At 42.5% G+C, this 115,343-nt stretch carries 115 protein-coding genes, 6 tRNA genes, 3 rRNA genes and 2 pseudogenes (2 of these 126 running past the window's edge); 36 read left to right on the top strand and 90 right to left on the bottom strand.

What is annotated here, in order from left to right:
- From AC0J5Y_RS03070 to AC0J5Y_RS03060, 3 genes are all read left to right on the top strand, one after another.
- Positions 1 to 1,534 carry the 3' portion of a MacB family efflux pump subunit gene (locus tag AC0J5Y_RS03070; protein ID WP_475131460.1) on the top strand. It extends 464 nt beyond the left edge of the window, so 1,534 of the gene's 1,998 nt are visible here — the last part of the coding sequence; the start codon falls outside the window, past its left edge; it ends in the stop codon at positions 1,532 to 1,534.
- A 336-nt stretch (positions 1,535 to 1,870) separates the two neighbouring features.
- Positions 1,871 to 1,946, top strand: a tRNA-Lys gene (locus AC0J5Y_RS03065).
- 156 nt (positions 1,947 to 2,102) lie between these two features.
- Positions 2,103 to 2,178 (top strand) — tRNA-Lys (locus AC0J5Y_RS03060).
- A 56-nt stretch (positions 2,179 to 2,234) separates the two neighbouring features.
- Here AC0J5Y_RS03060 and AC0J5Y_RS03055 read toward each other — a convergent pair.
- Together AC0J5Y_RS03055 and AC0J5Y_RS03050 are read right to left on the bottom strand one after the other, a co-directional pair.
- Positions 2,235 to 3,017: an MBL fold metallo-hydrolase gene (locus AC0J5Y_RS03055; protein WP_475131459.1), complete on the bottom strand. Its 783-nt coding sequence runs from the start codon at positions 3,015 to 3,017 to the stop codon at positions 2,235 to 2,237.
- Between the two features lie 404 nt (positions 3,018 to 3,421).
- Entirely contained in the window at positions 3,422 to 5,509 is a 2,088-nt protein-coding gene (locus AC0J5Y_RS03050) for a catalase (RefSeq protein WP_475131458.1), read from the bottom strand.
- Positions 5,510 to 5,954: 445 nt separating this feature from the next.
- On the opposite strand from AC0J5Y_RS03050, the gene AC0J5Y_RS03045 reads away from it, so the two are divergent.
- Positions 5,955 to 6,752 (top strand): dienelactone hydrolase family protein, encoded by a 798-nt coding sequence (locus tag AC0J5Y_RS03045; protein WP_475131457.1) that lies wholly within the window; start codon positions 5,955 to 5,957, stop codon positions 6,750 to 6,752.
- A 102-nt stretch (positions 6,753 to 6,854) separates the two neighbouring features.
- Here AC0J5Y_RS03045 and AC0J5Y_RS03040 read toward each other — a convergent pair whose 3' ends face one another.
- From AC0J5Y_RS03040 to AC0J5Y_RS03005, 8 genes and pseudogenes are all read right to left on the bottom strand, one after another.
- A complete protein-coding gene (locus tag AC0J5Y_RS03040; RefSeq protein WP_475131456.1) occupies positions 6,855 to 7,508 on the bottom strand; it encodes a DUF938 domain-containing protein in 654 nt (217 codons plus the stop codon).
- A gap of 71 nt (positions 7,509 to 7,579) precedes the next feature.
- Positions 7,580 to 8,044, bottom strand: coding sequence for a flavodoxin family protein (locus AC0J5Y_RS03035; protein ID WP_475131455.1), 465 nt, complete (start codon positions 8,042 to 8,044; stop codon positions 7,580 to 7,582).
- 142 nt (positions 8,045 to 8,186) lie between these two features.
- Positions 8,187 to 9,070, bottom strand: a pseudogene (locus AC0J5Y_RS03030) (IS3 family transposase).
- Positions 9,071 to 9,270: 200 nt separating this feature from the next.
- Positions 9,271 to 9,519, bottom strand: coding sequence for a hypothetical protein (locus tag AC0J5Y_RS03025; protein WP_475131454.1), 249 nt, complete (start codon positions 9,517 to 9,519; stop codon positions 9,271 to 9,273).
- Between the two features lie 398 nt (positions 9,520 to 9,917).
- Positions 9,918 to 10,952: a fimbrial protein gene (locus AC0J5Y_RS03020; RefSeq protein WP_475132064.1), complete on the bottom strand. Its 1,035-nt coding sequence runs from the start codon at positions 10,950 to 10,952 to the stop codon at positions 9,918 to 9,920.
- Complete coding sequence (locus AC0J5Y_RS03015) at positions 10,949 to 13,504, bottom strand: fimbria/pilus outer membrane usher protein (protein ID WP_475131453.1); 2,556 nt, start codon at positions 13,502 to 13,504, stop codon at positions 10,949 to 10,951. Before AC0J5Y_RS03015 ends, AC0J5Y_RS03020 begins: the two co-directional genes overlap by 4 nt.
- A gap of 69 nt (positions 13,505 to 13,573) precedes the next feature.
- Positions 13,574 to 14,299 (bottom strand): fimbrial biogenesis chaperone, encoded by a 726-nt coding sequence (locus AC0J5Y_RS03010; protein ID WP_475131452.1) that lies wholly within the window; start codon positions 14,297 to 14,299, stop codon positions 13,574 to 13,576.
- Positions 14,300 to 14,376: 77 nt separating this feature from the next.
- Positions 14,377 to 14,910, bottom strand: coding sequence for a fimbrial protein (locus tag AC0J5Y_RS03005; RefSeq protein WP_475131451.1), 534 nt, complete (start codon positions 14,908 to 14,910; stop codon positions 14,377 to 14,379).
- 557 nt (positions 14,911 to 15,467) lie between these two features.
- On the opposite strand from AC0J5Y_RS03005, the gene AC0J5Y_RS03000 reads away from it, so the two are divergent.
- From AC0J5Y_RS03000 to AC0J5Y_RS02990, 3 genes are all read left to right on the top strand, one after another.
- Positions 15,468 to 15,743: a transposase gene (locus tag AC0J5Y_RS03000; protein WP_475131450.1), complete on the top strand. Its 276-nt coding sequence runs from the start codon at positions 15,468 to 15,470 to the stop codon at positions 15,741 to 15,743.
- Between the two features lie 161 nt (positions 15,744 to 15,904).
- Positions 15,905 to 16,261 (top strand): IS3 family transposase, encoded by a 357-nt coding sequence (locus AC0J5Y_RS02995; protein WP_475131449.1) that lies wholly within the window; start codon positions 15,905 to 15,907, stop codon positions 16,259 to 16,261.
- On the top strand, positions 16,255 to 16,701 hold the full coding sequence (locus tag AC0J5Y_RS02990) for a DDE-type integrase/transposase/recombinase (RefSeq protein ID WP_475131448.1): 447 nt from the start codon (positions 16,255 to 16,257) through the stop codon (positions 16,699 to 16,701). The genes AC0J5Y_RS02995 and AC0J5Y_RS02990 overlap by 7 nt, the downstream gene beginning before the upstream one ends.
- Positions 16,702 to 16,779: 78 nt before the next feature.
- Here AC0J5Y_RS02990 and rrf read toward each other — a convergent pair.
- The 7 genes from rrf to AC0J5Y_RS02955 form a co-directional block, all read right to left on the bottom strand.
- A 5S ribosomal RNA gene (gene rrf, locus AC0J5Y_RS02985) occupies positions 16,780 to 16,893 on the bottom strand.
- Between the two features lie 180 nt (positions 16,894 to 17,073).
- Positions 17,074 to 19,935, bottom strand: a 23S ribosomal RNA gene (locus tag AC0J5Y_RS02980).
- A gap of 356 nt (positions 19,936 to 20,291) precedes the next feature.
- Positions 20,292 to 20,367: transfer RNA gene (locus AC0J5Y_RS02975), tRNA-Ala, on the bottom strand.
- Between the two features lie 6 nt (positions 20,368 to 20,373).
- Positions 20,374 to 20,450 (bottom strand) — tRNA-Ile (locus AC0J5Y_RS02970).
- 85 nt (positions 20,451 to 20,535) lie between these two features.
- Positions 20,536 to 22,074, bottom strand: a 16S ribosomal RNA gene (locus AC0J5Y_RS02965).
- Together the 16S, 23S and 5S rRNA genes with 2 tRNA genes alongside form the textbook arrangement of a ribosomal RNA operon.
- Before the next feature lie 1,050 nt (positions 22,075 to 23,124).
- The gene (pssA, locus tag AC0J5Y_RS02960; RefSeq protein ID WP_475131447.1) at positions 23,125 to 24,072 is read right to left on the bottom strand and encodes a CDP-diacylglycerol--serine O-phosphatidyltransferase; all 948 of its coding nucleotides are present in this window, start codon (positions 24,070 to 24,072) and stop codon (positions 23,125 to 23,127) included.
- A gap of 10 nt (positions 24,073 to 24,082) precedes the next feature.
- Positions 24,083 to 24,958, bottom strand: a complete 876-nt coding sequence (locus AC0J5Y_RS02955) for a 23S rRNA (adenine(2030)-N(6))-methyltransferase RlmJ (RefSeq protein ID WP_475131446.1) — start codon at positions 24,956 to 24,958, stop codon at positions 24,083 to 24,085.
- Positions 24,959 to 25,108: 150 nt separating this feature from the next.
- Here AC0J5Y_RS02955 and AC0J5Y_RS02950 point away from each other — a divergent pair, with 150 nt between their 5' ends.
- Positions 25,109 to 25,867 (top strand): 2OG-Fe(II) oxygenase, encoded by a 759-nt coding sequence (locus AC0J5Y_RS02950; RefSeq protein WP_475131445.1) that lies wholly within the window; start codon positions 25,109 to 25,111, stop codon positions 25,865 to 25,867.
- A 102-nt stretch (positions 25,868 to 25,969) separates the two neighbouring features.
- On the top strand, positions 25,970 to 27,193 hold the full coding sequence (dapE, locus tag AC0J5Y_RS02945) for a succinyl-diaminopimelate desuccinylase (RefSeq protein ID WP_475131444.1): 1,224 nt from the start codon (positions 25,970 to 25,972) through the stop codon (positions 27,191 to 27,193).
- Between the two features lie 66 nt (positions 27,194 to 27,259).
- Here the strand turns inward: dapE and AC0J5Y_RS02940 are convergent, their stop codons facing one another.
- The 6 genes from AC0J5Y_RS02940 to AC0J5Y_RS02915 all read right to left on the bottom strand — a co-directional run bounded on the left by AC0J5Y_RS02940 (position 27,260) and on the right by AC0J5Y_RS02915 (position 32,130).
- Entirely contained in the window at positions 27,260 to 27,793 is a 534-nt protein-coding gene (locus AC0J5Y_RS02940) for a GyrI-like domain-containing protein (protein WP_475131443.1), read from the bottom strand.
- Positions 27,794 to 27,891: 98 nt separating this feature from the next.
- Positions 27,892 to 28,101 carry a Fe-S cluster assembly protein IscX gene (iscX, locus tag AC0J5Y_RS02935; protein WP_011279849.1) on the bottom strand — a complete coding sequence of 70 codons (210 nt, stop codon included), beginning with the start codon at positions 28,099 to 28,101 and terminating at the stop codon, positions 27,892 to 27,894.
- A 98-nt stretch (positions 28,102 to 28,199) separates the two neighbouring features.
- Positions 28,200 to 28,754, bottom strand: a complete 555-nt coding sequence (locus tag AC0J5Y_RS02930) for an acyl-CoA thioesterase (RefSeq protein WP_475131442.1) — start codon at positions 28,752 to 28,754, stop codon at positions 28,200 to 28,202.
- Positions 28,755 to 29,127: 373 nt separating this feature from the next.
- Positions 29,128 to 30,528 (bottom strand): NAD(P)(+) transhydrogenase (Re/Si-specific) subunit beta, encoded by a 1,401-nt coding sequence (locus AC0J5Y_RS02925; RefSeq protein ID WP_475131441.1) that lies wholly within the window; start codon positions 30,526 to 30,528, stop codon positions 29,128 to 29,130.
- Positions 30,525 to 30,857, bottom strand: a complete 333-nt coding sequence (locus AC0J5Y_RS02920; RefSeq protein ID WP_325245621.1) for a proton-translocating transhydrogenase family protein — start codon at positions 30,855 to 30,857, stop codon at positions 30,525 to 30,527. Before AC0J5Y_RS02920 ends, AC0J5Y_RS02925 begins: the two co-directional genes overlap by 4 nt.
- 115 nt (positions 30,858 to 30,972) lie before the next feature.
- A complete protein-coding gene (locus AC0J5Y_RS02915) occupies positions 30,973 to 32,130 on the bottom strand; it encodes an NAD(P) transhydrogenase subunit alpha (protein WP_475131440.1) in 1,158 nt (385 codons plus the stop codon).
- Positions 32,131 to 32,602: 472 nt separating this feature from the next.
- Between AC0J5Y_RS02915 and yaaA the strand changes: the two genes are divergently transcribed.
- Complete coding sequence (gene yaaA, locus AC0J5Y_RS02910) at positions 32,603 to 33,403, top strand: peroxide stress protein YaaA (RefSeq protein ID WP_475131439.1); 801 nt, start codon at positions 32,603 to 32,605, stop codon at positions 33,401 to 33,403.
- A 203-nt stretch (positions 33,404 to 33,606) separates the two neighbouring features.
- Here yaaA and groL read toward each other — a convergent pair whose 3' ends face one another.
- Together groL and AC0J5Y_RS02900 are read right to left on the bottom strand one after the other, a co-directional pair.
- The gene (gene groL / locus AC0J5Y_RS02905; RefSeq protein WP_475131438.1) at positions 33,607 to 35,253 is read right to left on the bottom strand and encodes a chaperonin GroEL; all 1,647 of its coding nucleotides are present in this window, start codon (positions 35,251 to 35,253) and stop codon (positions 33,607 to 33,609) included.
- A gap of 110 nt (positions 35,254 to 35,363) precedes the next feature.
- Positions 35,364 to 35,657 (bottom strand): co-chaperone GroES, encoded by a 294-nt coding sequence (locus AC0J5Y_RS02900; RefSeq protein WP_025652227.1) that lies wholly within the window; start codon positions 35,655 to 35,657, stop codon positions 35,364 to 35,366.
- A gap of 486 nt (positions 35,658 to 36,143) precedes the next feature.
- Here AC0J5Y_RS02900 and AC0J5Y_RS02895 point away from each other — a divergent pair, with 486 nt between their 5' ends.
- On the top strand, positions 36,144 to 36,884 hold the full coding sequence (locus tag AC0J5Y_RS02895) for a DUF3108 domain-containing protein (RefSeq protein WP_475131436.1): 741 nt from the start codon (positions 36,144 to 36,146) through the stop codon (positions 36,882 to 36,884).
- A 67-nt stretch (positions 36,885 to 36,951) separates the two neighbouring features.
- On the opposite strand, the gene AC0J5Y_RS02890 is transcribed toward AC0J5Y_RS02895, so the two are convergent.
- Both AC0J5Y_RS02890 and wrbA read right to left on the bottom strand, forming a co-directional pair.
- Positions 36,952 to 37,434, bottom strand: a complete 483-nt coding sequence (locus tag AC0J5Y_RS02890; RefSeq protein WP_475131435.1) for a hypothetical protein — start codon at positions 37,432 to 37,434, stop codon at positions 36,952 to 36,954.
- 52 nt (positions 37,435 to 37,486) lie between these two features.
- The gene (gene wrbA, locus AC0J5Y_RS02885) at positions 37,487 to 38,104 is read right to left on the bottom strand and encodes an NAD(P)H:quinone oxidoreductase (RefSeq protein WP_475131434.1); all 618 of its coding nucleotides are present in this window, start codon (positions 38,102 to 38,104) and stop codon (positions 37,487 to 37,489) included.
- 252 nt (positions 38,105 to 38,356) lie between these two features.
- On the opposite strand from wrbA, the gene AC0J5Y_RS02880 reads away from it, so the two are divergent.
- The 4 genes from AC0J5Y_RS02880 to AC0J5Y_RS02865 all read left to right on the top strand — a co-directional run bounded on the left by AC0J5Y_RS02880 (position 38,357) and on the right by AC0J5Y_RS02865 (position 42,880).
- Complete coding sequence (locus AC0J5Y_RS02880) at positions 38,357 to 39,925, top strand: YihY family inner membrane protein (protein WP_475131433.1); 1,569 nt, start codon at positions 38,357 to 38,359, stop codon at positions 39,923 to 39,925.
- A 189-nt stretch (positions 39,926 to 40,114) separates the two neighbouring features.
- Positions 40,115 to 41,761 (top strand): DUF2254 domain-containing protein, encoded by a 1,647-nt coding sequence (locus AC0J5Y_RS02875; protein WP_475131432.1) that lies wholly within the window; start codon positions 40,115 to 40,117, stop codon positions 41,759 to 41,761.
- Between the two features lie 46 nt (positions 41,762 to 41,807).
- Positions 41,808 to 41,963, top strand: coding sequence for a hypothetical protein (locus tag AC0J5Y_RS02870; protein ID WP_475131431.1), 156 nt, complete (start codon positions 41,808 to 41,810; stop codon positions 41,961 to 41,963).
- A 131-nt stretch (positions 41,964 to 42,094) separates the two neighbouring features.
- Positions 42,095 to 42,880, top strand: coding sequence for a hypothetical protein (locus AC0J5Y_RS02865; RefSeq protein WP_475131430.1), 786 nt, complete (start codon positions 42,095 to 42,097; stop codon positions 42,878 to 42,880).
- An 80-nt stretch (positions 42,881 to 42,960) separates the two neighbouring features.
- Here the strand turns inward: AC0J5Y_RS02865 and AC0J5Y_RS02860 are convergent.
- From AC0J5Y_RS02860 to AC0J5Y_RS02850, 3 genes and pseudogenes are all read right to left on the bottom strand, one after another.
- Positions 42,961 to 43,515, bottom strand: a pseudogene (locus AC0J5Y_RS02860) (DUF2127 domain-containing protein).
- A gap of 1 nt (position 43,516) precedes the next feature.
- Entirely contained in the window at positions 43,517 to 44,698 is a 1,182-nt protein-coding gene (locus tag AC0J5Y_RS02855; RefSeq protein WP_475131429.1) for a dihydroorotase, read from the bottom strand.
- 102 nt (positions 44,699 to 44,800) lie between these two features.
- On the bottom strand, positions 44,801 to 45,874 hold the full coding sequence (locus AC0J5Y_RS02850; protein ID WP_475131428.1) for an aspartate carbamoyltransferase catalytic subunit: 1,074 nt from the start codon (positions 45,872 to 45,874) through the stop codon (positions 44,801 to 44,803).
- 404 nt (positions 45,875 to 46,278) lie between these two features.
- Here AC0J5Y_RS02850 and AC0J5Y_RS02845 point away from each other — a divergent pair, with 404 nt between their 5' ends.
- Together AC0J5Y_RS02845 and AC0J5Y_RS02840 are read left to right on the top strand one after the other, a co-directional pair.
- On the top strand, positions 46,279 to 47,262 hold the full coding sequence (locus AC0J5Y_RS02845) for a class 1 fructose-bisphosphatase (protein WP_475131427.1): 984 nt from the start codon (positions 46,279 to 46,281) through the stop codon (positions 47,260 to 47,262).
- 89 nt (positions 47,263 to 47,351) lie between these two features.
- Positions 47,352 to 48,146: a TrmH family RNA methyltransferase gene (locus AC0J5Y_RS02840; RefSeq protein ID WP_475131426.1), complete on the top strand. Its 795-nt coding sequence runs from the start codon at positions 47,352 to 47,354 to the stop codon at positions 48,144 to 48,146.
- A gap of 101 nt (positions 48,147 to 48,247) precedes the next feature.
- Here AC0J5Y_RS02840 and AC0J5Y_RS02835 read toward each other — a convergent pair whose 3' ends face one another.
- The 7 genes from AC0J5Y_RS02835 to AC0J5Y_RS02805 all read right to left on the bottom strand — a co-directional run bounded on the left by AC0J5Y_RS02835 (position 48,248) and on the right by AC0J5Y_RS02805 (position 55,327).
- Entirely contained in the window at positions 48,248 to 49,180 is a 933-nt protein-coding gene (locus tag AC0J5Y_RS02835) for an electron transfer flavoprotein subunit alpha/FixB family protein (protein ID WP_475131425.1), read from the bottom strand.
- A 131-nt stretch (positions 49,181 to 49,311) separates the two neighbouring features.
- Positions 49,312 to 50,061 (bottom strand): electron transfer flavoprotein subunit beta/FixA family protein, encoded by a 750-nt coding sequence (locus tag AC0J5Y_RS02830; RefSeq protein ID WP_011512880.1) that lies wholly within the window; start codon positions 50,059 to 50,061, stop codon positions 49,312 to 49,314.
- Positions 50,062 to 50,649: 588 nt separating this feature from the next.
- A complete protein-coding gene (locus tag AC0J5Y_RS02825) occupies positions 50,650 to 50,862 on the bottom strand; it encodes a cold-shock protein (protein ID WP_010196799.1) in 213 nt (70 codons plus the stop codon).
- Between the two features lie 378 nt (positions 50,863 to 51,240).
- Positions 51,241 to 51,666, bottom strand: coding sequence for a hypothetical protein (locus AC0J5Y_RS02820; RefSeq protein ID WP_475131424.1), 426 nt, complete (start codon positions 51,664 to 51,666; stop codon positions 51,241 to 51,243).
- 282 nt (positions 51,667 to 51,948) lie between these two features.
- Positions 51,949 to 52,965, bottom strand: coding sequence for a ketol-acid reductoisomerase (ilvC, locus tag AC0J5Y_RS02815; protein WP_475131423.1), 1,017 nt, complete (start codon positions 52,963 to 52,965; stop codon positions 51,949 to 51,951).
- 152 nt (positions 52,966 to 53,117) lie between these two features.
- On the bottom strand, positions 53,118 to 53,615 hold the full coding sequence (ilvN, locus tag AC0J5Y_RS02810) for an acetolactate synthase small subunit (RefSeq protein WP_475131422.1): 498 nt from the start codon (positions 53,613 to 53,615) through the stop codon (positions 53,118 to 53,120).
- Entirely contained in the window at positions 53,615 to 55,327 is a 1,713-nt protein-coding gene (locus AC0J5Y_RS02805; RefSeq protein ID WP_475132062.1) for an acetolactate synthase 3 large subunit, read from the bottom strand. The genes ilvN and AC0J5Y_RS02805 overlap by 1 nt, the downstream gene beginning before the upstream one ends.
- 887 nt (positions 55,328 to 56,214) lie before the next feature.
- On the opposite strand from AC0J5Y_RS02805, the gene AC0J5Y_RS02800 reads away from it, so the two are divergent.
- On the top strand, positions 56,215 to 56,703 hold the full coding sequence (locus AC0J5Y_RS02800) for a DUF4124 domain-containing protein (RefSeq protein ID WP_475131421.1): 489 nt from the start codon (positions 56,215 to 56,217) through the stop codon (positions 56,701 to 56,703).
- Between the two features lie 48 nt (positions 56,704 to 56,751).
- Here the strand turns inward: AC0J5Y_RS02800 and AC0J5Y_RS02795 are convergent, their stop codons facing one another.
- Entirely contained in the window at positions 56,752 to 58,524 is a 1,773-nt protein-coding gene (locus tag AC0J5Y_RS02795) for an NAD(P)H-hydrate dehydratase (protein WP_475131420.1), read from the bottom strand.
- Positions 58,525 to 58,691: 167 nt separating this feature from the next.
- Between AC0J5Y_RS02795 and queG the strand changes: the two genes are divergently transcribed.
- Positions 58,692 to 59,909: a tRNA epoxyqueuosine(34) reductase QueG gene (queG, locus tag AC0J5Y_RS02790; protein WP_475131419.1), complete on the top strand. Its 1,218-nt coding sequence runs from the start codon at positions 58,692 to 58,694 to the stop codon at positions 59,907 to 59,909.
- A 104-nt stretch (positions 59,910 to 60,013) separates the two neighbouring features.
- Here the strand turns inward: queG and lysM are convergent, their stop codons facing one another.
- From lysM to AC0J5Y_RS02760, 6 genes are all read right to left on the bottom strand, one after another.
- Positions 60,014 to 60,520 (bottom strand): peptidoglycan-binding protein LysM, encoded by a 507-nt coding sequence (lysM, locus tag AC0J5Y_RS02785; RefSeq protein ID WP_475131418.1) that lies wholly within the window; start codon positions 60,518 to 60,520, stop codon positions 60,014 to 60,016.
- Between the two features lie 282 nt (positions 60,521 to 60,802).
- Positions 60,803 to 61,039: an acyl carrier protein gene (acpP, locus tag AC0J5Y_RS02780; protein ID WP_062533650.1), complete on the bottom strand. Its 237-nt coding sequence runs from the start codon at positions 61,037 to 61,039 to the stop codon at positions 60,803 to 60,805.
- 313 nt (positions 61,040 to 61,352) lie between these two features.
- The gene (gene fabG, locus AC0J5Y_RS02775; RefSeq protein ID WP_226939375.1) at positions 61,353 to 62,087 is read right to left on the bottom strand and encodes a 3-oxoacyl-ACP reductase FabG; all 735 of its coding nucleotides are present in this window, start codon (positions 62,085 to 62,087) and stop codon (positions 61,353 to 61,355) included.
- A complete protein-coding gene (gene fabD / locus AC0J5Y_RS02770) occupies positions 62,078 to 63,046 on the bottom strand; it encodes an ACP S-malonyltransferase (protein WP_475131417.1) in 969 nt (322 codons plus the stop codon). Before fabD ends, fabG begins: the two co-directional genes overlap by 10 nt.
- A 480-nt stretch (positions 63,047 to 63,526) precedes the next feature.
- The gene (rpmF, locus tag AC0J5Y_RS02765) at positions 63,527 to 63,709 is read right to left on the bottom strand and encodes a 50S ribosomal protein L32 (RefSeq protein ID WP_011512869.1); all 183 of its coding nucleotides are present in this window, start codon (positions 63,707 to 63,709) and stop codon (positions 63,527 to 63,529) included.
- A gap of 336 nt (positions 63,710 to 64,045) precedes the next feature.
- Complete coding sequence (locus AC0J5Y_RS02760) at positions 64,046 to 64,639, bottom strand: YceD family protein (RefSeq protein ID WP_475131416.1); 594 nt, start codon at positions 64,637 to 64,639, stop codon at positions 64,046 to 64,048.
- Between the two features lie 174 nt (positions 64,640 to 64,813).
- Here AC0J5Y_RS02760 and AC0J5Y_RS02755 point away from each other — a divergent pair, with 174 nt between their 5' ends.
- Positions 64,814 to 65,584 (top strand): elongation factor P hydroxylase, encoded by a 771-nt coding sequence (locus tag AC0J5Y_RS02755; RefSeq protein ID WP_475131415.1) that lies wholly within the window; start codon positions 64,814 to 64,816, stop codon positions 65,582 to 65,584.
- A gap of 234 nt (positions 65,585 to 65,818) precedes the next feature.
- A complete protein-coding gene (locus tag AC0J5Y_RS02750; RefSeq protein WP_475131414.1) occupies positions 65,819 to 66,436 on the top strand; it encodes an L-threonylcarbamoyladenylate synthase in 618 nt (205 codons plus the stop codon).
- 121 nt (positions 66,437 to 66,557) lie between these two features.
- Here AC0J5Y_RS02750 and rplQ read toward each other — a convergent pair whose 3' ends face one another.
- The 33 genes from rplQ to AC0J5Y_RS02585 form a co-directional block, all read right to left on the bottom strand.
- Entirely contained in the window at positions 66,558 to 66,917 is a 360-nt protein-coding gene (gene rplQ, locus AC0J5Y_RS02745; protein ID WP_011279809.1) for a 50S ribosomal protein L17, read from the bottom strand.
- A gap of 19 nt (positions 66,918 to 66,936) precedes the next feature.
- Complete coding sequence (locus tag AC0J5Y_RS02740; RefSeq protein WP_011279808.1) at positions 66,937 to 67,944, bottom strand: DNA-directed RNA polymerase subunit alpha; 1,008 nt, start codon at positions 67,942 to 67,944, stop codon at positions 66,937 to 66,939.
- 81 nt (positions 67,945 to 68,025) lie between these two features.
- Positions 68,026 to 68,667 (bottom strand): 30S ribosomal protein S4, encoded by a 642-nt coding sequence (gene rpsD, locus AC0J5Y_RS02735; protein ID WP_011512865.1) that lies wholly within the window; start codon positions 68,665 to 68,667, stop codon positions 68,026 to 68,028.
- Positions 68,668 to 68,715: 48 nt separating this feature from the next.
- Complete coding sequence (gene rpsK / locus AC0J5Y_RS02730; protein ID WP_010196728.1) at positions 68,716 to 69,105, bottom strand: 30S ribosomal protein S11; 390 nt, start codon at positions 69,103 to 69,105, stop codon at positions 68,716 to 68,718.
- Between the two features lie 20 nt (positions 69,106 to 69,125).
- Positions 69,126 to 69,482, bottom strand: a complete 357-nt coding sequence (rpsM, locus tag AC0J5Y_RS02725) for a 30S ribosomal protein S13 (protein WP_011512864.1) — start codon at positions 69,480 to 69,482, stop codon at positions 69,126 to 69,128.
- Positions 69,483 to 69,739: 257 nt separating this feature from the next.
- Positions 69,740 to 69,856: a 50S ribosomal protein L36 gene (gene rpmJ / locus AC0J5Y_RS02720; protein WP_011279805.1), complete on the bottom strand. Its 117-nt coding sequence runs from the start codon at positions 69,854 to 69,856 to the stop codon at positions 69,740 to 69,742.
- 32 nt (positions 69,857 to 69,888) lie between these two features.
- Positions 69,889 to 71,220 (bottom strand): preprotein translocase subunit SecY, encoded by a 1,332-nt coding sequence (gene secY, locus AC0J5Y_RS02715; RefSeq protein ID WP_475132061.1) that lies wholly within the window; start codon positions 71,218 to 71,220, stop codon positions 69,889 to 69,891.
- Positions 71,221 to 71,239: 19 nt separating this feature from the next.
- Entirely contained in the window at positions 71,240 to 71,680 is a 441-nt protein-coding gene (gene rplO, locus AC0J5Y_RS02710; RefSeq protein ID WP_475131413.1) for a 50S ribosomal protein L15, read from the bottom strand.
- A complete protein-coding gene (rpmD, locus tag AC0J5Y_RS02705) occupies positions 71,680 to 71,859 on the bottom strand; it encodes a 50S ribosomal protein L30 (RefSeq protein ID WP_011512861.1) in 180 nt (59 codons plus the stop codon). Before rpmD ends, rplO begins: the two co-directional genes overlap by 1 nt.
- 20 nt (positions 71,860 to 71,879) lie before the next feature.
- Positions 71,880 to 72,404: a 30S ribosomal protein S5 gene (rpsE, locus tag AC0J5Y_RS02700; protein ID WP_238049160.1), complete on the bottom strand. Its 525-nt coding sequence runs from the start codon at positions 72,402 to 72,404 to the stop codon at positions 71,880 to 71,882.
- A gap of 2 nt (positions 72,405 to 72,406) precedes the next feature.
- Positions 72,407 to 72,757, bottom strand: coding sequence for a 50S ribosomal protein L18 (rplR, locus tag AC0J5Y_RS02695; protein WP_011279801.1), 351 nt, complete (start codon positions 72,755 to 72,757; stop codon positions 72,407 to 72,409).
- Between the two features lie 11 nt (positions 72,758 to 72,768).
- Positions 72,769 to 73,302 carry a 50S ribosomal protein L6 gene (gene rplF / locus AC0J5Y_RS02690; protein ID WP_011512860.1) on the bottom strand — a complete coding sequence of 178 codons (534 nt, stop codon included), beginning with the start codon at positions 73,300 to 73,302 and terminating at the stop codon, positions 72,769 to 72,771.
- A gap of 174 nt (positions 73,303 to 73,476) precedes the next feature.
- Positions 73,477 to 73,875 carry a 30S ribosomal protein S8 gene (rpsH, locus tag AC0J5Y_RS02685; protein WP_475131412.1) on the bottom strand — a complete coding sequence of 133 codons (399 nt, stop codon included), beginning with the start codon at positions 73,873 to 73,875 and terminating at the stop codon, positions 73,477 to 73,479.
- 11 nt (positions 73,876 to 73,886) lie between these two features.
- On the bottom strand, positions 73,887 to 74,192 hold the full coding sequence (gene rpsN / locus AC0J5Y_RS02680; protein ID WP_011279798.1) for a 30S ribosomal protein S14: 306 nt from the start codon (positions 74,190 to 74,192) through the stop codon (positions 73,887 to 73,889).
- 12 nt (positions 74,193 to 74,204) lie between these two features.
- Positions 74,205 to 74,741 (bottom strand): 50S ribosomal protein L5, encoded by a 537-nt coding sequence (gene rplE / locus AC0J5Y_RS02675; protein WP_011512858.1) that lies wholly within the window; start codon positions 74,739 to 74,741, stop codon positions 74,205 to 74,207.
- A 21-nt stretch (positions 74,742 to 74,762) separates the two neighbouring features.
- The gene (rplX, locus tag AC0J5Y_RS02670) at positions 74,763 to 75,080 is read right to left on the bottom strand and encodes a 50S ribosomal protein L24 (protein WP_011512857.1); all 318 of its coding nucleotides are present in this window, start codon (positions 75,078 to 75,080) and stop codon (positions 74,763 to 74,765) included.
- An 8-nt stretch (positions 75,081 to 75,088) separates the two neighbouring features.
- A complete protein-coding gene (rplN, locus tag AC0J5Y_RS02665) occupies positions 75,089 to 75,457 on the bottom strand; it encodes a 50S ribosomal protein L14 (protein WP_010196702.1) in 369 nt (122 codons plus the stop codon).
- A gap of 181 nt (positions 75,458 to 75,638) precedes the next feature.
- On the bottom strand, positions 75,639 to 75,914 hold the full coding sequence (gene rpsQ, locus AC0J5Y_RS02660) for a 30S ribosomal protein S17 (RefSeq protein ID WP_011512856.1): 276 nt from the start codon (positions 75,912 to 75,914) through the stop codon (positions 75,639 to 75,641).
- Positions 75,911 to 76,108, bottom strand: coding sequence for a 50S ribosomal protein L29 (gene rpmC / locus AC0J5Y_RS02655; RefSeq protein WP_011279794.1), 198 nt, complete (start codon positions 76,106 to 76,108; stop codon positions 75,911 to 75,913). Before rpmC ends, rpsQ begins: the two co-directional genes overlap by 4 nt.
- Positions 76,108 to 76,521, bottom strand: coding sequence for a 50S ribosomal protein L16 (gene rplP / locus AC0J5Y_RS02650; RefSeq protein ID WP_011512855.1), 414 nt, complete (start codon positions 76,519 to 76,521; stop codon positions 76,108 to 76,110). Before rplP ends, rpmC begins: the two co-directional genes overlap by 1 nt.
- A gap of 3 nt (positions 76,522 to 76,524) precedes the next feature.
- Positions 76,525 to 77,253, bottom strand: coding sequence for a 30S ribosomal protein S3 (gene rpsC / locus AC0J5Y_RS02645; protein WP_475131411.1), 729 nt, complete (start codon positions 77,251 to 77,253; stop codon positions 76,525 to 76,527).
- 3 nt (positions 77,254 to 77,256) lie between these two features.
- Complete coding sequence (gene rplV / locus AC0J5Y_RS02640; RefSeq protein WP_010196689.1) at positions 77,257 to 77,586, bottom strand: 50S ribosomal protein L22; 330 nt, start codon at positions 77,584 to 77,586, stop codon at positions 77,257 to 77,259.
- A 10-nt stretch (positions 77,587 to 77,596) separates the two neighbouring features.
- The gene (rpsS, locus tag AC0J5Y_RS02635) at positions 77,597 to 77,872 is read right to left on the bottom strand and encodes a 30S ribosomal protein S19 (RefSeq protein ID WP_011279791.1); all 276 of its coding nucleotides are present in this window, start codon (positions 77,870 to 77,872) and stop codon (positions 77,597 to 77,599) included.
- Between the two features lie 12 nt (positions 77,873 to 77,884).
- Positions 77,885 to 78,712, bottom strand: coding sequence for a 50S ribosomal protein L2 (gene rplB / locus AC0J5Y_RS02630; protein ID WP_011512853.1), 828 nt, complete (start codon positions 78,710 to 78,712; stop codon positions 77,885 to 77,887).
- 11 nt (positions 78,713 to 78,723) lie between these two features.
- Positions 78,724 to 79,074 carry a 50S ribosomal protein L23 gene (gene rplW / locus AC0J5Y_RS02625; protein WP_475131410.1) on the bottom strand — a complete coding sequence of 117 codons (351 nt, stop codon included), beginning with the start codon at positions 79,072 to 79,074 and terminating at the stop codon, positions 78,724 to 78,726.
- Entirely contained in the window at positions 79,071 to 79,673 is a 603-nt protein-coding gene (rplD, locus tag AC0J5Y_RS02620) for a 50S ribosomal protein L4 (RefSeq protein ID WP_011512852.1), read from the bottom strand. The genes rplW and rplD overlap by 4 nt, the downstream gene beginning before the upstream one ends.
- A 14-nt stretch (positions 79,674 to 79,687) precedes the next feature.
- Positions 79,688 to 80,326, bottom strand: a complete 639-nt coding sequence (rplC, locus tag AC0J5Y_RS02615) for a 50S ribosomal protein L3 (RefSeq protein WP_011512851.1) — start codon at positions 80,324 to 80,326, stop codon at positions 79,688 to 79,690.
- A 48-nt stretch (positions 80,327 to 80,374) separates the two neighbouring features.
- Complete coding sequence (gene rpsJ, locus AC0J5Y_RS02610; protein ID WP_010196670.1) at positions 80,375 to 80,686, bottom strand: 30S ribosomal protein S10; 312 nt, start codon at positions 80,684 to 80,686, stop codon at positions 80,375 to 80,377.
- A gap of 487 nt (positions 80,687 to 81,173) precedes the next feature.
- On the bottom strand, positions 81,174 to 82,760 hold the full coding sequence (locus AC0J5Y_RS02605; protein WP_475131409.1) for an Rne/Rng family ribonuclease: 1,587 nt from the start codon (positions 82,758 to 82,760) through the stop codon (positions 81,174 to 81,176).
- A 227-nt stretch (positions 82,761 to 82,987) separates the two neighbouring features.
- Positions 82,988 to 83,668, bottom strand: a complete 681-nt coding sequence (locus AC0J5Y_RS02600; protein WP_475131408.1) for a Maf family protein — start codon at positions 83,666 to 83,668, stop codon at positions 82,988 to 82,990.
- Between the two features lie 140 nt (positions 83,669 to 83,808).
- Positions 83,809 to 84,294, bottom strand: coding sequence for a rod shape-determining protein MreD (mreD, locus tag AC0J5Y_RS02595; protein ID WP_475131407.1), 486 nt, complete (start codon positions 84,292 to 84,294; stop codon positions 83,809 to 83,811).
- A gap of 142 nt (positions 84,295 to 84,436) precedes the next feature.
- On the bottom strand, positions 84,437 to 85,297 hold the full coding sequence (mreC, locus tag AC0J5Y_RS02590; protein WP_475131406.1) for a rod shape-determining protein MreC: 861 nt from the start codon (positions 85,295 to 85,297) through the stop codon (positions 84,437 to 84,439).
- Between the two features lie 245 nt (positions 85,298 to 85,542).
- Entirely contained in the window at positions 85,543 to 86,580 is a 1,038-nt protein-coding gene (locus AC0J5Y_RS02585) for a rod shape-determining protein (protein ID WP_041752960.1), read from the bottom strand.
- Between the two features lie 674 nt (positions 86,581 to 87,254).
- On the opposite strand from AC0J5Y_RS02585, the gene gatC reads away from it, so the two are divergent.
- The 5 genes from gatC to AC0J5Y_RS02560 all read left to right on the top strand — a co-directional run bounded on the left by gatC (position 87,255) and on the right by AC0J5Y_RS02560 (position 91,962).
- On the top strand, positions 87,255 to 87,569 hold the full coding sequence (gene gatC, locus AC0J5Y_RS02580; RefSeq protein WP_475131405.1) for an Asp-tRNA(Asn)/Glu-tRNA(Gln) amidotransferase subunit GatC: 315 nt from the start codon (positions 87,255 to 87,257) through the stop codon (positions 87,567 to 87,569).
- A 65-nt stretch (positions 87,570 to 87,634) separates the two neighbouring features.
- Entirely contained in the window at positions 87,635 to 89,131 is a 1,497-nt protein-coding gene (gene gatA / locus AC0J5Y_RS02575) for an Asp-tRNA(Asn)/Glu-tRNA(Gln) amidotransferase subunit GatA (RefSeq protein ID WP_475131404.1), read from the top strand.
- A complete protein-coding gene (gatB, locus tag AC0J5Y_RS02570; RefSeq protein WP_475131403.1) occupies positions 89,131 to 90,660 on the top strand; it encodes an Asp-tRNA(Asn)/Glu-tRNA(Gln) amidotransferase subunit GatB in 1,530 nt (509 codons plus the stop codon). The genes gatA and gatB overlap by 1 nt, the downstream gene beginning before the upstream one ends.
- Positions 90,661 to 90,774: 114 nt before the next feature.
- Positions 90,775 to 90,851: transfer RNA gene (locus tag AC0J5Y_RS02565), tRNA-Pro, on the top strand.
- Between the two features lie 154 nt (positions 90,852 to 91,005).
- Positions 91,006 to 91,962: a DUF1853 family protein gene (locus tag AC0J5Y_RS02560; RefSeq protein WP_475131402.1), complete on the top strand. Its 957-nt coding sequence runs from the start codon at positions 91,006 to 91,008 to the stop codon at positions 91,960 to 91,962.
- 25 nt (positions 91,963 to 91,987) lie between these two features.
- Here AC0J5Y_RS02560 and AC0J5Y_RS02555 read toward each other — a convergent pair whose 3' ends face one another.
- The 7 genes from AC0J5Y_RS02555 to AC0J5Y_RS02525 form a co-directional block, all read right to left on the bottom strand.
- On the bottom strand, positions 91,988 to 92,518 hold the full coding sequence (locus AC0J5Y_RS02555; protein ID WP_475131401.1) for a DUF2726 domain-containing protein: 531 nt from the start codon (positions 92,516 to 92,518) through the stop codon (positions 91,988 to 91,990).
- A 301-nt stretch (positions 92,519 to 92,819) separates the two neighbouring features.
- Positions 92,820 to 93,998, bottom strand: a complete 1,179-nt coding sequence (locus AC0J5Y_RS02550) for an SPOR domain-containing protein (protein ID WP_475131400.1) — start codon at positions 93,996 to 93,998, stop codon at positions 92,820 to 92,822.
- Positions 93,999 to 94,227: 229 nt separating this feature from the next.
- Entirely contained in the window at positions 94,228 to 95,595 is a 1,368-nt protein-coding gene (locus AC0J5Y_RS02545; protein WP_475131399.1) for a bifunctional folylpolyglutamate synthase/dihydrofolate synthase, read from the bottom strand.
- 320 nt (positions 95,596 to 95,915) lie between these two features.
- On the bottom strand, positions 95,916 to 96,878 hold the full coding sequence (gene accD, locus AC0J5Y_RS02540) for an acetyl-CoA carboxylase, carboxyltransferase subunit beta (protein ID WP_475131398.1): 963 nt from the start codon (positions 96,876 to 96,878) through the stop codon (positions 95,916 to 95,918).
- A 262-nt stretch (positions 96,879 to 97,140) separates the two neighbouring features.
- Positions 97,141 to 97,959, bottom strand: a complete 819-nt coding sequence (gene trpA, locus AC0J5Y_RS02535; RefSeq protein WP_475131397.1) for a tryptophan synthase subunit alpha — start codon at positions 97,957 to 97,959, stop codon at positions 97,141 to 97,143.
- 114 nt (positions 97,960 to 98,073) lie between these two features.
- Positions 98,074 to 99,276, bottom strand: coding sequence for a tryptophan synthase subunit beta (gene trpB / locus AC0J5Y_RS02530; protein ID WP_475132060.1), 1,203 nt, complete (start codon positions 99,274 to 99,276; stop codon positions 98,074 to 98,076).
- Positions 99,277 to 99,456: 180 nt separating this feature from the next.
- On the bottom strand, positions 99,457 to 100,140 hold the full coding sequence (locus AC0J5Y_RS02525; protein ID WP_475131396.1) for a phosphoribosylanthranilate isomerase: 684 nt from the start codon (positions 100,138 to 100,140) through the stop codon (positions 99,457 to 99,459).
- Between the two features lie 137 nt (positions 100,141 to 100,277).
- On the opposite strand from AC0J5Y_RS02525, the gene AC0J5Y_RS02520 reads away from it, so the two are divergent.
- Positions 100,278 to 101,903, top strand: coding sequence for a cryptochrome/photolyase family protein (locus AC0J5Y_RS02520; RefSeq protein WP_475131395.1), 1,626 nt, complete (start codon positions 100,278 to 100,280; stop codon positions 101,901 to 101,903).
- 171 nt (positions 101,904 to 102,074) lie between these two features.
- On the opposite strand, the gene AC0J5Y_RS02515 is transcribed toward AC0J5Y_RS02520, so the two are convergent.
- On the bottom strand, positions 102,075 to 102,848 hold the full coding sequence (locus AC0J5Y_RS02515; protein WP_475131394.1) for a DUF4230 domain-containing protein: 774 nt from the start codon (positions 102,846 to 102,848) through the stop codon (positions 102,075 to 102,077).
- Between the two features lie 577 nt (positions 102,849 to 103,425).
- Here AC0J5Y_RS02515 and AC0J5Y_RS02510 point away from each other — a divergent pair.
- On the top strand, positions 103,426 to 105,144 hold the full coding sequence (locus AC0J5Y_RS02510) for a proline--tRNA ligase (protein WP_475131393.1): 1,719 nt from the start codon (positions 103,426 to 103,428) through the stop codon (positions 105,142 to 105,144).
- Between the two features lie 113 nt (positions 105,145 to 105,257).
- Here the strand turns inward: AC0J5Y_RS02510 and queF are convergent, their stop codons facing one another.
- The 4 genes from queF to AC0J5Y_RS02490 all read right to left on the bottom strand — a co-directional run bounded on the left by queF (position 105,258) and on the right by AC0J5Y_RS02490 (position 109,053).
- The gene (gene queF / locus AC0J5Y_RS02505) at positions 105,258 to 106,115 is read right to left on the bottom strand and encodes an NADPH-dependent 7-cyano-7-deazaguanine reductase QueF (RefSeq protein ID WP_475131392.1); all 858 of its coding nucleotides are present in this window, start codon (positions 106,113 to 106,115) and stop codon (positions 105,258 to 105,260) included.
- A gap of 115 nt (positions 106,116 to 106,230) precedes the next feature.
- Positions 106,231 to 107,004 (bottom strand): ABC transporter permease, encoded by a 774-nt coding sequence (locus AC0J5Y_RS02500; protein ID WP_475131391.1) that lies wholly within the window; start codon positions 107,002 to 107,004, stop codon positions 106,231 to 106,233.
- 179 nt (positions 107,005 to 107,183) lie between these two features.
- On the bottom strand, positions 107,184 to 108,131 hold the full coding sequence (locus tag AC0J5Y_RS02495; protein ID WP_475131390.1) for an ABC transporter ATP-binding protein: 948 nt from the start codon (positions 108,129 to 108,131) through the stop codon (positions 107,184 to 107,186).
- A gap of 244 nt (positions 108,132 to 108,375) precedes the next feature.
- A complete protein-coding gene (locus tag AC0J5Y_RS02490) occupies positions 108,376 to 109,053 on the bottom strand; it encodes a c-type cytochrome (protein WP_475131389.1) in 678 nt (225 codons plus the stop codon).
- 298 nt (positions 109,054 to 109,351) lie between these two features.
- Between AC0J5Y_RS02490 and AC0J5Y_RS02485 the strand changes: the two genes are divergently transcribed.
- The 3 genes from AC0J5Y_RS02485 (at position 109,352) to AC0J5Y_RS02475 (ending at position 111,641) form a co-directional block, all read left to right on the top strand.
- A tRNA-Arg gene (locus tag AC0J5Y_RS02485) sits at positions 109,352 to 109,428 on the top strand.
- Positions 109,429 to 109,599: 171 nt separating this feature from the next.
- Positions 109,600 to 111,063 (top strand): tyrosine-type recombinase/integrase, encoded by a 1,464-nt coding sequence (locus AC0J5Y_RS02480; RefSeq protein ID WP_475131388.1) that lies wholly within the window; start codon positions 109,600 to 109,602, stop codon positions 111,061 to 111,063.
- A gap of 188 nt (positions 111,064 to 111,251) precedes the next feature.
- Positions 111,252 to 111,641: a hypothetical protein gene (locus tag AC0J5Y_RS02475; protein WP_475131387.1), complete on the top strand. Its 390-nt coding sequence runs from the start codon at positions 111,252 to 111,254 to the stop codon at positions 111,639 to 111,641.
- A gap of 43 nt (positions 111,642 to 111,684) precedes the next feature.
- Here AC0J5Y_RS02475 and AC0J5Y_RS02470 read toward each other — a convergent pair.
- Positions 111,685 to 112,850 (bottom strand): IS3 family transposase gene (locus AC0J5Y_RS02470; RefSeq protein WP_475130053.1). Its coding sequence is split into 2 segments (ribosomal slippage): positions 111,685 to 112,595 and positions 112,595 to 112,850, totalling 1,167 coding nucleotides; the frame shifts between segments, so codons are not numbered across the junction.
- A gap of 39 nt (positions 112,851 to 112,889) precedes the next feature.
- Here AC0J5Y_RS02470 and AC0J5Y_RS02465 point away from each other — a divergent pair.
- The 5 genes from AC0J5Y_RS02465 to AC0J5Y_RS02445 all read left to right on the top strand — a co-directional run.
- The gene (locus AC0J5Y_RS02465) at positions 112,890 to 113,474 is read left to right on the top strand and encodes a hypothetical protein (protein WP_475131386.1); all 585 of its coding nucleotides are present in this window, start codon (positions 112,890 to 112,892) and stop codon (positions 113,472 to 113,474) included.
- A gap of 134 nt (positions 113,475 to 113,608) precedes the next feature.
- Positions 113,609 to 113,905: a helix-turn-helix transcriptional regulator gene (locus AC0J5Y_RS02460; RefSeq protein ID WP_475131385.1), complete on the top strand. Its 297-nt coding sequence runs from the start codon at positions 113,609 to 113,611 to the stop codon at positions 113,903 to 113,905.
- 1 nt (position 113,906) lies between these two features.
- Positions 113,907 to 114,197, top strand: coding sequence for a helix-turn-helix domain-containing protein (locus AC0J5Y_RS02455; protein ID WP_475131384.1), 291 nt, complete (start codon positions 113,907 to 113,909; stop codon positions 114,195 to 114,197).
- The gene (locus AC0J5Y_RS02450; protein WP_475131383.1) at positions 114,194 to 114,469 is read left to right on the top strand and encodes a hypothetical protein; all 276 of its coding nucleotides are present in this window, start codon (positions 114,194 to 114,196) and stop codon (positions 114,467 to 114,469) included. The genes AC0J5Y_RS02455 and AC0J5Y_RS02450 overlap by 4 nt, the downstream gene beginning before the upstream one ends.
- Positions 114,470 to 114,754: 285 nt before the next feature.
- Positions 114,755 to 115,343, top strand: partial view of a DUF3987 domain-containing protein gene (locus tag AC0J5Y_RS02445; protein ID WP_475131382.1) — the start only. It continues 1,526 nt past the right edge of the window; the window shows 589 of its 2,115 coding nt (coding positions 1–589); it begins with the start codon at positions 114,755 to 114,757; its stop codon lies beyond the right edge, outside the window.

Genomic DNA, 115,343 nt, shown 5'->3' with positions numbered 1-115,343 from the left:
CCAGTTATCGGGTGGTCAGCAGCAGCGTGTGTCCATCGCAAGGGCATTGATGAACGGCGGCGATATTATCTTAGCGGATGAGCCGACAGGTGCGCTAGATAGCAAGTCAGGCAAAGATGTCGTACAAATTTTAAAAGACTTAAATGCGCAAGGTCATACGATTATTATGGTAACGCATGACCCCAGTCTTGCTGCTCAAGCTGAACGCGTGATTGAAATCAAAGACGGTTATATCATTGCTGATTATAAGAATGAAGACTATCAGCGCCCAGCAGCACAATCTGCGTCGCTGATAGATAAGCATCGTAAAAGCGCGTTTGGCAGCTTTATCGACCGCTTACTTGAATCGTTTAAAATGTCTTTACTTGCCATGCGTGCGCACAAAATGCGTACTCTACTGACAATGCTAGGTATCATCATTGGTATTGCCTCTGTGGTATCGGTCGTTGGACTCGGTAAAGGCTCACAAGAGCAGATTTTGTCCAATATTAGCTCACTAGGTACCAATACCATTACCGTCACTGACGGCTACCCTTACGGCGATCCTAGACGTCAGTATAATGATGACAATTTGACCCCACAGGATGCCCAAGCGGTTGCGGATCAGCCTTATGTGCTCAGTGTCAGTCCACAGCTGAATAGCAATATGAGTGTCCGCTATCGTAATGTCCAAGAAGCTGCCAGTATCAGCGGGATTGGTAAAGATTATCTCGATGTCAGTGGTGAAACACTGGCAATGGGTCAGGGCTTTAATGAACAAAGCATCTTACGCCGCACCCAAGATATCATTATCGACAGCAATGCACATAAAACCTTCTTTCCTACTACAGCAAACCCTATCGGCGAGGTACTGTTGATAGGTAGTGTTCCTGGACGCGTGATTGGGGTACTGGAGCCAAATGAAGGCGGCTTTAGTCGAGGTGTCGACTCCCCGACTCTATATATGCCCTATACCACCATGATGTCACGGCTCATAGGTAGTGCCTATATCGAGAGTTTTATTGCGCTGATTGATAATAACATTTCCTCTTCTGCCGCTGAGTCTGCCATCTCAGATCTCATGAAAAGTCGCCACGGTACTGATGATTTTCGCATACGTAACTCCGACTCTATCCGTCAAACCATTGAATCTACTACAGCTGCCATGACCTTGCTGATATCCTCTATCGCCATTATCTCGCTGATTGTCGGCGGTATTGGCGTCATGAATATCATGTTGGTATCTGTGACCGAGCGTACCAATGAGATTGGCGTACGTATGGCTGTCGGTGCTCGTCAGAGCGATATCATGCAGCAGTTTTTGATTGAGGCCATTTTGGTCTGTATATTAGGTGGTTTATTAGGTATTGGACTGGCATTTGCTATTGGTGAGCTGATTAACCGTATTGGTGGTGATAGTTTTAAAGTCATTTACTCTTCGACGTCCATTATTGCCGCCTTTGTATGCTCAACGCTTATCGGCGTGGTTTTTGGCTTTTTACCAGCACGCAATGCTGCTAAGTTGGATCCAGTAGAAGCACTCTCTAGGGATTAGTAGGATTTTAAGCAAAAATTTTTAAAAATCATTTTTAAAATAACAAACTATCCGCGATAATAAGTGATTCGATAGCCAAATAAGGGTCAAAGTTAAAAATTATTCATTATTATCTAAGATTTTTAACTTTTTTGCTGATTCGGGGTTGTATTTGTCTTAATTATATATATAATGTGCTCTCACGTTTAGAGATACAAATTATCTAAATATGAAACAAGTTTGATGCCTCTTTTGATATTGAGCAGTCGATAAATAAAGACGTTAAACTTACCGAAAATTCCATTAAAAGAATTTTCTCTTGTAGAGTTAAAAAGCAGTGCTTTTTTATACTCTTCAGGGCCGATAGCTCAGTTGGTAGAGCAGTTGACTTTTAATCAATTGGTCCCGCGTTCGAGTCGCGGTCGGCCCACCATATTTAGTATTATGCTTATTGTGTATGCTACCCTATCCGGTAGTAGTGTAATAAGTTTAAAGACATCCTTTTTGATGTCTAGTTTTAATAAATTTTCTTTTAAGGAAATTTATCTTGCGAAGCTAAAATTGTCATGCAATTTTTTAACGCTTCTCAGGGCCGATAGCTCAGTTGGTAGAGCAGTTGACTTTTAATCAATTGGTCCCGCGTTCGAGTCGCGGTCGGCCCACCATATTCGAAAAGCCCAATCATTTAATGATTGGGCTTTTTTTTGCTTGTATTATTACATTAAGGAGTATCGACTCTTTTACGAGCAAATTTAACTTGTGCAAACATGAGCTTAAAACCATTTTGTAGGGTTGTTTTGCGTGGTTCATTCGGTGCCTGTTCTATCAATTTTTCAAAGTCTTTATCGCTAAGCTTCACTCTTTTATCATGTGCCAGTAATAAAGTGTCTGGTTGCAGTGCTTTTACCTTGTTCAATGACGCGCGATAAGCGTCAGGTAAGGTAATTAAATAAGGTGAGACAAATCTATTTTTGATGATTAATATGAGATCGGCGGTATACGCCTGCTTGCTTTTCGGATGCCATAAAGACAAGTCTCGATCGGTATGCCCTGGCGTCCCTAAGACGATCCAATCGTCAAAATTTGGCACACGGTCGCCATCTTGAACAGTGACATCCGCTTTTAAAATGGGGTGGTACCAGACGTTGGTGATAGACTTACCTTGACGACTGGCGACATAATAAGTCAATCCCAAATCATTCAGATGGGCAATTCTACCCAAAACACCATGATACCAAGGTTTTTCGGACATTGCGGTAACTATCTGACAGCCGGTTTTTTGCTGCAACAGCTTAGCGCCGCCCGCATGATCGGGATGCATATGCGTGACCATGACGGTCTTAAGTTGCTTAACTGGACGTTTTAAAGTGTCGGTAATATACGCTAAAATCTTATCGACATCACATCGACATCCTGAATCTAACAATAATAATTTGTCAGGATAAATCGCCATATACGTTGTCTGAATATATCCCTCTATCGCAACGATATCTACTAAACTCATAATATCCCTTTATCTAATATAACGTTTATATTAGCCATTTAAATGTCCATATATGAAAGCAAAGGCTATATTTAGCCAACGTATTCTTGATGTTATTAAATAATCTGATTGATGATTATAACGTTCAATAAAGATTTAGAAGTGATATTCAGTGAACGCTTGTGACTAAATATAGTTAAAATATTTCAAAAACGCTACAGTACTGCTGGTATAAATTTTTTGCAGCCTCTGTCTGCGTAGGCACAGCAAGCAAGAAAAATTAATATCAGCAGTACTTGATGTATCGATATTACTTTTCCCTGACTATATTATTTAGGTTAAAGAATAAAAAATTCTCATAAAAAAACTCAGCACAGTGGCTGAGTTCTTTATTGGAGATTTAAATACGAATATATTAAGCCAAATTAAGCTAAGTCACGAACCTTTGGCTCACGTTCCCATAAGCGCGATTTGGCATTTTCAATAAAGACGTCCATATCAGATAGTGGTGTGATAAAGGCATCTTTTTCAATCGGTAGTTTACTTAAGATAAACTCATCTGTCGCCCCGCAATAAGAAATCGCTTTACAGTGCACATAAGCGTCGGTGAACCAATCTAACGTGGCACTGTCTTTAGCCAGTGTCTTAGCTTGATCAGGCATGATGATACTAACCACGGCATCAAACATCACGGATGGACCCCCTGCTACGCGCTCATCAGCTTGTATGATGGTATCATCGTCCAATTTGACTTCTTTATTCGGTGCAATAATTTTGACACTGGCACCTTGCGCTTGCGCTGCCTTCTCGTACTTCTCTATTTCACTATGTTTTGAGCCTTCCGCTACCAAAATACCAATCATGCGACCCTCTAAACTCTTAGGTGACAGACCAATGGTTCTTACGGCAGGAGAGACTTCCATATCTTGAATAGGTGCGGCAGATTCAGCAGCTTCCGGCAGCTCCATACCCAACGCTTTTGCGACGCGACTTGCCAAATCTTCATCGATATTACGTAGATGACTAAGCGTACGACTACGGACATGCGCTGTATCTACTTTACCTAGCTCAAAAGCATAAGCTGATGCAATATGCGCTTGTTCAATTGTTGTTTGGCTACGATAGAACATGCGTGGCTGACTATAATGATCCGCGAAGCTCTCAGCGCGCACGCGACCTTTAACACCATCATCTAGCGTCTCAGCAAAAGACGCAAAGCCTTTTTTCACACTCTCACGTGGTCTGGTAGGATCAAGACTTTGTGGCTCATAAAGCACGCGCGTTTTTGGCACTTGCATCTGCATATGACCATCTTGCTGATTATTAGCAAACGGACATTTAGGTGCATTGATTGGAATTTGTGCAAAATTCGGTGAGCCTAAGCGTGACAACTGAGTGTCTAAATAACTGAAAAGACGACCTTGCAGTAGAGGATCATTACTAAAGTCGATACCAGGTGGTAGATGCGATGGACAGAAAGCCACTTGTTCTGTTTCGGCAAAGAAATTGTCTGGATAACGATTGAGCACCATTTTACCTACTACTTTGACTGGTACCAGCTCCTCTGGAATCAGCTTGGTCGCATCTAAATGATCGAATGGGAATTCATTGGCTTCATCTTCGGTGAATAACTGCACACCAAATTCCCATTCAGGGAAATCCCCGTTATTAATCGATTCAAACAAATCACGGCGATGATAGTCAGGATCCGCGCCTGAGATTTTCACTGCTTCATCCCATGTGGTGGATTGTACGCCCAATACTGGCTTCCAGTGGAAGCGTACAAAAGTACTTTTACCTTCCTTATTAATTAGGCGATAACTATGAATACCAAAGCCTTCAATCATCCGTAGGCTACGTGGGAGCGCGCGATCACTCATTAGCCAAATTAAGTTATGCATGGTCTCAGGACTTAGCGACACAAAATCCCAAAAGGTATCATGAGCAGAGGCCGCCTGTGGAAAGCCGCGATCAGGTTCGGGTTTTACCGCATGGATAAGATCAGGGAATTTTATGGCATCTTGGATAAAGAAAATCGGCATATTATTACCGACGATATCCCAGTTACCTTCTTCGGTATAAATCTTTACGGCAAACCCGCGTACATCACGAGGCGTATCCTTTGACCCTTTATTACCAGCTACGGTCGAAAAACGGGTAAATAGTGGGGTTTGTTTGCCAGTCTCAGTCAAGATCTTTGCCGTGGTATATTGTTCTAATGATTCGGTTAGCTCAAAATAACCGTGTGCGGCACTACCACGCGCATGGACGATACGCTCAGGGATACGCTCATGGTCAAAGTGATGAATCTTTTCACGTAATACAAAATCCTCTAATAGCGTTGGACCACGCGGTCCTGCTTTGAGTGAATTTTGATTGTCCGAAATTGGCACACCCTGTTGGGTAGTCAGTACTTTGGTGTCATCACCTGCACGTTGATGGGTTTCACCACCATTGCCACGTTCCATATTCATGTCTTTAGCGGGGTCGGTATGATCAATATTCTTATTCATAAAATATCCTAGCTAGCTGATGAGTAAAAATGGGCTACCAATAGACCATTTAATAAGTGCTAACACAGTTTTTATATCCGTAGCGATAGTGGCGACTTCAAATGTCCGTTTAGTTTCTGTGTTGTAGCACGGTTAAGGATAAAAACTGATTCAAGCACTCTTGAGATAGCAATGCTGAGCTCAACAATTATCTTACTCAAAAATTTTGCCCAGGTATGTCAATTATATGGTTAAGCGTGTTGATATTTGGTTAAGAAAAACAGGCATTAGTTAAACTTATAAACGATAGAAACATTCATTATTTTTAACAATATAGCGTTGTTATGTTGTTATTCTTTACTCTATTCTGTAATAGGTGTCTGCTCATTAGGGTTAAAAGGGCAGATAGATTTTGAAATACGCTATTTTTCACTGAGATTTTTTAACTAACACAATGAGGCTACCTATGACATTCACATCCATTTCTACCAAACCATCTAAGCGCCATGGTGAAAATTTACTATACGGCGCCTCTGTAGGATTAACAGCACTACTACTTAGCCAAACGGCGGCAGCGATTACCACTAAAAACATCACTTATACGGTAGATAATCAACCCTATGAGGGCTATTACGCCAAAGCAGATAAACCCAATGCGCCATTTATCTTACTGATTCATGATTGGGATGGGCTCACCGATTATGAGCGTAAGCGCGCTGATATGTTGGCACATGAGGGCTATAACGTACTGGCTGCTGATATGTTTGGGAAAGGTATCCGCCCGACAACTATTGAAGACAATAAACGCTTAACCGGTGCACTATATGACGATCGCAGCAAAATGCGCCGCTTACTTCAAGGCGCATTGAACGCCGGACAAGCGCAAGGCAATAATGCACGCACAGGCGTGACGATGGGCTATTGTTTTGGCGGTACGGTTGCTTTAGAGCTCGCTCGCTCAGGCTTCCCGCAAAAAGCCTTTGTGCCTTTCCATGGTGCCTTTGATACGCCCATAGGTCAAAGTTATGATAAAACCAATGGCGAGATATTGGTATTTCATGGCTCTGCAGATGAGTCCGTCTCCTTAGAGAGCTTTGCGACTTTGGGTAAGACGTTAGAAACGGCAAAAGTGCCCCATGAAATGATTACATATAGCGGTGCGCCCCATGCCTTTAGCGTGTTTGGCAGCGATAGATACGATGCGCGCGCTGATGAGCGTTCTTGGCAGCGTTATTTAGATTTTTTAGCAGAAGCCTATAAATAGTTTTATTGTATGCAACCAACATAAACAGCTGTAAATAAAAAAGACCTCTCAATCAAGATCTTATAACGATCGATTAAGAGGTCTTTTTATGCCAAAGATTCGTTATCTAATTTTTTGAAATACCAATAGCTGGTTATTAGCAGGCATCGCATATTTATCAGATAGTTTTAGATGATGTGTTTTTGCCAAAGCTATTATGTTTTCTAAATGACGAATACCGCTCTTTGCGTCGCGTTGTCGTAGACTGATATCAAATTGCTGATTACCGGTACTGGTGTAATACCCGTTTTCATTAAAAGGTCCATAAACGATTAATTTTCCATTGATAGGTAAAGCATTACCTACTAACTCAAACAATTTTTCCACCAAAGACCATGAGATAATATGCAGGATGTTGGCGGTAAATACCGCATCATAGGGCTGATTGCTAGCAAGACTAATCGGTAATGGATCGACTGACAAATCAAAAGATAGTGGCGCATATAGATTTGGCGCAGGATGAGCAGCATGCCAAGCATTGATAGTGGCATGATGCGCTAATATATCACTGGTCTGCCATATTAAATGAGCTAATCTCGGTGCAAAATATACGCTATGCTGACCCGTCCCTGAACCCACTTCCAATACATAGGTAGAATTTTTCAACTCTTGCTGTAAAATATGCAAAATTGGCTGCTTATTATTTTCACAGGCTTGAGAAAACGGCATACCAACGGGAGCGATAGACTGAGTATTATTTGAATCATTATTAAACACGGCTCATATCCTTATAGGTCTACACTGTCACAGCTATGATAGGAATAATGACTACAAAAAAGCATTAAAGACTAATAAATACCCGCTTCTACCCCAGCTGCTAGTGTCATAGCAAGCTCTTCGACTTGCTTAGTGAATTCCTCTTGCCAATCGCCTTGCAATATCAGCGCTTCTTGAGTCCACTCCCAACGCAGTCCGGTGGTAATCGTCTTCAGCGCAAGCTTGGTGCCCGTACCATCATGACCTGCACGAATATATAAGGCAAATGGCATACCTTGTTTCTTCTCTAACACCGGATAATAACAGCGATCAAAGAAGTCTTTGGTCAGACCTGCCATATAAGCCAAGTTCTCAGTCGTCCCTAGTAATAGCGCATCGGCTGCCAGCACATCCTCAGGCTGGGTATCTTGGGGAGATTTGAATATGACATCGATGTCTATATCAGGATGATTGGCACCGTCATAAGCCGCTTGTGCCAATTTTTTGGTATTAGGCGATGGCGCATGCGCAACGATCAGTAAAGTTTTGTTAGCCATATCAATCATCCTTATAGAGGTTACTGGTTTTTGAATAATGTGGCAATCCCCCAATAAATAAGAAGAGTCATAAATAGAGATTAGCTGCTAAAATATACCAGCAGTGTAACCCTCCCAAACTTAAGACACCTAATAAATAGAATTAAGCTGCCTGATTGAGTTTTTGTATTGGCGTAAAACCGCCATTGCCCATGTTCGGACGTTCATGGTTGTAATGATATAACCAGTTTTCTGCTTGCTGTCTGACTTGCTCTAGATTATCAAACAGCTCTTGGTTTAACCAATCATATCTCATCGTTCTGTTGTAGCGCTCAACATAAGCATTTTGCTGTGGATTGCCAGGCTCAATATAGCTCAAGAGAATGTTTTGTTCTAGTGCCCAGTCTTTGAGCGCATTACTGATGTATTCAGGGCCGTTATCACACCTTATTTGCATAGGCTTGCCTCGATACTCAATGAGCTGCTTCAGACTACGTATGACTCTTTGCGCCGGTAGTGAGAAGTCAATCTCAACGGTTAGGGCCTCACGGTTGTAATCATCAATGACGTTAAACAGTCTAAAGGCACGGCCATCGGTCAAAGCATCATGCATGAAATCCATACTCCAGCTTTGATTGATGCTATCAGGTACAGCTAAGGGTTGTGGTTTAGCACACTTTATACGGCGACGAGGTTTGATTCTCAGATTCAACTCAAGCTTACAGTAAATGCAACGCGCTTCAATATAGTGACAAGCCAGTACTTTGCGCCCTGATGGCGCTACCACTTTTTTGACATGGCATCCTGTAGGATGTCGGATTTAAGACATTCATCAGCGTACATCTTCTTTAAGCGGGCATTTTCAACTTCAAGCTCTTTAAGACGGCTGATAAGTGTGGCGTCCATACCACCATATTTAGATCGCCAGTTGTAAAAGGTGCTTTGACTAATATTATGCTCACGGCAAAGCTCGGTGATAGGGACGCCTTGCTCGGCTTGTTTCAAGATGTTGACGATTTGGTTGTCGCTAAAGCGGGTCTTTTTCATGGGATTCTCCTGCTGATGTATTTTAGCAGTTAATCTCTATTTGTAAGTGTTCTTATTTATTAGGGGGGGGATTACCATGCGAACGGCGCGTTCTTTAATTTCGGGTGTATAGTTTCGTCTTTTCATTGTCGTATTCTCTCAGAAAGTTGAGTCTCCGACAATCCCGGGGCGGTTCATAGAGTTCGGGAAAGGCTCGCTGCCTACTGACTATCTTGTAGGCTTACATTATTTATTTGCGCCTCCGATATTCTATCTATTTTATCTTTCAACTCATTTAGTTCTAGTTTGAAAGAATCTATATTAATACTCATCTCGGCTTTCTCATTGACATCATCTTTATCTTTATCCAGGTACACTGCTCTGTAGTCCTCTAATGTGACTACACGTTCCCGCAAAGAATTTCTTATTAAACCTAGCTCATAAACTGTTAGTTGCATATCCTCTTTCATTGTCTTATTAGCTCCTCTAATAGAATCTGGTATTATACCAAAATAAAGTCTGGTTTATACGTAGTTCTTATAAACTTTTTTGGAAATAACAGCGCACTTTGGTATATTTTGGTGTAGTGGACAAAATTCATCCTGGCGTAGGGTCTAACGCTAGATACTTTTCTTTATTACAATCCAAAATCTTCTGAATATACATATAGCGGATATTAAGTCAAAGAGAAGCTGCAATCGATGTAGGGTATCACAACAGATATTTTCAAATCGATAGTTGGTGCTGAGCGAGAACTAAATAGAGAAACGCTTTAAGAAATGGGTGAACAGATGGCAGTTTATTTGTCATAACGCCCGTTATGGGCCTAGCCATCATTCACTAAAAATATGAGCTTTGATGATGTAAATTAATCATATTGAATAGTTACCGTCGCCACCGAGCTAACTTTTCCTGGGGTAATAATGGAATCCGTTTGATAATAACTTGCATTTAAAGGAACATTGTATTGAATGTTTTGATTCGATTTAACGGTTCCTAATTCAAGCTTTTCATTTTTTAAAATTACTTTACTTACATTGTTATAATTCGTTTTCAGCTGAATGCCAACTCCGCCTGCTCGTGTTGATACAGGTGCGTTATTTGCCAGAGTATTAGTCGTATTAGCCGCTACTGTATAATCAAAATTCAAACTGATTTTATTGCTTTCTTCATAGGCTGTTTGGTTTTCGCCACCATTACACAAGAAATTTAGGTCGAAAGCCTGAGTACCTTGCGTAGAGCCTACCCCTTTAAATCCAGATTTATTGACAGTAGGTAATTGCACAGTTTTATTAACCTCTCCTAAAAGCTCACATGAGGATGAAGCGATCGTAATGGCATTAGCATATACTGTACTGGTCAAAAAAGGCTTGCTTACATCGTCACGCGAGTGATAACTACTGTACCTACCTGCAGTCAGAGCACCCGATCCTGTCGAGGCTGCTGTTTTAACGATCTCAACAACGAAAAAACCTTCTCCTAGTGTGTAGGTCTTATCTCCTAGCAACGTACCGCCTTCCAAAGGTCTGCTATAGGGATAATAGCCGGAAAAGTCTGAGCCATTTCCAGCGTCTCTATATAAACGAATTCCTATACCGTTAATATTGGTGTTATATACAGAATCACCGCCTGCAGAGCTTAGCGAAGGGTTTTGCGAAAGAACAGCTTGTATTGTCCCTCCAAAAATATTGCAACTAATCTTGGAACCATTAGGCATAATGGGAAACGAGGCACGTTGCAATACCTTCCCAACGGGATCGCTCGGTCTAACAACCACTCTGCCTACATTCATACTGATATCAACAGTTACAAAACCCCAGTCGGCTGTACACCTTGCATATCCCTCTGAGCTTAAAATGCAGCCTGTTAGCAGGAAAAAACTATTTAATACTCTGGAACTCATTGGCATAAACCTTCTAACATCAGTATATTTTTCTCACTCTGTGATGACTGAGCGGTGACATCATATTGTACCTTGCATTGCGCATCTTGTGCCTCTCCCCACTTTACCGTCACTGTATCAGCCAAAGTATTTGTGCGTAGATAGACTAAGCTGCCTTGAGCAACCATGCCTACATACTCTCCGTTTGAATCAAATACTTCAGACGCAAAAGGCAATGTCTCACCTTTGGTATTTAAACTTCGAATATATAACGCTTTGCCTGATTTGGTAGTAAAATTAACCTTAGAGATTGATCCAGCATAGGGCGCAATGCGCTGACTGTTACCTTCTAACTCTACATCTAAAGACATGCCTTCAGGATTCAAAACAATTTCATTTAAACGATAAGGCGTCACGTAGGGAATTACAGCATAACCTGCCTTATTAATGGTCAAACCATTGGTATGGCTTACTTTCGCGCCTGTAGCATCAGGTGCATAGACTAAGACCATCGTTTGACCTTGTTCAGGGCCAAAAAGCACACCGTCAGAGTGAGCAACAATATTGCCCCTCGCTGTTAATGACACTTGCTTGTAATGATCTGAGGTGCTGTATGAGCCGCCTAGCGTAGTAAAGTTGGTACGGTATTGTGCATTGGTATTTAAACTTGAGCTGTCTTTATAGTCTGTTGATACAGAAGCGCCATAGTTCAAACGATCACCAACCACGCCACTTATACCAACGGTAGTATTATCCTGAGTATGAGCTGAATTTATGTTGATAGCATTGCGTTTGAATGAAAGGGGTAGCGATAGCGTTAGCATATACTCAGTGTCATTCTCACTTTGACTTGTCGCATTATTTTCTACCACTCTTCTAATGGCTGAAACGCCATAGTTTAGATTACGGTAATTATTACTATAACCGACCTGATATTGCTTGGAAACCTCTTGACGATCCCAGTAATCTATCCAAGAACCAGTTGCATAGAGATTCCCCCAATCGTTAGGTAGTCCTTGATTTAAAGTTACTTGGAACTCGCTGCGTTGTTTACCAAAAAAACTAGAGCCCACCCCATTTTTTTCTAGTTCTTGAGCCAGTAAGGCATCACGCAAATTATAATAATTTTCGGTTGAATAACGATACGCAGCCAAGGTTAAATTGGTGTCTGTTGGTGTAATGAGCTTGCTATAACTGAGGCGATAACTTTGACCTTTTTCTTTCTCACGACGATCAAAACTCGCTTCAGAGTGCGTCATATCTAAAGCCACTGCACCTATTGGTGTGGCAAATGCACTACCTAACGTCAACGCTGTATAATCTTCTGATCCTTGGAAGCCACCATAAGCTGTTATACGGTTATTAACGCCACGTTGATATTGTGCCTGTACAATAAACGGATCCATATCACTATCAGCGTCACGAAATTGCCCCGTCATGACTGAATAACGACTCATACCTGGACGTAACATTTGTGCTACTGACGCATAAGGGATTGAGTATTTCTGAATATCACCATTGGCTTCTAAAATAGAGACTTCTAGCTCTCCACCATAACCGGTAGGGTATAAGTCATTCATCTCAAAGCTTCCAGCAGCGACCGTAGTTTGATAAATTAGTTGACCCTGCTGACGAATTTCAACTTTAGCATTGGTTTTAGCATTACCACGGATTCTTGGTGCATAGCCGAGCATACTATTAGGAAGCATGCGGTCATCACTGGAAAATTCTGCGCCGCGATAACCAAAGGAGTTGAATATCTCGCCATTGGTAAAGCTATCACCAAGCGTCAATACGCCTCTATACTGAGGAAAAGCTCGCTGAGCATAAGTACTAATAGCGTCATAAGTTGATTGAGTGTCTTTGCTCTTTGTCTTATCTTCCCACTTCCACTGACCATTGTGACGAAATTGCCAATCTGCAAAATTTGCACCTGTATTTAATGATACAAACGCATTGGTATTGTCTTCACTATTTTCCGTTTTACTATAAGTTTTATAGGTGCTCGCATTGTAAGAGACAAATGTAGCATCAATACCACGATCCCAAACACTAGGATCAACATACCCTTGCGCATTTCTTTCCATAGCAATTTGTGGAATCGAGATATCAAATCTTAACTTTGAGGCGTCAAACTCATAAAAAGAATCCTGAACCCATTCGCCCAACTGCTGACAATTTTTACTATTTATTGCCAGTCTTTCTTTAATGATTTTTGCTTTTATACCGTATTCAAGTAGTTGTTTTGAAGAAAAGCAGGTATATGCACTTTTGTTATCTTCCGTACTCTTAAACGTTATTTGATGCTTACCGAACCAGTTACCATTGATATAGACATCTACATTGTAATATCCTGGTAAGATCGCATTACCATACGTGAAGCGCTTAATATCAATATTTTTGGCATCGCCGATTAGGAAATCTGAGTTAAATTCAGCTGTTTTTCCAGTAGGTTCTTTCTCAATATCATCAGCTGACGCCAATGTTGATATACTAAAAAAAATGACCCCATAAACCAAGCAACATCTAAGATATCGTTTAACATTCTTGTAATTATGTAAGGTATTTTTCATAGCATGGCCATTCTATTGAAAATCTAATCGGTTTGTGGGTTACGTAACCTTATATATCAAGAACAAGACTTACTTAACCTTATGATTCACTCTTCCGCCATAATCATTAATAGTGGTAAACGTCATATTCTGCGTATTAGGACTTTTTAATAAAACACTCTGTTCAGAAAAAGGCTTTAGCATCAATCCTTCTGACAAAATATCAATGGTTTTACCTGCGTTATCTTGGGTAATAGAGGTGATTGTTATATAAAAAGGGGTTGGATTTTTGGCTAGTAGATTAGAGCCTGTACTGCTCCACTGAATTTTTTCAGGAGCTAGAACAACATCTTGTTTTATACCACTAGGACGATAAAACAACTTGATACGTGAGCGAACAGCCAATTGTAAGAAATTATCAGGAGCTGCTGTTTTGTCTTGTGCTGAAGGTTTTGGGGGTATGTCTAACACGTTTAACCAAAACAAGCTTTCTTCTGTTTTACTTAGGGTATTCACGGTTGGCAAACTGGTAATACGTATAAATTGACTTTTTTGCCCCTCCACACGTGAAATAGGAGGAGTGAGAATAAAAGGCGCTTTTGATTGATCGGGGGTTGAACTTGGGTCACCTTCATCAATCCATGCTTGAACCAAAGATGGGCTTTTTCCATCATTACTTAATTGCAGCGTAACCTCACGTGCATCAGAAGGATAAACCGCACGTGTACCATGAATAATAATTTCTGCATGAACTAAACTGATAGGTGTTAGAAGTGTGATTAAACAGATTTTATAAAATAGCTGTTTTACAGACATAGATTTCTCTCTACCTAAAATTAAAAAAAAGAGCTAGGCCTGATACTTCTCCTAGCTCTTATCAATCTAGTAAAAGATTACTGATAAATAATTGTATATTTCACAGTGGTTGCAACGCTACCAGGAGTTGAAGCACCAGTAGCATAGTATTGCGCATAGTAATTAAGATCTGCTGAACCAGCACCACTTACATCTACTAACTGTGAGTTAGTCTGAACGCCACCAGCGCCTGCAGCTAATACTGGAATAACCGTATTGTTTGAACCGAGCAATTGGACTTGAACGTTAGTAGCGGTTCCAGTCGCATTATTTAAACGACCAGTATTGAAATCAACAGTTGCACCTGGCTCAAAATAAGTCGCAACTTTACTACCAGCTGTACAATCAGTCAGGTTGATAGTGAATGGCGTGCGCCCTGCAACATCACCAGCATTTTTTAATACTTGCTGAGAAACCGTAGGAAGTGTGACTGTAAAATCTTTGCCTTGTACACTATTAACCGTACAAGTTTTATCTGTCACTTGACCATTAATGGTAATAGTACCGTCAGCTGCAAACGTAGTAGAAGTTGCTAATACGAATAATGGAATTGCTAATAAAGCTTTTTTCATAATTATTACCCTAGGAAATATATTTGTAATTCTAAATCGCAGTATTTTACATAATAAAATAAAATAAGTAAACATTAGTATTTTCTGTAACATCCTATAAATTTTTAAGTATTTGATAATAAAGGTAAAATTTTATTATTCTATTAGAAATAAATATTTTTTCTAGATTTTAATAAACAAAAGTAAAACAAAAGAGTTTAAAAAAAACCGTTTAAACCTTCAAATATACCGTTCATCCTATATTTTATTGACGAGATAAGAATAATGTGTACAAAATAAATTCTCTTCGAACTACTCATGGATATAACCTAGAGGAACCATCAAAACAAGTCTTTTAATAATCCCAATTCGGGATAACCCACATCGTAAGTTATTGATAAAACTTATGATGTATCTACTTAATCCTACAAAGTCATATTTTTAATAGTGGGTTTATAGGGAAACCAACAATAAGCAATCAAACCTGACAGCAAGTTTGTGATAAATCCCGTCTGTAGTGGAACGATAAAACTGGACAGCGCATAAGAGGCTATACTAACCCAAAGAAGGAAACTAGTATGACCAACAAACGCAATCAATATACCCGAGAATTCAAATTAGAAGCCATCAGCTTAGTCACTGATCACAAACGTAAAATACCAGATGTGGCAAACTCACTGGGTATTGGCAAATCTACCCTGCAGAAATGGCTGAGTCAGTACCGTCAAGAAATAAAGGGTCAAGCACCTAAAGTCGGCAACGCTTTAACGGATGAACAGCGCGAGCTACAAGAATTGCGCAAACAAGTTAAGCGACTCACTATGGAGCGCGACATCTTAAATGAGGAGGGATAAAACGAAGCACTGCTTCGTCCCGACGCAAGACGAGAGCTATGCTCAAGTGAGGCTTCTGCTCTGCTGGCCTTGGACAGCCTGAACGGCTATCGCTGATAAGCAGGCTTGCAGAGCAGGACAAACAGGCCAGTAAAAGCCTTTTATGCAAGCTGTTTGGGGTGATGAAAAGCAGTTACTACTACGGAGTAAAGCCCAAGTTAATTAGCCTTGACACTATCAAAACCAAAGCCTTAATACGCCAAATACTTAACGACTCAAAGCGATCAGCAGGCGCTCGCAGCATTGCTGCCATACTCATGAATGAGCATAACATCAAGCTGACCCGTTATATGGCAGCTAAGATTATGGCGCAGATGGGGCTTAAAAGCTGTCAATTGAAAACGCACAAATATAAGCACTGTGATGAGGCGCATACAACCCATGAAAACCTATTGAACCGTAACTTTAGCCCCACAGCGCCCAATCAAGTCTGGACAGGTGATGTCACTTATATTCGCATTAAAGGCAGCTGGTGTTAGATTTGTATGCTCGGCGTGTGGTGGGCTTTGCCGTGTCAGATTCGCCTGACAGTATGCTGACAACCAAAGCGCTGCAGATGGCATATCAGACGCGCTTACAGCCAATTGGAGTGCTGTTTCATTCTGATCAAGGTACCCATTACACCAGTAAGAAATTCGCTGAGTCCGTTGCTAGTTGTGACGGCATGAAGCAGAGCATGAGCCGAAAAGGTAACTGTTGGGACAACGCGCCAACTGAAAGGTTCTTCAGAAGCTTTAAAACAGAGTGGATGCCAAAAGGCGGTTATGAGGATATTGCTGAAGCTCGGACTGCCATTATTGATTATATTTGGGGCTATTATCAGTCAGTGAGACCACACCGGTTTAATGAATATTTAACACCGCTAGAAAAAGAGAAACTCTACTTTAACAAAAACCTCTTATCAGCTGTCCTAAATTAGTTGACCACTACAACCCCAACCATCAGGCAAAGAAAACCCCCCATCGCTTTCGCGAAGGGGGGTTGTCTAGGAATAGAGAGCTGACGATGACCTACTCTCACATGGGCGAACCACACTACCATTGGCGCAAAGACGTTTCACTTCTGAGTTCGGGAAGGGATCAGGTGGTTCCGTCTTGCTATTGTCGTCAGCAAAGGGGGTTAGATATGAGTCTGTAGTTGTTATTATGACGTCAAGTTTTAGCTTGTCATCGACCAACTTGTAACCTCACTGAATCAAGGTTAAAGGTGATATCGAAATATATATATTCTAAAGCTTTCGCTTTACAAGATAGATTAATTAGAGCTTTGATACAAACCACTTGGGTGTTGTATGGTCAAGCCAAACGAGCAATTAGTACAGGTTAGCTACATGCATCGCTGCACTTCCACACCCTGCCTATCAACGTCGTAGTCTTCAACGGCTCTTTAGGGAAATCTAATCTTGAGGTGGGCTTCTCGCTTAGATGCTTTCAGCGATTATCCCATCCGAACGTAGCTACCGGGCAATGCCACTGGCGTGACAACCCGAACACCAGAGGTTCGTCCACTCTGGTCCTCTCGTACTAGGAGCAGATCCTCTCAAATTTCCAACGCCCACGGTAGATAGGGACCGAACTGTCTCACGACGTTCTAAACCCAGCTCGCGTACCTCTTTAAATGGCGAACAGCCATACCCTTAGGACCTGCTTCAGCCCTAGGATGAGATGAGCCGACATCGAGGTGCCAAACACCGCCGTCGATATGAACTCTTGGGCGGTATCAGCCTGTTATCCCCAGAGTACCTTTTATCCGTTGAGCGATGGCCCTTCCATACAGAACCACCGGATCACTAAGACCTACTTTCGTACCTGCTCGACTTGTGGGTCTCGCAGTTAAGCGCGCTTTTGCCTTTATACTCTACGACCGATTTCCGACCGGTCTGAGCGCACCTTCGTACTCCTCCGTTACTCTTTAGGAGGAGACCGCCCCAGTCAAACTACCCACCATACATTGTCCTCGGTATTGTTATACCTGAGTTAGAACCCCAACATGACCAGGGTGGTATTTCAAGATTGGCTCCACCGAGACTAGCGTCTCGGCTTCAAAGCCTCCCACCTATCCTGCACAAGTCAGGTCAAAGTTCAATGTAAAGCTGTAGTAAAGGTTCACGGGGTCTTTCCGTCTAGCCGCGGGTACACAGCATCTTCACTGCGATTTCGATTTCACTGAGTCTCTGCTGGAGACAGCGCTGCCATCATTATGTCATTCGTGCAGGTCGGAACTTACCCGACAAGGAATTTCGCTACCTTAGGACCGTTATAGTTACGGCCGCCGTTTACTGGGGCTTCGATCAAGAGCTTCGCTTACGCTAACCCCATCAATTAACCTTCCAGCACCGGGCAGACATCACACCCTATACGTCCACTTTCGTGTTTGCAGAGTGCTGTGTTTTTAATAAACAGTTGCAGCAGCCTGGTATCTGCGACTGCCAACAGCTCAAGGAGCAAGTCCTATCACCATCGGCAGCGTACCTTCTCCCGAAGTTACGGTACCATTTTGCCTAGTTCCTTCAGCAGAGTTCTCTCAAGCGCCTTGGTATTCTCTACCTGATCACCTGTGTCGGTTTAGGGTACGATTCGTTTATAACTATAGCTTAGAAGCTTTTCCTGGAAGCATGGTATTTGCCACTTCGCTGTACAAGTACAGCTTGCTATCAGATCTCAGCATAATGACAGTCCGGATTTGCCTAAACTGTCTGCCTACATCCTTTCACCTGGACAACCAACGCCAGGCTGACATAACCTACTCCGTCCCTCCATCGCATTATAAACAAGTATCGGAATATTAACCGATTTCCCATCGACTACGCCTTTCGGCCTCGCCTTAGGGGTCGACTCACCCAGCCCCGATTAACGTTGGACTGGAACCCTTGATCTTCCGGCGTGCGAGCTTTTCACTCGCATTATCGTTACTCACGTCAGCATTCGCTCTTGTGATACCTCCAGCATGCCTTACGACACACCTTCACAGGCTTACACAACGCTCCCCTACCACTTGAAAACAAATTCAAATCCGCAGCTTCGGCTCCTAGTTTGAGCCCCGTTACATCTTCCGCGCGGGCCGACTCGACTAGTGAGCTATTACGCTTTCTTTAAAGGATGGCTGCTTCTAAGCCAACCTCCTAGCTGTCTATGCCTTCCCACCTCGTTTCCCACTTAACTAGGAATTTGGGGCCTTAGCTGGCGGTCTGGGTTGTTTCCCTCTCCACAATGGACGTTAGCACCCACTGTGTGTCTCCCGGATATCACTCATCGGTATTCGGAGTTTGCATCGGTTTGGTAAGTCGGTATGACCCCCTAGCCGAAACAGTGCTCTACCCCCAATGGTGTTCGTCCGAGGCGCTACCTAAATAGCTTTCGGGGAGAACCAGCTATCACCGAGTTTGATTAGCCTTTCACCCCTATCCACAAGTCATCCCCTAGCTTTTCAACGATAGTGGGTTCGGTCCTCCGGTGTCTGTTACGACACTTTCAACCTGCTCATGGATAGATCACTCGGTTTCGGGTCTATGCCCTGCAACTAAACGCCCTATTAAGACTCGGTTTCCCTACGGCTCCCCTAAACGGTTAACCTTGCTACAGAACATAAGTCGCTGACCCATTATACAAAAGGTACGCAGTCACCCCAATAAATTGAGGCTCCTACTGCTTGTACGCACACGGTTTCAGGTTCTATTTCACTCCCCTCACAGGGGTTCTTTTCGCCTTTCCCTCACGGTACTGGTTCACTATCGGTCAGTCAGGAGTATTTAGCCTTGGAGGATGGTCCCCCCATCTTCAAACAGGATTTCTCGTGTCCCGCCCTACTTAATATGTTAACGCTAATGTTTCGAATACAGGACTATCACCTACTACGGTCAGCTTTCCCACGCTGTTCTTCTACATTAGCATTAATCGGCTTCTCCCCGTTCGCTCGCCGCTACTTGGGGAATCTCATTTGATGTCTTTTCCTAAGGGTACTGAGATGTTTCACTTCCCCTCGTTTGCCTCTTGTACAAGTACAAGATACCTAGCTTATGCTAGGTGGGTTTCCCCATTCAGAAATCTCCGGATCACAGGATATTGCCGCCTCCCCGAAGCTTATCGCAGGCTGTCACGTCTTTCATCGCCTCTGACTGCCAAGGCATCCACCATGTGCGCTTCATTACTTGACCATACAACCCCAAGTAGTCTTTCGACTTCAAAGTGTTATATAAGTCTAATTATGATAACGATATCACCTAATTTTATACGCTTGATTCAGTTCTCTTTACTTTTTTAGCAATCAACCCCTGGGATAACAACTGATGTCGTTAAGGAGCTGATTACTAAGGTTAGAAACAACGCGTGAACACGTGTTCCTAACCCAGACTCATATCTATGTTTTTAAATAGTCTCTATGCTCTCGTCGAGTCACAGATTCTGTATAAAACAGAAAGAAGTAATCATGTTGATATATTGCTATATCAGAATCACTTGTTTCTATTTGATACCTATTTACTTATTAGCATCTAAAGATTCGTTTATTATGTGGTGGAGCCAAACGGAGTCGAACCGTTGACCTCCTGCGTGCAAGGCAGGCGCTCTACCAACTGAGCTATGGCCCCTAATAATGGTAGGCCTGGGCAGACTTGAACTGCCGACCCCCGCGTTATCAACACGGTGCTCTAACCAGCTGAGCTACAGGCCTGTACGAGGCATATACCTCTAGCTAATAAACTAGCTTAAACTAAAGAACAACTTGTTGTGAATTCTTGCTGACCGAATGTCATCTATAAGGAGGTGATCCAGCCGCAGGTTCCCCTACGGCTACCTTGTTACGACTTCACCCCAGTCATCAACCACACCGTGGTGAACGCCTTCCCGAAGGTTAAGCTATCCACTTCTGGTGCAATCAACTCCCATGGTGTGACGGGCGGTGTGTACAAGGCCCGGGAACGTATTCACCGCGGCATTCTGATCCGCGATTACTAGCGATTCCTACTTCATGGAGTCGAGTTGCAGACTCCAATCTGGACTACGATAGGCTTTTTGAGATTCGCATCACATCGCTGTGTAGCTGCCCTCTGTACCTACCATTGTAGCACGTGTGTAGCCCTGGTCGTAAGGGCCATGATGACTTGACGTCGTCCCCGCCTTCCTCCAGTTTGTCACTGGCAGTATCCTTAGAGTTCCCGGCTTAACCCGCTGGTAACTAAGGACAAGGGTTGCGCTCGTTGCGGGACTTAACCCAACATCTCACGACACGAGCTGACGACAGCCATGCAGCACCTGTATTCTAATTCCCGAAGGCACTCCCGCATCTCTGCAGGATTCTAGATATGTCAAGACCAGGTAAGGTTCTTCGCGTTGCATCGAATTAAACCACATGCTCCACCGCTTGTGCGGGCCCCCGTCAATTCATTTGAGTTTTAACCTTGCGGCCGTACTCCCCAGGCGGTCTACTTATTGCGTTAGCTGCGTCACTAAGTCCTCAAGGGACCCAACGACTAGTAGACATCGTTTACGGCGTGGACTACCAGGGTATCTAATCCTGTTTGCTACCCACGCTTTCGAGCCTCAGTGTCAGTATTATGCCAGAAGGCTGCCTTCGCCATCGGTATTCCTCCAGATCTCTACGCATTTCACCGCTACACCTGGAATTCTACCTTCCTCTCACATACTCTAGCTCAACAGTATCAGATGCAGTTCCCAGGTTGAGCCCGGGGATTTCACATCTGACTTATCGAGCCACCTACGCTCCCTTTACGCCCAGTAATTCCGATTAACGCTTGCACCCTCTGTATTACCGCGGCTGCTGGCACAGAGTTAGCCGGTGCTTATTCTGCAGCTAATGTCATCGTCTCCGGGTATTAACCGAAGAGTCTTCTTCACTGCTTAAAGTGCTTTACAACCAAAAGGCCTTCTTCACACACGCGGCATGGCTGGATCAGGGTTTCCCCCATTGTCCAATATTCCCCACTGCTGCCTCCCGTAGGAGTCCGGGCCGTGTCTCAGTCCCGGTGTGGCTGATCATCCTCTCAGACCAGCTACAGATCGTCGCCATGGTAGGCCTTTACCCCACCATCTAGCTAATCCGACTTAGGCTCATCTAATAGCGAGAGCAGTAAACTGCCCCCTTTCTCCCGTAGGTCGTATGCGGTATTAATACGAGTTTCCCCGTGCTATCCCCCACTACTAGGTAGATTCCTAAGTATTACTCACCCGTCCGCCGCTCGACGCCTGATAGCAAGCTATCATCGTTTCCGCTCGACTTGCATGTGTTAAGCCTGCCGCCAGCGTTCAATCTGAGCCATGATCAAACTCTTCAGTTTAATCTTGCTATGAAGCTCTTTAAAGAAGCTTCTAAACTTGGCTCATTTAATCTGGCAAATCGCTAAAAATTATGTTCGTAATGAATTAACTTTGAGTTTTTCTGCTGTCTTAAATGATAATTTTTATAGTTAGAATGACTCCCGAAAAGAGAGTAAAACCAACTTTATTTTTTAACATTCTGAATCAGCAAAAATCCACACAAGTTGTTCTTTAGTTATGCTTTTAAATAATGTCTCTACTGTCGTCCAGTAAGAGTGTTCTTTCTAAATAATTAAACCAATCTGGTTTATCCTATTTAGCAAGCTGACCATCATATCATGTTTTAATAGTCTGTCAACTTCTTTTCTTGATTTGTTTCTTTAAGTTAACTGGTTAGTTATTGTGTAATCACACAGTAGCTGATTCCGGTTCGTCTTAATGAGGTGCGTATTATAGACGCTTTAATTAGTAAGTCAAGAGGTAAATTATTTTAATTTCAATGAATCTGAAATTAAATATTTTGGCTGCTTAATAGCTTCGCTATTAAACGTCGGTGGTAAACCACTTCCCAAGCCGCCTGCCCTTTCAACTGATGCGCAGTATACGCTGTTTAAGGAGACGGTCAAGGGGAAACTCATCAATGATGTTGGTCATTATGTCGCTAAGTTAACTTACCCCGCTAACCGACTGTTACTACTGGCAATTTATATTGAGAGGAATTTAAATAATTATCTTTTATCCTAACTGATTTTCCTAAGATTTATGTTTTTTTTAAAAGTAGGAATCATAGAAGCTTTAAAAATCTATTAAAAGCAAATACCAATACAGCCAACTCTAGATAAAACAGAAACGTTATGACGTTATGTTGCAACGCGGGATTGGAATGAATTTTACTGGCTTGCTGTGCCTATGCCTATATCTACAGAGGCTGCGTAAAAATCATCCCAATTCAGCTGTATCGCTTGAATATTGAATTCGCTATATTTATATATATTAAGAGCATATAAAAAAGGAACGTACCTATTGGTAAATTCCTTAATATGATGGTGATCGCAAGTTTTACATAATGTTTACATAGTTGCTTTAGCCTGTAAAGTGCTAACAATACCTGACAAAGCATAAATAATACCGATCGCTAAAATACCAACAGGGATGTCATAAAGCACAATACTCATGACCAGCACACCAATGATAAGCACCACGAAAGGGACTTTCTTCTTATCAAACTCTTTAAAACTATAGTATTTTACGTTGCTAACCATCAGCAAACCGCAAATAACGACCCAAGCAGCAAATAAAAACATCACAAGCGTATCGTATTGTCCGATCCATTGATTGTGATCAACGGCAACCATAACAGCTGCTGTCACCAAAATAGCGGCAAGCGGACTGGCCAAACCAACAAAGTATTTTTTATCGACCTCACCAATCTGAACGTTAAAACGCGCTAGACGGAAGGCGGCACAGGCAGTAAAGACAAACGCACAGCCAAGCCCAATACGACCTAATGGCTGCAAAGCAAAGCTATAAATTAAGATTGCCGGTGCAACACCGAAGGCTAACATATCGGCAAGCGAATCATACTGTTCACCAAAGGGGCTTTGCGCATTGAGCATACGCGCTACCCTGCCATCTGCACCATCCAAAATAGCCGATAAGAAAATCGCTAAAGAAGCTTTATAAAACTCGCCCTGTGTGCTCGCTAATATCGAATAAAAGCCTGACAGCAGCGATAAAGTCGTAATCAAGTTGGGCGCTAGATATACGCCACGACTGACTACTCGCTTACCTTCAGCGACTTCTGCTTCAATCACCTCAAACGTCAACCCATCATAGTTCTCATTATCCGCCAAGCGAATATCGAAATCATGCTCATCCACAAAAGGCGGTTGAGTGGCAGCGCTATCTTGTAATAAGGGTTCTTTGACCAAACCGTCATTCATCACTTTATCAGTGACCAGACTGCCCTTTGCAAGATCGTTTTTTTCAAGGCTAGGTGATGATTGATCAGTCGTCATAACAATATCCTTATTCGCCAACCAACCAGCGGACGGTGGTTGCACTATCAGGTGTTAAATCTGGTGCATCAGCCACTTTTAATACAGGCTGTAAGAAACGTAATATCTCACGCGCTTGGTTATCGAACTGCCATGGCGGATTAATCACGAGTAACCCTGTACCGTTCAGACCGACAGCGATATCTTTAGGATAGATATTTAGCTCACAGACCAGCTGACGTCTCATCTCAGTACGCTTGAGTTTTTTATAGAACAGCTCAACCGCATCGATGTTCTTGATTGGGAACCATAACGCATAAGTGCCTTGTGGCCACTTGTTATAAGAATGTACCAACAAATCGATTAGACGTGTAAAATCTTTGTGCTCCTGCTCGTAAGGAGGATCTAAAAATATCAAGCCACGCTTTTCTTTTGGCGGAATCACAGCACCAATACCTTCAAAAGCATTGCGATGATGAATGCCAATGGGCAATTTATGCAGCTGATAATTCAGTGCATCATATTCACTGGCTTTGGCTTCAAACGCTTCACCGCGCACGCCAGCATCTGGATTTTTTTCAACATGATGAGCAATCCACCACGGCGAACCCGGATAGACTTTTTTGTCATAGGTAAAACGGGCTTGCTTAATGCCTTCCATGTAATCTTTGATGGCAGCTGGTGCTTTTTCAACATCGGCTTTTACTAAGGCTTGGATGCCACCTTTGGCTTCACCCGTCTTGCGAGCCTCTTCACTGCCGAGCGAATACAGTCCACGACCGCCATAAGCATCAAGCACATAAAAGGGTTTATTTTTTTGCCCCATTTGGTTCAGTAGTTGTACCAATAAAATGTGTTTAACAACATCGGCAAAGTTACCAGCGTGATAGGCGTGTTTATAATTCATAAGTTCAAAAGTTTAAATAAGAAAAATTGCATCTATGGTAGCATAGGATGGCTAAAAGATAACGATGGTTTTGGTAAAAAGGCATAGATTGGCCGGGTAAAGATATAGATTGACGGTGTAACGACAGATAATGGACGATAGCGAGAAAAAATGACGAAGATTATTAGCAATCTTGATGTGACGACGTTGGTGGTTGATAATCCAATAGGTAAGGAGAGTCTGCCACTGTTATCTTTACATTCTACTAACTATAAGAATCAGGCGCTGCCGATCCAACATTTATTACAATCCTCTGATTTTGTGGTTAATTGGGAACATAAGCTGATAGATAAGGAATTGGATACGTTTGTTGATGATGGTTGGCTCATTATTGACGATGTCTTTGAACGAAAAGCCTTATTAGCACTGCAAGCAGAAAGTGGCTTTATCAACTATCGTGATGCTCAGCTGACAGCGGGTATTCGTATCAGTGATATTCGCGGCGATAAGATACGTTGGATTACCAGAGAATTTTTTGCAGGATATTATTATCTGCATAGTATCAATGCGCTTGCTACTCTATTCAATCAAAGCTTGTTCGCTGGTATTCGCCACAGTGAAGCGCATTATGCTTGTTATCCAGTAGGTTTTGGCTATCAATGGCATAGTGACAATCCATCTGGGCGTGATGAACGTGTTATCTCTGCGGTGTTTTATCTTAACGATGACTGGACAGCGCATGACGGCGGCGCACTAGAAGTCGTTGACAAACATGGTATCCATCACAATGTGATGCCTGTTGCCAATCGTTTGGTGATATTCGATAGTGACCTACAACATCAGGTGCAAATCGCTCATCGTCAGCGTTACTCTATCGCAACTTGGATGCGCCGTGATGGCTTAGTACCATTTGTAGAAGACAATATTTAAGTAGTTCTGTCATATTTATAAGAAATCTCTCACGAGCGACACCTCATTAACGATTCCATCTATACTCACTCTATCTATAAATTCGTAATAAAAAGGCTTCTCATGTCAGACATTGATAAAAACCGAAATACTCAGTCTCATACGCAAACAACTCATCAACAAGCAACATTGGATTTAAGTATCGCCTTACTTAAACGTCCTTCAGTGACGCCAGATGATGATGGCTGCCAAGACATATTATCTGAGCGGCTGATGCAAGCAGGCTTTGACTGTGAATTTATGTATTACGGTGATAGACAAGCAAAAGGCGAACACGCTGAAGTTAAAAACTTATGGGCGCGGCGTGGTACTACCAATCCGGTCATTTGCTTTGCTGGTCATACGGACGTTGTCCCGACAGGTGATGAAAATAATTGGACCTATCCGCCATTCACGCCAACCATTGCAGATGGCTATTTATGGGCACGCGGTGCTGCGGATATGAAAACTGGCATTGCCGCTTTTACCATCGCCGCTGAGCGTTTTGTTGCCAATCACCCTAACCATAATGGCTCTATTGCTTTTCTGATCACCTCAGATGAAGAAGGTCCATCTATTAACGGCACAGTCAAGGTAGTAGAAACGCTAGAAGCGCGCAATGAGAAAATTACTTATTGCTTGGTTGGTGAACCATCAAGCACGGATACACTTGGTGATATCATCAAGAATGGTCGTCGTGGCTCGCTCGGCGCAGTGCTCACTGTCACTGGTAAACAAGGTCACGTTGCCTACCCGCACCTTGCCTCAAATCCCATTCATGCGGCTATGTCGGCACTCGCAGAACTGACCAATGCTACTTGGGATAATGGCAATGATTACTTCCCTGCGACTTCCCTGCAAATATCTAATATCAATAGTGGAACGGGCGCAACCAACGTCATTCCTGAAACCTTAGAGGCTGTATTTAACTTTCGTTTTTCAACAGAAACGACTGAAGATGAACTAAAAGCGAAAACACATGCTATCTTTGATAAATATTTCGCTGATAGCAAAGCAGCTTATGATATTCATTGGAAATTATCTGGGCAGCCGTTTTTGACGCCTGAAGGTAAATTAGTCTCGGCATGCCAGCAAGCGATTAAATCTGTGACCGGAACCGATACGATATTATCAACTTCTGGCGGCACATCAGATGGACGCTTTATTGCACCAACCGGTGCGCAAGTGGTTGAGCTTGGTGTGCGTAATGCAACGATTCATCAGGTTGATGAAAAAGTTGAGGTAGACGACTTAGGGAAATTGGCGCAGATTTATGAAGGGATTTTAGAGAATTTACTATTAGATTAATAAGCATTGGTAAAAAAAGCGCCATCTCATACAGATGGCGCTTTTTTATTATAGATATTAATTACTTTACTCAATACCAATATACAGCTCGACTTGACCATATTCTAACTTACCCTCAACGTAACGCTCAAAGTCGACGTTATAAGTTCGCGTATGCTCACAGCTTGGATCATTGAAATACGTCCACGCTTTTTCCCATGCATTCATCACGGTATTAGGCATGTTACCGTATTCAGAAAACACCATGTATTTTCCTGCCGGAATAGTGACCGTTGTTAGGTTGCTTGCATTTTTATTCTTAGTAGCTTTAACAGTATTAGCCGTGTCGTCATTGTCTGAATTTTCTTGCCCATCTTGCTGACTGCTCACTTTCCAACTCGCAACCACATCAAAAGCGCCTACATCATCACTCTCATAGTTATGATAAATACCATAGATATCCTGATCCTTTTCAAGTTGGCTCACGTGATTTTTGTAAAAACTTTGCCATAGCTTGCCTAACTTTGCCGTTTCATGGCTGATTTCATCGGTGTTGGTGGTGCGTACGCTGATGCCTGTGCAAGTTTGTACGTCGATTAGTTCTTGGATTGGTGCAGTCATGAGACAATATGTCCTGTTTTCATTTGAGATTATGTTTATTAAAACTATGTTTGTTATTAAGGCTATGCTAATTATCAAAAAATAGTCAAAAGGTCAATCTAGTCGGCTTCGTCGATCCAATTCATCTGAATCGCTTCTAAGATACCTTCATTGGAGCGTTGCGGATCATCATCAAAGCCTTCAAGTTCAGTCACCCAGCGATGCAAATCCGTAAAGCGAATATACTGCGGATCGGTCTCTGGAAATTTTTCATAAAGCTCAATGGCGATATCTAAGCTGTCTGTCCATTTTAACTTCTGCGGGGTCATAGTAGCTCCTCATTTTTCAATTATTTTTATAAAATAGCATTATAAAATATATATGCGCTATCCTACCAAAATTCATCATAGGATTATAGGCAAGTTGGTTACGCAGCCTTTGTTGATTCAGTAGATTTGGCAGCTTTGATGGCTATTTGGTGGGCATTCCATGACTTAATAACTTCTGTCAGCTGCTCACCCGTCATATCTAGCACCTCAGTTGCGCACTTGCCTTGTTTATTGGTTAAGACAAACTTGGTCATACCCACTGCCATCAGCTGGTTCTTAACAAAAAAGCGATGCTCAAAATAGACATATTTTTTATCCCAACCGACAACTTTACTATTCACTATCATTTTATCTAAAAACTTAACTTGTTTAAGATAAACCATCTCCTGCATAGCAATAATCCAGCCGAGATTTTTAATGCCTTTGTGATGACAGCAGCTTATCAGCCATTTGGTGATATTTAGCTCAATAAAAGATAAATAGCGATAATTTGGCAGGTGATCGCGAAAACCCATGTCATGTGGTAATACCCGATACTGACGCGCAGTTGGTGCTGTCAATGTCTCAATACTCAGGTGATTGCTTATCGATTGCTGCTTAAGTTGTTGTTTGAGTAGGCTTACCATAATAAAGAAACGCAACAGCATATTCATAAGAAACCTTCTTATTTTATGATATTGATAATGAGAAAATATAGTCAGGGAAAAGCAATATCGATACATAACGTACTGCTGATATTAATTTTTCTTGCTTGCTGTGCCTACGCAGACAGAGGCTGCAAAAAATTTATACCAGCAGTACCGTAGCGTTTTTAAGGTATTTTAACTATACATTGTAGATAGCTTTAGATGGGCAATACTCTAACGCAAAAAAAGCCACCTCAGTGACTTTTTTATGTGAAAGCTTCTGTTTAAAAAATGATGTGTAAAACCTATTTTAAAGATTAGACCTCTTGCAAAAGTACCGTTTTATTGACCTCCGCTAACAGAGTATCAAGGGCTAGCAATGACTTATGCAAGAGATCTATTAATGACCAGCACCGTTGATACTGCGAACCATCTCTTCGACCATCTTCTTGGCATCACCAAAGATCATCATGGTTTTGTCCATATAGAATAAGCTGTTATCTAGACCGGCATAACCCGTACTCATTGAACGCTTGATAACCATAATCGTTTGGGCTTTAGTAACCTCTAGAATCGGCATACCAAAGATTGGTGACGTTGGATCGTCTTTCGCAGATGGGTTTACAACATCATTAGCACCAATAACTAATACCACATCGGTACTGGCAAAGTCTGAGTTAATCTCATCCATCTCTAAAATATCATCATAAGGCACATCTGCTTCCGCCAATAGCACGTTCATATGTCCTGGCATACGACCAGCAACCGGATGAATGGCAAAACGAACATTGACACCTTCTTCTTTTAATAGCTCATACAATTCTTTAACCGCATTTTGTGCACGACCTTGCGCCATCCCATAACCTGGGACAATCACCACACTACTAGCATTTGCCATAAGGAAGCCTGCATCTTCTGCTGAGCCTGCTTTGTAATTTTTCGGCGCGCCATCATCGCCGCCAGCTGCGACCGCTGATGTACCCATACCACCAAATAATACATTGAGTAATGAGCGGTTCATGGCTTTACACATGATATAAGATAGAATCGCACCTGACGAACCGACTAGCGAACCTGCAATAATCAACATCGAGTTGCCAAGGGTAAAACCAATACCCGCTGCTGCCCACCCTGAAAATGAGTTCAATAGCGACACGACCACTGGCATATCGCCACCACCAATTGGCGCAATCCACATCCAACCAAAAATCACTGCAATCACTGCCATCGCATAGAAAGCAGGTAATGAATCAGTGACAAAGTACACACCACCGAACGCAATCATCGCAATGAAAAGTGCCGCTTGGACAGGTTTTACCCAACTACCAATTAAGGTCTTAGCCCAGCTCTTCGCTGCCAATTTACCAAAGGCAAAGACAGATGCTGAGAAAGTAATCGCACCGATGAAACAACCGATAAACAATTCAACACGAGCAACCGCGCCATGCTGTTGTTCAGTATGCAGTACCGTTGCTAATGCAATCGCCACCGCTGCCAAACCGACAAACGAGTGCATCAAGGCAACCGTTTCTGGCATTTGGGTCATGGCGACGGTTTTTGCTTTCCACATACCGACGATAGCACCCAATACCATCGCACCGATGATTAACCAAAGCACGGGACCTTCCGCTAGGAAGAAAGTTGTTACAACGGCAATCGCCATAGCAACCATACCCAAGCGATTACCACGAATCGCCGTTTTTGGGCTAGATAAACCACGTAACGTCAAAACAAAAAGAATGGCACCGACGAGATAAAACCAGTCCGCATTTGCCGCAATCATATTTGATAAGTCACTCATGCGTCACCTCCAGTATCTGTTACTACTGCTTTTTTTACTTTTGGCTTAAACATCGACAGCATACGCTCAGTCACGGCAAAACCACCAAAAATATTGATACTGGCTAAAAATACCGCAAAAGCCCCAAGCAAACTGGTCGGTGTGAATATCGAACCATCAATGGTGACGGTTTGTAGCATTGCACCGACAATCACAATACTTGATAAAGCGTTGGTTACTGCCATCAATGGCGTATGCAAGGCGGGCGTAACACCCCAAACAACGTAATATCCAACAAAAATAGCAAGCACAAATACGGTAAAAATCGCTACGAATGGCGTGCTACTCATGGCCGCACCGGCTGGCGCTGCCGCTAAAATAGTGGCAATCATCTTATCCTCCTAAAATTGGTTCGTGTCTGGCAAATTTACGATAATGAAAGTATCGAGACCTGAAATTTAGCATTTAGCGTTTAGCAAGACGTACTTGATTGTCATGCGTTACCGCTAATGCGCCTTGAATCTCATCTTCCATGTCTAAGTTGAGTGCCATTGTGTTTGCTGTAGCGTCATCTATAGCGGTAGGCGCAATTAAAGTGGTGATAAAATTAACGAGGTTATTGGCATACAAGTCTGAAGATTGCGCCGCCAACTGTGAGGGAATATTAGCTGCACCGACAATACGCACGCCATTTGACGTCGTAATCGTTTCATCAGCGACACTGCCTTCAACGTTTCCGCCAGTGCCAGCAGCCATATCGATCAGCACCGAACCAGCTTTCATCTTAGCAATGGTTGATTGGTGTACCAAAAGCGGCGCTTGACGACCCGGAATCTGTGCAGTCGTAATGACGATGTCAGCATTGCTCAAGGCTTTATCAACAATAGCAGCTTGGTCTTTGATATATTGCTCAGACGGCGTCCACGCATAGCCGCCTGTAGATTTAGCTGTCTCAGCCTCCTCCGCACTCATTGGGACATCAAGCCATTTACCACCTAATGACTCCACTTGCTCGCGAGCGGTCGGACGTAAATCACTGGCTTCAACGACGGCGCCTAAACGCTTCGCTGTCGCAATCGCTTGCAAACCTGCAACTCCAACACCTAGAATAACGACTTTGGCAGGCTTAACCGTACCAGCTGAGGTCATAAACATCGGGAAAGGACGTGAGTATTCATTGGCAGCGAGCAACACCGCTTTGTAACCGGCAAGGTTGGCTTGTGAAGACAAGACGTCCATATTCTGTGCGCGTGATAAGGTGCGTGGCAATAGCTCCATGGCAAAAGCGGTAGCCCCTTTGGCAGCATAAGTATCCAGTTGGGTATTGCGATAGGGATCAAGCATACCGATGACGATTTGACCAGACGTTAAATGCTCAGTTACTGCCGTTGGTAAATCATTAACAGTAGTGATAATCTGAGACTGTGCGACGATATCAATGCTACTATTGGCAATATCAGCACCCGCAGCCTGATATAATTCATCCGCATAATAAGAGGCTTGACCCGCACCTGACTGGATGACAACCTCAAACCCAAGTTTGCGTAGCTTTTTTACCGCGTCTGGGGTTAATGCTACCCGACTCTCGCTTGCGCTCTCTGCACTAATAACACCGATCTTCATACCGTCTCCTTACGTCTAGTGATTACTTTTGATACCCTCAACGCACATTTAAAAAGCACAGGGGACAAAAAATCTTTGGTCAGGTTGGTTTAACACTTAAGACCAAAGAATATCAATTTAATAAATGATGGCGCTTTTACCATCATGTCGTTTTATTATAGAGATATCGTCTGCTAACTTTCATGGTCTAATGATGACCCACAAGTAAAATAAAAAGTTTGGTATTAAAACCATAATCCTAACTTTTATTGTTATATTAAAAAATTTTACTTTCTATATTTCGCTTACAACCTATAAGGTATTGGAATATAAAGGCATACATATTAGTTACAATCATGAAATATTTTTATGATTGTAATCAAAAATACAAAACGATTGTCATTAAGTCAAGTTAAACTTATGGATGACATATAATAAATAAACTGTGCATCATACAGCTATAGCCATTGATTCATAACAAGAAGGAATAATCATGTATTTTTTGCTTTCTCCTGCCAAATCTCTTAATGAGAAAGATGCTATACCAGTTAACTTGGGTAACAACTATAGTCAGCCTGAGCTTATCAAACACTCGCAAGCATTAATGAAAATATTAAAGTCAAAAGAGCCGATTGATTTGCAAGAGCTTATGGGTATCTCTGATGATTTATCGCAGCTCAATGCCAAACGCAATCAAGACTGGGCTTGGAGTGATAATGAACTCTTTACGGATGATAATGCCAAACCAGCTGGTTATTTGTTCGATGGCGATGTTTATACGGGTCTTGATATGTATAGCATGGATAAAGATACTGCTATTTATGTTAATGAACATTTGGGTATCTTGTCCGGGCTTTATGGCGTACTAAAGCCACTGGATTTTATTCAGCCGTATCGACTTGAGATGGGTACCAAGCTTAAAAATGAGCATGGCGATAATTTATATGAGTTTTGGGGCGAAGAAATCACTAAGATTATTAATAAGCGCATGGCTGATAGCGATGACAAAGTATTGATCAACTTAGCTTCTAATGAATACTTTAAAGCGGTAAAGAAAAAAGCTTTAAATGCGGAGATTATCACGCCAAGATTTGAAGATGAAAAGAATGGTCAATATAAAGTGATTAGCTTTTATGCTAAAAAAGCGCGTGGACTGATGGTGAAATATGCTGCGGATAATAAACTGACCAATGCTGAGCAGCTTAAGCAATTTGATTTGGCGGGCTATTACTATGTCGATAAGCTGTCTGATGATAAGACGTGGGTGTTTAGACGGGATGCAGTGGATCAGTAATATTTAATACTTTTATGATACGCATAAAAAACCCCGATAAGCTCAGCCTATCGGGGTTTTATTTGCACTGGGTTTAACAAATACGTTATGACAAAATCATACTTCTAGCGAAAGGCGATTTGTCGAGCAAGACGCGCGAAAATAGTACCTATTGTACATTGAGCGCGTCTGACAAAGAGAAATCGCTTTGTAGCAGAAGCTGATTACATCATGCCGCCCATTCCACCCATACCGCCCATTCCAGCACCGCCCATACCAGCCATACCATCATCACCTTGTGGTAAATCAGTAATCATGACTTCAGTGGTTAGCATAAGACCAGCAACAGAAGCAGCGTTCTCTAGCGCTGAACGTGCTACTTTAGCTGGATCAAGAATACCCATCTCTAGCATATCGCCATATTCGCCAGAAGCTGCGTTGTAGCCGTAGTTACCACTACCGCTCTTCACTTCGTTCACTACCACTGATGCTTCTTCGCCTGAGTTGGTCACGATTTGACGTAATGGTGCTTCCATCGCGCGACGTAAGATATTGATACCAGCGTTTTGGTCGTCATTATCGCCACGTAGCTCAGACAATGCATTCATCGCACGAACTAGAGCAACACCGCCACCAGGGACAACGCCTTCTTCAACCGCAGCACGAGTCGCATGTAGCGCATCGTCAACACGGTCTTTCTTTTCTTTCATTTCAGTTTCAGTCGCAGCGCCCACTTTGATAACGGCAACGCCGCCAGCCAGTTTTGCCATACGCTCTTGAAGCTTTTCTTTATCGTAGTCAGACGTTGATTCTTCTACTTGACGTTTGATAGATTCAACGCGGTTTTCGATGTCAGCAGAGTTGCCAGCGCCATCAACGATAACGGTGTTTTCTTTACCGACAGTGACTTTCTTAGCGGTACCCAATTGCTCAAGGGTCGCAGTCTCAAGGCTCAGACCAATCTCTTCAGAGATAACGGTACCGCCAGTTAGCGTTGCGATATCTTCAAGCATTGCTTTACGACGATCGCCAAAACCTGGTGCTTTTACGGCACAAGTTTTTAAGCCGCCACGCATGTTGTTTACAACTAGTGTTGCCAATGCTTCGTTTTCTACGTCTTCAGCGATGATAAGCAATGGTTTGCTCTGCTGCATGACTTGCTCAAGTAGTGGCACGATCTCACGGATGTTGCTGATTTTCTTGTCAACCAACAAGATATATGGGTTTTCAAACTCAGCGGTTAAGCTGTCTTGCTTATTAGCAAAGTACGGGCTGATATAACCACGGTCAAACTGCATACCTTCGACTACTTCTAAGGTATCTTCAAAGCTTGAACCTTCTTCAACGGTGATAACGCCTTGCTTGCCGACTTTTTCCATCGCTTGCGCAATCAATTCACCGATTTTGGTGTCTGAGTTGGCAGAGATAGAACCAACTTGGGCAATCGCTTTTGAATCATCAGCTGGCGTAGATAGCAAATGAATTTGCTCAACAGCTGCACGTACCGCTTTATCGATACCGCGTTTTAGATCCATTGGGTTCATGCCAGCGGCAACTGATTTCATGCCTTCTTGCAAGATTGACTGAGCCAATACCGTCGCAGTCGTCGTACCATCACCAGCAACATCGTTGGTGCGGCTAGCGACTTCACGAACCAATTGAGCGCCCATGTTTTCAAATTTGTTTTCAAGCTCGATTTCTTTGGCAACCGATACACCATCTTTAGTGATGGTAGGCGCGCCAAATGATTTGTCGATAACCACATTACGACCTTTAGGGCCTAAAGTGACTCGCACTGCGTTTGCTAGAACGTTTACGCCGTCCATCATTTGTTTACGGGCATCAATACCGAATTTTACGTCTTTTGCCATGTTAAATTACTCCATTATTATAAGTATGAGAATACAATTGAATGATTCTTTAGTATGATTATCAATGCTGTCAGCTAAAAAACAATGAGCCGAAATTGCCTTTTAAGCAATTAGCCTTCTAGTACACCCAATACATCAGATTCTTTCATAATAAGTAGTTCTTCGCCGTCAACTTTTACCGTTTGACCAGCATATTGACCGAACAAGACTTTATCGCCAGCTTTTACATCTAACGCGCGAGTTTCACCGTTGTCACGAATCTGACCGTTACCGGTTGCGAGCACTTCACCTTGTGAAGGCTTTTCTTGCGCTGAACCAGGAAGCAAGATACCACCAGCCGTTTTTGTTTCTTCTTCTATGCGGCGGACAACAATACGATCATGTAAAGGACGAATATTCATCAATATGTCTCCAGTAATTGGTTATTTGAGTTAAAGATTTATTTGGTCTGTTAGTCTCAACATCCTATCTTCAAAAGCCATTTTATAAAAAATGCTTTTACTAAGATAAGCCTTGAGCTTGTATCAAAAAGTGGGGGCGCAGTGAGTAGCCTTCAAGTGTAAAGCTCAAAAATTTACAAGAATTTTTATTTGCAGATAACACCTATGAGAAAACCAGAACAAACAATAGACAACCTTCAAATAATAGGCATTGTCTTGCCAGAATTACAGTAAGTTACGTAGATTGATGATACAAGTCATTAGCGTAATATCGGCTACAAGAGGCAAACGTTCGCGACATGCTTGCCCCTTGAAAGTGTAACAAAGTATGACCATTATAGTCTTTGTAAACATAACCCGATCTGTACTACAAAACTATTAATACATCATAGTTTTGTAATACAGCATTGCTGCAGTTACTATATGATACGAATTAATTAAGGAATATCAATGACCCTCTATAATGATAAAAAACATCGTAATTCTACATTTTTAACGATTTTAACCAGCAGTGCTAGCATTGCCGCTATCGGAGCGTTAAGCATGACCGCATCAACGATTGCAAGCGCAAAAGATATTCAGCCGTCGAGCGCCAGTTATACGTTTACGGTTGAGGATAAATATAAAGGCACAGCCACTCGTAGTTTGGTTAAATCAGGCAACGCGTGGAAATATGATGTCAATGCGCGAGTCGCTGGTGTCGCAAGCGCCAATCAGCGCAGCACCTTTCTTATCAAAGCCAACAATGTCAGTCCGACACAAGCCAGCACGACCTATAAGTTATTGGGTGTTGGCCGTACGCATAAGCTAGACTTTAATCCGAGCAGTAAAAAGGTAGTGAGCAACTATAGGGGCAAATCGACGACCATGAATATGTCTCAGCAAGCTTTTGATGACTTAAGCCTTGAGGTGCAAATTCGCCAAGATTTATTAAACGGTAAATTCTCTGGCAATTACTATATGGCAAAACACGATAAAATCGAGAAAACGCCGTTTAAAAAATCTGGTAATACCAAGATAACGGTTCCTGCTGGTACCTTTGATACCGTGCGTGTCGACCGTATCCATGAAGACAACAGCCGATCGACCAGTTTTTGGCTAGCACCAAGCTTAGATTATCTGCCAGTGAAAGTCAGTCAGATTAATGATGGTAAGAAGATGGATTTAGAATTGTCTAAAGTGAACCAATAGTATTTATACTCAAGCTTAATACATTAAAAACTTTAAGGACCTATTGCGCAATTTGCGATGCAATAACCTATGAGCGCGGCTGTTTTACCACATTATTCATCGAAGGTAGGCGCTTTAATAAGATAAACAGCCAGATATTAATCGCAAATAGCAAAACGAAATCAATGAAATAAACAGCGATTTCTGCCCAACTACTGCCATAAGCACGTGTGAATAATACGACCCCACTTGCCCCTAAGTACACCAAAGTAAACATACTGTCTATTAATAGCGCATAAGGCGAGCGCCCGCGTAGTATCGATGGCGTTAAGACAAACCCTGGTATCAGCCATAGTGCTTGCCATGCGATACCACCGATGATATCAGGACGACTAGGATTCAAAACACTGATTAAAATCGGCAGCGCCAGTAATCTAAACGCCAGCCATACTAGCCACGTTACTATTAAACGCTGACGGATAGGATTAACAGGCTTTAGCAGCTGGGTTGTTTGATTAACGGCTGCGACTGTTTGCGGTTGACCGTCGTCATGAGAGAGGTTAGTAGCCATTAGAGGTATATATTTCCTAATTGTTCATGCCAAACAGTAATAGATGAGCGCATTAGCGACCCCAGTTAGCTTGCGATAATGCAGCTGCCGTAATCGCCAAGCGACGCCCTTGAGCGATCCCAAGCTCGCGCTCATCAGCAGATACAGGCTGATCATGGGATGCGCCACTCACATGACTGGCACCATAGGGTGAACCGCCACGCGTGGTACGGTTTAAAGCAGGTTCAGCATAAGGTACGCCCACAATCATCATGCCATGATGCAACAGTGGTAACATCATCGTAAGCAAGGTCGTCTCTTGACCACCATGCATAGAGCCTGTTGCCGTAAATACTGACGCTGGCTTGTTCTGTAAATTGCCTGCCAGCCAAATGGTGACGGTATTGTCCCAAAAATACTTCATGGGTGCGGCCATATTACCAAAATGGGTTGGGCTACCAAGTGCCAGCCCGCTGCAATTTTTTAGATCTTCCATCGTGCAATATAAATCACCTTCATCAGGAATCGCAGGTTTGTTTGCCGTGGTTTCGGGCGCAACGGTCGGCACCGTACGGATACGCACGGTCATGCCTGCCTCCTCGATACCCTGAGCGATAGCATAGGCTAATGTCTTAGTCGTACCATAATTTGAATAATAGAGCACCAAAACATAAGGGGCGGTCTGACTCATTAGCAAAACTTCCTTATAAAATCGTTAACAGTAATATAGCTACTGCCCATTATGCCCGAGTCATTCACCGACATGCAAACAAACCCTGCTACTTGGCAGCATACTTAACCTAGCACCCAAGCAAATCATCTGCAGTACTTTATTTAACTACTCAATACAATCTAATGCATATTGACACAATTAAGGCGCAGATTCAGACAGACCATGTTTGCTACACTATCCGCACCCTATTATCCCTGCTAGATGGTCGTTATGGAAAATCTATTAAAAAAAATACCTTTTTTACACCAACGTTGGTTTCAGTTCTTACGTTTTTTGACGCGGCACTTTTTTGAAGATAATTGTCAGCAAAAAGCGGCATCATTAACCTATACGACTTTGTTGTCGATTGTGCCTATATTAACCGTACTGTTGATGATTTTGTCTTCAGTGCCAGCACTTGCTTCGGTTAGGGCGCAGATTTATGAAGTCATTTATAGCAACTTGCTGCCACAATCGAGCTTGCAAGTCAGTAAATATATCAATACCTTCGCTGAAAAATCATCAAATCTCACCATCATTGGGGCGATGTTCTTACTTTTTACTACCATCATGACTTTGACCACTATTGAGCGCGCTTTCAACCAGATATGGCGCGTGGAAGATCGTTCTGGCGGCATGAGAAGTATGCTGCGCTATTGGACCATCGTCACATTGGGTCCCTTAGTATTAGGTACGGCATTCATCGCCTCAAGTGCTGTACAAAGCCTGAGTTTGTTAAATAGACAAATTGGCGGCTATGGTATTGATTGGTCGTTTTGGGTACAGATAGTATCGATTGCAGTTACGATCGCTGGTTTTATCAGTATGTATTGGTTTATTCCAAAAGCGCGAGTCCCAGCAAAAAATGCTGCGATTGCAGGTGTCTTTGTAGCGATTGTTTTTGAGCTGATGAAACATCTATTTGGTACAGTGATGGCGAACTTTACCAGCTATGAAGCGATCTATGGGGCATTTGCTGCGCTGCCGATTTTCTTATTATGGATATATCTGTCATGGAACCTAATTTTATTAGGGGTTGAGATCAGCTATACCCTAACGATATTTGAGACAAAAGAGGTTTATCCGCGACATCCATTTTTAAGCTTGCTTGATATGTTAAATCTCGTTTATACCCATCACTTAAAAGGCGAAGCGGTGAGCGAACAAGCGCTACGCAATGTCCTCGGACGCAAAGAGCTGCCAAAATGGTATACCTATATCAATTATCTGCAAGACAGCAACTTGATTACCATGACAGAAGATGAGCACTATGTACTCAAAAGAGATTTGAGCAAAATGACCTTGTGGGATTTTTATCGTACTCTGCCTTATCCATTGCCTATCAAAGATGAGCTGGATGAAATGAGCTTAGAAGATCAAAAACCTTGGCTTAGCCTATTGGTTAATCGCTTCGAAAATACCGAAGCCTATGCCAAAGCACAACTGAATGTACCGCTCGGTGCTATTTTTGCCCATAGTGAACCACGTAAGAAAACCTCTGATAACAAATCCACTAACCATAAAAACGCAAAGCTCCAAAAAGAGAAAAATGAGTTTTTTAGGAAATCTAGCGCGGCGACCTCCAGTCATTTATTACAAGAGCCTCTAGATAATAAAGATGACATACCGAAATTTGAACCAGCCGCTTATGATAAGGATAGCGACATAGAGCGTGACGAGCACAATCGTGAAACCCTTATTCCACAAGACAGCATTAACGATAAAAATCGAATAAACGCTAATTTCTCTAATGTTAAACGCGATATTATTACAGAAGCCGATAACCCAAGATCGATTTGAGTGTCTAAATAACAAGACCTCTCTATAACAAACAAGCTCCAAATAGGGCTTGTTTTTTTATCCTGTTTTTAATGGATTATTTGCAGTGAATCAGGTAATTTGTTTTTAAGAGCTTTAGTTGTCAGCAGTCTGACTCTAGAACTGCTGGCAACTAAAGAAATACTACGATCATTTTTGGAGCTGCTCACGTTGACTAAACATGCTGAAGACAATTTATTGAACCGTCTATCAACGTCAAGCCTCAAAAAACTGCGGCAGTTTTTTCAGTTATGGTCGCTAAAAACGCTTACCAATTTACCCGATCGCCTAACGAATTTGTGGCAACAGCTGATTGGTTCCTACTGGTTTATACCGACTGCCTGTGTGCTGGTAGGGATCTTGCTCGCTCCTATCCTTGTAACGATCGATGAGTATTTTGATCGCGACATGGTCAGAGAGATTACCTTTGCCTTTACGGGCGATGATGACGCTGCGCGCGCTATTATGACCACTATTGCTGGTGCAGTACTTGGCGTGGCAGGCACGACTTTCTCGATTACCATTGCGGTATTATCGATGGCATCTTCACAATTTGGTCCTAGATTACTGCGCAACTTTTTGACCGATACACCCAATCAATTTGTCTTGGGCGCGTTTATCGGTACGTTTAGCTATAGTCTGCTGGTGTTAAAAGCCATTCATAAATACGATGTTGGTTTTGGTGTGCCGCAATTATCGGTGACCTTTGCCATTATTATGGCGATTATTTGTGCCCTTCTGCTGGTCTATTTCGTACAGCATATGGTACATGCCATTCAGGCATCGCATGTGATTGAAGGTGCCAGCAATGAGGCGATTAAAAACATTTATTATTGGTACAGCGACCGCTGCGATATCGAGCACCAACGTAATATCGAGCATCATGATATTGAACAATTTCATCACTGGTCTGCGACGCCCATTTATTCACCGTACTCGGGCTATTTGCAGCAGATTTATTTTGAATCGCTCATTACTCTATCGCAAGATTATGGCGGTGTGGTAGAAATAAATAGCAGTCTCGGTCACTTTGTCACCGACAAAAATGTGATTGGCTATTTTTATCAGCGTCCGGCAGACCATCCAACTAACCTACAGAAAACAAAAACACCGCATTTGGCGCTTGTGCCACGTTCGCCTGATGGGCTGTTTTGGCAACGTTTTGCTGGTTGTATACGTCTTGAACAGCGCTTGACGCAATCTAATGATATTGCCTATAGCTTAGGGCAAATGACTGAAATTGCCGTACGTGCATTGTCACCAGGTATCAATGACCCAAAAACAGCGGTTAACTGTGTTCAATCGCTGACCAGCTGTTTGAGCATTATGATGCGCTGTCAGCCGCCGACGCCATATCATTTTTATAAACCATCAGATAAGACAGATACATCAGATAAGACAGATACATCAGATAAGACAGATACATCAGATACTATCAGTTATCAGCCGTCAGCCGTCCTTGCCGTCGTTACCCGTATCCCTAAGATATCAGATTTTATTGATAGCTCACTTGGTGAGATACGGCGTTATGCGGCAGCAGATTTGATGGTATTAAAAGCATTATGTCAGGCAATGACGGATTTAAGCTTTTCCTGTGTGAATAATGCTCAATACCAAACTTTACTTCATGAGCTTATTTTGATTGAGCGGGCTGGCATTGAAAATCTAAGCTACGCTGAATTAGTGAATGATTTACAAGCCATGTGCAAGCAAGCAAGGCACTTTATCCAAAATAATAAAGATTACCATCAACATTTTGAATATGTGAGTGAGTTTTCTGCCTCTGTTCATCACACTCTGCAATCGCAATCGAGTTGAGATAATTTTAGCCAAAGGGTTTTTTAACGAAATTTGGGGCTTGATTATGGCATCTACAATGGCTGGATTGACTGTTTTTATCATTAGCGTTATCTTTTTATCTGTTACTGCGCTACTCACTTATGTCAATCATCGCTTCATTGATTTACCGACCACGATTGGGGTGATGTTCTCTATTTTAGTGCAAGGTTTGTATTGGTAAGGTGGCAAAGACACTTTGCCCAACTGGAAAAATTTGAATCATTATTTGATAAACTAACTACTTTTTTAATCAGCTACACAGCTTAAAGTAAGTAGTAATACAAAATAAATAAAAACAAGGTTAAAAGTCTTATGTATCAAAAGAAAGTTATAGCGTTTATCGATATTCTTGGCTTTGGTGCTTTAGTAGAGAAAAGTGGAGAAACACCGGAACTTGCTGAAAGCATTTTACACACCCTACTTTCTATGAGCCCTGATAGACTTCAGAAAAAAATGTACGCATCACTTAATAATGAAAAAATACCTGAAGAAGCACTTGCTGGAGTAACAGCTGCTGTGGCAATGATGAATGAGTATATGAGTAACCATCATCCTGTAACTATTTCATACTTTTCAGACAGCTTAGTACTATCAGCAGATGCTGAAGATATAATCGCCTCACAGTCTATACTTGAGCTGTTAGCTAAACTAAGTATTGAACTATGGGATAATTACTCACTGTTAATTCGGGGAGGGATAACGGTAGGAAAATTAGTTCATAAGGACAATGGACCACTTTTTGGACCCGCTATGAATAAAGCGTATTATTTAGAGTCAAAAGAGGCTCACACACCGAGAATAATTCTTGATAAGGATTGCATAGACAACTTTAGCAAAGCACGGACTTTCAGCATTTTTGAAAACTTAATGGAAAAAGATGATAAATATAGTTATTTTTCTCTCCCTACCTGTTTTCGGTATATGACAACTTCAAGTTCATTAGTATTATATGAGAATAAACAGCTTGAAGTTATTGAACATGCCCAGACTCAGATTTTACCAAAAATAAAAGATATTATGCTATCTTCTCTATCTCAAGATATAAAAGACAAATACATATGGCTTGAAGCCGAAACTCGTAAAGTACTACATAGCTAATATCTAATACTCACAAACATTTTGAAGAGACAATAAGCATTTAGTCTTATCACCTTATTCTTCAAGTAAATATTAAAGATTCATATCAACCCTTTACGTCTCATATTTCGATAAACTACGATGACGATAATAATATTGAGCAATAATATGCCCCATTTAAACCAGTCAAACGGACTAACCACCAGATAATACAGCTCAACAGGAATAAAGATGCCGTAACCGATAACGCCAAACCAATACGCCCACGTTTTATCATGTCATAAGCCATATGCCTCGACAAAACGCAAACTGGCATAAGCAAAAATCAATAATAAGAATACCGACCAGTTTTTGCTTGCCATCTGTGCAATACGTACCGCACCGTCAACTTGCGGCGCTAATAACTGACCAAATGCTTGTTGCCAAGAAGCCGTTGCCGTAATGAGCCAATGCTCAAGGTCGGTATGCCACGACCATAAAGCCAATGCACCTAGTAGTGCGCCAATACCCTTTACGACTTCATAGATTGCTACTGCTTTGATAGATTCGCTTGACGTCGTGCGAGGCTCATTATGTCGTGGGTCTGAAGACGGATGGTTATCTTTTGATGACTTGCCTTTTGACGAAGACTTTAGACTATCATCCTGCCTAGGCAAATTAGCCAAAGAAAGTCTCCACAACGCACCCTTGCAGTGTTTGGTTAAAGAATGGCGTATTTTTGCCATTTGATAACATGGATTCGCTAGTCACCTGCCACTCAAGATTGGGATCAACCAGTACTGCGCCACCGATAGTCTCATATTGCTCGCTGATACCCGCAATTTTTGCAGGATTTAAGCAGATTTTGTCGACCAGCTGCTCAAGTGTTAACACCTCATCTTTTACCAGCTGGCACGCCAGCGCCATAAAGGTATCAAAATTTGAGATACCGGGCGTACTTTCAGCAAATGGGGCTTTCTTCGCGGTACTGTTTAATGGCTCATGATGACTACAAATTGCATCAATTGTGCCATCTTTTAGACCACGACGAATCGCTTGCTGATCGGTATTACTACGCAAAGGGGGTAATACATATGCTTGAGCATTAAAGCCTTCCAGATTGTCATCGGTTAAATACAACTGATGCATTGCCACATCACAAGTAACTGGTAAACCTTTATCTTTCGCCCAGCGCATCAGCTCAATTGACGACTTACAAGATAATTGGCTAAAGTGAGCCGCTATACCCGTTTCTTCTACCATAAGCAACTGCGTTGATAAAGCGACGGTTTCTGCAATCCAAGGAATACCCTGTAGACCATGATAAGAAGCGATATAGCCTTCATGTGCAACGCCATCACCAGATAGACTAGGCTCATCAGGATAAAAAAATACTTTCATGCCAAACGTCGCCGCATACTCCAAGGTACGCAAAAGCACTAAGTCATTTTGAAAGGGTCTGCGAGCATTGGAGACAGCAATACAGCCGCCTTTTTTAAGTCCTGCAATATTAGACGGACGTTCGCCCTCTAAGCCAGCAGTCAACGCACCCAAAATATGTAAATAAATCCCACCATCTTCAAGCGCACGCTCACGTAAGCCTTTTAATAATGAACCGTTCTCTAAAATAGGATTGGTATCAGGGGGAATCACCACATGCAAAAAACCATTGGCACGAGCTGCACGTCCTTCTGACTCTAATGTACCATGCTGTTGTTGCCCTGGCTCACGTAAGCGGGCGCACAAATCCACCAGCGGTGGTAATATCCATGTCTCGCGCTCGCTTGTCAGCTGTGCTAACTGAGCAGTGGCGATTTGTGACAGTGATTCTTTAAATACTTTTGGAAGTAAGTCGTGCATATGAACATCTGAATTCGTAATGTGAACCATGAGCGTTATTACCGTATCAATAAAATGGGATAAATAAGAATAAAACAGGCAAGACAAATATTATGCTAAATATTAATGACCAGCCGCTTGATGCGCGCGCTGACCTTGCATCGCCAGTGACAGTACCGCCATACGAATAGCAATGCCGTTATTAACCTGTTTTAAAATTACAGATTGCGCACCATCGGCAACGCTTGAGGCAATCTCAACACCGCGGTTCATCGGTCCTGGGTGCATAACTAGAGCATCAGGCTTAGCCAGTGCCACGCGCTCAGGAGTAATGCCATAGTGCTTATAGTATTCACTCGATGATGCCAATAGTGGAGAGCCAATACGCTCATTTTGAATTCTCAAGCCCATAATGACATCACAGTTCGTCACGCATTCATTCATATTCTCATATACCTGCACACCAAAACGCTCAATCCCTTTTGGTAATAACGTACGAGGTGCGCAGACACGGATGTCTTTTACGCCCAATGTTTGTAGCGCACTGATGTCAGAGCGTGCTACTCGAGAGTGTTTGATATCGCCAACGATTGCAACCGACAGCTCTTCAAAAGGACGCGGCGCCTCACGGTGAATGGTCAGCATATCAAGCATGCCTTGGGTTGGATGAGCATGCCAGCCATCACCACCATTGATAATGGCAATATCTGGTGTCACTTCAGTCGCCATAAAATGTGCTGCACCTGATGCTGAATGACGTACCACAAAGATATCTGCCGTCATCGCTTGCAGATTCCATAGCGTATCGCGTAAGCTCTCTCCCTTCTTGGTACTAGAGCGTTCGATATCGATATTTAATACATTAGCACCTAAACGTTTTTCTGCTACCTCAAACGTGGTACGCGTGCGCGTCGATGGCTCAAAAAACAGATTCATCACCGTATAACCTTCAAGCTCAGGACGATTAATCAGCTGTCCCTTATCATCAAAAAATGATTCAGCTTTAGCGATAATCGCCTGCAGCTGGGCTTTATTAAGACCTTCGATACCTAAAAAATGACGAATACTACCATCAGTATTGAGCTGCGGACGACTCAATGACGCATCAAGTTTTTCATGAATCGTATCAGGATCAAATCTTGCGTAGTCTGTCGGCGAGACGGTAGGTATTGATTGGCTAACGAGAGAATTTGACATAAGGACACGTCTTCATTAAGGGTTTGTATGATTTTATAAGAAGTTATCATTCATTTTTTTAACGGTTTTGGCTCGATAATACGGCAGACATGCATACAGACAAGGACATTTTGCTGCTTATTTGCTACAATTTACCGCAGTGATATAAGCAATACTAAAATAGATGCTGCTCTCATCTTAGAGAATAGCAGCACATCATTTGGCAACTGTATCAAAAGACGACCTCTTAAACCATAATTGAATAATAATAGTGTTAGTGTAGCTGATTTTCAGGTCAGGACAAAGACGCCTTAGTCAGTATTTAACAATATCTCTCATGTCAATATAACGTAATCAATTCTTAAACACGCATTCCATACTTAGCTTGTACTACTCTTTATCAGAATTATTCATTAGGAGACACTATGACAACCTTAACACAGTATTTGAACACTAACGCCACCACTCTTGCCCTCAATGATGTTATCACTACCGTCACTGACGTTGGCAAGACCATCTCAAAGCTCTTAAGAAAAGGCGCTTTGGCAGACATCCTTGGTGAAGCGGGTAATCAAAACGTGCAAGGTGAAGACCAAAAAAAGTTAGATGTATTGGCCAACGATTTATTGTTAGATGCCTTAGCACAAAACAGCCATTGTGCTGGTGTTGCTTCAGAAGAGCTTGACGATGCCACTCCTGCCAATGTTGATGGCAGTTTATTGGTATTGTTTGATCCACTCGATGGCTCGTCTAATATCGACATCAATATGGCTGTCGGCACCATATTCTCGATTTTACCGTACCAGCGTCAAGGTCAAGTTAGTAAAAATAGCGACTTTTTACAAGCGGGTAATCAGCAGCTAGCAGCCGGTTACTTACTCTATGGCACCTCTACCGTTCTCGCGCTGACCATCACAGATACTGTAGTCATGTTTAGCCTAGATCCAGATACCAATGACTACGTATTAATAGAAGAAAACGTCACAATCGATGGCGATACTAGTGAATATGCTATCAATGCCTCAAACTACCGTTACTGGCGCGCGCCAATGCAGCAATACATCGATGAGCTTATCGCTGGCGAGACAGGCGTACGTGGTCGCGATTTTAATATGCGCTGGGTTGCCGCCATGGTTGGTGATGTTCATCGCATTCTATGCCGCGGTGGTTTATTCACATATCCATTTGATACCAAATACGCCAATAAAGCAGGCAAATTACGTCTCATGTATGAAGCCAATCCCATGAGTTTATTAATTGAACGTGCTAGTGGCGGGGCAACGGATGCAGTCAATCGCATTTTAGATATAGAGCCGATTGACATTCATCAACGTGTGCCTGTAGTACTTGGCAGTAAAAATGAAGTCGACTATATTAAAGAGTTGCACTTAAACTACAGTGATAATTAAGCACATTTTGACAGCACCTATAAAGCCATATTTATAATCATTTTATGGGTGCTGTCTATATTTTATACTTTTTCTCTAAGCGATCTATTATGGTAGCAAATCCCACCGAGCTTATTACCTCAGATAAGAATACCATGGTCAAGCTAGTAAAGGCGTTATTGACGCAAGCTCGCCAACGTAACAAACATGGACAAACTGTCATTGAAGGTATTCATCTTATTGATGCCACCCTTCGTAGTGATTATCCATTTGTGCAAATATTGCTAGCAGAGTCCGCACACTATCATCCAGAGGTGCAGCAAGTTCTCACTCGCTTGCCCACTTATACGCCTATCTTAACCTTGTCGGATGCGCTTTATGAAAGTATTCGTAACTTAGGTACTGGGATTGATATTATGGCAGTGATTAAGATGCCAACCCCTAGCCTATCTATGATTTATGATGACTGCTTGATTCTCAATGATGTTCAAGACAGTGGTAATGTCGGCACATTACTGCGTACAGCAGCAGCTGTTGGAATCAAAAACATACTTTGCACCAGCGCTACTGCGCAAGCGTGGTCACCAAAAACATTGCGAGCAGGAATGGGTGCCCAGTTTGCCCTAAATATATATGAGGGATTAAGTGTACAAGAGGTTTTAGACCATGTGCAAACCCCTTTATTTGCCACCAGCTCGCATACTGACACCGTCATCTATCAGCATGATTTAAAAAAATCAATCGCTTGGATTATGGGGCATGAAGGTCAAGGGGTTTGTAACGAGCTGATGCAGTGCGCAACCCCTATCGCTTTACCACAGCCCAATGGGCAAGAAAGCCTCAATGTTGCGATTGCAGGCTCACTATGTTTGTATGAGACATTACGCCAAAGAAGTTATAGCTAATATCATTTAACTGAAACAACAAGACGATTTTTAAGTTGAATGTAAAAAAACCCGCAATCAATGATAGCGGGTTTTTTTATTTCACTTTCACTAACAAGTACTTAGATTTTACTGGTCAATTCAGGTAAGGCTGCAAATAAATCAGCTTCTAAGAAGTAATCGGCAACGCTAGCGATAGGCGATTCTGGGTCATTGTTGATAGCAACGATAACTTTAGAATCTTTCATACCAGCTAAATGCTGAATAGCGCCTGAAATACCAGCTGCGATATATAAGTCTGGTGCAACGATTTTACCCGTTTGACCAACCTGCATGTCGTTTGGTACATAGCCTGCGTCAACTGCGGCACGTGATGCACCAACAGCAGCGCCAAGCTTATCAGCCAATGGCTCGATATATTTAGTGAAATTTTCACCATTTGCTAGGGCGCGACCGCCAGAAACCACGATGCTGGCTGATGTCAATTCTGGACGGTCAGACTTAGCCATCTCTTCATTAACAAAGCTTGATTTGCCAAGCTCTTGCAAATTGTCAAGAGTTTCAACAGCGGCTGAACCACCTTCACTCGCCACTGGATCAAAAGCAGTAGTACGTACGGTTAATACCACTTTATCTTCTGCCGTTTTAACCGTTGCTGTCGCATTACCAGCATAGATAGGACGCTCAAACGTTTGCGCATCTACCACAGCAGAGATTTCTGATAACATGCTCACATCAAGTAATGCGGCAACGCGTGGTAAGAAATTTTTACCAGTTGTTGTAGCAGGTGCAAGAATATGACTGTACTCACCAGCAATATCAGCGACCAATAGCGCTAAGTTACCCGCCAGTTGATGCTCATAAGCTGCGTTGTCTGCTAGCAATACTTTACTGACGCCTGCTGCTTTTGCCGCTTCATCAGCTGCTGCTTGCGCACCACTACCAGCGATCAATACATGAATATCACCGCCAATTTGCTGAGCGGCGGCGATCGTATTCAAAGTTGCCTTTTTTAGACTGGCATTGTCGTGTTCTGCATATACCAAAATTGCCATTGTTTTTGTCCTTTATTTATTCGTATCATCTATTCATGCGGTTGTTGGTATACAAAGCCCTCTTATATCCAAATTTAATAAAACTTATTTAGGACTCTATGGCTTTGTAGTAGATAGGCATTAGCAAAGTATTAAATGACTTTTGCTTCGTTTCTTAGCTTATCGACCAACTCATCAACTGAACCCACTTTGATACCAGCTTTACGCTCAGCAGGTGGTACAACTTTAATGATTTCTTGCTTAGATGCCATATCAACACCAAAATCAGCAGGTGTTTTTTCATCAAGCTGCTTTTTCTTCGCTTTCATGATGTTAGGCAATTTTGCATAACGTGGCTCATTCAAACGTAAATCAGTCGTAATAACTGCTGGTAAATCAAGCGCAACCGTTTGCAAACCACCATCGATTTCACGCGTTACATTAACTTTATCGCCTTCAACCTTTACTTCTGATGCAAATGTACCCTGACCAATACCCATCAACGCCGCTAGCATTTGACCCGTTTGGTTATTATCATCATCAATCGCTTGCTTACCTAGCAGAATAATATCGGTAGCTTCAGATTCAGCGATATTTTTCAGGATTTTAGCGATTTGTAGAGGATAAGGTTTTGCATCAGTTACGACCAAAATGCCACGATCAGCACCCAGTGCTAAAGCGGCACGAATCTGTTCTTGCGACTCTTTTGGACCAATTGAGGCAACGATGATTTCATCAATCACACCCGCTTCTTTAAGACGAACCGCTTCTTCTACTGCAATTTCATCAAAAGGGTTGATTGACATTTTAGTGTTAGATAAATCTACGCCAGAATTATCAGCTTTTACACGAACTTTTACGTTGTAATCAATGACACGCTTGACCGCTACTAATGCTTTCATACGTTCCTCGTTTATTAAGGTTATGAATTAAAATTGCCAGTTTAGAACCAAAGGTTCATTTCTTTAAAATCGTCGTTCGAAATAGTACTCAAGGTTGATTGCTGCGTCAGCATCTATAATGTAATAAAAAATATCAGACCATGACAATATACTGGTATCACACTCTCTATCTAAAAAATCTGCCAAAGCTAAGCCAACCGTTATTATCAGACCTATGTATCTTGCGTGAGCTCAGCCCTAAGGTCAAGACAACGCCGTGAATAATGCGTCATAAATTTGTCACCATTTTAAGATAAATAGTTTATAAGCGCCTAATCACGCCATTTTCTAATCATTATTCTTATTGTTTTCTGGCTTTTACAAGCTATCTAAGTCATTTATAACTATTCATACAAACCAATATCATCTCGTTATCATAAGAATTGAATCAAAAAAAGATCATAAAAAAAGCAACCTGATCAGAGGTTGCTCTTTTTTAAAGTCTAAACAGTATTTTTATTGTTTTAACAAACAAAGGCATCAATGCATATTGATAATCTTATTGTCATTAAGCGCACTGAAAAACAGCTTACTCAATGTAAAATGAGATTAGATAGCTTCGATTTGCTCAGCTTGTGGGCCTTTCTTGCCATCACCTAAGATGAAAGACACTTTTTGGCCTTCGGCTAGAGTTTTGAAACCACCGCCTTGGATAGCGCTGTAGTGAGCGAATACGTCTTGTCCGCCGTTGTCTTGCGCGATAAAACCAAAACCTTTAGCTTCATTAAACCACTTTACAGTGCCTTCAACTTTATCTGACATAAATTTTCCTAACTCTTTAACTGTTGGCGAGACGTATGTCATCACCGATTAATTGATATATACCTAAGGTTTTCTTGCAGAATGCGTGGGTAAAATCATTGAAGCCTCTGTTAGAGATCTTAATATTTTTACCCGAAATCCTTTGAGTACAAGCTGATTATAACAGCTTTTTTTAAGCGCAACAGCTTAAATTGATGATTTTTGTAATCTATTTAAGGCAATTTTGAATAATTATTACTGACCAATTACTTGAGACTTAATATGTTGATATAGAATGCTTTTTTACCATTTACCTTTGGAGATTTACAATAACGTTAGATATCGCTTTTGACAACTCACAGTGATAAGAATTATATTTGCTACTGTATTAAAAGCAAACTATAGAAAAATTGGTAGCCACGGTGAGCTCAATACCAGTAAACATAGCGCAAAAAATATCAGTGAAAATGACTGACTATAAGCGATATATTTAGCAGGTATGACCAAGTCTTTCGGAGAGTCAGGAATGCCTTTACGCTTCAATAAACGTGCGCCATAGATCCAGCCAAAGGTCGTATAGAGACCATAAGCCACTGGGACAGCAACGGCTAATGGTGTCAAATCAATCGTATATAGCATCACAACTGAGATAAAAAACCATGAAGTATCTACAATTGAGCTGATTTGAAAGAACTTAGAGTTAGGTAGTTTGCCACGGTTTTTTTTGAGCATCTCCCCTTCAATCCAAATCAAAACGGCAATGACAGCGCTCAGAGTAAGGTATATGAATTGAGGTGTTAGCCAATCAGGATAAGATATTTGCACAACAGACAACCTGTAATCTATAGAATAAAAGAATCCTTGACATTGATATCGCAAGAATAAAAATAACAAGGATAAAAATAGCGATACCTATTTAACCGATAAGCCGTTAATAGATATGATGCTTGCCTATATTAGGCAGCTACAAGAGATTTTCAACCAGCACAGACTGGCGATGATAAAAATACGTTATAAAACAGCGCCTACTAAAAATAAAAATCCCATGCTATCACTGATAACATGGGATTTTTTAGACTAAATTTTTACTAATTACTCAATAGCAAATTAGTTTTTGTCTTTATCGATGATTTTGTTGCCACCGATCCAAGGCATCATACCACGTAGCTTAGCGCCCGTGATTTCGATTTGATGCTCTGCATTGTTACGACGACGAGCCGTCATTGATGGGTAGTTGGTTGCGCCTTCACTGATGAACATTTTTGCATATTCGCCAGATTGAATGCGTTTTAGCGCATTACGCATGGCTTCACGTGATTGCTCATTGATCACTTCAGGACCAGTCACATATTCGCCATATTCAGCGTTGTTACTGATTGAGTAGTTCATGTCAGCGATACCGCCTTCATACATCAAGTCGACAATAAGCTTGAGCTCATGTAAGCACTCAAAATAAGCCATTTCTGGTGCATAGCCAGCTTCAGTTAAGGTCTCAAAGCCCATTTTTACTAGCTCTACTGCGCCACCACAAAGAACCGCTTGCTCACCAAATAGGTCCGTTTCAGTTTCATCTTTAAAGGTCGTTTCAATAATACCTGAACGTCCACCACCAACACCAGCAGCATAAGATAGTGCTAATTGCTTGGCTTGACCTGACGCATCTTGATAGATAGCGATAAGATCTGGGATACCACCGCCTTTGGCGAATTCTGAACGTACTGTATGACCAGGTGCTTTTGGTGCAACCATAATCACATCAAGATCGCCACGTGGCTCTACTTGATTATAATGAATGGCAAAACCATGGGCAAAGGCAAGAGTAGCGCCTTCTTTGATGTTAGGTTCAATCTCGTTTTGATAGAGCGCTTTTTGGAACTCATCAGGCGTCAAAATCATAACAACGTCAGCAGCTTTTACCGCATCGGCAACTTCAGCAACTTTCAAGCCAGCGTTTTCCGCTTTTTTCCATGAGCCAGAGTTGGCACGTAAACCAACGGTCACATCGACGTTTGAATCTTGTAGGTTCAGCGCGTGCGCATGACCTTGTGAGCCATAACCAATGATGGCAACTTTTTTACCTTGGATGATTGATAAATCACAATCTTTATCATAATAAACGTTCATATACAGAGTCCTTTTCCTAAATCATGGCGTACCATGGATAAATAAACACTTAAATTATAGTCACCTTATCGACGTGATTGGTGAGATAAGCGCTATGTTGATGTTGAATAAATAAGTTTAAAATACTACCTTTTAATAATCATAAACGCTGATTATAGACTTAACGTTTTGTCACCACGAGCAATACCAATGACGCCAGAACGTACAACTTCCATGATACGTTCTCGACCAATGACATCAATAAAACCATCAAGCTTAGCTTTATCACCGACGATCTGAATCGTATATAAATTGGCATTGACGTCAACGATTTGAGCACGAAAGATATCTGCACTGCGTTTGATTTCTTCACGTACACCGCCCGTCGCACGTACTTTGATTAGCATCAATTCGCGTTCGACGTGTACGGTATCTGAGAGATTAAGCACTTTAACCACTTCAATCAATTTATGCAATTGTTTGGTGATTTGTTCTATTTTTTCAGGTGACGTAAAGGTAGTGACCGTCAAACGTGAAATACTTGGGTCATCAGTTGGCGCAACGTTTAGGGTTTCGATGTTGTAGCCACGTTGAGAGAATAAACCAACCACTCGCGACAACGAACCCGCTTCGTTTTCCATCAATACCGAAATCAGATGTTGTTGTTGCATTAGGTACGCTCCCCTTTTGTTAACCACATATCACGCATCGTCTGCCCAGCGATCTGCATCGGATACACATGCTCATTACGATCGACACAAACGTCAATAAATACCAACCTGTCTTTTATTGCCATGGCTTCAGCCAATTGTGCTTCCATAGTCGCAGGATCGGTAATCTTGATACCGACGTGACCATAGCTTTCCGCCAGTTTTACAAAGTCTGGTAAAGAATTCATGTAAGAGTGTGCATGACGACCTTCATACAGCATATCTTGCCACTGTTTCACCATACCCAACTGTGCATTATTTAAGTTTAGGATTTTAACTGGCAAATTATACTGCAAGCAGGTTGATAGCTCTTGGATATTCATCTGAATAGAGCCTTCACCGGTAATACAGACCACATCACGATCAGGATTAGCAAGTTTCGCCGCCATTGCATACGGCAAGCCAACGCCCATAGTACCAAGCCCACCTGAGTTCAGCCATTGACGCGGCTCATTATAAGTATAATAAAGCGCCGCAAACATCTGATGTTGACCCACGTCACTCGTGATAATCGCGTTACTATTAGTCACTTTATCTAAGGCTTGAACGACTGCTTGTGGCTTAATCCCATGCTCAGTGCTGGTGTCATAGCGCAGACCATGACGCTTACGCCACTCATTAATCTGTGACCACCAATCCAATAGCGCCTGTTGATCTAGCTTTTTATCTTCACCAATAATATCTATTATATCAGTAAGCACTGACTTGACATCACCAACGATAGGAATATGAGCAAAGATCGTTTTTGAAATAGACGTCGGGTCGATATCAATATGAATAATCGTCGCATTTGGACAGAATTTTTTGACATTATTGGTCACACGGTCATCAAAACGTGCACCAACTGCCAATATAACGTCAGAATGGTGCATGGTCATATTGGCTTCATAAGTGCCATGCATACCAAGCATACCCAAGAACTGCTCATCCGAGCCAGGAAAGGCACCCAAGCCCATTAAAGTATTAGTGACGGGTAGGTTTAAACGATGGGCAAGCGCCGTTAACTCTTTATAGGCATTACCCAAAACCACACCACCACCGGAGTAAACAATCGGGCGTTTGGCAGCAAGTAGGGTTTCAACCGCCTTTTTGATTTGACCACTATGGCCTTTTAATGATGGCTGATATGAGCGAATAAATACCTCTTTTGGATATTCATAAGCAAATTTTTCGCTAGGCGCAGTCATGTCTTTTGGCACATCGATGACAACAGGACCCGGACGTCCAGACTGTGCGATATAAAAGGCTTTTTTGACAATCATTGGAATTTCGCTGGCATGGCGAACTTGAAAACTGTGCTTCACGATAGGGCGCGATACGCCAATCATATCAGTTTCTTGGAACGCATCTTCACCAATCAGACTACTAGGTACCTGACCTGCGATGATCACCATCGGTACAGAGTCCATAAAGGCGGTTGCGATAGCCGTCACGGTATTGGTTGCCCCAGGACCTGAAGTTGCTAGCACCACACCCGTATTGCCAGTTACTCGTGAATAAGCATCTGCCATGTGACCTGCAGCTTGTTCATGACGTACCAGAATATGCTCAACATTGTCTTGTTGAAATAAGGCGTCATAGATATGAAGGACCGCACCGCCTGGATAACCAAAAATGTATTTGACGCCCTCATCCGTTAGTGCTTGCACCAACATCTCAGCACCAGATAGCATTACAGGCTCATTGCTTCCTTCGGCGAGGCGTTGCTGCTTTTCAGGGAAATTCTTGGCAGCATGACCCGTTTGGGTATGTCCAGTCATATTCGGACTTTGCGTGGTTTGCGTCACTGTCGTCACCTTTTTTTGTGGCAAGAATATGTGCCAGCTACGTCTAAGTTACACTGTGTTATAGAACAGCATATTACTCAAAAATAGCAATATATTTAAGGTCAGCTTTGCGACAGGATTTTATCGATATACAGGGACGAGATGCGAGTGCATCTATAAAAGAAGCTTATTATTTGTAGTGCATACAAGGTTGCGCTAATGACAAATAGACAGATACAGAATGATAGAACAAATCTCAAGGCTTATATTTTATCGCTTATATCATGCTATATGAGTACGAAATCTTATAACCTGTTTGATGAGGAGATGTTAAAACACACATGACACTCTATTTTTACAACAGCAAAATCTTACGAGACACAGTAATAATAAGTTTATCTTAGTCATTGTAGACAGATAAGTCCGGAGACAATAATATAGATTTGAATAGCATTGTTACAAGCGCTATTTATTTTATATCATTGTCACAAAGATAATAAGGCTAAGCAAGCTACCGATAAGCAACCCGTAGTCCTTATTTTCAAGTGCCACGGCAATATCATAAAAGCCGCTCACTGACCAATCAACTGCTATTATATTCGATGGTTTGTGAGCTATTGTCAAGAAAAACTTCTAAACCCTATCCCCAACTATTGGTTATTAAACAATGTACATTCATAAGTATTATTTGCTAGAATCAAGCCATTATGTATTTATATTGTTATCGATCCTATTAACCTTTATGCTTAACTGAACGATAGCTGTATTTTTTACCCATTAAGAGGGCTGTTACTATGGCACAAGCGTCTACGATAAGCACTGCTGCCAAACTACTTATCAGTGTCAGCACTGCGTGTATGTTCATGCTACCAATGAGCGCCACTCATGCCATTCAGGTATACAAATCTATTGGCGCACATGGTGAAGTCAAGTACAGCCAATATGCGCCGCAAAATGGTAGGAATATCAAAGTTATCGAGTTTCGTAGTGATGGTAGACAGAGCAATGCTGGACAGCTGGCAGGTAAAACCCAAGCCGATCAAAGTGCGCCGCAAAGCGCAGAAGAACAGCGCGTTGCCCAATTAGAAGCACGCATCAAAGAGCAAGAAGCCCAAGCGAATGCCCAGCGTTGTCAATCATTACGCAATAATTTAACCAATCTAAATGTGGGCGGACGTATTTATGAGATGGATGCCAATGGCAAACGTCAATATCTAGATGGTCGTGAGATTGAGCTTAAGCGTGAACGGGTTCAACAAGCCATTACCCAGTATTGTAGCTAATCTTCAATTTGATGTTTAAACACGTTTAGCTAAGGTAAAATTAAATCGTTAAAGACTGTCTGTTATGAGATGCATCACATGACAGATAGCTGCTGACATATCTTGAGCTTGTAGACCTCGCTGCCCCACTAATAATAAATTATCATTGTTACTATCCGTCCGGTTGACCAAAACATCGCCTGCTAATCCATGAATAATGACTGCTTGGTGCAGGGTGCGTAGTTCATGTTTTAAATCTTCCTGTGCCAATAGTCCAGCAATTACGCCTGCAAGTACATCACCCATACCAGCGGTCGCCATGCCAGCATTGCCCACACCGCACACATAAACATGCGCTTGCGCTGATTGCTGCTCCAGAATTAACGACCCTGCCCCTTTTAGCACCCAGTCACCGCCATAAATTGCTGCACATTCTGTTATTGCAGCCAATCTATCATTTTCTATCTCAGCTACTGTTTTATTTAATAACCTAGCAGCTTCCCCACTATGCGGCGTCAAACACACCTGATAAGTCTTGCTATGTGTCTTCAGCTCGGCTATCAGCATATGGTTTTCCCGATGCAATGAAGCCAAATGATAAAGACCATCGGCATCAATAATTATGGGCTTACCTGCTGCTATCGCAGCCTGCAGATATTCAATGAATAGCAATTTTGCTTTATTGTCACGACCTAGCCCCATGCCAATAGCAATCACACTGGCTTCTTTAATCAGGCACTTGACTCCTTTGCTATCATGCAAATCCATGCTCATTGCATCTGGGAGTGAGGTTAATAATGCTCCATGGAATGCCTTGTGACAGGCAACTGTGATTTTACCAGTGCCTGCTGCCATCGCGCTCGATGCCGATAATATGGCAGCGCCGCCCATGCCTTGTGAGCCATCGATACGGTTACCACCGATGATTAATACATGCCCATAGCTGCCTTTATAACTGTTTTGACAACGAGGCTTTAATCGATAAGGCGAATTAATAAAGGTAGCGATAGGAATAAGTGCGTTATCATTTGCTAGATGAGGTATCAGCGGTATATCAATCACGGCGCCGCTATAATCAAGCCCGTCTTTGGTATGTAGACCAAATTTACGTGCGATCAGACATAAGGTCACATCTGCAGCTATCGCAACACGCTCAAATACCTGACCAGTAGAGGCAACCAAGCCACTTGGGACATCAACCGCGATGACCAATGCTTTAGTATGCTTTGCTGCTTCGTTGAAAGTACAAATTGCTTGCTGATACAGATTACTTGGTGCACGATTGAATCCGATACCAAATATCGCATCGATATAAACATCTGCCAGCAGCGCTGTGCTGCGTGTATCACAAACATTATCATCGCTGGTTTTAAAAGGTAGATATTTACAACCAGCAGATAGTGCCAGCTGTAACGCCTTTGCTGCGTCAGTAATTGGATTTCTATTATCTTTATCAGAACTTTCTATATTATCTCTTATAACAAAATCTTGTTTCTCAAATCCCACTGCTATGACTTGTACTTGCCAGCCCCTTTGCTGTAAATAATAGGCGATAAGCCAGCCATCACCGCCATTATTACCTTTTCCGACCCAAATACTGGCACGGCGCAGACTAGTATTAGAACGAGATACTATCCCCTGCTCGGATACCTGCTTACTTAGACATTTTTTTTCATAAAGTATCTCAATATGCTGTGCCATTTGCCAAGCCGCTTGTTGCATTAGAGCAAAGCTACTATTGCCTTGTGCAAACCATGCTTGTTCTATCGCATAAAGCTGCTCACTACTGTATAGCGCAACAGACATGGTAGATTTTCTTGAAAATTCATTTGACGTTGGCATGGCTGACCCTCGGTTCTTCTTATAAGGTTTGGGTGACTTTTTAAATAACTCGACTATATATCAAAGTGAATATACTTATCTAAACATGGTTTTATTCACATTGATACTTGCGCTCTTCGCTCACTGGCTTATCATATCCCCATTCACATTATCATTGATCGTCAGATATGAGCAATAAATCTCAAACAAACTCTCAAGCACAGCCGCCATCACCCCCTACTAGCATCTCTGCTAAGAAGATTGCTGTCAAGCAGTCGCCCATATTTGTTACCACCGCGGAGGTTAAGCAATGGATTAAAGAGACAGCCCAATCTTTAGGGTTTGCAGATTGTGGCTTTTTATCGGTACATCACCCTTTGTTTGTTAAGCAGACTGAACAGTTAAAGCTGTGGTTAGCAAAAGGCTATGAAGCACAATTACAGTTTATGCACAGCAATCATCATCTTCGTGCGCACCCTGAGCAACTGGTAGAAGGCGCAAAAACCATTATCAGTGTACGTATGGACTATCTGACTCAAACCCCAACACCACGTACTGTGACTGACAATGATTATCCTAATCAAGGTATCATTGCGCGTTATGCTCGAGGGCGCGACTATCATAAAATCATGCGTAGTCGCCTAAAGCAGCTGGCATTAAAGATTGAGACGATGCTTCCTGAGTGGCGCCATCTAGATATTGGCGCTGACACAGATTTTATTTTTAGACCTTTTAGCGACTCAGCTCCTATCTTTGAGCGACCGATTGCTGATGCTGCGGGTCTTGGCTGGACTGGCAAGCATACATTACTGATAAACAAACAAGCTGGCTCGTTCTTTGTACTCGGAGAGCTTTTTATGAGCCTTGAACTACCTGACGATGAGCCAATTAAAGAGCATTGTGGTAGTTGCAGTGCCTGTATTGATATTTGCCCCACTCAAGCCATTGTCGCCCCTTATGAGCTGAATGCCTCAGCCTGCATCTCTTACCTTACGATTGAACATGACGGTGTTATTGATAAAAAATACCGCCGCGCTATTGGCAATCGTATCTTTGGTTGTGATGATTGTCAGCTGATTTGCCCATGGAACCGTTACGCCAATCTGACGCCTGTAGAGGATTTTGCACCAAGGCATCGCCTTGATAGCAGCAGTCTGCTGGAGTTGTGGCAATGGCAAGAAGCAGAGTTTATGAAAAAGACCGAAGGTAGCCCGCTTAGACGCACGGGTTATGTAAATTTTTTACGTAATATCGCCATTGGTCTTGGCAATGCCACTGCTAGTCAAGAAATCATTGAAGCATTACATGCACAACTGGAACGTCATAATGACATGCTTGATGAGCATATAAATTGGGCAATCGCCGAACAGCATGATAAATTGGATATTGTATCTATTAACCAATAGCGGTCTGATTTGATATTTCTAAATAAAAAAAACACCCCTTAAAAGAGGTGTTTTTCGTAAGTCATATCTTAATTACATAGTATGTTAATACTTGAACGATATGGCTACTTGGGAATACGCAATACTTGACCCGGATAAATCTTGTCTGGATCAGATAACATCGGCTTATTGGCCTCAAATATCTTCATATAATCGCCAGTTGAACCATAAGCATCTTTTGCAATTTTAGATAAGCTATCACCAGATTTTACAGTGTACATCGTTGACTCAGGTGATTGCTCTTCAATATCGATATTATCAATGACTTTGGCCACGTTTTGTACATTACCGATTGCAATAATGGCTTTTTCGCGATCAGCTTGAGTCTTAGCTTTACCGCTAATCTCTGCAGTATCAGTTGACCCATTATATTTAACTTTCAAATCGCTGATAGTTAGATTTTGCTGCTGAATACGACGAAGTAAAATATTGGCTACTGATTGCGCTGAAGGCTCAGTACTCTGTACTGGTGTCTTGGCATCTGCTTTGGTTTCTACTTTAGCATCATGCTTGGCGTCATCACGATTAAAAATCTTATCACCAATGTCCTTTGCAAAACTGAACATACCCATGTAACTGCTCCTTAAAATATTATTAGTTATTATTGTTCGGATAGTAACTTATATCGGTTACCACCTTTTTTTGCTTACCATGATGAGTATAAGCAAAGGTATGAACGATGAATAGTAAGAGTATGTTGAGTAATGTTGATTTGGCGTAGCCAATGTTAACGTAATTGTTAATAAAGAAGAGATTTATGCTCGAAATAAATATAAAGAGAAATAATAAACATAAAAAAACCACTTATCAATTAAGATAAGCGGTCATATCGAACCTGTTGAGCAAGTCGCTAATTATAGCTGTGCTTGTACGTAATCGATTGCTTTTTGAACAGTCGTTAATTCCGCTGAATCTTCATCAGGAATCGTGATGCCAAAATCGCTTTCAAATGACATAACCAACTCAACTAAATCCAGTGAATCAGCGCCTAAGTCTTCCATAAATGAAGCTTCGTTGTTGATGTCTTCAATATTCATACCTAGTTGCTCAGCTACGGCAGCTTTAACTCTTTGCTCGGTATCATTACTCATGTAGTTTTCTCCTTTTTGATCTATTATTTTGACAAACTACCATAGTTGCGTTTTTAGCTACTACAGCATTGTATATAAATGGGATTTTCAGATCCATATGGCCATCTGAGTGTACTATAACAAGTTATACATTCTGTACTAATATCTAGTAAAGCCTTGCTATCATACAGGGCTTTGACTTAAAAGTATTCGACATTATAGCACCCTTTATTATAGTTTACACTCGTTCACACAGTTTTTTATTATAAGTATGTAACGCTTGGTATTCGGCACTAAGTGATATCACACCTAGGTACAATCCGACAGCAAACTGCTACATATACATGCCGCCATTGACTGGCAGAACGGCACCTGTGATATAACTGGCTTCGTCACTGGCTAAAAACAGTACAGCAGCAGCGATATCTTCTGGCTGACCAAGACGGCTGATAGGTACAGCATCTAACATCGAGTTCAATAAACGCTCATCAAGCTCATCAGTCATGTCTGTTTCAATCAAACCTGGCGCAACACAGTTAATGGTTACTTGACGTGAGCCAATTTCGCGCGCGAGCGTACGGCTAAAACCCTCTACGCCAGCTTTAGTCGCCGCATAGTTAGATTGACCGGCATTGCCCATTTGAGCAACCACAGAGGTAATATTGATAATACGACCACGGCGGGCTTTCATCATACCGCGGATAGCACGTTTGCTCATACGATACACAGAAGTTAGATTGGTATCTATCACATTGTCCCAATCCTCATCTTTCATACGCATTAATAAGCCATCTTGAGTAATACCAGCATTGTTTACCAATACTTGAACAGCACCATAAACGCTTTCTATCTCTTCAAAAAGCTTGTCAATCTGTGCAGTATCGCGTACATCTAAAACACGACCAATACCGCCACTATCATTTAGATAGTCATCAATCTGTGCAGCACCTTTTTCGGTGGTCGCTGTTCCAATGACGAAATGTCCTTCTTTAGCAAAGCGTTTGGCCACAGCTTTGCCAATACCGCGGCTTGCGCCTGTGACTAATGTGATCGTACGGCTCATGATAATACCTCCAGCAATTTATCTAGACGAGCGGGCTTGTCAGTCGGATAGCTTATAATGGGATGCGCTTGACGCTTCGCCAAATTACTCAAGACGTTACCACTACCACACTCAATTAAAATATTAATTTGTTTATCTGCCAGCTCTTGCATGGTTTTTGACCATAGTACTGGCTGACTTAATTGTTCGGTTAATGCCTCTTTGATACCTGCCGCACTGGTTTCAACACGTGCATGACGGTTTTGAATCACAGGAATCGTTGCTTGATCAAACTTAATGGCGGCAAGCTCTGCTGCCAATGCGATACTAGCCGGCTCCATCAAAGCGCAATGTGACGGCACACTTACCTTTAATGGAATGGCTCTTTTGCCAGTATTTTGTACTTTATCAATGACTGCATTAACGCCTGCAGCATTACCAGAAACCACCACTTGCCCTGGGCTATTAAAGTTTGCAGCGCCAACAATCGCATCATCTACATGCTCGGTTGCTTGCTCACACAAATTTTCGACTCGGTGATCCTCCAAACCCAGTACTGCTGCCATCGCCGTATCAATACCTACTACAGCGTCTTGCATCAATTGACCACGCTTATGTACCAGTTTCACGGCATCAGCAAGTGACAGCACGTTAGCTGCGCAAAGGGCGCTATATTCGCCAAGAGAATGACCAGCTAGATAACAAGGCTTATCTTTTATTTTTTGTTGTAAAATGCGCCAAATAGCGATACTAGCGGTCAATAACGCAGGCTGTGTATATTGCGTTTGATTAAGTTTTTCTTCATCTTGAGAGATTGCCCACAAATCTTCGCCTAGTGCCGCACTTGCTTCAGTAAAGGTTTCAAGAATTTCAGGATAGGCATCAGCAAGCTCGCTTGTCATACCGACTATTTGTGAACCTTGCCCAGGAAACAGTATTGCAATACGCGTTGGTTGTTTTTTTATCATATCGGGTACAGAGCCCATAACCAATATTCCTTATTTGATTGGAAACACCCCTAGCGTGAATGGGGCTAATCGTAGAGTTAAAGACTATAATAGGATATTAATTTTATAGAGCAATTACTATCACTAGTCCTTTAAGACAGCATACTCTTATGAAACTATACACTGACATCGGTAATTAACAAAGCTGCTAAAAAGTTAATTATTTGTCTCGCTTCGATAAATCCTTTGATGTGACTTATACTAGATCGCTAAAATAGCTAATTCTTCATAACCGATGTGTTAAAACGGCCGTCAACAGCTAATAGTCAATAAACAGTACTAAAAACTATTACTGAAAAACTCATAGCAAAAAGCCAAGTTATCTAGCCACATAATATATGATAGCGAAATAACTTGGCTTTCATTAGCTCAAACCAATTGCTGAATAATAGCGTGATAAAGAATATCGACAGTCATAAAAACCACCATCATCTTTAACAGTCATTAAATAACAATAAATTAAGCGTCTTGACTTACTTTAAACAACTGACGACCACGATAAAAACCATCTTTGGTCATATGATGACGACGATGTTTTTCACCAGTAGTAGCATCAACGCTTATTTCAGCGATTTCCATACGATGATGTGAACGGCGCATGTCACGACGTGAACGACTTTTACGACTTTTTTGAACGGCCATGATATAGCTCCTATACTTAAAAGGGATAAGCTTGAAATTCAGCTTTAATCGACACTGACAGAGGCTATATAATCACAACAACCTAAGTCTTACGCATCATTAGTTAAATAGATTGCCACGTATTAAAGTGTTGATTACGTCTAAAATCTATAGTTAGTCTGCAAGGTTAGCGTCTCTCTGCCAGTAGCAGATTGCTAGAATGCAATAAACGGGACATTATACGCATGTTTAAAGGATTAATAAAGCCCTGCTTTTCACTCTTCTGCACAAAGCTGGCAAAAATATCATAGAACATAGTTTCTATAAACATACTTTCTATAAATGCCGTCTATAGTATTATAAACTACCTTTCAAAGAGGCTAAAGCAGCAAAAGGATTTTCTGTTTCCTCTTCTTCAGGTATTTCACCGAACTGGTCAACGCTCATCTCACAATCGTCATGCTTTGGCGCCATTGGCGTTTTGAGTAAAATCTCATCTTCTACTAATTTTTTAAAGGGCAATAATCGTTCTGGCGATTGCTCAATGACAATTTCGTCTAGCAATAAATAATCTTGCTCTTCATTAACTAGGCGTATTTGGCTTTCATTATCAAGAAGCGCAATATCATACTCATCACCCAAATCAATAGCAATCGGTTGCAGACAGCGCTGGCAAGTTAGCCAAACTTCACCAGTCAATGTGAAAGCCAAATGCAGTACATTGTTACGACGATACAGAGTGGTATTTAGCACAATATTTGATTGTTCATGCTCACTAGCTAAAAGAGTCGCAAGACGCTCAAAAGAGCTGGGAGCTTCTTCACCTGCCCATTCAAAGCCAGTGTCTTCCCACTTATTTAAAGAGATGTTATCAGGCATGCTGATGGGCTTAGGCACTTGTACTTTACTAGTATGAAGGGCTGACGGCTTTTTATCTTGGGTGCTTGACATACGCGGCCTCATTGATCAAAAACGGTGTATAATATTGCCTGCCATACTAACGGAAAGCGTCCTGTTGCGCTAGCGCTAGTATGTTAATATTTTTTGGCAGTTTCCTTATCATTGTTTACCTAGAGAGATAGGACATCCTGCTCTATCATCCTTTACTTGATTAAAGTTTTATTTATGATATCGCCTACCGTTTCTCCTGATTTTTCCAATTTATTATCTACTATTGATGCCAAAAATTTATTACACCGTTTGAATGAATTACAAAGTCAGAAAACAAATCCTACTGAACACAGTATCGATCCTGAGGCAGATGCCTCATTGAAAAAACTGTCATTACAATGGCAATATTTGGCTAACCGACAATCTACTCAAATCTCTAAAGAATTTACTCAATATGATTTAACTGAGCTTATTTTCCCTGCTAAACCTTTAGCTGAAGATAGTGAACAAGCAATAACGGACTGGTTAATATCATTATTTGATTATTTATTTAGCAGCAAAAACGTTGTATTGGTACGCGGTATGGGCGAACCAGAATACTTCCCAGCAGAAGACAATCGACCTGCAAGAATTGAGTTTGCTCATGGGTTTTTTGCCAGTGCATTGCACGAGTGCAGCCATTTTTGTATGGCAGGTCCGCAACGTAGACGACTCCCTGACTTTGGCTATTGGTATGCAGCCGACGGGCGTACGGCGGCTCAGCAGCAGGCATTTGAACGTGTTGAGGTTAAGCCACAAGCTATAGAATGTTTGTTTACGTTAGCTTGTGGACGACCTTTTCAAGTATCACAAGACAATCTATTTGCAGATTTTGATACCAGTGGCAGTACATTTGCTAAAGATGTTTATCAACAAGTTCAAACATATATTACTAAACCAGATACCCTACCCTCTGATGCTAAAACCTTGCTACAAGCTTTACTCACTATCTGCGCCTTATCTTAACTAAAGCCTACAATATAAGATTTTTATTATTGTCATTAAAAATCATTATACGATTGGCTATTATTAACGATTTTATACTCACGTTAACGCCTTGCCCATAAACTTATATTTATTTTACGCTATACTGCTAGATAACGTCGTACTTTAAGCGCTAGCAAAGCAATCTTACACAAATTTTATCATCACCATCTGCTCAATAACCAAACTCTAATAATTATAAAAGAAGGAATTATTATGCAAGTATTTTATATTCATCCAGAAAATCCACAGCCACGGCTGATTGATCAAGTAGCGGATTTACTACGTAAAGATCAATTGATTATTTATCCGACTGATACCAGTTACGCTTTCGGCTGTCGCTTGGGCGCAAAAGATGCCTTGGAAAAACTAAAACAAATACGCGCACTTGATGATAAACATCAATTTACCCTACTTTGCCGTGATCTAAGTGAGATTGCGAATTATGCTGCAGTAGACAATGTCCAATTTAAACAGCTCAAAGCGCATACACCAGCACCAATTACCTTTATTTTAAACGCGACTAAAGATGTCCCTAAGAAGCTGGCACATGCGAAGAAAAAAACCATTGGTATTCGTGTTCCAAGTAATGCTATCGCTCAAGCTTTATTAGAAGCGATGGATGAGCCTATTTTAACCAGCTCGTTGATACTGCCAAATCGTGATGATATATTAGACGACCCTTTCGAGATCGAAGAATTATTAGGCAATCAGATAGATGGGCTGATTAATGCTGGCATTAAAACCACCAAACTTACGACCATCGTCGATATGACTAGTAGCCAGCCAGAAATCATTCGGCAAGGTGCTGCTGATGTAAGCTCATTGCTATAGATATTGACATACCGTAAGTGTTTAAATAGGCACTCCCCTAACACTCATATAAAAATCTAAACGAAAAAAAGCTCCAATTGAATTGGAGCTTTTTTATGTACATATTTTGGTTATAATAAAATTAGTCGCGATCAACCAATTCTACATAAGCCATAGGCGCATTGTCACCATCACGGTAACCACATTTTACGATACGTAAATAACCACCTGGACGAGCTTGGTAACGAGGACCAAGAGTACCAAATAATTTGCCTACCATAGCTTTGCTACGCATACGGCTAAATGCCAAGCGACGGTTAGCTACGCTGTCTTCTTTAGCCATAGTGATCAATGGCTCAGCAACGCGACGTAACTCTTTTGCTTTTGGTAAAGTTGTTTTGATCAGTTCATGCTCAAATAATGAGTTGGTCATGTTCTGAAACATTGCCTTACGATGACTGCCGGTACGACCCAGCTTGACTCCACTCTTACGATGGCGCATAGTCAAAAATCCTTAAAGTTTAACGGCTACGATAAGAAAAGCGATCATCAACACGTAAATCAGCTGGTGGCCAGTTATCTAGGCGCATACCAAGCTCCAAATCTTTAGACGCTAGTACGTCTTTGATTTCTGTCAATGATTTCTTACCAAGATTTGGGGTTTTTAGAAGTTCAGTCTCTGAACGCTGTACCAAATCACCGATATAGTAAATGTTTTCAGCTTTTAAGCAGTTGGCTGAGCGAACCGTTAGTTCAAGATCGTCCACAGGGCGTAATAGCACCGGATCAACCTCTTCTTTTTCTTTCACAGGCTCAGGCGCTTCTTCAGCTTCTAGGTCAACAAAGATAGAAATCTGTTGTTGTAATATAGTGGCTGCTTTACGAATTGCTTCTTCTGGATCTATAGTGCCATTTGTTTCAAGCTCAATGATAAGACGATCAAGATCGGTACGTTGTTCTACACGTGCGTTCTCAACCTGATAAGCAACACGAAGCACAGGACTAAAACTTGCATCAAGCTTCAAGCGTCCAATCGCTTTAGTATCACCATCTTCACGGCGCTGGTTTGCTGGCTCATATCCACGACCCATTACTACGCGCAAACGCATCTTTAGATGACCACGGTCACTCAATGTACCCAATACCAATTCTGGATTGATGATGTCTACATTGTGCGGTAACGTGATGTCTGCAGCAGTAATAGTGCCTGGACCTTGTTTATCCAAGGTCAAAAATACTTCATTTTGGTCATGAAGGGTGATTGCTAAGCCTTTTAAGTTCAAAAGCAAATCAAGCACGTCTTCTTGTAGTCCTTCAAGCGTTGAGTATTCATGGTCAACACCATCAATCTCAGCTTCAATGACTGCAGCACCAGGTAATGAAGATAACAAGATGCGACGTAAGGCATTACCCAAGGTATGCCCAAAGCCGCGTTCTAACGGTTCGAGCGTGACTTTCGCAATCGTTTCATTAACCGTATCCACGTTGATGGCGTTCGGCGTTAGAAACTCAGTTGCATTTAGCATCATGATGTCACCTCGATTTATTAAACTGGTTTAATTAACGTTAATTGCTCAATGCCGTGTGAACAGCATCGAGCAGTACGTTACTTACTTAGAGTATAGCTCAACGATTAAGCTTTCGTTGATTTCAGCAGGTAGATCAATACGATCAGGCGCTTTTTTGAACGTGCCCTGTAGCTTACTGTGATCAACATCTAGCCATTCTGGGATACCACGTTGGGTAGCCAGCTCAATTGCGTTTTTAATACGTAATTGCTCGCGAGACTTCTCTTGGATAGCGATGACATCACCATCTTGCAACTGAATTGATGGAATATTCACACGAATAAACTCATCACGGCCAGCTTTTTTCACCATAACAGTACGATGGCTAACTAACTGACGTGCTTCAGCGCGCGTAGAGCCAAAGCCCATACGATATACTACGTTATCAAGACGGCTCTCAAGCATTGCTAACAAGTTTTCACCTGTAGCACCACGTTTACGAGCAGCTTCTTTGTAGTAATTTGCAAACTGACGCTCTAATACACCGTAGATACGCTTAACTTTTTGTTTTTCACGTAACTGTAGAGAGTATTCTGAGCTTTTGTTACGGCTAACACCATGTTGACCTGGTGGACGAGCCGATTTTTTCGTTTTTACGTCGTATGGTTTAACACCAGACTTAAGACCTAAGTCAGTGCCTTCACGACGTGATAATTTGAGTTTTGGTCCAATATAACGGGCCATTGTTATGTCTCCTATAAGCTTCTATTATAAAAAGCTTCGTCTTTAATATTAGACGCGGCGCTTTTTCGGCGCACGGCAACCATTGTGTGGGATTGGGGTTACATCAGAGATGCTGTTGACTTTATAACCCAATGCACCTAGTGCTCTTACCGCAGACTCACGACCCGGTCCTGGTCCTTTGACCAAAACATCGATGTTCTTAACACCATATTCTTGAGCCGCTTTACCAGCGACTTCAGCTGCAACCTGAGCTGCAAATGGTGTAGATTTACGTGAACCACGGAAGCCTTGTCCACCTGAAGTGGCCCAAGCCAATGCATTACCTTGACGATCGGTAATCGTAACAATGGTGTTATTAAAAGACGCATGGATATGGGCAATGCCCTCCGATACTGAACGACGAGCCACCTTTTTGCGACTGCGAGTGTCTTTTGCCATCTTTTAGCTTCCTAAGTTAATTATCTTTTGAGAGGGCGTGTCGGACCCTTACGAGTACGAGCGTTGTTCTTGGTGTTTTGACCTCTAACTGGCAAGTTACGACGATGGCGGATGCCACGGTAACAACCAAGATCAACCAAGCGCTTGATATTCATTGACACTTCACGACGAAGATCACCTTCAGTCATGTATTCTGCAACTTGTGCACGGATAGCATCTAACTGTGTATCATCTAACTGACTGACTTTAGTACTAGGGGCAATGCCAACTGCTTCTAAGATTTTCTGAGCAGTGGTACGACCTACACCAAAGATGTAAGTTAGTGAAATAACAGCATGCTTATTATCCGGAATGTTTACGCCGGCAATACGAGCCATTGATTTCTCTCCATTAAAGAAAAATACCCTTATTCATTAAAATAAGGTGTTATTTTTCAGATTTGTTGCTGTCAATACTAAAGCTTTTATAATTATTATCGCTGCTTCGAGTTGGTAAACCAATCTATTCATTGATCGTTTCATAAAAGATTTTGCATAAACTACGGCAAGTGGCGGATGATATCGCATCCGCCGTCATTTTTCAAGTATTAATTTAATAAGCAAGCCAATCACTTAAGACTGACTTGCTTAAACTATTAACCTTGGCGTTGCTTGTGGCGAGGTTCTGCGGTACAAATTACATGTACACGGCCTTTACGGCGCACAACTTTACAGCTACCACAAATCTTTTTAACTGATGCTTGAACTTTCATAGCATACTCCTTTGAGATATCGTACCGCTCATTTAAGGTTGAGTGGGCGATTGAATTAACGTCTGATCATGATATTGATGGGTCATCAAATGCGCTTGGATTTGCGAGATGAAGTCCATCACCACAACCACCATAATCAGTAACGACGTACCACCAAGTTGAAACGGCACACCAAATGATGACTGAACGACCATTGGCATTAAACAAATAACCGTCATATACATCGCGCCAATAAAGGTCAATCGGTTTAATACATGATCAAGGTAACGCTGAGTTTGTTGTCCTGGGCGAATACCTGGGATATACGCACCACTACGTTTAAGGTTTTCAGCAACTTCGCGCGGACTAAAGACCAATGCCGTGTAGAAGTAACAGAAAAAGATAATCATTGCGCCAAATAGAACGAGATACAGCGGCTGTCCTGGGGACAACACCAATGCCATATTTTGCAATATCTTTTGCGTAAAAGTCGGATCAGGCGATTGACCAACCCACTGCCCCAAACTTGCAGGAAACAATAATAAAGAACTGGCAAAAATAGCAGGAATAACCCCTGCCATATTTAGCTTAAGCGGCAAATGTGACTGCTGCTGAGCGTAAATTTTGCGACCTTGCTGTTGTTTCTGTGCATAATTGACAGGCACACGGCGCTGAGCACGTTCAATATAAACGATACCCGCAGTAACCGCGATACCTAACAGTGCAAAGATAAAGAGGACGATCAAGTTCATCTGACCTTGGTTGACCTGTTCAATAGACTGCGAAATCATACCTGGCGTACCAGCCACAATACTCGCAAAAATGAGCATTGAGATACCATTACCTACGCCGCGCTCTGTAATCTGCTCACCAAGCCACATTAAGAACATAGCACCAGCTACCAATGAAGTAACCGCTGGAATATAAAAAGTCAGACCAGAAGATAAAGTAAGATTTTGGCTGATTAAGCCAGCACACATTCCTAATGACTGTACTAAAGCTAATGCAAGTGTCCCTTGACGGGTATACTTGTTTAGCTTACGTCGTCCCGCTTCACCCTCTTTCTTGAGGGCTTCTAGCGATGGCACTACCGCAGACATCATCTGTACAATAATCGATGCTGAGATATATGGCATAATACCAAGTGCCATAATGGACATACGCTCTAGTGCACCACCTGAGAACATATTAAACATGCTCAGGATGGTATTTTCGTTGCGCGAAAACAGATCAGCCAAATTAACCGGATTGATACCCGGTACCGGAATATGCGACCCAAAACGATAAACAATCAATGCGCCGATTAAGAATAACAAACGCGTCCATAGCTCATCATACTTACGTATAAAGGCAAAAGGATTCAGCGGTATACCAGTCGATGACATTGATTGCTTTGACACGTTACTACTCCTCGATGCTACCACCAGCAGCTTCGATTGCTAGCTTAGCGCCTTTAGTCACTTTGATACCTTTAAAAGTATAAGCTTTAGTGACTTCACCCGACAACATAACGCGCGCACGCTTCATGTCACGACGGATAAGGTTAGCAGCTTTCAAAGTTTCAATACTAACGACATCGCCTTCAATTTGGCTCAGTTCAGACAGACGAACTTCAGCAGTCGTCATAGCCATTTTACTGGTAAAACCAAATTTTGGTAGACGACGATATAAAGGCATTTGACCACCTTCAAATCCTGAGCGTATGCTAGAACCTGAACGAGATTTCTGACCTTTTACACCACGACCACCAGTTTTACCAAGGCCTGAACCGATACCACGACCACGACGTTGGGCAGTTTTCTTTGCGCCAACACCTGGTGATAATTCATTTAATCTAAGACCCATTACGCTTCCTCCACTTTTACCAAGTAGTTAACGCGATTGACCATACCACGAGTTGAAGGAGTGTCTTCTACTACAACAGAATGATTAATACGGCGTAAACCCAATCCTTTCAAGCATGCTTTGTGGCTCTTGAGGCGATGGGCACCCGATTTGAATTGAGTGACTTTCATTTTTTTCATCGTAACTCACCTAGTCTAAGTTAACCCAAGATTTCGTCTACAGATTTACCACGTTTTGCTGCCATCTTTTCTGGAGTTGACATATCACGTAAACCGTTAAACGTTGCACGAACAACGTTAGCAGTGTTGGTAGAACCATAACATTTAGTCAAAACATCTTTGACACCAGCAACTTCTAATACAGCACGCATTGCGCCACCAGCGATTACGCCAGTACCTTCAGATGCAGGTTGCATATAGACTTTACTAGCACCATGACGTGCTTTGATCGGATGATACAAAGTTGCATCATTTAGCTCAACAGTAATCATATTACGTTTAGCAGCTTCTAGTGCTTTTTGAATAGCAGCTGGCACTTCACGCGCTTTACCGCGACCAAAACCAACACGGCCATTGCCATCACCCACTACGGTCAACGCAGTGAAAGAGAAAATACGACCACCTTTAACAACTTTTGCAACGCGATCAACGGTAACTAAGCGTTCTACTAGACCGTCAGTCTGTTCATTTTTATCATTTTTATCATTTTTATCATTTCTAGCCATGATTAAAACTCCAATCCGTTTTCGCGAGCAGCTTCAGCTAAAGCTTTTACTCGACCATGATATTTAAAACCACTACGGTCAAAGGCAACTTTAGTAATGCCAGCTGCTTTTGCGCGTTCTGCGATCATTTGGCCTACAGACGTCGCTGCATCAGCGTTACCAGTCGCGCCTGAACGCAAGCTGCTGTCTAAGGTAGATGCCTGAGCAATCACTTCACCACCGTTCGGAGAGATAATCTGGGCATAGATGTGTCTTGGCGTACGATTAACCGTTAGACGATGAACGCCCAAAAAACGGATATGTGCGCGGGTTTTCTTAGCTCGACGTAGACGAGCTGCTTTTTTATCAAACATTTCAACTCACCTTATTTTTTCTTGGCTTCTTTGCGAATCACATGCTCGTCACTATAACGAATACCTTTACCTTTGTAAGGCTCAGGTGGGCGGAAACCGCGGATATCGGCTGCTGCCTGTCCAAGCTGCTGCTTATCGTTTGATTTTAAAACGATTTCAGTTTGCGTTGGGGTTTCAGCTGATACACCTTCAGGTAACGTATATTCTACTGGATGTGAGTAACCAACATTTAGGGTTACTTTATTACCAGCAGCTTGAGCACGATAACCAACACCAATCAACTGAAGACGTTTTTCAAAGCCTTCGTTAACGCCTATTACTAAATTATTTAATAAAGAGCGCATGGTGCCAGTATGCATCATCGCTTCTTTTGAATCGACTGTAGGTGAGAAAATGATTGCATCATCTTCCTGTTTCAGCTCGACCAATTCATGCAGGCGTAAAGACATATTGCCGTTCTTGCCTTTAACTTCGACCTGCCGATCGTTCAAAGTAACGCTTACGCCGTTTGGCAGCGTCACTGGGGCTTTAGCCACACGAGACATAGGAATATTCCTTAGAAAATTAACTTGCTTTTATTAGCGAAAAAACTAACAGGCTAAAAAGCGTGTTAGTTTAGCATAGTTGACCGCGTTAGACACCTAACAATGTTAAATAATTTATCACTACCACATTGATAGAAGCCTAACAGCGTCAAATAGACTTTATCGTCGTGTAGCTTACGCTACAAATGCGACGACTTCACCACCGATACCAGCAGCGCGTGCAGCACGATCAGTCATGATGCCTTGGCTGGTTGATACGATAGCAACACCCATACCTTGCTTAACAGTAGGGATATCGTCTTTACCGCGGTGCTGGCGTAAACCAGGGCGACTAAAACGTTGAATCGTTTCGATGACAGCTTTGCCTTCAAAGTATTTTAATACGATGGTTAAAGTTGCTTTGTTGTTGTTCTCTTCAGTAACAACAGCGCTAGCAACATAACCTTCGTTAACCAACAAATCAGCGATTGATTTGCGTAGCTTAGAGTTCGGCATTGCTACCGATACTTTATTAGCCATTTGTGCGTTACGAATACGGGTTAGCATATCCCCAACGGTATCTTGCATACTCATATAGTTACCCCTTACCAGCTTGCTTTACGAACACCAGGCACATCGCCTTGCATGACACGCTCACGCAGCATATTGCGTGATAAGCCAAACTTGCGGAAGTAACCATGAGGACGACCCGTGATAGCACAACGATTGCGCAGACGTACTGGTGATGCGTTACGTGGTAAAGCTTGTAGCTCTAGCATCGCTTCCATACGAGTTTCGTCACTTGCAGTCATATCACTGATAGTTTCTTTTAGCTTGATACGCTTATCAGCGTACTTAGCAACCATTTTTTCGCGCTTTAATTCGCGGTTAATCATGCTCTTCTTTGCCATAACGTCTTTACCTTATTTAAATGGGAAGCCGAAAGCTTTAAGCAACGCACGACCTTCTTCATCAGATTGAGCTGACGTAGTAATTGTCACATCCATACCACGGATACGATCAATCTTGTCAAAGTCTACTTCTGGGAATACGATTTGTTCTTTGATACCCAATGAGTAGTTACCACGTCCGTCAAAGGCTTTAGGAGAAAAACCACGGAAATCACGAATACGAGGAATTGCAATGGCAATGAGACGATCTAAAAATTCGTACATTTGCTCACCGCGTAGCGTTACTTTACAGCCAATTGGCCATTCTTCACGAATTTTAAAGCCAGCAACTGATTTACGCGCTTTGGTGACTACAGGTTTTTGACCAGCAATAGCAGTCATATCAGCCACAGCACCTTCAAGCAATTTCTTGTCTTGAGACGCGCCGCCTACACCCATATTTAGTGTGATTTTAGTGATTTTTGGCACTTGCATCACATTCGCCAAACCAAGTTCTTCTTTGATTTGCTGTTTTAATTCTTCGTTATATAAAGATTTTAATCTTGCCATTACCATTACACCCTTAGTGTCTTACGCAGTCGCCACTACTTCACCGTTCGAACGATACAGGCGTTGTTTCTTGCCGTCTTCGCCGAACTGATAAGTAATACGATCAGCTTTTTGGGTTTGCGCATTTAAGATTGCGACATTTGAGATATGCAGAAAAGCTTCTTGCTTAAGAATGCCGCCTTCAACGCCAGTTGCCTGATTTGGCTTCTGATGTTTAGTGACAATGTTAATGCCTTCAACTTTAATACGATCGTTTTTTACAGCTTGTACAGTACCTTGCTTGCCTTTGTCTTTCCCAGCAATCACGATAACTGTATCGCCTTTACGTAATTTTGACATGGATTACCTCACAATACTTCTGGTGCTAGTGATACAATTTTCATAAACTGATCACCACGTAGTTCACGAGTTACCGGTCCAAAAATACGAGTTGCAATCGGCGCTTTGTTTTGGTTCAGCAATACCGCAGCATTGTCGTCAAAACGTAATACCGAACCATCAGGACGACGAACGCCTTTTTTGGTACGTACAACTACCGCATTCATCACGTCGCCTTTTTTAACACGACCACGAGGAATGGCTTCTTTAACCGTTACTTTAATAATGTCGCCAACTGATGCATAACGACGATGAGAGCCACCCAGTACTTTAATGCACTGAACTCGTCTTGCACCGCTATTATCTGCAACTTCCAGCATAGATTCAACCTGAATCATAGCGTTACTCCACACGTATGAGCAATAAAAACCAGTTGCTGCCGCTAGCACAGTATGAGTAGTCGGCATTTTAATATTAATAACCGCTGCTACTCTTAATGTGAGTGATATACGCTCGGCGCAATCAGTATCCTTAAAAAGGCAGCTATTTTAACAGCTTCTGGCTTTTAATGCAATTTACTTAGATTTTTTCTACTTTTTCAACCACATCAACCAAAGTCCAAGACTTGGTTTTTGAGATTGGACGCGTTTCTTTGATGCGGACAAGATCGCCTTGTTGGCAAACATTATTCTCATCATGTGCTTTGATTTTAGTAGAACGACGAAGCTGTTTGCCATACAAAGGATGACGAACCAGACGCTCAATCAAAACCGTGATGGACTTGTCCATCTTGTCACTGACAACTCGTCCTGTCAGAACACTAGCATTGGTCGTTGCTTGATTGTTATCGCTCATGAGTCGCCTCGTTGTTTCTCGTTAATCAAAGTCTGAAGCTGAGCAATCGCACGGCGATTGACACGTACTTCATGGGTATTCCCCAACTGACCAGTTGCTTTAGCCATACGAATACGGAAAGCATCAAGTTGCTTTTCATCAAGTAACTGGGTCAGTTCTTCTAATGATTTATCACGTAATTCACTGATCTTCATTACATTATCGTCCGCTTAACAATGGTAGTTTTAAAGGGCAGTTTAGCTGCAGCAAGCGTTAACGCTTCGCGAGCAAGCTCTTCTGAAATCCCTTCAAGTTCATATAGTATTTTACCAGGTTTGATTTCGCATACCCAATATTCTACAGGACCTTTACCTTTACCCATACGTACTTCTAATGGTTTATTGGTAATTGGTTTGTCTGGGAAAACGCGAATCCAAATCTTACCGCCACGCTTAATTTTACGAGTGATGGTACGACGTGCTGCTTCAATTTGACGGGCAGTCATACGACCACGAGTCAAAGATTTTAGACCAATTTGTCCGAATGCAACGGTGCTTCCACGATGAGCGAGCCCTGTGTTACGACCTTTGTGCATTTTACGAAACTTGGTACGTTTTGGCTGTAACATAGTTTAACCTCTGTCTGTGTTTCGACGGTTTCCGTTTCCACGACCACGGCGTTTTGGCGCACGAGCCTGCTCTTCTTTAACGGGATTGTATACACTGTTCATACCGTCAAGGATTTCACCACGGAAGATCCAAACTTTTACACCGATAGTGCCGTAAGTGGTTTCCGCACGTACTGACGAATAGTCGATATCAGCGCGTAGTGTATGCAGTGGCACACGACCTTCACGGTACCATTCAGTACGAGCAATCTCAGCACCGCCAAGACGGCCAGACAGCTCAACTTTAATACCTTTAGCACCAGAACGCATGCTGTTCTGAACTGCGCGCTTCATAGCACGGCGGAACATAACACGACGCTCAAGCTGACTTGCGATACCTTCCGCTACCAAATGAGCATCAAGATCAGGCGAGGTGATTTCTTCAATGTTGACCTGAGCAGGTACGCCCATAATTTTGGTCAATTCTTTTTGAAGTCTTTCAATATCTTCGCCTTTCTTACCGATCACAATACCAGGACGCGCAGTGGCGATGGTAATCTTAGCAGCACCAGTAGGACGCTCAATCATGATCTTGCTAATCATAGCACTATCTAGTTTCTTGCGCAGATATTCACGAACCTGAATGTCGTTAATAAGGTATTCTGAGTATTGTTTAGGGCTAGCATACCAGTTTGCGTTATGCTTTTTTACAACACCAAGACGAATTCCGATTGGATGTACTTTTTGTCCCATAACTTATTCCCCTACCTTTATAGTGATGTGACAGGTACGCTTACTGATACGATCAGCGCGACCTTTAGCACGTGGTAGGATACGTTTTAGCGTAATGCCTTCATCAACGTAGATGGTTGATACTTTAAGAGTATCGATATCTAAACCGTTGTTGTTTTCAGCATTGGCGATGGCTGAGTTAAGACATTTCTTAACAAAAACCGCGCCTTTTTTATTGCTATACGTTAGGATATCCAAAGCACGCTCAATAGATTTGCCACGAACTTCATCAGCAACGAGTCTAACTTTTTGTGCCGATATGGCGGCACCGCGTAATTTTGCAGTTACTTCCATGGTAAGCACCTTATCTCTTAGCTTTCTTGTCAATGCCGTGACCACGATATGTACGAGTCGGGGCAAATTCACCTAGTTTATGACCAACCATCTGTTCACTCACGATAACCGGTACATGAGTACGGCCATTGTGAACAGATAAAGTTAGGCCAACCATTTGTGGCAGAATCATTGAACGGCGCGACCAAGTTTTAATTGGTTTGCGTGAGTTGGTTTCTAATGCAGTTTCAACTTTAGCAAATAAATGCGCGTCTATGAATGGACCTTTTTTCAATGAACGAGGCATGAAATTCTTCCTTTATTTCTTCTTGGCGCGACGGCGGATGATCATGTTGTCAGTACGCTTATTATGACGCGTTTTAAGTCCTTTAGACTTCTGACCCCAAGGGCTAGTAGGATGGCGACCTTTGTTACGACCTTCACCACCACCATGTGGGTGATCAACCGGGTTCATAGCAACACCACGAACAGAAGGACGAATACCTCTCCAACGTGAAGCACCGGCTTTACCAAGTGATTTCAAGTTGTTTTCAGTATTAGAAACTTCACCGATAACAGCACGGCAATTTACGTGTACGCGGCGAGTTTCGCCAGAACGCAAACGAAGAATTGCATAAATACCGTCACGACCTAGTAGCTGAACGCTAGCACCCGCAGCACGAGCCATCTGTGCGCCTTTACCGATTTTAAGTTCGATATTATGGATCACAGTACCTAGTGGTATGTTTTTTAGCGGTAAACAGTTACCTGGACGAATTGGTGATAATTCACCTGACATTACAGTATCGCCAACTGCTTGCTTTTTAGCAGCGATAATATAACGACGTTCGCCGTCAGCGTACTTAAGTAAAGCAATATGCGCAGTACGGTTAGGATCGTATTCAATACGCTCTACTGTAGCAGGGATATTGTCTTTAGTACGTTTAAAATCGATAATACGATAATGTTGCTTATGACCACCGCCGATGTGACGAGTAGTGATACGGCCATTATTGTTACGACCACCGGTCTTGCTTTTTGATTCTAGAAGCGCTGCAAACGGACGACCTTTATAAAGGTGTGGATGCACTACTTTTTCAACAAAACGACGGCCTGGTGATGTTGGCTTTGCTCTTACGATAGGCATGAGTGTAATCCTTATTCGTTATTCGCTGTTTCACTAGTAGAAGCAGTCGTATTTGCGACCTCTTCACCAGCATCAGCCATTTGTACATCTTGACCAGCTTTTAAGGTAACATAGGCTTTTTTATAGTCATTACGACGGCCGATATTTTTACCAAAACGCTTTGTCTTACCTTTAACGTTCAATGTGTTTACTTTTAAAACTTCAACACCTTCAAACATCATCTCAACTGCTTTTTTAACTTCAAGCTTAGTAGCCTTAGAGTCAATTTTAAATACCTGCACACCAAGTGAGTCGCCAAGCATTTGAGATTTCTCTGAGAATACAGGTCCTCTTAGGATCTGATAAAGTCTTGCGTTATTCATGCTAGTGCTTCCTCAAATTGTTTCGCAGCTTCGACTGTCATGATCACTTTATCAAAAGCGATCAAGCTCACTGGATCCACTTCACTTGTATCAAGTACATTGACATGTGGGATGTTGCGAGCAGCTAAGTATAAGTTTTCGTCAACTTCTTTGGTGACGATTAATGCACGTGATGCATTTAACTCACCTAACTTTGCGATCAGCTCTTTGGTCTTAGGACCAGAAACGCTTATCTCTTCAACCAAAATCAGACGCTCTTGGCGAATCAATTCGGCTAGGATGCACTGCATAGCACCGCGATACATCTTACGGTTAACTTTCTGTGACCAATCTTGTGGCTTAGCCGCGAATGCACGACCGCCCCCACGCCAGATTGGGCTACGAATAGAGCCTGCACGAGCGCGACCAGTACCTTTTTGGCGCCATGGCTTAATGCCACCACCAGAAACTTCGGCACGGGTCTTTTGAGCGCGTGTACCTTGGCGAGCACCAGCAAGATATGCGGTGACGACTTGATGCACTAGTGCTTCGTTGAATTCACGACCGAAAGCCGTATCAGAAAGCTCAACTGCCGCCCCTGTAACTGTTTTTAAATCCACGTTAATCCCCTTGCTTAGGCTTTGACTGACGGACGTACGATGACATCGCCACCGGTGGCACCTGGGATAGCACCCTTGATGACAAGTAACCCATTTTCAACATCAACCGATATCACTTCTAGGCCTTGAACGGTAACGCGTTTGTTACCCATCTGACCTGGCATTTTCTTGCCTTTGAAGACTTTACCTGGTGACTGGTTTTGACCAGTTGAACCAATGGCACGGTGAGATACTGAGTTACCATGAGTGGCATCTTGCATGCTGAAGTTGTGACGCTTCACGCCGCCTTGAAAGCCTTTACCTTTACTGTTTCCTGTGACATCAACCATCTGACCTTGTTCAAACAAGTCAGCTAGGATCTCACCACCAATCTCACGACCTTCAAGATCGCTGTCATTGGCACGAAATTCCCAAACACCACGACCAGCGGCAACGCCGGCTTTAGCGAAGTGACCTTTTTGAGCTGCTGTTACGCGGCTGTCACGACGGGTGCCTGTGGTAACTTGGATGGCTTGATAGCCATCTACATCAGTATTTTTTACTTGAGTAATGCGGTTAGCACTGATCTCAACCACTGTTACAGGGATAGATGCGCCTGCTTCAGTGAAGACACGGGTCATGCCGCATTTTTTACCGACTAAACCGATCGCCATTTTAGACCTCTTTATATCTTATATTAATGGGTTGGGTGTTTATGTGCATTAACCCAAAGCAATTTGAACGTCAACACCCGCCGCTAAGTCAAGCTTCATTAGCGCATCCACAGTTTTATCGGTAGGTTGAACAATGTCAACCATACGCTTATGAGTACGGATTTCGTACTGATCACGAGCGTCTTTGTTTACGTGTGGTGAAGTTAGAACGTTGAAGCGCTCAATGCGAGTCGGCAACGGTACAGGACCACAAACTTGCGCACCGGTGCGCTTTGCAGTATCAACAATCTCTTGTGCAGATTGATCAATCAGGCGATGATCAAAAGACTTAAGACGGATACGGATTCTCTGGTTAGCCATGCCAGCAAGCTCCTAATATGTGCTTTTGTCATTCTTGCTTTGCAAGGATATGAGCAAAAGCCGTTTGGTTAAATATTTACTTAAAGCGGCCTTCTGTTCTAAACCAGAATGAGTTCTTTATCCGAACTTATAGCGTGCCAAAAGCAAAATAGTTTAAAGCCCCGCCGACCCTTCCATTGTAGGATGTCAGCAAAGGCATAATGAAATAGTGCTAGAAACGATGCTCTAGCTGTCATAGCGCCAGCTGTTTGATTGGCTGCGCATATATAATTCAGTGGCCTGTATTATACATAATAATCAGATGATTGCAAGGGGCTTATTTACAATGATATACACAACTGTTTGATATAAATATTAGTTTTTAAAACAAATTCTCTTAACTTTTAACCAATTGCTTACTGAGCAATAAGGCTAAACCGTCTCATTGAATGCTCTCAGTTTTCAACATTTGACGGCCATACTTACTATTTAGATTCCGCCTTGAGGTTCAATCTAATACTATATCGTATTGTTCTTGGGTATATAAATTCTCAACATCAAAGGTAATCACCCTACCAAGCAAATACTCTAAATCTGCCACAGTATCCGATTCTGACGTCAGTAATAAATCAATGACTGCCGCATGGGCGACCACGGTAAACTTTTTGGGTGAGTTATAAGTTCGAGCACAGCGCATGATTTCACGAAATATCTCAAAGCAGACCGTCTCAGCGGTTTTGACAAAGCCGCGTCCTTGACAGGTCGAGCAAGGCTCACATAGTTGCTGTCCGAGTGATTCACGGGTACGCTTACGGGTCATCTCAACCAAACCAAGCTCGCTCACTTGAGTAATTTTGGTTTTCGCATAATCTTGTACCAGTTGTGACTGCAAGCTCTCTAAGATATCATCCTTATGCTGCTGCTCAAGCATATCGATGAAGTCTAGGATAATAATACCGCCTAGATTACGCAAGCGCAGCTGACGGGCTATCGCGTGGGTGGCTTCTAGATTGGTTTTGTAGACGGTATCTTCTAATGAGCGTCCACCAACAAATGAGCCAGTATTGACATCAATGGTGGTCATCGCTTCAGTTTGGTCAATAATCAGATAGCCGCCCGACTTTAAATCGACGCGGCGTTTGAGCGCATCACGTAAATCATCTTCAACGCGGTGCACATCAAACAGCGACTGCTCAGCGGTATAATGTACTATGCGATCATAGACAAAAGGCACAAATTCTTTGGCAAAATATCTAACCTGCTCATATATCTGTGCATTATCAATCACGACTTTTTCGGTACCAGCATGTACCAAATCGCGGATAGAACGCAGTGGTAGCGATAATTCCTGATAAATAAGCTCTGAGCTTTGATTGGGCTTCATTTCTTGGCGACGGGCACATATTGTCCGCCATAGTTGCAAGAGATAGTAGATGTCTTCTTCAAGTTTATCAACCGGTACACGCTCTGCCGCTGTACGCGCAATAAGACCGCCCTTGAGATTGACGGTTTGCATCAGGCTAGTGAGCTCAGTCTTGAGACGAGTACGCTCTTCTTCACCATCAATACGCTGCGAGATACCAATATGCTCACTCGATGGCAAGTAGACCAGATAGCGAGATGGCAGTGATATATTGGTGGTTAAGCGCGCGCCTTTACTGCCCAGCTGATCTTTGGTGACTTGTACCAAGATACGTTGGCTCTCGTGTAGGCGATGCTGGATGAGAGTTTTCGAAACTGGTACAACTTCAGTGTTCTGCGTACTTATTACAGGCGGCGTGATGGCCAAATCGTCAGCCGTTACCTCTATAATAGTGTGCTCATCATCAGTCTTCTTGACTTTACTGCTTTTGGCAGCTGGACGAGGTTCGCGCTGCATATCATTAACGTGTAAGAATGCAGTACGTGACTGACCAATATCGACAAAGGCTGCCTGCATACCCGGCAGAACGCGTACCACTGTACCCAAGTAAATGTTACCAACCAAACCCAGTTTATGATGACGCTCAATATAAATCTCGCCCAAGATACCGTTATCTAGTACGGCAACACGGGACTCCATGGGACTAATATTAATCAGCAGCTCTTCGGACATAGTATTTTCTCTTATCACTTAGCTTTCTGGTGAAGCATTCATAGTTTGGTAGCCTGACAGTGTAACAAATGCCACTTGCTTTTGCCCATGACACAAGCGTGTCATTATGTGTGGATGGTTTAATATCAAATTCATATTAAAGCACTGCTGAGTCAATAAATACCCCTACTTTAACCTTTTTGAGCATGTAAACTTTATTGGGTATTATCTATTTAGGCATAAAATTTTTAAAGCGTAGCAGTGTTGGACATCTCTTTAATCAATGCCAGCGTTTGTGCAAGCGGTAAGCCCACCACATTGGTATAACTGCCATTAATACGGCTAACCCATGCAGCGCCCAACCCTTGAATACCATAGCCACCTGCCTTGTCTACAGGCTCGCCGCTGTCCCAATAATCACTCATCATCTCTGGAGTAAGCACTACAAAGGTAACCTCTGTGCGTTCAATGATTTGTTGCTGATTGATGATTTGCCATATTTGCTCATTATCGAACTCATCAGAATGTTTAGGCTGTAATGAGAGTTGCGTTGCCTGTACCGCCGTCCATACTTCATGAGCACTATCGGACATTTGCTGCCACATACGATAAGCATCTTCACGATTATTCGGTTTGACCAAGACTGTTTTGCCATCTGCTAATACTCCAATGGTATCAGAGGTCAATAAAATAATGGGCTGAGATAGGAGTGATTGATATAAGTGAGCTTCATTATTTTTTAACTGTCTATTTAGCTGCGCGGTTGCTGCCTCTGCTTTGGCGGCGACCATACGAACAATATAGTCTTTGGGCGATTCATATTGATAAGGCGTTTCATCGATATCAATGCTGATGACCGTAAATTCTAGTTGTGCTCTGTTTAGTAACTCGCGACGACGCGGCGAGCCGGATGCTAAGATAATATCCATCACTACTCTCTATATTATGTAGAAACTTGATATTGATAGGTTTAATCATAAATAAACGAGGGTCATTTATCCTAGATGCTTGTAAAAATCACTTGTGATAAAAATACTTGTGTTGGTAATCGATGTAATAATCAATCTGATTAACGCACAAATTTTCGTAGCGTTAAAAGTACCAATGGCCAGCTAATAATACTCATCAATAAAGAAAAAGTAGATTGGGCGACAAAAACCTCTTGTACAAACATCTGTAGCATCCACAGACTCGCTTGAAATAAAAATAATCCTAAACTCGCTATTATCCATGCACTAATCGTATTTAGCTGTCTGATATAGATACTGGTCACCTTTATCATGAGCGCCACTGCAACAGCAGAAAAAGCCTGCTGTCCTAAATGAGTATCCATCAGCAAATCGGCAATAAGGCCAATAGCAAAGGCACTAAAAATACCCACATAACGCGGCTGAAACAATAACCAAAAAATCAATACCATGATCATGATCATAGGACGCAATGTGGCCATACTAGGACTTAATGGATAAACACTGAGCGATGAGGCAATAATAAAACTCAGTACAATCACGGCATGCAGCAGCCCATTTGCATGATCAGAATCAGGATATGCCATGAATACGTACCTTTAGCGGATGTTTAGCAGCTACTTAATAATGAATTCAGCATTGCAGAGTATAAAAAACGAGGAGTAAAACAGCGCACTTAAATAGAATAGCGGCCAATTATCGGGCAATGATTATCTCTAACAACGACCATCAAGATTCATTGATGCCAATATTGTCTTTATTAGCCAGCTTGTCTTGCAGTATCAGCACATAAGCATTATCAACAAAGTTTGCGACAGGTGTGACATCAATGCTTCTAAAATTATCCGCTTGCGTGTCTTCAATATGGGCGATACGACCAACACGGTAGCCTGCAGGGATACGCCCACCTAATCCAGACGAAACCAGCTCATCTCCGACGCGTACATCTGAGGTTTTAAAGACATACTCAAGGCTCAATGAAGTAGGTATACCTTGACCGGTGACAATAGCGCGCTGACCTGTCCTCTTGACAGTAACGGCGACAGACTGCTGTTCATCAGTAATAAGCAGTAAACGGCTGGTATTAGGATAGACATTGATAATCTGCCCTAAAATGCCGTTTTCATCAATGACCGTTTGCCCAACCTGTACCCCATCTTGCTCCCCTTTGTTCAACACCACAATTTGACGCATTAGATTGGTGTCAGTACCAATTACCTGTGCCAGATTTAAATCAAACTGCTCAGGGCGTGTGGTCGATAGAATACCTTGCAGGCGAGCGTTTTGCGCCAAGATATAATCTTGCTGCTGCAATTTAGCTTGAGCGTGAATAAGTTGAGATTTGAGCTGCACGTTTTCGCGGCGTAGCGTTTCTTTTGATTGTAGGCTGCCGCTTGACCAGTGTTGTGCATAACTGGGTAATAATGACAGCTCGTAAATAGGCTGCATTGCGGCGTGGCTCGTTGAGCGTATAGGCTTGAACCATTCTGGATTTTTGCTATCAAACCACATCAATATCAATGCCATTATTAATAAAACAGTAGTCATACGAAGGGCGAGTGGCTGGCGAGCAAAAATACTTGGAATCATAGTTCGTCTAATGTAGAGGTTTTAATGTGAGCATTAGCCAGCACTGAGTAGCACTATATAAAAGGCGGTTGATATCAAAAAAAAGCTCAGTATCTATCAGATATTGATTGCCTTTATTGATAATATTAAAGGCAACCTTTTTGGCTACCTTCAATGTTATTCATCTAGCCTTCCTCATGCCTAGTTATCGTTAACTTCAGCCTTGTCTAACATTGCTAGTATGACAATGCTTGATAAATAGTGATTTATACAAAAATCATATTTAGGCTTTTGTTATTGATAAAATCAAGCGCAATACCGCCACCACGGCTCACACAAGTTAATGGATCTTCAGCGACTGTAACTGGTAAGCCTGTCTCTCTTGAGATGAGCTTATCTAGGTCACGTAATAGTGCGCCGCCACCGGTCAAGACAATACCGCGTTCAGCGATGTCTGATGACAACTCTGGTGGCGTCTGCTCAAGTGCTGCTTTTACCGCGCTAACGATACCACTTAACGGATCACTCAAAGCTTTCTGCACTTCTTCTGAGTTGACAGTAAAGGTTTTAGGTACGCCTTCTGCCATGCTACGTCCGCGTACTTCTACTTCTAACTGGCTGTCTTCATTTAGCGCAGAGCCAACTTCTTGTTTGATACGCTCAGCGGTGGTTTCACCAATCACGCAGCCATGAATACGACGTACATGGGTAATAATGGCATCGTCAAACATATCGCCACCGATACGGATAGATTCAGCATAGACACAACCTGACAAAGCGATAACGGCAATCTCAGTGGTACCACCGCCGATATCAACGACCATCGAACCGCTGGCTTCATGAACCGGCATGCCAGCACCAATCGCTGCTGCCATTGGCTCTTCTAGTAACAATACTTTGCTGGCGCCAGCTGACGATACCGCTTCACGAATCGCTTTCCGCTCGACAAGGGTAGACTTGCAAGGCACACAAACCACCACATTCGGCTGTGCCATAAAACGCTTAGCTTTTACCTTGGCGATAAAATGCTTAAGCATTTTTTGCGTCACTTCAAAGTCAGCAATCACGCCGTCTTTTAATGGGCGGATAGCCGTAATATTGGCAGGCGTACGACCCAGCATCTGCTTGGCATCAATACCAACAGCAGCAACAGTAGGGTTCTGTGTACGATTACTTCTTAAAGCGACCACCGTAGGCTCATCGAGCACCACGCCTTTACCAGGAATAAAAATAAGGGTGTTCGCAGTACCGAGGTCGATTGCGATATTATTTGATAAAAATCCAAACAGGTTCATGACTAATATTTCCAGCGTATTACAAATGAGGCAAATGAGAGTGACCGAGGGATTACTCGTCAGTATTGAGCAGGTCGTCTTTAGACATTACCTGTGGCGAGAGTTTATCATCGTAACAAGTCAAACCGAAGCTATAATGATGAAATGAAAAAACTGAGCTAAATTATACCGATTTGGCTCAAGAAAAACACAGATATTTGCATCAGTACGCTAGGATTTTGCACTTATGCCCTAAAAATTGTTACAAAGTTTGAAATCGCAGACCATACCAGCCGCTTTGATAAAACAGCCTTTAATTCAATCACTAACAAGCAGCTACCGTCTTATGATACTTACTGAGTAATTTGCTTAATAGCTTGCTTAGCAGCAGCTACCCACTGTAACGTATTTCGTCATTGAATAGGGAGCTATTGACCATCAATTTTTTACTATCCAGTCAGCCTTGCATAATTGCTTATTAACTTGAGCCTTTTTTAATAGAAGAGTCGTGAATAAAGCCCTTTTAAACAATCTTGTGAGTAAAGATTGTGCTGTAATCAAGTGTCCTGCTCTGTAAACTTCGGTCAGATGCTTTATAATAAAGCCATTGTATACTTACATCTTTATATAAGTCGCTTATTTTAGTGCTTATCTGTTTTAGTCATATTCTAATCTAACGAAAACTGTCCGTAACTGGAGACACTATGTCACAGCAACCATCAACGTCTGACAACACTGTCAGCCGTGAAGAAATCCTAGAAGTTGCCAACCTTGCCCGTTTAGGTGTCGATGAAAATACTGCCGATAGCTACGCTGCTGATATCTCTAAAATACTTAAGCTGATGAATACGCTTGGTAATGTTGATACCACAGGCATCAAACCTTTAGCAAACATTCATGAAGCTTGCCAAGAATTGCGGGCTGATGTTGCCAAACACGATATCAATCGTGAACGTAATCAGTCGGTCGCCCCTGCTGTCGAAGATGGCTTGTATTTGGTACCGCAAGTGATTGAATAGGCGGCTGTCGCTCTCTGATTTCGTATTTTACTTTATGCTATTAACATTTTGACGGACGACACCTTATGTCTGAACTTCATTTATTAAGTACCCAGCAGCTCATTACTGGTCTGCAAGACAAACAATTTAGCAGCCTTGAGCTGACTGACCACTACATCAAACGTATCAACGCCCTTGATAGCAAGATCAACAGTTTTATCACTCATACCTCTGACACGGCGCGCGCGCAAGCAAAAGCGGCGGACGAGATGCGTATACAAGGGGACAAACGCCCATTACTTGGCGTACCCATGGCGCATAAAGATATTTTTTGTACTCAAGGTGTGTTGACGACCTGTGGCTCTAAAATGCTGCACAATTTTATCTCTCCTTATGATGCGACCATCGTCACTAATATTGATAAAGCTGGGATGATTAGCCTTGGTAAGCTCAATATGGATGAGTTTGCGATGGGCTCAGACAATGAAAGCTCATATTACGGTGCGGTACACAACCCTTGGAACATAGAACACGTGCCTGGTGGCTCATCGGGTGGTAGTGCAGCGGCTGTTGCAGCGGGTTTTGTACCCGTTGCGACTGGTAGTGATACCGGTGGCTCTATTCGTCAGCCTGCCTCATTTTGCGGCTTAACGGGCATCAAACCTACTTATGGTCGCGTCTCTCGCTTCGGTATGATTGCTTATGCCTCGAGTCTTGATCAAGCCGGTAGTATGGGTCGCAGTGCTATGGATTGCGCGTACTTGCTGCAACCAATGATTGGACATGACCCACGCGATGCGACTTCCATCAAATACGATACGCCTGATTATGTACAAGATTTAAATGATGCAGCTACCAGCGCTGGTGATAAACCGTTTGCCGGTTTACGTATTGGCGTTGCTAAAGAATACTTTAGTAAAGGACTTGATACTGAAGTCGAACAAGCAGCTCGTGCAGCGTTAAAGAAATACGAAGAACTTGGCGCAACGATTGTCGAAGTGACAATCACTGACCCAGAGATTACCCTTGCTACCTATTATATGCTCGCACCAGCTGAAGCATCATCAAACCTATCACGCTTCGATGGCGTACGCTTTGGGTATCGCTGTGAAAATCCAAAAGACTTGATTGACTTATATACGCGCTCACGTTCTGAGGGCTTTGGTTCTGAAGTACAGCGCCGTATTTTATCAGGGACTTATGCGCTGTCTGCTGGTTACTTTGATGCCTATTATACTAAGGCACAAAAAGTGCGCCGTATCATCATCAAAGACTTTGAAGATGCTTTTGCCAACTGTGATGTCATTGCCAGTCCAACGGCGCCAACAGCAGCTTATAAACTTGGTGAAGACCTCGACCCTGCTACTATGTACTTAGGTGACGTTTATACCATTGGTGTCAACTTAGCGGGTTTACCTGCGCTTAGTCAGCCAGTTGGTTTAACCTCAGCAGGCTTGCCTATTGGTTTGCAATTGATTGGTCAATATTGGCAAGAAAGTAAATTGCTCTCTACCGCTCATTTATTCCAGCAGCATACAGACCATCACCTGCAACACTCTACTATCGCGAAGGAGACGGTATAATGAACACAGCAACTACTACTGATAACAACGCCGTTCGCAAACACGATGTTCGTAAAGAGCTATTCGTCGATGGTTATGAGGTGGTCATCGGTATCGAGATTCACTGCCAATTGAACACGGAAAGTAAGATATTCTCGAGCGCGCCAACTGACTTTGGTCACGAGCCAAACAGCCAAGCCAGTATTGTAGATTTAGGCTTACCGGGTGTTTTGCCAGTGCTGAATGCTGGTGTGGTTGATCGTGCACTAAAATTTGGTATCGGCATCAATGCTGAGCTTGGTTTATTCAATACCTTTGACCGTAAAAACTACTTCTATCCTGATTTGCCAAAAGGCTATCAAATCACCCAGATGGCAAATCCTATCGTAGGCGAAGGCTATATAGATGTCGTGGTCAATGAAGGGGATAAGAACGAATACCCTAAACGCATGGGCATCACCCGCGCGCATTTAGAAGAAGATGCTGGTAAATCAGTACACGATGCCGTCGATGGTATGACGGGCGTGGATCTAAACCGCGCTGGTACGCCCTTAATCGAAATCGTCTCTGAGCCTGATATGCGCTCAGCGAATGAAGCACTTGCTTATATTAAAGCCATTCATCAGCTGGTCACGTGGCTCGGTATCTCAGACGCTATCATGGCAGAAGGCTCATTCCGCTGTGATTGTAACGTCTCTGTGCGCAGGCCTGGAAGCGAGCTTGGTACACGTACTGAACTGAAGAACCTAAACTCATTCCGCTTCATCGAGCGTGCAATCAATCGCGAAATCGAGCGTCAAATCGACATTATTGAGGACGGCGGTAAAGTTGTGCAAGCAACGATGCTTTATGACCCAGAGCGCGACGAAACTCGTGTTATGCGTACCAAAGAAGACGCCAATGATTATCGTTATTTCCCTGATCCTGACTTGCTACCTGTGCGTATCGAGCAGCATACGGTTGATGCTATCAAAGCGGCTATGCCAGAGCTACCGGTCGCTCGTCGCGCCCGCTTTGAAGAAGCACTGGGTCTATCAGAATATGACGCCCGCATCTTGACTGGTAGCCGTCAAATTGCCGATTACTTTGAAGCTGTGGTCGCAGAAGTTGGGCAAGCAGATGCCAAAATGGCGGCTAATTGGGTCATGGGGGACCTACTCGGTGCGTTGAATAAAGATGATAAGGAAATTACTGACTCCCCTATCAGCGCCAAGCAATTGGCTGGTATGCTAGCCCGCATCAAAGACGATACTCTATCTGGAAAATTGGCTAAGAAGGTCTTTAGCGCCTTATATGATCGTGAAGGTGGCGATGCTGATGATGCAGCAGATAAAATCATCGAGGAAAAAGGTCTTAAGCAAGAAACCGATACGGGCGCTATCAAAGCCATCGTGGAAGAGGTCATTGCTAAAAATCAAGCAATGGTTGAAGAGTATCGCGGTGGCAAAGAAAAAGCTTTCAATGGTTTAGTTGGTCAAGTAATGAAAGCCAGTCGCGGTAGTGCCAATCCACAGCAAGTCAACCAAATTCTAAAAGAGTTACTAGGTTAAGGGTAATTGCTGATTGGTTATACTGACTGTCATACATAAATTGGGGTTATAGAGTTTGGCTACAATAAATAGCTCTTGCAATATGCATATTTTTGCGTAAAATAGTCAGTCATTCGGGGCGTAGCGCAGTCTGGTAGCGCACTACACTGGGGGTGTAGTGGTCGCAGGTTCAAATCCTGCCGTTCCGACCAAACATAGTAGTTATAAGAAAAGCCAATCATTGTTTTCAATGGTTGGCTTTTTTTTGTGCCCGTTATTTTTACATGATCTGAATCAACATAGCCTATAGACTTTCAGCACATGAGACGCTAGGGTAGATACTTTACACTTGCTCTAGTTTTACTTATGTCTGGAATTAATGTTCTTCCCATCTCTTCAACTGCTTCAGACAATATGCCTTGGGAAGTATACAGACGGCCTTTTGTCCGTGATTTGGCGTATGTGCTTGCCTGCCCTAACGTCTTGACACAATGGCTGGACTTTGCATCGCATCAGAATACACATATCGTATCGGTACATAGCGCACGCTTTTGGCAAATGCAGTTTGCGGCCTATCAACCGCGTTTAAACGAGCTTAATAGCACCAATGCTTATCAGGCGCTGACTCGCTATTTACTCAAACGCCCTAGTCCCAATCGATTAGGTTTTCACTTTGAAGGATTACTGTCATTTTGGTTAGAGGATGGCTTCGCACGCAAGCTACATCCGTATGAGACCCTCGCTAATAATGTGCAACTATTTAACGGGAAGCAGACGACTGGTGAGCTGGATTTAATCTTATATAATCATGCAGAAAATCTGGTCGAGCATTGGGAGCTTGCGATTAAGTTCTTTATGGGATCAGCACCTTTTGAGCCGGAGAATTGGGTGGGTATTAACTCCAATGATAATCTACAACGCAAAATGACACATATGCAAACCAAGCAGTTTCGCACCGTATGGGTAGATACCGAAAATCATGGGCAAGTCAAAATTGACAAGCGCTATGGCGTGATAAAAGGACGGTTCTTTTTACCAATGAACATCACTAATTTCGTCTATCCATCTTGGCTAGTACCAAACTTTCCCATGCACGAATGGTGCGATAAGCACGACACAAACACTCTCGCGACGCTTAACATCAATGCTTTGCGCGCTGCTCATTATATTGAATGGTTTAGCAAACGCGACTTTTATGATGGTCGTCAGTCGCCACTGAACAATTCTAAAAACGATGTACTAAAAACAGGTTTATATTTTGCAGGCGATAAACCTATCGTTATCTATCCTAAGCAGACCGAACAAGTAGAAAATAAACCTTAAGCTTTTATCATCATCTTAATAGCTTTTAATAACTCTCAATCACTTGCATCAGCTCATATCTCAGCATGTCGGCACTCGGCATGCGCTCCGCATGAAAACGCACGATAGCAATGCCTGCACTGGCAAGTGCTTTGTCTTTTTTGTCATCTGCTTTTTGCCGTGCTTTACTGCTATGTGTCCAATCATCAAGCTCAATGGCAACCAAGGTAGTCTGCGCATCAATATCAACAATCACATAATCAACACTTTGGCGGCAGATACGATTGAACCAAAAACTGCGCTCAGACGTCTCATTACTGTTCGCTTCAATAATCCGTGACAGCTGTACTTGCACAAAAATATGATATTCCGGTAATGCATTTTTTAACTTATTAAAAAATATTACTTCAGTATGGGTCATGATAGGCATCGGCGCAAACGGCCAAATAGCCAACTCATCACCGCGTACAGGCGGCGGATCTGGTTCAACAGCTTGTTTACTAGAAAATAATTTTGGTAAGGTAATCAGCCCCAAAAAGCCAACTGCCAATATTAAAAATATAGCGCCAAATGACATGTTTTTACCTTATGCAATATCTAAGCAGTTAGATAGCTTGCCTATATGCCAGCCTAGCTAACATAACAATCTATCTTTAACTGCAGCAGGTCGACCCTTATGGGCTAACAAGCTATATATATAGAAAAAAATGGTGTTCATGGTAGCTAAGTATGAGCAAATGGACAAACACTAAAACGAAAAACACGACAATAGATGTCGTGTTTTAATCATAAATGCATCAAAGGATAATAAATGAAAGCACTCTCATTAAGATTCTAGCTGCTACTACATTATCATGCGTTTAGCAGATTAACAAAATCTAGCGCCAATATAATACCCAAGCGCTGGTGGTATTCACTTTAGGGTCACTATTAATTTTATCTTTTAACGCTAAAGCCGCCACTTTACCACGCTCAGGACCGACAATAACCCGTACACCGCGACTCGTCGGGCTGGTCTTAACTTGGTAGCCTGCGGATTTAAATTTCTTTGCTAGTTCGTCAGCTTTGGCTTGATCGTTTGCCAATGCTACTTGCACCCCAAAGCTGCCTTTGGCGTCAGTTTCTTTGACTTCTTTACGGGCTTCGCTGAGTTTTTGCTGAGCATCACGTTTAGCGTCTGCTGATTTTTTCGCTAAAGCTTCTTCTCTTTGACGCTTTTCTTCACGTACCTGTTCAGCCGCCGTCGCTTCTCGCTCTAAACGCTCTACCTGCTTACGCGATGGGATTGTAATGGTTTGACCAAGATTTAGCGATGTTGATGGTGAGAGATTATTGGCATGAGCTAAGACTTCTACCGGCATATCGTACTGGCGTGCCAGTTTGATCAGCCCATCTCCTCTTTTGACTTGATATTCAGAGGGCGACTTAGGTGGGGCCTTTTTTGCGGCTTCATCCGCCTCGCGCTTTTTTTCCGCAGCTACTTGCGCGTCAGCCTGCTTTTTAGCGTCTGCTTCTTTTTTGCTATCCGCTAATTTCTTAGCAGCAGCTTGTCTTTCAGCTGCCTGCTGCTCCGCTAGTGCTTTCTTCTTTGCTTCAGCACCATCAGCGGAATTAGTGGACGCCTCTGTACTAGAAGGCGCTGATATAGGTGTTGCAAGTGTGTTCTTCGTCGCCTCTTCATTAGTACTGTTAGTATCAACGTTATCTTCGATACTTGGTGTGGTGCTCGCCAGATATTGCTGACTTTCAGCACGTGCTTTTGCCAATGCTTGCGCCTCTGCCGCTTCTTGTTCAGTTAAGAATTGTTTAGCACGTTTTTCTTGTTCTGCAACGCGAGCGGCACGCTCTTTTTGTTTTTGGGCCAAGATACGTTTTTCTGTTTCGATATCTGTTGTCAGTGGTTGTACAGACGTAGGCTCATCACTTGGTTGATCGATCATTGCCGATGCTGGCTGTGATTTGTTGGTATCACCAATTTGTTGTACCATGGCGTATAGCATCACGCTACCACCGATAATCATCCCAATGCCCAATAAGGCTTGTCTCGAAAAATTCATCCGTTTACGTCTCTTAGTTGGTAATAAGGTTGATTGGGCGGCGCGGTTATTGTTTTAAAGATTATTATAGATAGCTTAAATCAGCAAGCCATTAGCGCCAGTTGCTTCCATCCGTTTTAATACTAATGCACAGGTTTTAATCACTTTGATTATAAAGCATATTTTCCATGCTGTCTGCCACCACGCTATTACTAAGACTAACATCAAACAGTCAATGTTTTAGCGTAAATTATCGCGTTTCAAGTGTAGACAATGCCGCTCCAATCGTATGAAAAGAGCCACAGACTACGATTAAATCTTGTGGCTGACTGGCATTTATAATCGCATGAGTGGCTTCTTGCAAACGCGCAAACTCATGTATCTGAAAATCATCGACATAGCTCGCTAAGATACCTTGCAAATGCTCCGTGGTGGCAGCACGTGGATGATCAATTTCAGCAATGAACCAATCACTGATTGGCAAGCCTGCTGTCATCAAACGCTGCACCACTTTATTAATATCTTTATCACCTAGCATAGAAAACAACATTTTAATGGTAGCAGGTTCACCTGAAGTTTGATTAATTTGTTCAGATGTACGTTGCTGTGTTAAATGCTGCTGCCAAAGCGGATCTAACTGTGCCAATAAAAACTCAACGCCTTGATCATTATGCGCCACATCAAACAGCCAATGACGATCATGAACTTTACGATAATCGAAGCGACCAGCAAGCTTAACTGTTTTTAGCGCTTGTTTTATAGCATTGATATCGACGTCTAAGGGACTTGCAAGTACTGCTGACAGAGCATTGGCAGTATTGGTCAATGACAGTGCGGGTCGAGGCAATTGTAGAGTGACAGCGGCATTACTATATTGCCACGTAGTCGAATCATTTTCACAATAGCTGAAGTCTCTACTGACTTGATAACAAGTCGCCTGATGCTTATTTATCGCTCGCTGTACGCTATTTGGCATCTCTGTAGCACCGTAAATGACGCTAATCCCATCACGTAAAATACCTGCTTTTTCCGCACCAATGGCTTCCACATTATCACCCAACCAATCGACATGATCGATGGCAATATTGGTAATCACCGCCATATCAGGGTCGATGATATTGACCACATCTAGGCGACCACCCAGTCCTACTTCTAACACCCAAACATCGCAATCCGCTTCCGCGAATATCAACAATGCTGCCAGTGTTGTCATCTCAAAAAATGACAATGTCAAATCACATTGCAACCGTGCTGCTTCTACCTTGCTAAAGGCAGCAATCAGAGTTTCATCGCTGACCATCTCACCATCGATCCGTACCCGCTCGTTAAAGACGCTCAAGTGTGGCGATTGATATAATGCAGTTTTATATCCTGCGTCTTGGCACATCTGCGCGATGACCGCAGTCGTCGAGCCTTTGCCATTAGTACCTGCAACCGTAAATACATAGGCATCGTCTTTGGCTAATTGTACGACTCCCAATGCCTCAGCAACTGGTAGTACTCGTGACAGCCCCATATCTATCGCTGAGACATGAATTTGCTGCATATAATCGAGCCATTCGGTTAAGCTAGAGTGCTCAGGGGGCGTATTAGGGGTAGAAAGTAGAGAGTCAGACATGAGCAGAACCTATATAGAATTTTTCGAATAAAAAATAGAGGATCAGAAATTATTCATTAAGAAAATAAAGACAGTATATAACTACCTGACCAAAAAGCAAAAATAGCATTTACCGTTATTAACGATAAATGCTATTCGTAATTTTTACTTAGTCTATCCAATTTAAAAAACACGATGCTACTGACAGGGCTACTGGGATAAATTTTACAAAGCCTCTGGGGTAAAAAGCGCACAGCAAGCGCGGAAAATTTATCCCAGCAGAACGCTATTGCTAATGTTCTTATTCATCAATCAGTTAAGCGCACTAAAGTGCTAAAGTACTAAGCATCAACATTAGGCAGATGACTTAATTTTGCCAGCAAACGGTAAATGGTATCAATCATTTGATGACGGTGCACCACTTCATCGACCACACCATGCTCTAATAAAAACTCGGCACGCTGGAACGGTTCTTCTAGCGTCTCACGAACCGTTTGCTCAATCACACGCTTGCCTGCAAAGCCAATCATAGCTTTTGGTTCTGCCAAATGAATATCACCTAGCATAGCAAGTGATGCCGTCACCCCGCCATAAACAGGATTGGTCAATACCACGATATACGGCACACCAGCTAATCGCAGACGCTCGATTGCTGCCGCTGTTCGAGCCATCTGCATCAGAGACAACAACCCTTCTTGCATACGCGCTCCGCCAGAGGCGGCAAAGCAGACCAAAGGCACTTTATCCTCAAGGGCCTTTTCAGCAGCTTGCACAAAACGGTCACCAACGACAGAACCCATCGAGCCGCCCATAAAGCGAAAATCAAAGGCACAAGTCACCACATCAAGATTGCGCAGCTTACCATACAACACTATCAAGGCTTCAGACTCGCCTGTTTTGTCTTGTGCTTCCGCCATACGATTTGGATATGGCTTACTGTCTACAAACTTTAGCGGATCTTTGGCGGTAAACTCTTGCCCAAGCTCACCTTCTACCTGATCGAGTAGCCAATTTAAGCGCTCACGAGCACTCATCGGTAGATGATGGTCACAATGCGGGCACACATAACAGTTAAAAATCAGCGCTGTATTGGTGATTATAGAGTGACAGTTGCTACATTTTGTAGAAGGTTCTGTCTCTACAGCGGTCAATTGCGCTGTTAATTGCTGCTTAATGCCTGGTATCGGGCGATTAAACCACGATTGCCCAGCAGTGTTACCGTTTGGCTCAACGTTGCTTTTTTCAGTATGGCTTGGAGTCGTCATATCAGGTTTCATTATCGTATCAGTCATATTATTCGCCATTATCAAAGGCTTATCGACAAACTGGCTTATTCGCTTGTCCCTAAGAGTCCATTTTTAAGAATCAGCTCATGCGTCACATCGCCTTATAACCTGAGCAGTTATAAAACATGCTTACCTGAACCTGTAACAATTTATATGTGATGTTAGTTTACACACGTAAACTAACTTTAGCAAAGTCATTTAACCCTGTCTTTATAAACATTGTTATAAATACTCTCATAAATACTGTGACGATAACTTGTCCAACTGTTTGAGCGAGCGCTTATAAACTATCGAGTGCACCACGTAACTCGTCCATTTTTGCCATAATTTTCTGCTGAGCGGCCGCGACCGCAGTGATATCATTGGCATCAATATCAGCAAAATTCTGTACTAATGCACTACCAACGATAATACCATCGGCATGAGCACCGATGGCTTTGGCAGAAGTTGCATCACGAATACCAAAGCCCACACATACTGGCAAATCTGTCTCTGCTTTAATGGCTTGTACTTGCTTTGCAACATCGTCAGTATCTAGCGTTGCTGAGCCTGTCACACCTTTGAGTGACACATAGTAGATATAACCACCACAATGGGTCAATACTTGCTGACGACGTTCAGCCAGCGTAGTTGGTGATAATAAGAAAATCTCATTCATCGCGTGCTCAGCCAAATGCTGAGTAAAACTCCCCGCCTCGCTTGGCGGCAAATCAACCATCAAGATACCATCGACGCCTGACTGCTCGCATAGCGCAACAAAGTTATCATAACCGATAATCTCTACTGGATTGAGGTAACCCATCAGGATAATTGGCGTCTGCGTGTCTTGCAGACGGAACTCTTTGACCATCTTTAACGCATCACGAGTGCTCGTACCCGCTGCTAAGGCTCGCTCGCCTGCTAACGCAACAGTTGGACCGTCCGCCATGGGATCAGAAAACGGCAAGCCGACTTCGATCATATCTGCGCCGTGTTTGACTAAGTCATGTAACAAGTCAACAAAGTTACTAGGGTTAGGATCGCCTGCCATCACATAAGGAATGAGTGCTTTTTTATTTTGTGCTTTTAGGGTTTCAAAGGTAGTTTCAATGCGGGTCATAGTGGTCTCTTAATTATTATAAACTGGCTCATTTGACCCTTTATTTAATAATAACGGGTCAAATCAGTAATTTTTCTTCCAAGGGATAATCCAGTTGCTACTAAAAAGTAGCTATTACAACTCAATCCCTTCTGCCTTCATGACAGAATGCAAATCTTTATCACCGCGACCTGACATATTGACGATGATGGTTTGATCTGGCGTCATAGTCTTAGCAAGTTTTAATGCATAAGCAACCGCATGAGCAGACTCGAGCGCAGGGATAATACCTTCCTTACGCGTGACTTCATGGAAGCCTTCTAACGACTCTTTATCGGTACAACCAACATATTCAACGCGATGCATATCTTTTAAAAAGCTATGCTCAGGACCAACACCGGGGTAATCAAGACCTGCTGAGATAGAATGGGTTTCTTGGATTTGACCTTCATCATCAGCCATGAGATACGTACGGTTACCATGCAATACGCCAATACGACCAGCAGCCAGTGGCGCAGAATGACGACCGGTTTCAATACCGTCACCGGTGGCTTCAACGCCATACATTTTCACTTCTGTATCATTTAAGAAGTCAAAGAACAGACCAATCGCATTTGAGCCGCCACCGACACAAGCGACCAGCGCATCAGGCAATTTGCCGGTTTTTTGCAGATGCTGGATACGCGCTTCTTTACCGATAATCGCTTGGAAATCACGTACTAATAGCGGATAAGGATGCGGACCTGCAACCGTACCGATGATGTAATAGGTGGTGTCGACATTGGTGACCCAGTCGCGCATGGCTTCATTCATCGCGTCTTTGAGGGTGCGTGAGCCAGAAGTCACTGGCACCACCGTCGCACCCAGTAGGCGCATACGATAAACGTTCATCTTTTGACGCTCAACATCATCCGCGCCCATGTAAACGATACACTCAAGCCCTAAACGCGCGGCAATCGTGGCTGTCGCTACGCCATGCTGACCTGCGCCGGTTTCAGCAATGATACGTTTTTTACCACACATCTTGGCAAGCAGTGCTTGTCCAATGGTGTTATTCACCTTGTGCGCGCCAGTATGGTTTAAATCTTCACGTTTGAAGTAAATTTGCGCGCCACCGATCTCATCACTTAGGCGCTTGGCATGATAAAGAGGCGTGGGGCGTCCAACATAGTTGACCAAATCATTGTGATATTCTTCCCAAAATGCAGGGTCTTTTTTGACTGTGTTATATAACGTTTCTAGCTCTTCTAACGCTGCCATCAAGGTTTCAGAGACAAAGCGTCCGCCGTGGACGCCAAAATGTCCTCGCGCATCAGGATACTGGTTAAAATCTTGCACGCTTTCTGGATTGGTAAAGCTATTAATAGCGTGTGCGGTGGCAGATACATCTTTGTTAGCGACATGACTCATGGTAATTCCTACTGTAATAAGTGGTATTTTTTAGGATAGCTGTTTTTTGGAATAACTATAGGGAAAACTGTTTACATAGTTTGCTTTGGCAATTTGACAGCAGTAAAGCTAACTATTTATATTCGAAGGTTCGCTAAGCGTCTCGTTTTGCCATCGGTCGCGTTTGACTGATTTCATAAAGGCATACATTTTGCCAACGTCTTTTTTGCCTTTATCAGACTCAATCCCACCGCTGACATCGACTGCATAAATAGGCAAATCTAAAGTGGCAGCGACATTATTGGCATCAAGTCCACCGGCTAGGATAATCGGCAGTGAGCTGTCATTCGGTATCAGACTCCAGTCAAAGCGTGCGCCTGTACCGCCATACTTATGCTGATGGTAGGCATCTAGTAAAATGCTGCTCGCGCCTGCTGCGGCAAAACTATCGATTTGCATCTTCACACTCTCAAGCGCATCTTGTTCAGTATTGACACGCAATGCTTTAATCCAACGTTTATTGACGAGATTTGCTAGCTGACGGCACTGCTCAGGCGTTTCATCGCCGTGAAATTGAATAATATCAAAAGAGACATTATTTGCCAGTTCAATAAGCTCATCTTCAGGCATATTGACAACCAAAGCCACCACACTGATAAAAGCCGGTACTGCAGCACTCAATATTTGTGCCTGCTCGATTGTAACCGCACGAGGACTTGGCGGATAAAATACCAAGCCAATTGCGTCTGCATTGAACTTAACAGCAGCTTTAATATCATCAAGTTGAGTAAATCCACAAAACTTAACGTGCATGAGGTGACCTTGCGAAAGACTGAATATGATGATTTGTTAATAAAGGAGCAAATCAATTGCATCCAAAAACTTATCCTAGCATACTTTTATTCATAGTTTTGTTTATGATTGCGATTGATTAATATAGGAATAGAGGAATGTCTAAAAAGGCGGTAGCGATAAAAAATAATTCATACAACAATGTCGAGGATAGTCATCAGTTGCATTATCTCATGTGGTTTCGCCGTGATCTACGCGTTCATGACAATACTGCTTTGGCTGCCATTTGTGAGCGTGCAAACAAAGACAATGCTCAGCTCAGCGCGGTGTTTTTTCTTACCCCTAAGCAGTGGCAGACACATGATATGTCGCTTACACAGCTTGATCATATCGCGCGAACACTCCCTATCCTCGCACAAAAACTGCATCAGTTGAACATCATTTTAACCGTGCAAATCTGCCCTAGTTTTACTGATTGTATGACGGTATTGAGCACATTATGTGAGTCAAATAATATCAGCTGCGTCATGGCAAATCATGAGTACGAAGGTAATGAGGTTGCGCGTGATGAGCAATTAACCAAAAAGCTCCTCGAGACTGATATTGAGTTTATCCGCTGGCATGACCAATGTATCTTACCACCGAAAAGTATCACTACCAATGACGATAGCATGTATCAAGTGTTTACCCCATTTTATAAAAAATGGCGGCATACCTTAGAGGTTAGTGGCATGCAAATGCATACAGCACTTGCTGTCAGAGGTAATGAACAAGTTAATTTAACATTATCAGAAATAAGTGCCAATACTACTCAAGATATAGAAGCATTGTGTAAAAAAACTGTCCACGACTATCAAGAATATCTACAAACTCATGAATCCTATCAAAATATAGATACGGACAAGCAAATTAGCCAGGCTCGCCTTGACTATCCTGCTGGCGAAGTTGCTGCTTGTCATCGATTAGACCAATTTATCGTAAATGATATCAATAACTATGATGTAAGCCGCGATGTGCCAAGCTTACACGCGACCAGTCAGCTATCCGCTTACCTTACTATTGGAACAATCAGTCCTAGGCTGTGCTACTTACAAGCTACTCAGGCACTAGGGGAATTACATGGAACTGATGGTGACAACTTTGACAGCGGTGACAATAACGACATCAACCGCTGGATAAGTGAGCTGGCTTGGCGAGATTTTTATCGCCATGTTTTAGACTATAAGCCTGAGCTTATCCGCCATCAGGCTTATAAATATGAGACTGATAAGAAAATCAACTGGTCATATAATGAAGATGCTTTTGCAGCATGGCGTGAGGGCAAAACGGGTGTGCCATTAGTCGATGCAGCGATGCGCTGCTTAAATACCACAGGCTTTATGCACAATCGCTTGCGCATGGTTACCGCGATGTTTTTGACCAAAGATTTATTGATTGATTGGCGCTGGGGTGAACGTTACTTTATGCAGCAGCTGATAGACGGTGACTTCGCGTCCAATAATGGCGGCTGGCAGTGGAGCGCATCAACAGGTACAGATTCTGCGCCCTATTTTCGTATTATGAATCCTTTTAGCCAAGCTAAAAGCCATGACCCTGATGGGATATTTATTAAGACTTGGATACATGAGTTAAAATCGATTCCTACCAGCATTTTGCATAGCGAAGACAAAATGCGCAAGGCACTGAGTAAAAACGGCACCTTTGCAGACATTGATTATCTTGTGCCAATCGTTGAGCATAAACTGGCACGACAATTAGCGATTGCTGAATTTAAAAAAGGGTAATATCTATAGTTAAAATATCTCAAAAACGCTACAGTGCTGCTGGTATAAATTTTTTGCAGCCTCTGGCAGCAACGGCACAGCAAGCAAGAAAAATTAATATCAGCAGTACTTGATGTATCGATATTACTTTTCGCCGACTATACAGCCATCATCGGCTGACAATTGGTTTGATTATTTGTTAACCGTAGCAGTTACCGATGCTGAAGCGACTGAAGGCAACTGACATGAACCAGCGCCTTGCGTGGTGACCGTCACTACGGCGCCAGTTAATGCAAATAACTGCTGTAACTGAGTTTGCGCGTTATCTAGTGCCATTGTCATGACATCACCACGGCAAGCACGTTCAAGCACCTCAGCTTTTGCCATGCTTTGTGCTTGTTTTAGGATTTTTGGATCGACTTGCATCATCCCAAAAGCACCGGTTTGCCAATCATAAATCTCGATATCATCTAGATAGACTGAAAATATCTCTGATGGCGGCAGCGTAATATTAATTTTTGGCATAATAGAAACGGGAGCATTAATATCAGCGTTTTCAGCATCATTTACTTCCGACTCGGTAGGCTGTATTACTTGTACCATCTCAGGTGTCAATGCGCTCAAGTCAATGCCTGCCTCTACGCGACCACGAGCAATAAATAGCGCCTTTTGCTCATCTTGCCATAGCTTCATCCAACTGCCTGAACGCTGACTAGTAATCACCGTATCAACGCTGAACGCTACCGTCTCCAAACGATTTAACTTCTGAATTTGTGTCACCACACCCTCGCGAGTGATGGTTTCTATGGGCTCTTTTTTGGTAATATTCTGCACAGTATAGATAGCGAAAACGATGGCTGCGAGACCAGCAACCAATACGATCCACGACATCATGGCGATAGATTTTCTCGCTTTTGAATGAGTCGTACTATTATTGATTGAAGGTCGATTATCAGGACTGTTCATATAAGCACCTTTAGAGTTTTATCGATTATTTTTATAATGATATAGGAAATGACGTTTTAAATGATAAATGCTATTTTTAAGCAGTAACTTCAAGTAATGACTACTAATACTCTACATAATTAGCAATAATGCCCTTTCCAAAAAACCACTTATTCATTTGCTATAAATACATTTAGAACTGGTAGATAATCGAGTTGTAATCGTGTAATTTCATCCTTTAAGCAACCTTCGCTCTGAAAAAACAAAAAGTCATTGCGTCTTAGGCGAACTTTACCTAACATAGTCAGATTGTATGCTTAAAATATCGGTATACAGATATTTTTCGAGCTTTATGCTAAAGACAGCACTCGATGAAGTCTGATATTTTATACAAAATAATATGTTATATCCTTTTTTAAATGCTGTTTACGAACGCACTGCTTACTAGCGTACTGTCTGTTGTAGTACTTTCTAGCTAGGGCATGTCCTACACTATTACCAAGTAATAACAGGTAATCTTGCGTCGGCTATCAAACCACACGCTCAATATCCTACTATTTCTTATTTATTTTATCGTTGATAAGGTTCCGCTTTATTTATGAAAGCCAGTCAATTTTTATTTGCCACGCTAAAAGAAACACCTAGTGATGCAGATATCGCTTCAAGCCAATTAATGGTTAGAGCCGGTCTGATTCGCAAAATCGCTTCTGGATTATATATCTGGTTGCCAATGGGTTTGCGCGTATTGCAAAAAGTCGAGCGTATCGTTCGCGAAGAGATGCAAAATATCGGCGCTCAGGAAGTGCTGATGCCGATGACTCAGCCTGCTGAGCTTTGGCAGCTGACCGGGCGTTTTAATGACTATGGTCCTGAGCTATTACGTTTTAAAGACCGTCATGACCGCGATTTTGTATTGGGACCGACTCACGAAGAAGTCATTACCAATCTTGCTCAAGGCGAGCTGCGCAGTTATAAGCAGTTACCGATTACCTTCTTTCAAATTCAAAATAAGTTCCGTGATGAGATTCGTCCACGCTTTGGTGTGATGCGCGCACGCGAATTTACTATGAAAGATGCTTATTCGTTCCATGTTGACCAAGCATCACTGGCAAAGACGTATGATGAGATGTATGACGCTTATACACGCATATTCACGCGCTTAGGTCTTGATTTCCGTGCGGTACAAGCCGACACTGGCTCAATCGGTGGCTTTGCCTCTCACGAGTTTCACGTCTTAGCAGATAGCGGCGAAGATGATATTGCTTTCTCTGATTCGTCTGAATATGCTGCCAACGTCGAGCTTGCAGAAGCCGTGAGTATGGCGGAACGCCAGCCTGCGACAATGGCTCGCGAAAATGTTGATACCGTCAATATGCCAACCTGTGAAGCCGTTGCTGAGCACTTAAACGTTCCGCTTGCTATAACCGTCAAAACATTGATTGTGCAAGGTCATACCCCAGAAGGTGAGCCACAGCTTATCGCTATGGTATTACGCGGTGACCATACGCTAAACACCATAAAAGCCGAAAAAATCGAAGAAGTCAATGTTCCTTTAACCATGGCAACAGAAGAAGAGCTAAAAGCAGCGGGTCTACATAAAGGCTATATCGGCGTTGAGCTTGATATGCCAGTCTTTGTAGATCGTGCAGCAGCAGCGCTGTCTGACTTTGTCTCTGGCGCCAATGAGATCAATAAACACACGACTGGTATGAACTGGGAGCGTGACGCGCATATCACTCGTATTGTTGATATTCGCAATGTCCACGAAGGCGATCCTTCTCCTGATGGTAAAGGTACGCTACAGATCAAACGTGGTATCGAAGTCGGTCATATCTTTCAGTTGGGTGATAAATACTCACAAGCGATGAACTGTACCGTTTCAGGCGAAAATGGTAAGCCAGTGACGCTTATGATGGGTTGTTACGGTATTGGTGTCAGCCGTATTATCGCTGCTGCTATTGAGCAAAACAACGATGAAAACGGCATTATGTGGCCATCAACACCAGAGGTTAGTGATTCTTTAGCACCTTTTGAAGTCGCTATCGTGCCAATGAAATCAAAAGAAGAAACGGTCATGGAAACGGCAGTGGCATTATATGAGGAGCTAAAAGCCCTTGGTATCAATGTATTGCTTGATGACCGTAATGAACGCCCAGGCGTGAAGTTTGCTGACCTTGAGCTGATTGGGATTCCGCATCGTATCGTGGTATCTGATCGCAACTTGGCAGAAGACAAGTACGAATACGTCAATCGCCGTGATAGTGAGAAGCAACTACTTAGCCGTGATGAACTATTGGCCAAAGTCAGCGGTAAATAATATAAAGATAAAATCAGCACCATAAAAAAGCGCCTATCTCATTAAATGAGTTAGGCGCTTTTTTATGCTGAGAAATTCATTTAAAACCGCTTACCACATTTGTATTACTGATATTACTGACGAATCAAACGGCTAGGTACAGGCAATAATGCAATATCGCTCACCCGACAAGGATTGATATCAATACCACCGCGGCGCGTATACCAAGCTCGAACCATCAGCTCACTTGGCTCATAGTATTGACTCAAATCAGCAAATATCTGCTCAACACACTGCTCATGAAAGCCATTGTGCTGACGGAAACTTAATATATAACGCAGCATATTGGCTTGATTCACTACTTTGTTACTCGTAATTGACACCGCCAATGTACCCCAATCTGGCTGATTGGTGACCGGACAATTACTACGTAATAGATTAGAATAAAAGCTAAACTTCTTGCCATCTTCTATTTGAGAATCTCTTGAATCACGTTCTAATAACAACGCATCAGGATGCAGCGTTAATGCTACTTTCTCAGTACTGGCCGCTAGTGCATCATCAATACAAATGCCATTAGGCTGAGCGATCAATAGCCCTGAATGCTCATCTTCTAAGTCAAACAATTCAACGTTAACTTCAGCTTGTACGCATTTCGACAAATCTTTGGCAATTAGCGTTTGTACTTCTACCCAACTGCCAAACTCAGTAAAGTTGATACTATTTAGATAAAGTTTCAATGACTTTGATTCGACAATAAATGGCGAAATTGCCGGAATACCAAAGCGTGCTATCGCGACCTGCGATATACCTTGCTCATTTAACCATGACAGCTCAAATGCCTGCCACCAATCGATACCTATCTCTAGCTTATCATCCTGCCAACCAATGACCTCTCGCCCCATACTACGAGCAATCGGATATAACGTCTCTGGACTATACTCAGTTGGATAATCAGTGGTTTGTTCACCCAAGATACCGTGGATACTCATTGGTATTTCCTAATAGTAATGATTAAAATTAAATAGCATTTAACATTTTTGGTTTGATTATTAACCGGTTCAAGTGCTCGAACGGAATGAAAGATTTATATAAACCTTGTTCTTCCTACAAACGTACGCGCGAACCGTCATTCAATAGTCGATAGGCAATGATATAAAATATCGCACAGAAGGCAAAAATAGCGCCCATCGAATACCAGACATTGACATCAGAATAGCCCAAAATCCCATAACGGAATGAGTTGACCATATAGACGATTGGGTTCAATAATGAGATATTTTGCCAAAATGGTGATAAGTTTTCCATCGAGTAAAACACCCCGCCAAGATATGTCAGCGGCGTTAATACAAAACTTGGAATGATGGAGATATCATCAAAAGAGCGGGCAAAAACAGCATTAATAAAGCCGCCCAATGAAAACAGAATAGAAGTGCCAAGGACGGTAAATATCGTCACAAATAAATGCTCAATACCAAGATCAGTAAAGAACAGCGCCACGATCGAGACAATGATACCAATCGCTAATCCGCGAAAGATACCACCGCTGATATAGCCCATCAAAATAGCATGTTTTGATACGGGCGAGACCAAGAGCTCCTCGATACTGGCAGTAAATTTGGCACTAAAAAAGCTTGAGACCACATTAGAATAGCTGTTAGTGATGATTGCCATCATAATCAAACCAGGCACAATAAACTGCATATATGGCACACCGCCCATCTCACCTACACGTGGTCCAATCATTTTACCAAAGATGACAAAATACAGACTCATGGTGATGACTGGCGGCAATAAAGTCTGTGGCCAAATACGTAAAATCCGGCGCACTTCTTTGACCAAAATAGTTCGAAATGCAATCCAGCGTTGTGCAAAGTTCATGCGGTATCTCTCCTAAGCGCCTATGCTTGCTAGAACAAATAGTCTCTAGTGCAAACAGAATTGCCTATCTGATTATTCTATTTAATATACATGTTGAATGAAGACTTCTTAATACGGTCTTGTTATTCATAAAAATTCGTTATAACGCCCAACTATCAAGGTCATCTGATGCCAAAGGGCTACGAGCTTAAAGGCTCATGGAGGCTTTTATCTACCAGACGCATAAACAGCTCTTCTAAACGGTTGGCTTTATTACGCATACTCGCGACCGTAATACCTTGCTCAGACAATTGAGTAAAGACACCATTTAACGACTCACCTTCTGTCAATGTTACCTCAATCGTCAAATCATCTGGCTGCATGACATCCGTCACACCAGCTAATACTATTCGATGTGTTAACGGAGTCGCCACATCAAAGACAAAGGTCTCAACCGATAGCTGCGCAAGCAAGTCTTTCATTTCAGTATTGATACGAATCTCACCGTGATCCAAAATCGCGATACGCTTACACAGCTGTTCAGCTTCTTCAAGATAATGGGTGGTTAGAATAATGGTGGTGTTTTCTTCAATATTAATCTGCTCCATAAACTCCCACATTGAGCGGCGTAGCTCAATATCTACCCCAGCAGTGGGTTCATCTAATATCAATAGACGTGGCTTATGTATGAGCGCCCGTGCAATCATCAACCGACGCTTCATACCACCTGAGAGCTCACGCGATTTGCTGTCACGTTTGTCCCAAAGCCCTAAGGCTTTAAGCAACTTCTCTGCACGTGGTTTTGCTTCTTTTGCTGCAATGCCAAAATAGCCTGCTTGAGTAATGAGAATGTCTTCAACTTTTTCGAACTGATTAAAGTTAAACTCTTGCGGTACTACGCCCAAAAATTGCTTGGCTTTTGAAGGATCAGCCAATAGATCAGTACCAAAGATATGAACACTACCCGCTGTTGGCTTAAAGAGCGAGCTGATGATGCCAATCATCGTTGACTTACCAGCACCATTTGGTCCCAATAACGCAAAGAAGCCCCCTTGCGGAACCGTAAGACTGACATCTTTTAATGCCGAAAACCCGTTGGCATAAGTTTTGGATAAATTCTGAATCGATAGTGCTGGTACTTCAGACATGAATACCTCTTTATGAATGATTAATCTATAAAATATTTTGAGAAATGGGCATACTAATTTTTATAATAGTTGCTGTCGTGTATTAATGTGAGGCTAATAGGAGGCTATTTCAACGTTGCTATGTCATAAGTACGATATTAGTCCTATCAATCATACATAAAAAAGCACCTACCTCACTATGAGATAGGTGCTTTTTATTTATTGGCTTTTAAAATGCGAGATTAAAGCACCTTAGCAATAAAAACTAGCTGGCTTCATCAACCATATAATCAACGGCATTTTGCACTTCTTCATCAGAAATATCTGCACCGCCTTTGGCAGGCATAGCATTGAAACCATTGATAGCATGAGTATATAGGGTATCTTTACCTTTTGCTATACGAGGTCCCCAAGCCCCAGCATCACCCAGAATAGGTGAGCCAAGCAATCCTGCCGTATGACAAGTCTGACATACGGCACCATATACTGCTTTACCATCACGAGGACCATCGCCTGCAGCTGGACCAGCAGAACGAGCCGTCACGTCACAAACTTCATCTTCTTCAAAACATACTTTACCGATAGGCTGAATACGAGCAATCAGATTGGGATATAACGCAATTAGCTTTTGTACTTGAGGCGTATCCTGTGGAATTGGTTCTTCAGCAGCAGCTGGTGCGGCTGCCACAGTTGCCTCGGCTGGTGCATCTGTTGCTATCGCACCTGATTGCGCCGTTGCATCAGCAGGAGCAGCGCCATCCGTTGTATCTGCAGCCGCCTGAGGCTCATCACCTAGCTTTTGAGGGGCATTTTCGACAACTTCTTTGCCTTCTGCGACAGCAGATATAGTAACGGGTGTATCTACAGCACTTTCAGCTTGGCTCACAGCGATACTAGCGATTCCTAGAATGGCAGCTGCCGATAACATAACTACTTTTCTCATTCGTCACGTTCTCTTATTACATATACAAGGGTCAGCAAGACTTAGACATTCTGTCTGTCTTCCTTTGACAACAAACCGTTATCAATAGCAAACAGCCATCCCGCATGTGAGCGCACTTGTAATCGGTGATTATAAATATGGATTCTCCCTAACATTATAAGGGAAAAGACGGGTAGATTGCCATGCCTGTTTGCGGACTAGGCTGTTTTTTCTTAAAAAACATCAATAGCTGGCTTCATTCATTGGCTTTATGAGTTTTATTTGTTAGACTAAGCGGTCTTTATTTTTAGGCACTTTTGCGCTCGTAGCTCAGTTGGATAGAGTATCGGTCTCCGAAGCCGAGGGTCGTGGGTTCGATTCCCGCCGAGCGCACCAATCATCGTATTACCCCCTTCCCTAGCATTACCTAAAACCTCTAAACCCCTTTGTTATCAACATATCAAGTCTTTCAATATTACTTGTCATTACCTAGTAGCACCTATAGAATGTTGTTAAATCTGTTGTTAAATCTGTTGTTAAAATTTATTTAACATCTTTGGGGCTGGCATGAATAAGAGAAAAGACTATTTATTAACTGATAATGGCGTGAAATCTATCGCCAAGCAGTCAGCGCCTGATAAAGTCGCTCGTCATAGCGATGGTAATAGCCTATATCTGATACAACACCCCAATGGTTCATTGTTTTGGCAAATATCATACCGCTATCAATCGGACAAAGATATTCAGCCAAAACAGAAAACTTATCAAATCGGTATCTATAAATCATCAAAGCAAGCCATTGACGCCTCCTTCAAGCCGCAAGTATCGCTAAAACAAGCGCGTATTGAACGTGACAAGGCAAAAGCATTGCTGGCTGAGGGTATTGACCCCACCGCCCATAAGAGCATTGAGAAAAATAACTTTGAGCAAAAAGACTTATTCAAAGCCATTGCCAAAAGCTATACAGATGAAAAGTCTAAGACCACGACCAAGAACGTGCAAAAGCTGCAAGGGTTTTTGGACAATCATATCTTGAAGCACTTAGGCGCATACCCTATTGGTGCTATCACCGCGCAAGACATTATTAAGACAGGGCTTGCCATTCAAGTGACCTTCGAGCAGCAAGGCAAACACACCTCAGAAACCGCGCACAAGTGCATGGGGCTGATTAGCGCCATCTTTGAGTATGCTATTAATACGCTAGGCTATGATATTACTAACCTTGCCATTGGCCGCAACAAGGCACTCAGACCACATAAAGCCGAACGCATGAAAGCGGTAGAGCAGCACCAATTCCCCGACCTACTCCGCAATATCGATCAATATATAAGTAACCACCCAAATGCCCATGAGCAGACCGTAGCAGGTTTACAGCTTATGACGCTGTGCTTTGTGCGTACCAAAGAGCTAAGACACTTTGAATGGTCAGAGATTGATTATCATAAAAGCGTATGGCGTATTCCAGCCGCCAAGATGAAAATGCGCCAAGACCATATTATCCCGCTATCACCGCAAGCCATGGCTATCATTGAGCGTATGCGCCCATTGACTAAGCAGACGGGCTATGTGTTCTATAACTTTGAGTCAAACAAGCCCTATAGTGAGGCATGGTTCAATCAGGCGTTACAGCGTATGGGTTATAAAGGTGATCCTTACCCTAAGATGACAGGTCACGGCTTTAGGCAGCTTGCCAGCACAGGACTGTATGAGCTGCAATTTTCTGAAAGTTTGATTGAGATACAACTAGCCCACCTTGAACAATCAAGCGTGAGAAGGCGCTATGATTTATCAGAGCATTTAGCCGAGCGCCAAATGATGATGCACCGCTGGGCGAACTATCTTGATGACTTACGGGCTGGCAAGGTGATCAGCTTTGACTTACTAACCCCTGATGAACTCGCTAAAGAAATGGATAGCCGTAACGAGCAAGCCACTGATATAGCGCTGCATGATAAAGATATATTGATAAAGAGCTTACGGGCACAAGGCGTATCACAAGAGTTACTGATCAAACTTGCCGAGCAGCTTTAACAACAATATTTAACAACACTACTTTACTTATTATCGTCAGCATTCGGCTGGCAAGCCAAATCTGATAGCGTCAATCGCTGTCATAACCGACTGCAAGGCTAGGATTAATTACCCGAACGACAGCAACCGCACCCTTATGTTGTCAACGCCTTGTTCCTATTTTATTTAAGGGTGTAAGGGTGCTCTAAATGTTAGTTCTTGAGAAAGAGTTTTTAAGTTTGGAAGATGTTAGTCTGTATTTCAACGAAAACGGGTTTAACTTTGATCTAATAGTAGAAAGTGACTATTGGCAGATCAGTGAGATAATCAGTGATCTAGTTAAGGAAAATAAATTAAGAGTAGTCATATATTATGACGGACAGACACGACTCGAACCCCTCAAAAAACTTTCGCGTGAAAAGAATCAAGACGACGAAGTGAAAACGGCCCATATACAGGGATACTTTCAGTCAAAATCTCTAATTAAATCTTTTGGAAATAATGCAGGTATAAGTACAGACTTCTCTTACGAAGCGTTTAAAATATTTGAGTTTCAATCCATATACAAATGTGATCCAACGGCATTCACACACTTCTGACCCCTGCTGTCAATCCCGTAGAACTAAACTTGGGAGATTTTAGTTACGCAGCCTGAGTGTAAAAGTCAAACCAGACCTGTCTTGGCGATTTATAGCCCAAGCCCTTTTGAATCCTCGTCTGATTGTAATACAGCTCAATATATCTAATGATATCGTTGATGGCTGCAAACCTTGTTTTATAGTCCTTATGATATACCAGCTCATTCTTTAATATGCCCCAGAAGCTTTCTATTGGCGCATTGTCATAACAATTGCCTTTGCCACTCATAGAGCCTGTAAAGTGATGCTGCTTGATAATCTTGTGGTACGCATGGCTACAATACTGGCTGCCTCTGTCTGAATGAACGATTAGCCCTTTGCTTGGACGTTTATTCTTGATTGCCATATTGAGTGCACGGCATACTAGATCAGCGGTCATACGTTTGTTAATGGCATAGCCGACCAGCTCTTTGGTGTATAAGTCTTTGACTCCCGCTAAATACAACCAGCCCTCGTTTGTCCAGATATAGGTAATATCACTGACCCACGCTTGGTTAGGGCGACTGGCATCAAATTGCTGATCCAGCACGTTCGGATAGACCAGTTTGTTGTGATTGGAGTCGGTGGTGACTTTAAAGCGCTTATGGCGACGGCATTTGATGCTATGTTCTTCTTTGATGCTTCTGACCATATACTGGCTAATATAATGCCCTTGCTCACTTAGATGAGCATGCAGTCGATCTACGCCATAACGTTCTTTCGTTTCACTGTGAGCGGCTCTAACCAATAGCTCAGACTGGTTGCGATGTATCTGTTGGTCGCTGATATCGCGGCTTAGCCAATCGTAGTAGCTTGAGGGCTTTACCCTTAGCACGCGGCACATAGTGGTGATGCTAAAGAAGTGCTGGTTATCTTTGATGAAGGCGTACCTGACTAACTGTTTTTCGCGAAGTACGCCGTCGCCTTTTTTAAGATCTCTCGTTCCTCTTCAGCCACTTTAAGTTGTCGCTTCAGTCGCTTGTTTTCTTCCATCACGGCCATAAGCTGTGGATCGTACTGCTCAGTGCCGATAAGCTTGCCTTGATTGGCTTTGTTATGCCAGTTCGATAGCGTTTGCATGGCGATACCAAGCTGCTTTGCGGTCGCTGAAATATTGCCATCGTTATCCGCTATCTTCTTGACGGCTTCGGCTTTGAATTCTGGGCTATAAGTTCTGATTTTCTTGATCATGGTAAACTCCTGTTGTTGTGCTTAGTTTACCAAGTTTAGGTGTACGGTTTCTTCAGCATAGCTCACTTCTTAATAGATAACAAAAAAGTACATAGCAATGATCTAAGGTTTATTAAAGCTGATTTAGATATCTTTTTCAATAATCAACCTTATCAATCAGATAAAAAATTACAAGCTAGTTTAGAGCTTGGAAGAAGGTTATTTCAAGAGCAGCGAGATATAGTCACCTCTCTAACAACTCAACTTGCTGATGCATTAACCATTATCGAAAAAAATAAATCAAAAGATTTAGATTCATCATTAGATAGCCGTCTCGATATAGATGAACACTCACAAAGTTATGACTGGCAAAATATGAACGAATACACTTACCCTCCTGAACTTCATTTAGCTATCGAAATATGGGAGAAGTACTATAAAACTGATGCTTCAAAAAACATTACTCAGTTTGATACTGGTAGATTTAATAGCATAGCCAGTAAAATTAATTTAAAGGACGGTAATTTAAAAGATAGGATTAGAACTATTTTGACACCTTTAGAGAGCAAGATAAAAGCACCGTCACTTATAAAGTCCTTAAAAGCTATTGATATGATTCACACTGATAAAATAGAACAGGATTAAATGAGGTAGCACCTTAATAAAATGCCACTGCCTTAACTAAGCACCATTGCCCACCACCATACCTCACCACTTAACATTCACTTCATAGCAGGGCATTACCGCCCATTCCTTTAACCGCTATGGAGTGAACTATTATGGCCTTAGTCGATCAATACTTAAGAATGGCAGTCCTTGCCAACCAGCCCGAACGCAAAGCTAAGACGTACATTACAAAGTCAGGTCAACAGCGCACCGTCACCGCCAAAGCTGCCACACACGGCATCACTGGCTTTAGTGTTAAGCACATCTACCATCTAATCAATCAAGGCCAGTTCCCAGCACCCGTAAAAATTGGGCGGGCTAGTCTATGGCGCTTATCTGAAATCAATAGCTGGATAGACAGTCATGCCCAGCCAACAGACGACAATGCCAACGCAACAAAGGGGGCTTAATATGAAAACCACAGCCACCGCACCCGTTACCAATGAGCAAGCCCCTAAAACCCAAATAAAGATTGTGAGAGCGCATTTAATGACAGGTGCGACTATCAGCATATGGGAGTCTATTCACCTTTATCAAATCACAAGCTTAGCTCAACGCATACACAACTTACGAGGTGCAGGACTGCTAATCCAAAGCGAAATGATGAAGCACAACAATAAATGGTTTGCGGTCTATTGGCTTGATGAGCAAACCTTACTAGAACTAGAAAGCGAATTTTCTAACACTGAGGTGACTCCATGAGCCAATCAAACGAAATCTTAGAATCTCGCCTAGTAGCAGTTGATAGCCTTTACCTGTCCATCATTAACGACCGCGTACAAGATATATCAAACGATGCTGAAAGCTTATCAATGGCACTTAGTGCTATCAAGATCAAAGATGACACAAGTAAGGGCGTTATTGTAGCTATAAGGTCTGCCCTACTGGCAAATAGCGAGCTGGCAAGGATAGTTAGTGAAATGGTAGATGGGCTTATAACCTTGCCAACAGTGGAGGTAAAAGACCATGATTAATAATCCTATCAAAGACAACTCACAGCTCAAGAACAGTGCACGAGCTGGCAAGCGTAGCGTGTGGGTTAGTTTTATCATCTTTATGCTATGGGTGGGTATCATCGGCTTATTTATATCATTGGTGGCGCGCAAGCAGAACGAACCTGAAATCTTTGTAACTAAAAAATTAGCGGAGTGTAAATACTCTTACCAAAGCAACGCTATAGGAATGCCGATCTTAGTCTCTACTTTGAAAGGCATCAGCCTATATATTAGTAGAACGAGTTGCGAGAAAAGGAGTAATAGATGACTACTATGCCACAGACCAACACCCATGAAAAAACCCACGGCAAGGTGGGATTATCTGGCATCTTAGGTGACTATCCAGTAGCAACTATTGAAGCACTATCAGGCTTTAATATCTTAGCTCAAAACTACCCATTATTGAACCCTAAAAGCTTAATAGTTATTGATGACAGGGTAACGGTAACCAAAGGAGAAAATGCAGGGGACAAACTGGACACAGTAGGCACTATAGGAATGGTTTTGTATAACAAAGACTATGAGCCGACAAGCTTACGATGCTTATATGCTGATGACCATATCAAACCGATCATAACCGACACTAGCCAGCCGTCTGCTTACCTTATTGGACCATTAATTAATGATAGCGAGCTTATCGCAGTAGATAACTTTGATGATGGCATAGCCCTAGCCAAATGCTTAATCAGCGAGCATGTGACGATAGCTATTAGCCCTACTGAATGGCTATTCAATGAAACGGTTAAGCATTTCTCACAAGATAGGCCTGTTACCATCTTTACGACATTGGACAAGGTGGACGAAGTAAGCAAGCCGCTGGCAGGTCATAACGTAAAGGTAGTAGTTACCAGTG

Source organism: Psychrobacter sp. TS_SC_6, from assembly GCF_056156305.1.
Note: the sequence above shows the minus strand (reverse complement) of the source record. Positions and strands in the feature narration are given on the sequence as shown.

Coding starts and splice junctions, on each gene's coding strand:
- AC0J5Y_RS02755 (WP_475131415.1), top strand. CDS start 64,814: ATGATATCGCCTACCGTTTCTCCTGATTTTTCCAATTTATTATCTACT.
- acpP (WP_062533650.1), bottom strand. CDS start 61,039: ATGAGTAATGATACCGAGCAAAGAGTTAAAGCTGCCGTAGCTGAGCAA.
- AC0J5Y_RS02480 (WP_475131388.1), top strand. CDS start 109,600: ATGAATAAGAGAAAAGACTATTTATTAACTGATAATGGCGTGAAATCT.
- AC0J5Y_RS02460 (WP_475131385.1), top strand. CDS start 113,609: ATGGCCTTAGTCGATCAATACTTAAGAATGGCAGTCCTTGCCAACCAG.
- AC0J5Y_RS02805 (WP_475132062.1), bottom strand. CDS start 55,327: ATGCTATCTGGTGCTGAGATGTTGGTGCAAGCACTAACGGATGAGGGC.
- AC0J5Y_RS03020 (WP_475132064.1), bottom strand. CDS start 10,952: ATGAGTTCCAGAGTATTAAATAGTTTTTTCCTGCTAACAGGCTGCATT.
- AC0J5Y_RS02760 (WP_475131416.1), bottom strand. CDS start 64,639: ATGTCAAGCACCCAAGATAAAAAGCCGTCAGCCCTTCATACTAGTAAA.
- AC0J5Y_RS02835 (WP_475131425.1), bottom strand. CDS start 49,180: ATGGCAATTTTGGTATATGCAGAACACGACAATGCCAGTCTAAAAAAG.
- AC0J5Y_RS02450 (WP_475131383.1), top strand. CDS start 114,194: ATGAGCCAATCAAACGAAATCTTAGAATCTCGCCTAGTAGCAGTTGAT.
- AC0J5Y_RS03005 (WP_475131451.1), bottom strand. CDS start 14,910: ATGAAAAAAGCTTTATTAGCAATTCCATTATTCGTATTAGCAACTTCT.
- AC0J5Y_RS02830 (WP_011512880.1), bottom strand. CDS start 50,061: ATGAAAGCATTAGTAGCGGTCAAGCGTGTCATTGATTACAACGTAAAA.
- rplX (WP_011512857.1), bottom strand. CDS start 75,080: ATGTCAAAATTACGTAAAGGCGATACAGTTATCGTGATTGCTGGGAAA.
- AC0J5Y_RS02495 (WP_475131390.1), bottom strand. CDS start 108,131: ATGTCTGAAGTACCAGCACTATCGATTCAGAATTTATCCAAAACTTAT.
- AC0J5Y_RS03000 (WP_475131450.1), top strand. CDS start 15,468: ATGACCAACAAACGCAATCAATATACCCGAGAATTCAAATTAGAAGCC.
- groL (WP_475131438.1), bottom strand. CDS start 35,253: ATGGCAAAAGACGTAAAATTCGGTATTGATGCCCGTAAACAAATGATG.
- rplW (WP_475131410.1), bottom strand. CDS start 79,074: ATGAATAACGCAAGACTTTATCAGATCCTAAGAGGACCTGTATTCTCA.
- rpsC (WP_475131411.1), bottom strand. CDS start 77,253: ATGGGACAAAAAGTACATCCAATCGGAATTCGTCTTGGTGTTGTAAAA.
- rpsD (WP_011512865.1), bottom strand. CDS start 68,667: ATGGCCCGTTATATTGGACCAAAACTCAAATTATCACGTCGTGAAGGC.
- rplE (WP_011512858.1), bottom strand. CDS start 74,741: ATGGCAAGATTAAAATCTTTATATAACGAAGAATTAAAACAGCAAATC.
- rpsN (WP_011279798.1), bottom strand. CDS start 74,192: ATGGCAAAGAAGAGCATGATTAACCGCGAATTAAAGCGCGAAAAAATG.
- AC0J5Y_RS02520 (WP_475131395.1), top strand. CDS start 100,278: ATGTCTAAAAAGGCGGTAGCGATAAAAAATAATTCATACAACAATGTC.
- secY (WP_475132061.1), bottom strand. CDS start 71,220: ATGTCATCGACTGGTATACCGCTGAATCCTTTTGCCTTTATACGTAAG.
- ilvC (WP_475131423.1), bottom strand. CDS start 52,965: ATGAACGTTTATTATGATAAAGATTGTGATTTATCAATCATCCAAGGT.
- AC0J5Y_RS02925 (WP_475131441.1), bottom strand. CDS start 30,528: ATGAGTGACTTATCAAATATGATTGCGGCAAATGCGGACTGGTTTTAT.
- rpmD (WP_011512861.1), bottom strand. CDS start 71,859: ATGAAAAAAATGAAAGTCACTCAATTCAAATCGGGTGCCCATCGCCTC.
- rplQ (WP_011279809.1), bottom strand. CDS start 66,917: ATGCGCCATCGTAAGAGTGGAGTCAAGCTGGGTCGTACCGGCAGTCAT.
- AC0J5Y_RS02455 (WP_475131384.1), top strand. CDS start 113,907: ATGAAAACCACAGCCACCGCACCCGTTACCAATGAGCAAGCCCCTAAA.
- AC0J5Y_RS02840 (WP_475131426.1), top strand. CDS start 47,352: ATGGTAGCAAATCCCACCGAGCTTATTACCTCAGATAAGAATACCATG.
- AC0J5Y_RS02890 (WP_475131435.1), bottom strand. CDS start 37,434: ATGGCTACTAACCTCTCTCATGACGACGGTCAACCGCAAACAGTCGCA.
- AC0J5Y_RS03035 (WP_475131455.1), bottom strand. CDS start 8,044: ATGGCTAACAAAACTTTACTGATCGTTGCGCATGCGCCATCGCCTAAT.
- AC0J5Y_RS02850 (WP_475131428.1), bottom strand. CDS start 45,874: ATGTCAAATTCTCTCGTTAGCCAATCAATACCTACCGTCTCGCCGACA.
- AC0J5Y_RS02915 (WP_475131440.1), bottom strand. CDS start 32,130: ATGAAGATCGGTGTTATTAGTGCAGAGAGCGCAAGCGAGAGTCGGGTA.
- AC0J5Y_RS02895 (WP_475131436.1), top strand. CDS start 36,144: ATGACCCTCTATAATGATAAAAAACATCGTAATTCTACATTTTTAACG.
- AC0J5Y_RS03015 (WP_475131453.1), bottom strand. CDS start 13,504: ATGAAAAATACCTTACATAATTACAAGAATGTTAAACGATATCTTAGA.
- rplF (WP_011512860.1), bottom strand. CDS start 73,302: ATGTCTCGTGTGGCTAAAGCCCCAGTGACGCTGCCAAACGGCGTAAGC.
- rpsJ (WP_010196670.1), bottom strand. CDS start 80,686: ATGGCTAACCAGAGAATCCGTATCCGTCTTAAGTCTTTTGATCATCGC.
- AC0J5Y_RS02515 (WP_475131394.1), bottom strand. CDS start 102,848: ATGAACAGTCCTGATAATCGACCTTCAATCAATAATAGTACGACTCAT.
- AC0J5Y_RS02500 (WP_475131391.1), bottom strand. CDS start 107,004: ATGAACTTTGCACAACGCTGGATTGCATTTCGAACTATTTTGGTCAAA.
- rplO (WP_475131413.1), bottom strand. CDS start 71,680: ATGGGTCTTAGATTAAATGAATTATCACCAGGTGTTGGCGCAAAGAAA.
- fabD (WP_475131417.1), bottom strand. CDS start 63,046: ATGGGCTCTGTACCCGATATGATAAAAAAACAACCAACGCGTATTGCA.
- wrbA (WP_475131434.1), bottom strand. CDS start 38,104: ATGAGTCAGACCGCCCCTTATGTTTTGGTGCTCTATTATTCAAATTAT.
- rpmJ (WP_011279805.1), bottom strand. CDS start 69,856: ATGAAAGTTCAAGCATCAGTTAAAAAGATTTGTGGTAGCTGTAAAGTT.
- AC0J5Y_RS02880 (WP_475131433.1), top strand. CDS start 38,357: ATGGAAAATCTATTAAAAAAAATACCTTTTTTACACCAACGTTGGTTT.
- AC0J5Y_RS02750 (WP_475131414.1), top strand. CDS start 65,819: ATGCAAGTATTTTATATTCATCCAGAAAATCCACAGCCACGGCTGATT.
- AC0J5Y_RS02950 (WP_475131445.1), top strand. CDS start 25,109: ATGACGAAGATTATTAGCAATCTTGATGTGACGACGTTGGTGGTTGAT.
- pssA (WP_475131447.1), bottom strand. CDS start 24,072: ATGACGACTGATCAATCATCACCTAGCCTTGAAAAAAACGATCTTGCA.
- rplB (WP_011512853.1), bottom strand. CDS start 78,712: ATGCCTATCGTAAGAGCAAAGCCAACATCACCAGGCCGTCGTTTTGTT.
- rplP (WP_011512855.1), bottom strand. CDS start 76,521: ATGTTACAGCCAAAACGTACCAAGTTTCGTAAAATGCACAAAGGTCGT.
- AC0J5Y_RS02490 (WP_475131389.1), bottom strand. CDS start 109,053: ATGAGAAAAGTAGTTATGTTATCGGCAGCTGCCATTCTAGGAATCGCT.
- trpA (WP_475131397.1), bottom strand. CDS start 97,959: ATGACCCGCATTGAAACTACCTTTGAAACCCTAAAAGCACAAAATAAA.
- gatA (WP_475131404.1), top strand. CDS start 87,635: ATGTCTGAACTTCATTTATTAAGTACCCAGCAGCTCATTACTGGTCTG.
- AC0J5Y_RS02740 (WP_011279808.1), bottom strand. CDS start 67,944: ATGATGCTAAATGCAACTGAGTTTCTAACGCCGAACGCCATCAACGTG.
- AC0J5Y_RS02955 (WP_475131446.1), bottom strand. CDS start 24,958: ATGAATTATAAACACGCCTATCACGCTGGTAACTTTGCCGATGTTGTT.
- AC0J5Y_RS02825 (WP_010196799.1), bottom strand. CDS start 50,862: ATGTCAGATAAAGTTGAAGGCACTGTAAAGTGGTTTAATGAAGCTAAA.
- AC0J5Y_RS02920 (WP_325245621.1), bottom strand. CDS start 30,857: ATGAGTAGCACGCCATTCGTAGCGATTTTTACCGTATTTGTGCTTGCT.
- AC0J5Y_RS02800 (WP_475131421.1), top strand. CDS start 56,215: ATGGCACAAGCGTCTACGATAAGCACTGCTGCCAAACTACTTATCAGT.
- queG (WP_475131419.1), top strand. CDS start 58,692: ATGAGCAATAAATCTCAAACAAACTCTCAAGCACAGCCGCCATCACCC.
- dapE (WP_475131444.1), top strand. CDS start 25,970: ATGTCAGACATTGATAAAAACCGAAATACTCAGTCTCATACGCAAACA.
- mreD (WP_475131407.1), bottom strand. CDS start 84,294: ATGGCATATCCTGATTCTGATCATGCAAATGGGCTGCTGCATGCCGTG.
- rpmC (WP_011279794.1), bottom strand. CDS start 76,108: ATGAAGATCAGTGAATTACGTGATAAATCATTAGAAGAACTGACCCAG.
- AC0J5Y_RS03010 (WP_475131452.1), bottom strand. CDS start 14,299: ATGTCTGTAAAACAGCTATTTTATAAAATCTGTTTAATCACACTTCTA.
- AC0J5Y_RS02525 (WP_475131396.1), bottom strand. CDS start 100,140: ATGCACGTTAAGTTTTGTGGATTTACTCAACTTGATGATATTAAAGCT.
- queF (WP_475131392.1), bottom strand. CDS start 106,115: ATGAGTATCCACGGTATCTTGGGTGAACAAACCACTGATTATCCAACT.
- lysM (WP_475131418.1), bottom strand. CDS start 60,520: ATGGGTATGTTCAGTTTTGCAAAGGACATTGGTGATAAGATTTTTAAT.
- AC0J5Y_RS02605 (WP_475131409.1), bottom strand. CDS start 82,760: ATGTCCGAAGAGCTGCTGATTAATATTAGTCCCATGGAGTCCCGTGTT.
- AC0J5Y_RS02475 (WP_475131387.1), top strand. CDS start 111,252: ATGTTAGTTCTTGAGAAAGAGTTTTTAAGTTTGGAAGATGTTAGTCTG.
- rpsQ (WP_011512856.1), bottom strand. CDS start 75,914: ATGAGCGATAACAATCAAGCAACGACCAATGCTAGTGTTCTGACAGGA.
- rplV (WP_010196689.1), bottom strand. CDS start 77,586: ATGGAAGTAACTGCAAAATTACGCGGTGCCGCCATATCGGCACAAAAA.
- AC0J5Y_RS02795 (WP_475131420.1), bottom strand. CDS start 58,524: ATGCCAACGTCAAATGAATTTTCAAGAAAATCTACCATGTCTGTTGCG.
- AC0J5Y_RS03055 (WP_475131459.1), bottom strand. CDS start 3,017: ATGAGTTTAGTAGATATCGTTGCGATAGAGGGATATATTCAGACAACG.
- rplC (WP_011512851.1), bottom strand. CDS start 80,326: ATGGCGATCGGTTTAGTCGGTAAAAAATGCGGCATGACCCGTGTCTTC.
- AC0J5Y_RS02940 (WP_475131443.1), bottom strand. CDS start 27,793: ATGACTGCACCAATCCAAGAACTAATCGACGTACAAACTTGCACAGGC.
- AC0J5Y_RS03025 (WP_475131454.1), bottom strand. CDS start 9,519: ATGAAAGAGGATATGCAACTAACAGTTTATGAGCTAGGTTTAATAAGA.
- rpmF (WP_011512869.1), bottom strand. CDS start 63,709: ATGGCCGTTCAAAAAAGTCGTAAAAGTCGTTCACGTCGTGACATGCGC.
- AC0J5Y_RS02555 (WP_475131401.1), bottom strand. CDS start 92,518: ATGTCATTTGGCGCTATATTTTTAATATTGGCAGTTGGCTTTTTGGGG.
- mreC (WP_475131406.1), bottom strand. CDS start 85,297: ATGATTCCAAGTATTTTTGCTCGCCAGCCACTCGCCCTTCGTATGACT.
- rplR (WP_011279801.1), bottom strand. CDS start 72,757: ATGTTTGATAAAAAAGCAGCTCGTCTACGTCGAGCTAAGAAAACCCGC.
- rpsS (WP_011279791.1), bottom strand. CDS start 77,872: ATGCCTCGTTCATTGAAAAAAGGTCCATTCATAGACGCGCATTTATTT.
- AC0J5Y_RS02550 (WP_475131400.1), bottom strand. CDS start 93,998: ATGAATTTTTCGAGACAAGCCTTATTGGGCATTGGGATGATTATCGGT.
- AC0J5Y_RS03045 (WP_475131457.1), top strand. CDS start 5,955: ATGACATTCACATCCATTTCTACCAAACCATCTAAGCGCCATGGTGAA.
- AC0J5Y_RS02560 (WP_475131402.1), top strand. CDS start 91,006: ATGTCTGGAATTAATGTTCTTCCCATCTCTTCAACTGCTTCAGACAAT.
- AC0J5Y_RS02930 (WP_475131442.1), bottom strand. CDS start 28,754: ATGAATATGCTGTTGCGTTTCTTTATTATGGTAAGCCTACTCAAACAA.
- rplN (WP_010196702.1), bottom strand. CDS start 75,457: ATGATTCAGGTTGAATCTATGCTGGAAGTTGCAGATAATAGCGGTGCA.
- AC0J5Y_RS02510 (WP_475131393.1), top strand. CDS start 103,426: ATGAAAGCCAGTCAATTTTTATTTGCCACGCTAAAAGAAACACCTAGT.
- AC0J5Y_RS02855 (WP_475131429.1), bottom strand. CDS start 44,698: ATGCACGACTTACTTCCAAAAGTATTTAAAGAATCACTGTCACAAATC.
- rpsK (WP_010196728.1), bottom strand. CDS start 69,105: ATGGCAAAAGACACTCGCAGTCGCAAAAAGGTGGCTCGTCGTTCAGTA.
- AC0J5Y_RS02865 (WP_475131430.1), top strand. CDS start 42,095: ATGTATCAAAAGAAAGTTATAGCGTTTATCGATATTCTTGGCTTTGGT.
- accD (WP_475131398.1), bottom strand. CDS start 96,878: ATGGCGAATAATATGACTGATACGATAATGAAACCTGATATGACGACT.
- AC0J5Y_RS02600 (WP_475131408.1), bottom strand. CDS start 83,668: ATGGATATTATCTTAGCATCCGGCTCGCCGCGTCGTCGCGAGTTACTA.
- ilvN (WP_475131422.1), bottom strand. CDS start 53,615: ATGCAACAACAACATCTGATTTCGGTATTGATGGAAAACGAAGCGGGT.
- rpsM (WP_011512864.1), bottom strand. CDS start 69,482: ATGGCTCGTATTGCCGGCGTAAACATTCCGGATAATAAGCATGCTGTT.
- AC0J5Y_RS02995 (WP_475131449.1), top strand. CDS start 15,905: ATGAAAAGCAGTTACTACTACGGAGTAAAGCCCAAGTTAATTAGCCTT.
- iscX (WP_011279849.1), bottom strand. CDS start 28,101: ATGACCCCGCAGAAGTTAAAATGGACAGACAGCTTAGATATCGCCATT.
- yaaA (WP_475131439.1), top strand. CDS start 32,603: ATGTATTTTTTGCTTTCTCCTGCCAAATCTCTTAATGAGAAAGATGCT.
- AC0J5Y_RS02845 (WP_475131427.1), top strand. CDS start 46,279: ATGACAACCTTAACACAGTATTTGAACACTAACGCCACCACTCTTGCC.
- AC0J5Y_RS03050 (WP_475131458.1), bottom strand. CDS start 5,509: ATGAATAAGAATATTGATCATACCGACCCCGCTAAAGACATGAATATG.
- rpsH (WP_475131412.1), bottom strand. CDS start 73,875: ATGAGTATGCAAGATACCGTTGGGGATATGCTAACCCGTATTCGTAAC.
- AC0J5Y_RS02870 (WP_475131431.1), top strand. CDS start 41,808: ATGGCATCTACAATGGCTGGATTGACTGTTTTTATCATTAGCGTTATC.
- rpsE (WP_238049160.1), bottom strand. CDS start 72,404: ATGGCTAGAAATGATAAAAATGATAAAAATGATAAAAATGAACAGACT.
- gatC (WP_475131405.1), top strand. CDS start 87,255: ATGTCACAGCAACCATCAACGTCTGACAACACTGTCAGCCGTGAAGAA.
- gatB (WP_475131403.1), top strand. CDS start 89,131: ATGAACACAGCAACTACTACTGATAACAACGCCGTTCGCAAACACGAT.
- AC0J5Y_RS02545 (WP_475131399.1), bottom strand. CDS start 95,595: ATGTCTGACTCTCTACTTTCTACCCCTAATACGCCCCCTGAGCACTCT.